Below are 112,621 nucleotides of genomic sequence, written 5' to 3'. Positions count from 1 at the left end.
ATTCATCCGGGAGGCCAAGTCCGTCGCCCGGCTGGCCCACCCCAACGTCGTCCAGGTCTTCGACCAGGGGACCGCCGGGCCGTACGTGTACCTCGCGATGGAGTACATCGCCGGCTGCACCCTGCGCGACGTGCTGGTTCGGCGCGGCGCGCTGCAGCCGCGGGCCGCGCTGGACATCCTGGAGCCCGTGCTGGCCGCGCTGGGCGCGGCGCACCGCGCCGGTTTCGTGCACCGGGACATGAAGCCCGAGAACGTGCTGATAGGGGACGACGGGCGGGTCAAGGTCGCCGACTTCGGGCTCGTGCGGTCGGTGAACAGCGTCACCAGCACCACCGGGGCGGTCCTCGGGACGGTCGCCTACCTGGCGCCGGAGCAGATCGAGAGCGGGGTCGCCGATCCCCGCGTCGACGTGTACGCGTGCGGGGTCATGCTCTACGAGATGCTCGCCGGGCAGAAGCCGCACGACTCGGACTCGCCCGCGGTCATCCTCTACAAGCACCTCCACGAGGACGTGCCGCCGCCGTCCCTTGTCGTGCCGGGGCTCGCCCGCGAGCTGGACGAACTGGTCGCCCACGGCACCGCCCGCGATCCCGGGCTCCGCCCGTACGACGCCGTCGCGCTGCTGGCCCTGGCCCGGCAGACCCGGGCCGCCCTGCGCGACGACCAGCTGGACGCCGTGCCGCCGCAGGCGCTCGCCGAGGGGCACGACATAGCCGAGGACCGGACGAGCGTCATCCCGCGGTCGCTGACGGTGCCCCGGCCGCTGCCCGTCGACGAGCCGGACGACCGGGTCCTGACGACCAGCAGGTTCGAGGCGCCGCCGGTGCCGGAGCGACGGCACGAGGCCCGCCGCCGGTCCCGGCGCGGACCGGTGACGCTCGTCGTCGCCGTGCTGGTCCTCTTCGGCGCCGGCACCGGGATCTGGTACATCAACTCCGGGCAGTTCACCAAGGTCCCGCCGCTGCTGTCGAAGACCGAGGCACAGGCCACGACGCGCCTGCAGGAGGCCGGCCTCGACATCGGGAAGGTCGAGCACGCCTACAGCGACACGGTGAAGAGGGGCACGGTGATCAGCACCGACCCGGCGGCCGGCCGGCGCATCCGCAGCAACGACTCGGTGGCACTGACCATCTCGGACGGCCCGGAGACGGTGAAGGTGCCCGACGTGCAGGGCCGGGCGCAGGCCCGGGCCAGGGAACTGCTGAAGGCCGAAGGACTCGAACCGGGCATGGTGACGAGGGAGTTCAGCGACGACGTGCCCAAGGGGTCGGTCATCTCGACCGATCCGGGCGCCGGGAGCGAGCGGCACGCGGGCACGGCGATCGCGCTCGTCGTCAGCAAGGGCTCGCCGGTCGAGGTCCCCGATGTCACCGGCGACGACCTCGACGACGCCCGCCGGGAACTGCAGGAGGCCGGGCTGAAGGTGACCGTGTCGGCCACCGAGGTCACCTCCGAGTACGACCAGGGGCAGGTGGCCCGGCAGACCCCGGGCGGCGACGCGCAGGCCGCCGAGGGCGACACGGTGACGCTGACCCTGTCCAAGGGTCCGGAGATGGTCGAGGTGCCGGACGTGGTCGGGGCCACCGTCGAGGACGCGACCAGGCTGCTCGAGAAGTCCGGCTTCCGGGTCAAGGAGGACCGCGGGCTGCTCGGACTGTTCGGCGACACCGTGAAGCAGCAGTCGGTGACCGGCGGGCAGCAGGCGCCCAAGGGGTCGACGATCGCCATCACCATCCGGTGACCGGGTACGGCCCGCGGCGTGACACCCTTGACGGGTGAAGAGCCACCCGTCCCCTCCCCCAGGTCCCGCCCGGAACCCGGTGGGCGGCCATGTCCCGGTGGCGGGCGGTCTGGCCTCGGTGGGCCTGTCGTACGCCCGTGAGCTGAAGGCCGAGACCGTGCAGGTCTTCGTCGCCAATCCGCGCGGCTGGGCCACCCCGGCGGGCAGCCCGAAGCAGGACGAGGCGTTCCGCGCGGCCTGCGCCGAGCAGTCCCTCCCGGCGTACGTGCACGCTCCGTACCTGATCAACTTCGGTTCGCACACCGAGGCGACCGCGGGGAAGTCGGTGGAGTCGCTGCGGCACTCGCTGCGCCGCGGCCGGGAGATCGGGGCCCGGGGAGTCGTCGTGCACACCGGCAGCGCCACCGGCGGGCGGACCCGGGAGGTGGCGCTGAAGCAGGTCCGGGCGTACCTGCTGCCGCTCCTGGACGAGCTGACCCATGACGAGGACCCGTTCCTGCTCCTGGAGTCCACCGCCGGGCAGGGCGCCTCGCTCTGCTCGCGGACCTGGGACTTCGGGCCGTACTTCGAGGCCCTCGACGCGCATCCGAAGCTGGGCGTGTGCCTGGACACCTGCCACGTGTTCGCCGCCGGACACGACCTGACCGGGCCCGGCGGGATGCACCGGACCCTGGACCTGCTGGTGGACACGGTCGGCGAGGGGCGGCTGAAGCTGATCCACGCCAACGACTCCAAGGACGTGGTCGGCGCGCACAAGGACCGGCACGAGAACATCGGCGCCGGGCACATCGGCGAGGACCCGTTCCGGGAGCTGATGACGCACCCGGCGACCGCGGGCGTGCCGCTGATCATCGAGACGCCCGGCGGCACGGAGGGGCACGCGGCGGACGTGGAGCGCCTCAAGCGGCTGCGCGACGGCTGACCGGGCCGCCGGCCGACCCCTTCCGGAATACCCCCTGGGGGTATATACGTTGGAGGTGTCGAGAGGGATCCGCACCTGACATCGGGGATCAGCCATGGACCACGACCACGCACTGCACGAACACCACGGAGCGCACGGCACGCAAGGCGCGCACGGCTCCGGAGGTGCCTCCTGGGCCATGGCCGCCCAGGCGACCCTGCACTGCCTCACGGGCTGCGCCGTCGGCGAGGTGCTCGGCATGGTCGTGGGCACCGCTCTCGGCTGGGGGAACCTGCCGACCACGCTGCTGGCGATCGTACTGGCGTTCTTCTTCGGCTACTCGCTCACCATGCGCGGGGTGCTGAGGGCGGGCGTCGACCTGCGCACCGCGCTGCGGGTGGCGCTGGCCGCGGACACCCTGTCGATCGCCGTGATGGAGCTGATCGACAACGGCACGATCCTGGTCTGGCCGGCCGCGACGGACGCACAGCTCGGCGACGCGCTGTTCTGGATCTCGCTGGCCGTCTCGCTGGCGATCGCGTTCGTGGTGACGACCCCGGTCAACAAGTGGACGATCGGCCGCGGCAGGGGGCACGCGGTGGTGCACCGGTACCACCACTGACCTCACCGCGCGTGACGGCACCGCGCGGAGTTCAGAGCTCGGGACCGTCCCCCGGCCCCTCCTGGTAGGAGTAGCGCTGCTCCTTCCAGGGGTCGCCGAGGTTGTGGTAGCCGCGCTCCTCCCAGAAGCCGCGCCGGTCCGCCGTCATGTACTCGATGCCCCGGACCCACTTGGGCCCCTTCCAGGCGTACAGCTGGGGGACGACCAGACGCACCGGGAACCCGTGCTCGGCGGTGAGGAGTTCACCGTCCTTGTGGGTGGCGAAGATCGTGCGGTCGGCGGCGAAGTCCGCGAGGCGCAGGTTGGCGCTGAAGCCGTACTCCGCCCACACCATCACATGGGTGACGTCGCGGGCGGGCGGTGCGAGCTCCAGGACGGTCCGCGCCGGGATCCCGCCCCACTCGGCGCCCAGCATGCTGAACTTCGTCACGCAGTGCAGGTCGGCGACCACGGTCGCATAGGGCAGCGCGGTGAACTGCTCGTGGTTCCAGACCTGCGGGCCCGCCTCGGCGGTGGCGCCGAAGACCCTGAACTCCCAGCGTTCGGGGCGGAACTTGGGCACCGGCCCGTAGTGCGTCACCGGCCAGCCGCGCTGCAGTCGCTGCCCCGGCGGAAGCCCGGCACCCGCCCTCCCCCTCGACGCGTGCTCCACCGGATGACCCATGCCTTCCATCCTGACAGACCGAAAGTGGTGCATCCGACCAGGCAGACCGCCCACAGATCATCAAATCGGTCAACTGACGCCAAGCATGTCCTTACTTACTAAGTCAGCACTTACTGGACGATCTTCCATGCCGGTGCAATCATGCGCCGCACACACCAGTGCATCCCCCACGCAACCCATGCGGAAGGAGCCTCTGCGATGCAGGGCGACCCCGAGGTCATCGAATTCCTCAACGAGCAGCTCACGGGTGAGCTCACCGCGATCAACCAGTACTTCCTGCACGCGAAGATGCAGGAGAACTTCGGCTGGTACAAGCTCGCGAAGTACACCCGGCACGAGTCGTTCGACGAGATGAAGCACGCCGAGGTGCTCACCGACCGGATCCTGTTCCTGGAAGGGCTCCCCAACTACCAGCGGCTCTTCCACGTGCGGGTGGGGCAGACCGTCAAGGAGATGTTCGAGGCCGACAAGCAGGTCGAGGTGGAGGCCATCGACCGCCTCAAGCGCGGGATCAAGGTGATGCGCGACAAGGGCGACATCACGTCCGCGAACATCTTCGAGTCCATCCTGGAGGACGAGGAGCACCACATCGACTACCTCGACACCCAGCTGGACCTGGTGGACAAGCTCGGCGAGGCGCTCTACATCTCCCAGATCATCAACCAGCCCGAGAGCAGCTGAGCGGCCGGACCGCCGCAGCCGGGGCTAGGCCGCCTCGTCCAGCCCGTCGAGGGCGTCGACCTCGGCCAGCACCGGGCGGCCCTGGTCGGCCAGCTCACGGCGGGGGCAGGCGCCCCGGCCCAGGATGGCCTGGATCCGACGGACGCACGAACCGCAGTCCGTCCCCGCCTTGCAGGCGGACGCGATCTGGCGGGGGGTGCAGGCACCGTCCTCCGCGTGCTTCTTGACCTGCGCCTCGGTCACCCCGAAGCAGCTGCAGACGTACACGCGGATTCACCTCCCGCCGGGATCGATCAGTGGTGCCGTCCCGAGTACCGGTGAGGCAAACCTAACCTTACCCATCACCCGGGCGGCGCAAAAGTGGAGCGGGGCGCGGATCGCATGTGATCCACGCCCCACTTCGTGTCACCGTGCCGCCGGACCCACCGGCCCCGGCGTCACTGGTCCCGGTACATCTCCGCGACCAGGAACGCCAGGTCCAGGGACTGGCTGCGGTTCAGACGCGGGTCACAGGCCGTCTCGTAGCGCTGGTGCAGGTCGTCGACGAAGATCTCGTCACCGCCGCCCACGCACTCGGTGACGTCGTCGCCGGTGAGCTCGACGTGGATGCCACCCGGGTGGGTGCCCAGCGTCTTGTGCACCTCGAAGAAGCCCTTGACCTCGTCGAGCACGTCGTCGAAGCGGCGGGTCTTGTGTCCGGAGGCCGCCTCGAAGGTGTTGCCGTGCATCGGGTCGGTCACCCAGGCCACGGTCGCGCCCGAGGCGGTGACCTTCTCGACCAGCTCGGGAAGCTTGTCGCGGACCTTGTCCGCGCCCATCCGGACGACGAAGGTCAGCCGGCCCGGCTCGCGGTCCGGGTCGAGGCGGTCGATGTAGCGCAGCGCCTCCTCGGCCGTGGTCGTCGGACCGAGCTTGAGGCCGATCGGGTTGCGGATCTTCGAGGCGAACTCGATGTGCGCCCCGTCCATCTGCCGGGTGCGCTCACCGATCCACACCATGTGCGCCGAGACGTCGTAGAGCTTGCCGGTGCGGGAGTCGACCCTGGTCAGGGCGGACTCGTAGTCCAGCAGCAGCGCCTCGTGCGAGGAGAAGAACTCGACCGTCTTGAACTCCTCGGGCTCCGCGCCGCAGGCCCGCATGAAGTTCAGGGCGTTGTCGATCTCCCGGGCGAGCTGCTCGTAGCGCTGGCCCGACGGGGAGGACTTCACGAAGTCCTGGTTCCAGGCGTGCACCTGGCGCAGGTCCGCGTAACCGCCGGTGGTGAAGGCGCGCACCAGGTTCAGCGTGGAGGCGGACGCGTTGTACATCCGCTTCAGCCGCTCGGGGTCCGGGACGCGGGAGGACTCGTCGAACGCGAAGCCGTTGACGGAGTCGCCCCGGTAGGTCGGCAGCGTCACGCCGTCCCGGGTCTCGGTCGGCTTGGAGCGCGGCTTGGAGTACTGGCCGGCGATCCGGCCCACCTTCACCACGGGCACGGACGCCGCGTACGTGAGCACGGCACCCATCTGGAGCAGGGTCTTGAGCTTGCTGCGGATCTGGTCGGCCGACACCGCGTCGAAGGCCTCGGCGCAGTCGCCGCCCTGGAGGAGGAACGCCTCTCCCCTGGCGACGGCCGCCATCCGGTCGCGCAGCTGGTCGCACTCGCCCGCGAAGACGAGCGGCGGATACGACTCCAGCTCCGCGACGACTGCGCGCAGAGCCTCGGCGTCGGGGTACTCGGGCTGCTGCGCCGCGGGCAGGTCTCGCCAGGTGTTGCCAGCGCTCGTGCTGGTCTTAGCGTTCACTGTCACCCCGTAGACATTACGGGGTCGTGTCGCCTGATTTTTCCCTGGCTCGACTGATGAGACGCGGTGACTGTCCTGTGGACACGGCGTCGGGTGCGGTAGGGTTTCGGCATGTTCGCGCTTTCGAACCAGAACTGGTGGTGGACCGCTTCTCCGGCGGCCCACTGACTGCGCGTACGCAAGACTTCGCGAAGGCCGCCCGAGGGGCGGCCTTCGGCGTTTCCGGGGCCGCTCCTCTCCCACCTGCAAGGGACCGCAGAGGAATCATGAACCTGACCCGGCTGCTCCACGACGACCGCCCCTTCGCCCTGCTCCGCCGCCGCACCCCGGGCCACGACGAGAGCACGGTGGAGGTTCTGCTCGGCCCGGTCACCCCCCGTGACCGGCTGGCCGACCTGCCCGAGGAGGGGCTCGCCCTCATCCCCTTCCGCCAGATCCGCGAGCGCGGCTTCGACGTCCGCGACGACGGCACGCCCCTGCTGGTCCTCACCCCCGAGGAGACCCACACCCTGCCGCTGGCGGACGCCCTGGCCCAGCTGCCCGCGCACGCGGTGCGGGTCGAGGACGGGGGCTTCGACGTCGAGGACGAGGAGTACGCGGAGATCGTCGGCCGGGTGCTGCGCGAGGAGATCGGCCGGGGCGAGGGCGCGAACTTCGTGATCCGGCGGACGTACCGGGGACGGATCCCGGGCTTCGGCCGGGCCGACTCGCTGGCGCTGTTCCGGCGGCTCCTGGAGGGCGAGCGGGGCGCGTACTGGACGTTCGTGGTGCACACCGGGGACCGCACCCTGGTCGGCGCCAGTCCCGAGGTGCACGTCCGGATGTCCGGCGGCACGGTGGTCATGAACCCGATCAGCGGGACGTACCGCTATCCGGCCGAGGGGCCCACCCCGGAGCACCTGCTCGGCTTCCTCGCCGACGGCAAGGAGACCGAGGAGCTGTCGATGGTCGTCGACGAGGAGCTCAAGATGATGTGCACGGTGGGCGACATGGGGGGCGTGGTGGTCGGGCCCCGGCTCAAGGAGATGGCCCATCTCGCGCACACCGAGTACGAACTGCGCGGCCGGTCCTCGCTGGACGTGCGGGATGTCCTGAAGGAGACCATGTTCGCGGCGACCGTCACCGGCTCGCCGGTGCAGAACGCCTGCCGGGTGATCGAGCGCCACGAGCCCCTCGGCCAGGACGGGGTCGGGCGCGGCTACTACGCGGGGGCGCTGGCCCTGCTGGGCCGGGACTCCGGCGGCGCCCAGACCCTGGACTCGCCCATCCTGATCCGCACGGCGGACATCGGCGCGGACGGCGGGCTGCGGGTCCCGGTCGGCGCCACCCTGGTGCGCGGCTCGGACCCGGCGGGCGAGGTCGCCGAGACGCACGCGAAGGCGGCGGGGGTCCTCGCGGCCCTCGGGGTCCGGCCGGCCCGGCCGCTCGACGAGGGGGCGCGGCCCCGGCTGGCCGACGACCCACGGGTGCGGGCCGCGCTGGACGGGCGCCGGGCCGCTCTGGCGCCGTTCTGGCTGCGGATGCAGGAGCGGACCGGTGAGCTGGCCGGGCACGCGCTGGTGGTGGACGGCGAGGACACGTTCACGGCGATGCTCGCCCACGTGCTGCGGGCGGCCGGGCTGGACGTGACCGTGCGGCGCTACGACGAGCCGGGTCTGCGGGCGGCGGCGCTCGCCCACCAGGGGCCGTTGGTGCTCGGTCCGGGGCCCGGTGACCCGTGCGACCTGGACGATCCGAAGATGGGGTTCCTGCGCGAACTCACGGCGACCGTGATCCGGGAGCACCGGCACGGGGTGCTCGGCGTCTGCCTCGGGCACGAGCTGATCGCGGCCGAGCTGGGCCTGGAGATCGTGCGCAAGAGGGTGCCTCACCAGGGGGCGCAGACGACCGTCGACCTGTTCGGGCGGCCCGAGACGGTCGGCTTCTACAACAGTTTCGTGGCCCGCTGCGACGAGGAGGCGGCGCGGGAGCTGGCGGCGCACGGCGTGGAGGTGAGCCGGGCGGCCGACGACGAGGTGCACGCCCTGCGGGGACCGGGGTTCGCCGGGGTGCAGTTCCACCCGGAGTCGGTGCTCTCCCTCGACGGCGCGACCGTGGTGCGGGAGCTGATCGGGCAGATCCGCGGCACCGGCACGTTCGCCGGGCGGGGGCCGTCCCGGTAGCCCGGACGTCACCACACGGGCCGGGTCCCGTCCCGGCCCGTCGGCGAACCGTTCCGGGCGGGTGCGGCGCCGCACCCGCCCGGAACGGGACCCGGATCCGGACCCGGACCCCGGTCTCAGCCGAAGAACACCCCGACCTCTTCGTACAGCTTCGGGTCGACGGTCTTCAGCCGTGCCGTGGCCTCCGCGATCGGCACCCGCACGATGTCGGTGCCGCGCAGCGCGACCATCTTGCCGAAGTCCCCGTCGCGCACCGCGTCGATGGCGTGCAGACCGAAGCGGGTGGCCAGCCAGCGGTCGAAGGCGCTGGGCGTGCCGCCGCGCTGGATGTGCCCGAGGACGGTGGTGCGGGCCTCCTTGCCGGTGCGCTTCTCGATCTGCTTGGCCAGCCACTCGCCGACCCCGGAGAGCCGGACGTGCCCGAAGGAGTCCAGCGACTCGTCCTTGAGCACCATGTCGCCGTCCTTGGGCATGGCACCCTCGGCGACGACCACGATCGGGGCGTACGAGGCCTTGAAGCGGGAGGTGATCCAGGCGCACACCTGGTCGACGTCGAAGCGCTGTTCGGGGATGAGGATGACGTTGGCGCCGCCGGCCAGCCCCGAGTGCAGGGCGATCCAGCCGGCGTGCCGGCCCATCACCTCGCAGACCAGGACCCGCATGTGGGACTCGGCGGTGGTGTGCAGCCGGTCGATGGCCTCGGTGGCGATGCCGACCGCGGTGTCGAAACCGAAGGTGTAGTCGGTGGCGGACAGGTCGTTGTCGATGGTCTTCGGCACGCCGACGACGGGCACGCCGTACTCGTCGGTGAGCCGGGCGGCCACGCCCAGGGTGTCCTCGCCGCCGATCGCGATGAGCGCCTCGACCTCCTGCTTGGCGAGGTTGTCCTTGATGCGCCGGATGCCGTCCTCCTGCTTCAGCGGATTGGTCCGCGAGGAGCCGAGGATGGTGCCGCCGCGGGGCAGGATGCCGCGCACGGCGGGGATGTCGAGACGGATGGTGTCGCCTTCGAGGGGTCCGCGCCAGCCGTCCCGGAAGCCGACGAAGTCATAGCCGTACTCCTGCACGCCCTTGCGGACGACGCCCCGGATGACGGCGTTGAGCCCGGGGCAGTCGCCGCCTCCGGTCAGTACTCCGACCCGCATGGAAATGTCCCTTCGCCGCGGTTGCCTGGTGGGACTCACGCTAATGGTGATCCAGCTCACACAGGGATGGGCGCGGAAGGGCAATTCCGGTGAATTGTCGGGCGGTTGGTTTACGTTCGGCCCGCGAAGATCAGATCAGCCGCCTTCCGGACCGTCGTCCAGACCCTGCTCTATGGCGTACCGGACCAGTTCCACCCGGTTGTGCAGCTGGAGCTTTCCGAGGGTGTTCTGCACGTGGTTCTGGACCGTGCGGTGCGAGATGACCAGGCGTTCGGCGATCTGCTTGTAGCTCAGGCCCTTGGCGACCAGCCGCAGCACCTCGGTCTCGCGGTCCGTGAGCCGGGGCGTGTCCGGACCGCCCGCGTCCGCGGCCGGCGCCGGTTCGGAGGCCAGCCGGCGGTACTCGCCGAGGACCAGACCGGCCAGGCCCGGCGTGAACACCGGGTCGCCGACGGCGGTACGGCGCACCGCGTCGAGCAGTTCCTCGGTCGAGGCCGACTTCAGGAGGTAGCCGGTCGCGCCGGACTTCACCGCCTCCAGGACGTCCGCGTGCTCACCGCTCGCCGAGAGCACCAGCACGCGCAACGCCGGGTTGTGGCCGACGAGTTCCTTGCAGACCTGGACGCCGGGCTTCGCCGGCAGGTTGAGGTCCAGGACGAGGACGTCGGGCGCGGCGGCCTTGGCACGGCGCACCGCCTGTTCGCCGTCCCCCGCGGTGGCGACCACCTCCAGACCGGACTCGGCCAGATCGCGGGCGACCGCGTCACGCCACATCGGGTGGTCGTCGACCACCATGACCCTGATGCTCATCGCCGCTCCGCCTTCCCCGTGGAGTCCTTAGGTACCTTCAGCTCTACTTCCGTGCCCTGCCCGGGAGTCGAGCACAGCTCGGCGCTGCCGCCCAGGTCGCGCAGCCGCCCCCGGATCGACTGGGCCACCCCGAGCCGCCCCTCCCCCTCGGCCTGGGCGAGCCGGCCCTCCGGGATGCCGGGGCCGTCGTCCCGCACGGTCACCACGATCTCGTCGGGCTCGTCCTCGACCAGGATCCAGGCCCGCGCCCCGTCGCCCGCGTGCGTGCGCACATTGTCCAGGGCGGCACCGACGGCGGCCGCCAGCTCGCGGGCGGTGCCCGGCGCGAGCACCACCGGCGCACCGGGTTCGGCCAGACTCACCCGTGCTCCGGCGTACGGCGCGAGCAGCGCGCGCAGGTCGACGGGCCCGGCGCCGTCCGGCTCCTCCACGAGGCGTACCACCGCGCCCTCGGCCTCGTCCTCCGAGACCCGCGAGAGCGGTACCAGGCCACCGGAGACCAGGGTGCGCAGCGCCACCTCCTGCTCCCCCGCCATCCGGCCCAGCTCGGCCGCCTCGCCGCCGAGGACCGCACCGCGCCGCTGGACCATCGCCAGCACCTGGAGCACACCGTCGTGGATGTCGCGGGCCAGCCGCTCCCGCTCCCGGGTCGCCGCCTCGATCTCCAGGGCGCGGGCCAGGGTGCGCTCGGAGGCACGCGCCACCTCGACGACGTATCCGATGGCGATGGAGGCGACCCAGACCAGGATCACGTTGTGGATGGTGTCGCGGGCCGGGTGGCCGCGTTCGACGAGGTTGGCGGCGGCGACGGAGGTGGAGGCGAACGCGGCCCAGCGCCAGCCGCCCTTGAGGGCGTAGGCGAGGACCGAGCCTGCGGTCCATATCGACGGCAGGGTCGGGCCGCCGCGGTCGATGTGGCCCTGGGTGACCACCCAGGGGGTGAGCACGATGCCGGTGAGCGCGATCGCGAGGTCGACGGCGAGGAAGCGCTTGGTGCAGGCGGCCGCGTTCTGGACGCGCGGCAGGGTCGCCAGCGTCCAGACGGTCAGGACCACGTAGTAGGCGATGGCGACGCCCGGACGGTCGTAGTCGTCGTAGGCGGACGCGAACAGGCCGGTCGCGTACAGCAGGGTCAGCACGCGGTAGCCGGTGAGGGCACGCCACAGCGGCTGCTCGACCGACATGCGTACGACGCGTTCCCGCTTCGCCATCTCCCCCAGTCCCCCCTGGTACCGCTGATCCCGCCGGTCCCGCCGGATCCCCTGGACCCGGCTGTCCCCGTCCCGCCGACCCCGTGCCACCGGTCCCGTCCCACCGGTCCCGTGCCACCGGTCTAGGACTCGGCGGCCTTCTTCTCCGCCTTGGCGGCTTCCTTCGCCGCCTCCTTCTCGGCCTTGGCGGCCTCCGCGATCTGCCGCTTGGCGGCGGTCGCGTACATGTCGACGTACTCCTGACCGGAGAGCTTCATGATCTCGTACATGACCTCGTCGGTCACCGCCCGCAGCACGAACCGGTCGTGTTCCATGCCCTGGTAGCGGGCGAAGTCCAGCGGCCTGCCGATCCGGATGCCCGGACGCATCAGCTTGGGCATCACCTGCCCGGGCGGCTGGATCTTCTCCGTGTCGATCATGGCGACGGGGATGACGGGGGCGCCCGTCGCGAGCGCCACGCGCGCGAGGCCGCCGGGCTTGCCCCGGTAGAGCCGGCCGTCGGGCGATCGGGTGCCCTCCGGGTAGATGCCGAACAGCTCACCGCGCTCCAGCACGTCCATGCCGCTGCGCACCGCCGCCTCGCCCGCGCCGCGGCCGCCGGAGCGGTCCACCGGGAGCTGGCCGACCCCCTTGAAGAAGGCGGCCGTGAGGCGGCCCTTCACGCCGGGCGTGGTGAAGTACTCGGCCTTCGCGATGAAGGTGACCTTGCGGTCCAGCACCGCGGGCAGGAAGAACGAGTCCGAGAAGGACAGGTGGTTACTCGCCAGGATCGCCGGGCCCTCGGCCGGGACGTTCTCCAGACCCTCCACCCAGGGCCTGAAGGTGACCTTGAGCGGTCCCCCGATGGCGACCTTCATCGCGCCGTACAACAACCGAGTGCCTCCTGTTTCCGTCGATGAGACCTTAACCCGGAGTGCCGGGAATGGCCCCGACGACCCTGGTCGGTGTCAGTGCCGTCGCGTACGGTGAAACACATCCGAAGTCGTCTTTCGGGCCTCTCTCAGTTCCTGCCCGCTCTCATGAATTGGAGACCGAAGGTGCCGGTTCTTCCCGGAGCCGAGCCGTACCGCCATGACGGCGGGGAGGTCGGTGTCCTGCTCTGCCACGGTTTCACCGGTTCACCTCAGTCGCTGCGCCCCTGGGCGGAGCACCACGCGGCACACGACCTGACCGTGTCCCTTCCCCTGCTGCCGGGACACGGCACCCGCTGGGAGGACATGCAGGTCACCGGCTGGCAGGACTGGTACGCGGAGGTCGACCGCGAGCTGCGGCTGCTGCGCGAGCGCTGCTCCCAGGTGTTCGTGGCGGGCCTGTCCATGGGCGGCGCCCTCGGCCTGCGGCTGGCCGCGAAGAACGGCACCGGGGTGGACGGCGTGGTGGTCGTCAACCCGGCGAACAAGGTGCACGGGTTGTCCGCGTACGCCCTTCCGGTGGCCCGGCACCTCGTCCGTACGACGCCGGGCATCGCCAGCGACATCGCCAAGCCCGGTGCCGCCGAGGTGGGGTACGACCGGGTGCCGCTGCACGCCGCGCACTCGCTGCGGAACTTCTTCCGCCTGGTGGACGGCGAGCTGCCGAGGGTGACCCAGCCGCTGCTCCTGCTGCGCAGCACCGAGGACCACGTGGTTCCGGCGGTGGATTCGGCCCGGATCCTGAGCCGGGTGTCCTCCACGGACGTAACCCAGGTAGTGCTGGAACAGAGTTACCACGTGGCGACGTTGGACCATGATGCGGACCGGATCTTCGAGGAGAGCCTCGCCTTCATCGGCCGGCTCGCACCCAGTGTCGGCAAGGAAGGGACGGCCGCAGTTGGCTGAGCACGACTCCGACCGCGAGGACCGCGAGCCGGACGAGAAAGGGGTGCCCTTCGACGAGGCGGCCGCCTGGGCGGCCATCGTCGCGGGGTACGGCGACGAGCCGCCGGACCCGCCGGGCGCGAAGCCCTACAAGCCGGTGGAGGACCTGGCGCTGCCCCCCATGGAGGAGGACGCCCCCGAACCGGGAGCGGCCGAGGAGCAGCGGCCCGTACAGCCGCTGGGCAGCTCCGTCTCCTTCGCGCCCGGCGTGGGCCCGCGGGACTACACGGCGCCGGAGCCGGCCGAGGACGACTTCGACGATGACGACGAGGGGCACTTCGTGCCGCCCGAGCCGCCGCCGCTGCCGTCTTCGGACACCACCGCGAGGTTCGCCTGGCTGGGCGTGGTGGGCGGGCCGGTGCTGCTGCTGCTCGCCGTGCTGCTCGGCTGGGACATGACCTGGTGGCTGGCGACGCTGGGCATCGGCGGGTTCCTCGGTGGCTTCGCCACGCTGGTGACCCGGATGAAGACGGACGAAGAGGACGACGACCCGGGGCGCGGGGCCGTGGTCTGAGCCCCGCCACGAGCGCCCCGGCCCGGCCCGGACCGGAGCGGCCACGCCACGTCGGTGGCCGCTCCGGTTCAGGCCGCGGGCACGCGGAGTGCGGCCAGCACGGGCAGGTGGTCCGTGGCCCCGGCGAGGTCCGCCGCGGTGATCCCCGGCAGGTCCTGCGGCACCCCGCAGCCGAGCACCTCGACGCCCTTGGTCGCGAAGATCGCGTCGATGCGCTGGTGGGGGTCGGCGGAGCCGGAGGTGAGGTCGCCGCCCCAGGGCGCGGTGGTACGGCAGTCCTGGAAGGTGTCGGCCAGGCGGCGGAAGGTACGGCCGTCGGGCCGGTCGTTCAGGTCGCCGCCCGCGACGGCGTGCTCCACACCCATCCCGGCGACCCGGTCGAGCAGCATGCCGCCCTGCTCGTAGCGCTCCTCCTGCTGGAGGCTGAGGTGGAAGCTGGCGACGCCGAGACGGGCCCCGCCGAACCGGACGACGGCCGTCGCGAAGCCGCGGCGGTGCAGGCCGGGGGTGAGGGGCAGGAGCACGTCCTCGGTGCGCTCGACGGTCGCGCGCAGGTCGCACAGCACTGCCGGGCCGGCCGCGGTCGCACCGCCGGTGAGGATCACCAGGTCGGAGGCGGCGGCGAGGCGGGCGAGCTTCTTGCGCCAGCGGAAGAACCGGGGGGCTTCCTGGACGAGGACCAGGTCGGGGGCGCAGGCCCTGATGACCCGGGCCAGGGCCTGGGTGTCGTCGCGCATGGAGCGGATGTTGTAGCTGAGGACGCGGATGACGGCGGAACCGTCGGACTCTGTGTGGGAGTTGGGTAGCGGCGCCATGTGGATCAACTGTACGCGGCGGGGGGACGGACCGCGCCCCCCATGGCGCGGGGCGCGGGGTCGGTGCGCGGCCGCCGGCTGTGTACGGCTGGTCGCGCGCTTCCCCGCGCCCCTTGGGAGTTGCGGTTGCCGCTTCCCGGAGGTCCGGGGCGTCACATGATGGGGTCGGGCTCCCTCGCCAGGTCGGCCGCGCCCACCAGGCCGGCGTCGTTGCCCAGCTGGGCGGCGATGACCTCGGCCACCGGGCGCCAGTTGCCGCCCACCAGCCAGCGCTTGTAGGACTTGCGGATGGGGTCCAGGACCAGTTCGCCCTCGTCGGAGAGGCCGCCGCCGACGATGAAGGCGGAGGGGTCGAAGAGGGAGGCCAGGTCGGCGAGGCCGGCGCCGGCCCACCGCGCCAGCTCGCGGTAGGAGTCGACGGCGACCGGGTCGCCCTGGCGGGCGGCCATGGAGATGTGCTTGCCCTCGATGCCGTCGGGGCTGCCGTCGCCGAGGGCGAGCAGGATCTCGGCGGCCTCGGGGGTGGCGTTGGCACGCTGCTTGGCGTAGCGGACGAGGGCGCGGCCGGAGGCGTACTGCTCCCAGCAGCCCTGCGAGCCGCAGCCGCACAGCAGTCCGTCCGGGACCATGCGGATGTGACCGAACTCGGCGGCGACGCCGAAGTGGCCGCGGCGCAGCTTGTTTCCGATGATGATGCCGCCGCCGAGGCCGGTGCCGAGCGTGATGCAGATGACGTTGCGGTGGCCCTTGCCGGCGCCGAACTTGTACTCGCCCCAGGCGGCGGCGTTGGCGTCGTTCTCCACGACCACCGGGAGGCCGACGCGGGCCTCGACCTCCTCCTTCAACGGCTCCTGGCGCCAGTCGATGTTGGGCGCGAAGTAGACCGTGGAGCGCTGCCGGTTCACGTAGCCGGCGGCACCGATGCCCACGCCGACGATCTCGTGTCCGGCGCGCGCACCCTCCACGGCGGAAGCAATGGCGTCCACGATGCCCTCGGGCGTACCCGGGGTCGGCACCTTGTGGGTCGAGAGGATGTTGCCTTCCTCATCGACCACGCCGGCCGCGATCTTCGTGCCGCCGATGTCGACGCCGATGGTGAGTCCCATGAATCCCTCAGTTTCGGTCGAACCCCGCTACGGCCAACCGTACCCGAGGCCCTGCCGTCGGGTTCCCGTCGTCCGCCCGTAGGGCGTGCCAGGGTCCGCCCGGCCGGGGGCACCCTTCTTGCCCCGGGCGGTGCGGGAGGAATCCCGACGGCGGCTCCTCAGGGGCTGTCAGTCGAGATCGATGCGTTCGCCGGGGCCGGGGTCGTCGCCCTTGTCGCGGTCGCCGGCGGTCCAGCGGGTCTCCTGGGCCTGGACCGCGGAGCGGTAGGCGGCGAGGAGTTCGCCGCCGGCCGCGGCCAGGTGGTCGAAGACGTCGGGGTTGCGCTCTATGACGGGCTCGACGGCGTTCTTCGCCTGCTGCACGACCTGCCGGACCACCTGCTGGGCGGCGGGCCCGGCGACCGCCCCGAGGAGCGGGGTCTGGATGCCGGCGAGCTTGTCGGCGACGGCGTCGACGAGCTTGCGCAGTTCCTCGGCGGCCGACCCCGGGGGCGGGCCGTACTGGGTGCGGCGGCGGGCCTTCTCCGCCGCCAGGTCCTCCGCGCAGGCCGTGGCCCAGGCGTCGGCGTCGGAGACCCGTACGTCGTCGGCGGCCTCGGAGGCGTCGGCTGTGGGGCGCTCATCGCTCATGACGGACTCCTGACTGCGTTTCGTCCCTACGACGTTACCCGAACGGGCGTAGCGGATTCACGGTCAGCGCGGCCACAGATCCGGGTCCGGCGCGAAGCGCAGCCGAAGCCCGCCGTCGCGCAGCGCGGCCCCGGCGACCGTGCAGCGGCGCAGGGCCGACGGCAGCGCGACGATCCGGCGGAAGCCGCCGACCGTGATCACGAGTTCGTCGCCGCGCCGGACGAGGTCGAGGCCGTCCCGTATCGCGCCGGGCAGCGGGATGTGCCAGACCAGGACGCCGTCCTCCTCGATATGGTCGGCGACGGGCCACTCGACCGGTGCGGGCGCGGAGTTGACGCCGGGCACGGCGAGCGCGGCGAGGTCCTCGGCGCCGCGCGGGTCGTGCCCGAGGTGCGGCACGGCGCGGACCTCGAACGTCTCGGCCCACTCGGCGAGCGCCTTGCGCTGCTGGGCGACGAGACCGTGCAGCGGGGTGTCCTCGGGCAGCACGCGGTTGGCGACGAGGGTCTCGGTGCGCAGGCCGCGCAGGGCGAGGCCGAGGCGGGCGCCGCGGACGGCGTCGGCGCCGGCCGGACCGGGTTCGGCGACCATGCGCACGGTGGTGTGCCGGTCGGCGAGGACGGCCTCCACCGCGGCCAGCTCGACGTCCCAGCGGGCGGCCGTCTCGTACAGCCAGTCCGCGGGCATGGGGACGCCGGCCAGCCGGCCGAGGACGGGGCGCAGGGCGCGGGCCGCCTGGCGCTCGGGCGGCAGCAGCCGGCGCAGGTAGCGGCGGAGTTCCTCGGGGAGGGCGAGCAGGGCGAGGGCGTGCGGGGCGGCTGGGAGGTCCACGACCAGCAGGTCGTACCGCTCGCAGAGGGCGGCGTCGCGCAGGGCGCGCAGCAGGGACAGTTCCTCGGCGCCGGGCAGCGGGGTGAGTTCCTCGGCGTCGAGCCGGGAGGCGCCGAGGAGGTCGAGGACGTTCGAGGCGCGCGTCTGGAAGGCGGTGAGGTCCTCGCGGAAGCGGGCGGTGGCGTCGGGGCGCCAGGCCGTGAGGGTGGGGGTGAGGCGAGTGGGCTCCGGTCCTGTCGCGGCGCCCAGGGCGGCGCCGAGGGTGTCCGTGCGGTCGGCGCTCAGCACGAGGGTGGGGGTGCCCTCGGCGGCGGCGTGCAGGGCGGTGGCCGCGGCGACGGTGGTGCGGCCGCTGCCGCCGGGCCCGGTGATCAGGATGGTGCGCATGGGGGTGAACCGTAACGGACGTGCGGGCGAGCCCTCGCGGTGGCGGCCGTCGGGGGGTGTCCTCACCGGCGGGCGCGCGGGTGCGGGCGGGGTGGCACGGTGCGGCCGGCTCGACCGCGACGCCCCCGGCGGGGTGCCGGGGTCACTCCCGCGGCGCGCCCCCGCGTCACTTCTCCCCCGACTCGACCCTCTTCTTCAGTCCCGCCAGCGCCCGGTCGATGATGACCTTCTCGGCCTTGCGCTTGATCATGCCCAGCATCGGGATCTTGACGTCCACCGTCAGCGAGTACGTGACCTCGGTCGAACCCGCGCCCGCCGGCTTCAGGAGGTAGGAGCCGTCCAGGGAGCGGAGCATCTGGGACTTCACCAGCGTCCAGGAGACCTCGCTGTCGCTGGCCCACGTGTACCCGAGGACCTGGTCGTCCTTGATCGCACCGGCGTCCATCACCAGGCGGACCTGTTCGGCCCGGCCCCGGGCGTCGGTCTTGAGCACCTCCGCCTCCTTCACCTCACCGGTCCAGTCCGGGTAGCGGGCGAAGTCGGCGATGACCGCCATGACGTCGGCCGGGGCCGCCTCGATCGTGATGCTCGAGCTGGTGTGTTCCGCCATCGCCGTGGCTCCTCCAGATGCGGGCCGGTAAGAAGAGGGTCGCCGCACGCGTGCGCACGCGTGTGCAGCGTGAAGGCTACCGCGCGCCCGACCAGCCGACTTCACCCCCTGTCCGGGGCGGTCACCATTCCAGCGCCCAGGGCCGTCCCGCGCTCGCGAAGTGCCCCACGTTCACGCACTCGGTGGCCCCGATCCGCATCCGCTTCACCAGCGGCTGGTGGACGTGTCCGAAGAGCGAGTAACGCGGCCGGGTGCGCCTGATGGCGTCGAGCAGCGCCCGGCTGCCGCGTTCGAAACGGCGCGCCACCGTGTCGTAGACCAGCTCCGGCACCTCGGGCGGGATGTGCGTGCAGAGCACGTCGACCTCGCCGAGCGCCTCGATCTTGGCCGCGTACTCGTCGTCGGAGACTTCGTAGGGGGTGCGCATCGGCGTCCGCAGTCCGCCGCCCACGAAGCCGAAGACCCGTCCGCCGATCTCCACCCGCTGGCCGTCGAGGACGGTGGTGCCCGTCCGGGCGTACTCCGGCCACAGCGGCGGGATGTCGACATTGCCGTAGGTGGCGTACGTCGGCGTCGGGAACGCGGCGAACATCTCGGCGTACTGCTTGCGCACCGCCTTCTCGATGGCGGTCGCCCGGTCCATGCCGATCCCGCCCCACAGCCGGGCCCCGAGTTCCCGGGCCTCCTCGAACCGGCGGGCGGTGCGGAGTTCGACGAGGCGGTCGGCGTTCTCGACGCCGAACAGGTCGGGGAAGATGCCGCGCGAGTGGTCGGCGTAGTCGAGGAACAGGACCAGGTCGCCGAGGCAGATCAGGGCGTCGGCGCCGTCGCCGGCCCGGGCCAGGTCGCGGGCGTTGCCGTGCACGTCGCTGACCACGTGGACGCGGGTCCTGCGGTTGCCGGAGGGTGTGGCTGCCATGGTGATCAAGCGTAGGCCTGTGCGGCAAACGTGAACAGGCGGTGGCCGGACCTGCGGTTACTGGTCAGTCACTAAAGCCGTGGACTACCGTACGCGAAGGAACACCCAACCTGTGTGACGCACCGAACATCTCGCCGTGACCCCCTGTCCTAGAAGCCATACCGGCGGGTAACGTCCGGGCAGTCCAGTCGTGCTCAGGAATTCAACCAACGGATCATGTGGCCCGTGGCGAAGCCCTGAGTACCTGCCCGAGCCTTGGACCGCACCGTCGCATCGCACAACGTCGTGGCGCCGGCGCCCTATGAGGAGCAGCAGTCTTGCGCGAGTTCAGCCTTCCGGCTTTGTACGAGGTCCCCGCGGACGGCAATCTGACCGACATCGTCCGCAGAAACGCCGCGCAGCACCCGGATGTCGCCGTCATGGCCCGCAAGGTCGCAGGCGTCTGGCAGGACGTGACCGCGACCACCTTCCTGACCGAGGTGCACGCGGCCGCCAAGGGCCTCATCGCCTCCGGCGTGCAGCCGGGCGACAGGGTCGGCCTGATGTCCCGCACCCGTTACGAGTGGACGCTCCTCGACTTCGCGATCTGGTGCGCCGGCGCGGTCACGGTGCCGGTGTACGAGACCAGCTCTCCGGAGCAGGTGCAGTGGATCCTCAGCGACTCCGGCGCGACCGCCTGCGTGGTCGAACTCGACACCCACGCGGCCGCCGTCGAGTCGGTGCGCGAGACGCTGCCGGCCCTCAAGCAGGTCTGGCAGATCGAGGCCGGCGGCCTGGAGGAGCTGGGCCGGCTCGGCCAGGGCGTCACGGACGCGACCGTCGAGGAGCGCAGCTCGCAGGCGAAGGCCGACGACCCGGCGACCATCGTCTACACCTCGGGGACGACGGGCCGCCCCAAGGGCTGCGTCCTGACCCACCGCAACTTCTTCGCCGAGTGCGGCAACATCGTGGAGCGGCTGCGCCCGCTGTTCCGCACCGGCGAGTGCAGCGTCCTCCTCTTCCTGCCGCTCGCCCACGTCTTCGGCCGGCTCGTGCAGATCGCCCCGATGATGGCGCCGATCAAGCTGGGCTGCGTCCCGGACATCAAGAACCTCACCGACGAACTGGCCGCGTTCCGGCCGACGCTGGTCCTCGGCGTCCCGCGGGTCTTCGAGAAGGTCTACAACTCGGCGCGCGCCAAGGCGCAGGCGGACGGCAAGGGCAAGATCTTCGACAAGGCCGCGGACACCGCGATCGCGTACAGCAAGGCGCTGGACACGCCGTCGGGCGCGTCCCTCGGCCTGAGGATCAAGCACCGGACCTTCGACAAGCTCGTCTACAGCAAGCTGCGCGCGGTGCTCGGCGGCCGGGGCGAGTACGCCATCTCCGGCGGCGCCCCGCTCGGCGAGCGCCTCGGCCACTTCTTCCGCGGCATCGGCTTCACGGTCCTGGAGGGCTACGGCCTGACCGAGTCCTGTGCCGCGACCGCGTTCAACCCCTGGGACCGGCAGAAGATCGGCACGGTCGGTCAGCCGCTGCCCGGCTCGGTGGTGCGCATCGCGGACGACGGCGAGGTGCTGCTGCACGGCGAGCACCTGTTCCGGGAGTACTGGAACAACCCCGGCGCGACCGCCGAGGCGCTGGCCGACGGCTGGTTCCACACCGGCGACATCGGCACCCTGGACGAGGACGGCTACCTCAGGATCACCGGCCGCAAGAAGGAGATCATCGTCACCGCGGGCGGCAAGAACGTCGCCCCGGCCGTGATCGAGGACCGCATCCGCGCGCACGCGCTGGTCGCGGAGTGCATGGTGGTGGGCGACGGACGGCCGTTCGTGGGCGCGCTGGTCACCATCGACGAGGAGTTCCTCGGCCGCTGGGCGGCCGACCACGGCAAGCCGGTCGGTGCCACCGCGGCGTCGCTGCGTGACGACCCGGATCTGATCGCGGCGATCCAGGACGCCGTCGACGACGGCAACGCCGCGGTGTCGAAGGCGGAATCGGTGCGGAAGTTCCGCATTCTGTCCTCCCAGTTCTCGGAGGAGTCGGGCCACCTGACGCCGTCCCTGAAGCTCAAGCGCAACGTGGTGGCGAAGGACCACTCGGCCGAGATCGAGGCCATCTACCAGAAGTAGAGCGGCCGTCGGTCCTGCCGCCCGGTCACATGTCCTCGGCGAGGACCCGTTCCATCGTCCGCTCGGCGAGCGCCGTGATGGTCACGAACGGGTTCACGCCGATGTTCCCGGGCACCAGGGAGCCGTCCGTGACGTACAGCTTCTGATACCCCTTCACCCGGCCCCAGTCGTCGGTCGCCCGGCCCAGCACGCAGCCGCCCAGCGGGTGGTAGCAGAAGTCGTCCGCGAACACCTTGCTCGACGAGCCGAACAGGTCGTAGCGGTAGATCGTCGCGTTGGCCAGGTTGATCCGGTCGAACAGCTTCTTGGCCATGGCGACCGAGACCGCGCTCTGCGCCGCGGTCCAGCCGAGCTTCACCCCGTCGCTCGCGGAGTCGTAGGTGAAGGACGCCCGTTGCGGGTTCTTGGTGATGGCCAGGTAGAGGCTGACCCAGGTCTCGAACCCGATGGGCAGCGGGGCGATCTCCGCGAAGACCGGGTTGGCGGTGTTGGCCCAGTCGTCGATGCCCATCACCGGCATGGTCGCCTGGTTGGCGCCGGTGGTGTCCCAGATGTGGTTGGCGCGTCCGACCATGGTGTTGCCGTTGGTGCTCCAGCCGCCGCCGACGCTGGGGTCGAGCGCGGGCAGCGCCCCGGTGTCCCGGGCGCGCACCAGCAGTTCGCTGGTGCCGAGGCTGCCGCCGCCGAGGAACAGGTAGGCGCAGTTGTACTGCTTGTGCTCGACGACCGCGCCGGTCACGTCGATCCGGTCGACGCCGAGCAGCCAGCTGCCGTCGCCCGCCCGGCTGATGGACCGCACCTTCTCCATGGTGTGGATGGTGAGGTTGCCGGTGCCGAGGGCGGCGGCGAGATAGGTCTTGTCGAGGCTCTTCTTGCCGTGGTTGTTGCCGTAGATGACCTCCTGGGCGAGCGCGGACTTCGTGGCGGTGCCGGCGGCCTCCTGCTGCATGTACCCGAAGTCGTAGACGTTGGGGACGAACGTGGTCCTGAGCCCGGTGTTGGCGGCGGCCTTCCTGGAGGTCCGGGTGAACCGGTACCACTCGGTCGACTCGAACCAGGCGGGGTCGACGGTGTTGACGCCGAGCATGGCGCGGGCGCGCGGGTAGTACGTGTTGTACATCGCGCTCGCGTCCACGGTCGGGAACTGCTCGCTGAAGTACGACTGGAGCGGGGTGACCGCCATCCCTCCGTTGACCAGCGAGCCGCCGCCGACGCCGCGCCCGACGTAGACGGACATGTTGTCGTAGTGCACCCGGTCCAGGACGCCGGGGTAGGGGGTGATGTCCTTGTTGACGACGTCCAGCCAGAGGAAGCTGGCGAGCGGGGCCTCCGTGCGGGTCTTGAACCACATGGACCGCTTGTCCGGGGTGGCGGTGGAGCAGAAGACCCTGCCGTCGGAGCCGGCCGTGTTCCACAGCTGCCCCATCTCGATCATCAGGGTCCGCACCCCGGCCTGTCCGAGCCGGAGCGCGGCCACGGCCCCGCCGTACCCGGAACCGACCACGATCGCGGGCGCGTTGTCGACGGCGGCCGCCTCCTCGGCGGCCTGCGCCGACTGGAGTCCGATGCGGGTGAGACCGGCCGCGGCGGCGGTCTGGAGGGCGATCATGCCCAGGATGTGACGTCTCGTCAGCTGACGCTGCATCAGTTTTGCTGTCATGCGCGCAGCATGTGCGGATTTTCCGGTTCCGCCTAGAGCCGCGGCACGGTTGGTGACAACGCGCCCCCGCCCGCTACAGCAGGGCCCTCAGCCGCTCCGCCAGGAGATCCCACCGCCACCGCTCCTCGACCCACGCCCGGCCCCGCTCGCCCATCCGCCGCCGCAGCTCCGGGTCCCCCAGCAGCACGACGATCCGCTCGGCGGTCTCCTCCACCGAGCCGCCCCGCACCACCCACCCGGTCTCCCCGTCGAGCACCGCGTCCGGCGCCCCGCCGGAGTCCCCGGCCACCACGGGCAGCCCGGTGGCCGAAGCCTCCAGGTAGACGATCCCGAGCCCCTCCACGTCCAGTCCGCCGCGCCGGGTCCGGCAGGGCATCGCGAAGACGTCACCGGCGCCGTAGTGCGCGGGGAGCTCGGCCCACGGCACCGCCCCGGTGAACCGCACGGACGCCTCGACGCCCGTCTCCCTGGCCAGCCGCCGCAGCTCCTTCCCGTACGGGCCGCCGCCCACGACCAGCAGGACCGCGTCCGGCTGGGCGGCCAGGATCAGCGGCATCGCGAGGATCAGCGTGTCCTGTCCCTTGCGCGGCACCAGCCGGGACACGCACACGACCACCGGCCGGTCGCTCAGCCCCAGCCGGGCCCGCACCTCCCCACCTCCGGAGCCCGGATGGAACGTCTTCTCGTCCACCCCCGGCGGCAGCTGCACCATCCGCCCCGCCGCGGCCGGACCGAGCGCGCCGGCGATCCGGGAGCGGGTGTACTCGCCCAGGTAGGTGATCGTGTCGGTCGCCTCACCGATCCGCCCGAGCAGCTGCCGGGCGGCGGGCAGCTGGGCCCAGCCCGCCTCGTGCCCGTGAGTGGTGGCGACCAGCCGCTCGGCTCCGGCCCTGCGCAGCGCCGGAGCCATCAGCCCGAGCGGGGCCGCCGCCCCGAACCACACGGAGGTGCAGCCGTGCTCCCGGAGCAGCCCGGCCGCGGTCCGGGTCGCCCCCGGCGTGGGCAGCAGCATCGTCGTACGGTCGCGTACGACGGTGAAGGGCTGCTCCGCGTCGAAGGCGGCGGTCGCCTCGACGCCCTCCCGGCTCCGCTTCCAGGTGGAGGCGTAGACGACGAGCCGCTCCGGGTCCAGCCGAAGGGCCATGTTGTGCAGGAAGGCCTGGATGCCGCCCGGCCGGGGCGGGAAGTCGTTCGTCACGACGAGGGTCTTGTGCATCGCCGCCGACCTTACCCGTACAGCGTGTTCGGCCGTGCTTCATGGCCGTCGCAGGGTCCGCGGGAGATCATGTGGCGCACCACGGGCAGGGCGACGGACAGGGGCTCGGATGGACAGGACCGGCGGGCGACGCGCCCTGGCCTCGCCGATGGCCGTCTGGGGTGTCACCCGGCTGGTGCTGCTGCTGTTCGTGCTGAAGGTGTTCGTCTTCCCGGGCGCCGACGTCACCTCGGACGTGTCGGTGATCTACCAGGGCTGGTACGACATCCTGCGGCACGGCACGTTCCCGCTGGACGACGTCACCTGGCAGTACCCGCCCGCGGCCGCCCTGGCGATCCTCGCCCCCGGTCTGCTGCCCTTCCTGGACTACCCGAGCGCCTTCTTCGTGCTGGTGTTCCTGGCCGACCTGGTGGTCCTCTGCCTCCTCCTGCACACGGGGCCCCGGCCGGGCCGCACCATGCGCGGCGCGTGGGTGTGGGTGGCCGGGGTGCCGCTGCTCGGCCCGACCGTCTACGCCCGCTACGACCTGATGGTCACCGCCGTCGCCGTGGCCGCGCTGCTCGCCGGGGCCCGGCACCCCCGCCTGACGGGCGCGCTGGCCGGTTTCGGCGCGATGGTCAAGGTGTGGCCGGCGCTGCTGCTGGTGGGCGCCTCCCCCAGAGGGGGCACCCACTGGCGGCGGGCCTGGGTGTCGGCGGCGGTCACCGCGGGCGCGGTCGGCGCGCTGTTCGCGGTGGCCATGCCCGGCGCGTTCGCGTTCCTGACCTTCCAGCGGAACCGGGGCACCGAGGTGGAGTCCCTCGGCGCGCTGGTCCTCCACATCGCCCGGCACGCCGGCTGGCACGGCGAGGTGCTGCTCAACTACGGCTCTATCGAGTTCCTCGGCCCGCACGTGAAGGCGGTCAGCACGGCGGCCCTGCTGCTCACCGCGCTCGCCTTCGGCTGGCTGCTGCTGTGGCGGCTGTCGGCGGTCCGCTTCCGCCCGCACACGCTCGCGGACGCCGCCTTCACGGCCGTCCTGATGTTCACGGTCACCAGCCGGGTGATCAGCCCGCAGTACATGGTGTGGCTGGTGGGCCTGGCCGCCGTCTGCCTCTGCTTCCGGGCCGGCCGGATGACGGTGCCGGCGGTCCTGGTCCTGTCGGCCACGGCGGTGACGGTCCTGGAGTTCCCGGTGGGTTTCTCGCACATCGTGGTGAGCGACTGGTACGGCGTCACCCTGCTGTTCGTGCGCAACGGCCTGCTGCTGGCGGCGACGGTCACGGCGGCCCGGCAGCTGTGGCGCTCCACGGCGGCCGGGGACCCGCCCGCCGCGGAGTCCGCGGGGCGGCTCACTCCCCGAGCTGACCGGTCAGGTAGTCGCGCCAGCGTGCGGTGAAGTCGGACAGGGTGGTGCCGAGTTCCTCGCGCAGCGCGTCCTCGACGGCGCCGGACCGGCCCTGGTGGGCGCCGACCGCCCGGTAGAAGGCGCCGAGCCGTTCCTCGCCCCAGTGGGCGGCGATCATCCGGCAGGCCAGCCAGCCGCCCTCGTAGGCCTCGGCCAGCTTGGTGGGGTCGTCGGTGAAACCGAAGTCCCGGTCCACCGGGAGGTTCTCGGGAGGAGACCCGTCCGCCACGGCGCGGGCCAGCTCGGGCGCGGCCTCGGCGGGTGTGCGGCCGGTGTCCAGGTAGCCGATCCAGTCCGCGTACCCCTCGGAGAGCCAGAGCGGGGTGGCGGCGGAGGTGTGGGCGCGGGTGGCGACGTGGGTCGTCTCGTGGGTGAGGACGACCTGCTTGCCGACCGAGCCGAGGACGGCGTAGGCCTCCGGGTTGAGGATGACCCGGTCCGCCGGGGTCAGGCCGGAGCCGCCCGCCTCGCCGGTGGTGACGGCGGCGATGCCCCGGTAGTTGGAGGCGGGGGCGCCCAGCAGGCCCGCCATGCCGTTCAGCGACCTGGGGACGAGCAGGACCACCCGCCGGGTCCAGTCGGTGCCCCAGGCCTTGGAGACCGCGGGCACGGCGGTGTCGGCGAGCCCGGCGTAGCCCCGCAGGGCGTCCCTGCTCTGGCCGACGCCGAGCACCAGGCTGTGCGCGCCCGTGACCGCCGTCACCGTGCCCTGGTCCCACAGCTGCTGTCCGGCCTTTCGGGCGGGCCGGTCGGCGGTGACGTACCAGTGGCCGTCGGCGGTGCGGCTGAGGGTCAGGGCGCGGTCGGTGGTGACCGGGGCCCGGTCGTAGCCCTGGACGCGGTAGCTGAGCCGGGCCTCGGCGGTGGCCGCGGTGCCGTCCCGGTGCAGGGCGGTCAGCCGGTAGCTCCAGTCCGCGAGGGGGACGGCCCGCAGGTTCGCGTACGAGGTCCGGGTGCCGGTCTCGGTGTAGGCCCGTTCGTCATGGCCGAGGACGGCGGCCGCGCGCCGGTCCAGGACCTGCTGGACCTCGGCCATCGCCGACCCGGTCGCCGCCTGCCCGCCGCCGCATCCCGTCAGCGGCAGGAGCAGCAGACACAGTCCCGCCGCTCCTGAACGCCACGTCCGTCTGCCACCAGCCACTTTCCGATCGTACGGGCCGGGGCCCGCGCGTCAGGGCCGGGTGACCGAGGAGATGGGCATCATCCCGACCGGGTCGTAGCGGACCGGGGCGCCCGGGTAGGGGGCGTGGATGACCTGTCCGTTGCCGACGTACATCCCCACATGGCTGGCGTCGGAACGGTAGACCACCAGGTCACCGGGTTGCGCCTGGGAGAGCGGGACCTGGTGGCCGGCGTGCCGCTGCTCCTGCGAGGTGCGTGGCAGGTGGATGCCGGCGTGCGCGTACGACCACTGCATCAGGCCCGAGCAGTCGAAGCCGGTGGGACCGCTGGCACCCCACACGTACGGCCTGCCGAGGGCGGCGCGGGCGGCGGCCACCGCGGCGGCGGCGCGGCCGTCGGGGGCGGTGGCGCCGGAGAGGTCGGGCAGGGCGGCGCGGTCGTCGCCCCGGGAGGCGTGCGCGAAGGCGGCACGGTCGGCGGCGGGCAGCGTGGCGAGCAGCCGCCGGGCGGAGGCGAGCTTCCGCTCCACGGTGGCCTTGTGGGAGGCGACCGCCCTGCGGCTGCGCTCCAGCTCGGTGAGTTTGCCGGCGGCCTCGCTGCGCTCCTGGGAGAGCTCGCGCAGCGCTTCCTGGAGTTCCCTGAGCCGGTCGGCCTGGCGGACGTCGATGCGGTCGATCAGGGACGCCCGGTCGAGGTAGTCCTCGGGGTCCTCGGAGAACAGCAGGGCGACGGTGGGGTCGACGCCGCCCGAGCGGTACTGGGCGCCGGCCAGCGAGCCGAGCGCGTCCCGCATGGTGTTGACGCTCTGCTGGCGGCGGGCGATGCGGTCCTGGGCGTCGTTCACCTCGCGGCGCAGCGCGCCGGCCCGTTCACCGGCCTTGTTGTAGGCCTCGGTCGCCTCCTCGGCCTGCTGGTACAGCCGGTCCACCTCGGCGCGGGTGTGCCCGCGCGGTGCCGCGCTCGCGGGTACGGCGCCGAGCGCGGCTGCCGCGGCCGACAGCGCGCAGAGGGCGGCACCGGCGCCCCGGTTGAACCCGGACGGTGCGAGACGGCGGTGAAACCCCACGGTGGTCCTTCTGCCGGCGGACGGATACCGCTCCCTCCGGTGCCGGGGACGGGGATGCCCCGCACCGGAGGAAACGCGGCAGACAGTAGCCGTGCGACCACACCCCGGCCAAAGACCCCGGCGGCCACGCAACGTGACACGCCCCGCCGCTGACGCAGGTCACCGGCGGGGCGTGGAGTCATCCTCGGTTGTCGGGATTCGCCCGTTCGGGCGCCCGCGGGACCCGGGTCCTGGGCCGTACGGGTGTCGCCGTGACCCGCTGGGGTCAGATCCGGACGCCGAACTCGAACGTCATGTCGCCGATCGCCTCGTAGCGCACCGAGGCGCCGGTGTGCGGGGCGTGCAGCACCTGGCCGCCGCCCGCGTAGAGGCCGACGTGGTGGTAGTCGCCGTAGAAGATCACCAGGTCGCCGACCTTGAGGTCGCTCTGGCTGTAGATGCGGGTACCCGCGTTGGCCTGCGCCTCGGAGGTGCGCGGGATGGTGACCCCGGCCTGGGCGTAGGCCCAGGAGGTCAGGCCCGAGCAGTCGAAGGAGGACGGTCCGGAGGCGCCGTAGACGTACGGGGTACCGATCACGGACTGGGCGGCGGAGAACGCGGCGGCGGCGCGGCCGGAGGCGGAGCCGGTGTTGCCGAGGTCCACCCGGGAGGAGGCGCGGCTCGCGGCCTGCGCCTGCTCGGCGTCCAGGGCCGCCTTCTCCTTGGCCGTCAGGGTGTTGAGGATCTTCTGCGCGTCGGCGAGCTTCGACTGGACGGCGCTCTTCTGCTTCGCCAGCTCGGTGCGGGTGGCGGAGAGGTCCTTGAGCTTCTCCGTCGCCTCTGCCCGCTCCTGGGCCAGTTCGCGCTGTTTGTCCTGAATCTTCTTCAGGGCCTCGACCTGCTGGCCGCTCAACTGGTCGAGCGTGGAGGCCTTGTCGAGGTAGTCGTCCGGGTCGGACGAGAGGAAGAGCTGGACCGAAGGGTCTATGCCCCCGGTGCGGTACTGCGCGGTGGCCATCGAACCGAGACCGTCCCGCAGCTTGTTCAGGTCCTCCTGCCCACGAGCCACGTTGTCCTGGATCGTGGATATTTCCTTCTGCAGCTTCTGCTGCTTGTCCTTGGCCCCGTCCAGCTTCTCGGTGGCCTGCTCGGCCTCCTCGTAGAGCTTGTCGACCTTCGCCTTGACCTCGTCCTTGCTCAGCTTCTCGCTGGGCGCCGCGTTGGCGGCGTTGGCACTGAGGACGACAGCAGCGGCGGCTGCGGTGGTCAGTACGGTCACGCGCGCGCGACTCGGCTGCTTGGGTCGACGATGGGACGCCACGGAGACGGGCTCCTTCGTTTGAGTGATCACCCGTGTGGAGGTTCGAGGCCTGACCCTAGTGACCTCCCTGTGATCAGTTCAAACCCAACAGCGAAAAAACTGGTCACGCGACGCACTCTTTGCACATAACTCACGTGCCGTGTTGCTCGATTGACGCTACGTTGCGTGACGGTTCGGTCAATTCGGGCATTGCATATGTCCGTTGAATGTTCAGGACAGTCGCTTCAGAAGCATCGCAGAAGCCACCGGACGGGCACCCGCCTTCGCGACCCCGTCGGCGACCTCGCGGTCGGTCGAGGCGACGATCACCGGACGGCCCGGCGGCTCGGCGCGCACCAGCTGACGGATCACCTCGTCCGCGGTGACACCGGGCTTGGAGAAGAGGACCCTGACCCCGCGGGGCGGGGCTAGCAGCACCGGCGCGGCCAGTTCGGCGCCGTCGAAGACGCAGGTGACCTCGGCGCCGGTCTGCGCCGCGAGCTGGGAGAGCTGGCCGAGCAGCCGCAGCCGCTGCTTCTCCAGCGGCATCTGCGGATAGCCGGTCTTGGTCACGTTGTAGCCGTCGACCACCAGGTGCGCCTGCGGCAGCGCGAGCAGCTGGTCGAGGATGGCCGGGTCGTTCTCGGAGAGCGCGCGCGCCGCGATGTCCTTCGGGGTCATCCGTCCCGGTTCGACCGCGTCCACGGTCTCGGCGGGCCGCACCGACACCGGTGGCAGCGCCAGTTCGCGGCGCAGTCCCTGGGCCGCGTCCAGCACCGTGTCGAGCAGCAGCCGCACCCGCATGTCCTCGACGCTGCGCCCCTCGCGGGCGGCCCGGCGGCTCGCCTCCAGGGCCGCCTCGACCTCGCCGAGCCGGGCCTTGAGGCGCCGGCCCTCGCTCTCGGCGGCGGACACCTGGGCCTGCCCCTCGGCGCGCACCGACTCCATCTCGGCGTGCGTCTTGCGCAGCGCGGCCTCACCGCGCTTGACGTCACTGTGGGCGGCGCGCAGCTTGCGGTGCAGCGATTCCGCTTCCTTCCTCGCCGACTCCAGCTCGGCGCGCAGCCGCTCGGTCTCGGCGCGGGTCTGCGCCCGCGCGCGGTCGAGCTCCTCACGCAGCCGCTCCAGCTCGGCCCGGCTCTCCTCGTCGGCACGCTCGGCGTCGGCCCGCTGGGCCTCCTCGCCGGCCGCCGCCACCAGCTTCACCCAGCCCGTGGGACGCAGTACGTAGGCCGCGGCCGCCACGTCGAGCGGGTCCGCGGCCGGGGGCGGGGAGCCGGAGTCGAGGGCGCCGGTGAGTTCCGGCTGGGCCTCTCTGAGCTTCTCCCCGATCCGCTGCCGGAAGAGGGTGTCCGTCTCCAGCGCGGTCGCCATGGCGTTCCCGGCGAACTTGGCCCGCCGGTTCGCCGCGAATCTGGCGTACTGCCTCAGCTGGGCGGGCAGTTCGGCCACGGTCAGCCCGCCGAAGCCGTCCGACACGATCTGCACGACACGCCGTCGCACGCCGTCGGGCAACGGACGGTCAAGCACCTCGGCGGTGCCGTCGCCCGGCCCCCCGCCTGTGGTCTCCACCATCCGTCACACCCCATCACCTGTACGGGGCCGACTCCCTCTCTCAGGAGTCGGCACCCGGCCTGTCCACCAGTTCCACCTGATCCACCGCGTTGCACCAGCGGCAGCGCACCGACTCGATGGTCTCACTGACCACCTCGCGCTCCTCGACCTTGGGCTCACCGGCCAGGTCGAGGTGCACGTACTCCACGACCTTCGACGAGCGGGTCACGTCGAACCGCGTGAGGTTGCCACAGAGGGTGCAGCGCCACCGCGTCGTGGCGGTCGGCAGGGGAACCGTCATCGTGACTGTTCGCTTCCTTCTAGTGTCCGTGACGCGCCGTCCCGACGCGTGTGGCTCGTTACCCTACGGCCTGGCGAGTACTCGACGCCGCCCTGTTCGCGGCGGCGAGGCGATCTGCACCGGTGCGTCCGGTTACGCCATGCTCTATGTCCATGATCGGCAACTGGAACCCGACGGCGGTGCGGACCCTGCGGAGCCTCAGGGGGACGTCGGCCCCCATGACGTACGCCCTGATCGCCGTGTGCTGCCTGATCTTCCTGCTCGGCCCGGCGTCCGGCTTCAATCACTCCTACGGCACCGGGGACGCCCTGGCGGCCGCCCAGCGCGCGTACTTCCGGCGCTGGGGAGTGGTCCCGGCCGACCTGTTCGACGGACCCGCGCGGGAGGTGCTGACCCCGGCGACGGCACTGTTCATCCACGGCAGCTGGGTGCACCTCCTCGGCAACATGCTCTTCCTCTTCGTCTTCGGGGTGATGACCGAGGAACGGATGGGCCGCGTGGAGTTCACCCTCTTCTACATCGGCTGCGGCTATCTGGCGCTGCTCGGCTACGCGGCGGCCAACAGCACGTCCCAGCAGTCGCTGGTGGGGGCCTCCGGGGCGATCTCGGCGGTCCTCGGAGCGTTCCTGTACCTGTTCCCCAACGCCCGCGTGACCAGTCTCCTGCCGTTCCTGTTCTTCCTGCCGCTCCGCTTCCCGGCCTGGGTGGTGCTCCCGTTCTGGGTGGCCCTGCAGTGGTTCGCCCTGAACCAGGCGCCCGCCGGCCCCGGCGTGGCCTACCTCGCCCACCTGGTCGGCTTCGGCCTCGGCATCGGCTACGCGTGGGTGCGGTACCGCCGTGGGACTAAAGTGAAGGCCGCACCGGCCCCGGCACCCGAGGGAGAGAACCAGCCGTGATCACCGCGATCGTCCTCATCAAGACCAGCGTGGACCGGATCCCCGAGATCGCGGAACAGATCGCCGCGCTGGACAGCGTCAGCGAGGTCTTCTCCGTCACCGGGACGTACGACCTCATCGCCATGGTCCGGGTACGCGACCACGAGGACCTGGCCGAGGTGATCCCGGGCCGGATCAGCAAGATCCCGGGCGTGGAGGGCACGGACACGCACGTCGCGTTCCGCACGTACTCCCAGCACGACCTGGAGGCGGCGTTCGCGATCGGCCTGGACAGCTAGTAAACGCCGCCGACCGCAGCGCCCCCAAGGGGCGCGGGGAACTGCGCGACGAGCCCCCACCGGCCCGCAGGGTGGTCCACCGCGGGTGCATCGTGGCTGAGCACGCAGTTCCCCGCGCCCCTGACGGGGCGCTGATCACACCGCCGGGACGCAGCGGCCGTCCTCCGTGCGGTACGTCCACTTGGCGCCGTCGGCCACCAGCTCCCGTACCGCCGTCACGAACCGCTCCACGTGCTCGTCCGGCGTTCCCGCCCCGAAGCTCACCCTGATCGCGTTCAGGGACTTCTCGCCCGGTGCCGTCTCCGGCGCCCCGCACTCGCCCTGGGTCTCGGGGTCGGTGCCCAGCAGGGTCCGCACCAGCGGGTGGGCGCAGAAGAGGCCGTCGCGGACGCCGATGCCGTACTCCGCGGACAGGGCCGCCGCGAAGTGCGAGCTGTTCCAGCCCTCCACGACGAAGGAGAGCACGCCCACCCGCGGGGCGTCGTCGCCGAAGAGGGAAAGCACCCGGACCTCGGGGACCCCGGCGAGGCCCGCCCGCACCTTCTCGATCAGGTGCCGCTCGCGGGCGACCAGCGTGTCGAAGCCCGCCTCGGTCAGCGCCCTGCAGGCCGCGGCGATCGAGTAGGCGCCGATGACGTTCGGGGAGCCCGCCTCGTGGCGCGCGGCGCTCTCGTGCCACTCCACGGCCACTCCCCCGTCCTCGCGCCGGGTGACCTTGCGGCTGGCGCCGCCGCCCGCGAGGTACGGCTCGGCCGCCCGCAGCCAGTCGGCGCGGCCGGCCAGGACACCGGAGCCGAAGGGGGCGTACAGCTTGTGGCCGGAGAAGGCGATCCAGTCGACGTCCAGGTCGCGGACGCTGACCGGGTGGTGCGGGGCCAGTTGGGCCGCGTCCAGGACGATCCGGGCGCCGTGCGCGTGCGCGGCGGCGGCCAGCTCGCGCACCGGCCACAGTTCGCCGGTGACGTTGGAGGCGCCGGTGACGCAGACCAGGGCCGGGCCGTGGCCCCCTTCGGCGGACTCCGTACGGGCGGCGAGGGCCTTCTCCAGGGTCTCGACGGCCTGGTGCGGGGTGCGCGGGGCGTCGAGGTAGCTGACCCGCGCGCCCTGCCAGGGCAGCAGGCTCGCGTGGTGCTCGGTCTCGAAGACGAAGACCTGGCAGTCGGCGGGGAGCGCGCGGGCCAGGAGGTTCAGGGAGTCGGTCGTCGAGCGGGTGAAGACCAGTTGGTCGTCGGGGCGGCAGTCGAGGAACTCGGCGACGGTACGGCGGGCGTTCTCGAAGAGGTCCGTGGAGAGCTGGGAGAGGTAGCCGGCGCCGCGGTGGACGCTGCCGTAGTAGGGCGCGTACGCCGCCACGTCGTCCCAGACCCGCTGGAGCGCGGGGGCGCTGGCCGCGTAGTCGAGGGCGGCGTAGGTGACCTCGCCGCCGGTGACGAGCGGCACGGTGACATCTCGCCCCAGAACGGGCAGCGGGGCACAAACCGAAGGGGCGGAGGCAACGGTGGAGACGGACATGGCGGAACTCCCGTGAGAGGAAGGAGAAAGGTGAAAAGGGGTGCGCGGAAGGGGGGCTCGACGCCCTAGCGCATTCGGTTGCTCACGGGAGACTCCCTCGGTGACCAGGATCCCTGGACCGTGCTCATCGGGATGAGCGTGAGGGATCCGCGCTTGCCGCAGACCTCGCTGCCTGCGGCCTGGTCTTCACCCGGGGCACCCCGCCACGGACGGAGGGTTGCCGGACAGTCGGCCGGGGCCTCATGACTGTCACTCATGACCTGCGAAGAAACGTAGGGGAAGTGATCGCAGCCCCGCAACTCCTGTCCGGATGACGGGACGCGACCGGGGCAGACGAACAGCCCGGCACCGCCGAGAAGGCCGTGCCGGGCTGAACGCCGTAGCGGTGGAGGGGGTTGCTCCCGCGCGGCCCCCTACCGGTTGGTCGCCGCCGCCCAGCGCTCCAGCACCCGCTTGGCCGCGCCCGAGTCGATCGACTCCGCCGCCCGGTCCATGCCGGCCCGGATCTGCTCGGCCAGCGTCCCGGTGCCCGGGTCGAGGGCCACCAGCGCCGCCGCCGAGTTGAGGACGACCGCGTCCCGCACCGGACCCCGCTCGCCGTCCAGGAGCCTGCGGGCGACCTCCGCGTTGTACGAGGGGTCGCCGCCGCGGAGCGCCTCCACGGGAACCAGGTCGATACCGACGTCACGGGGGTCGAAGGTCGTCTCCGTGACCGTGCCGTCCCGGACGATCCAGACCCGGGACGTCGCGGTGGTCGTCAGTTCGTCGAGGCCGTCGTCGCCGCGGAAGACCAGCGAGGAGTTGCCGCGCTCGGCGAAGACGCCCGCGACGACCGGCGCCATGCGGGGATCCGCGACGCCGACCGCCTGGGCCCGCACCTGTGCGGGGTTGGTCAGCGGGCCGAGGATGTTGAACACCGTGCGGATGCCGAGCTGGCCGCGGGCCGCACCGGCATGGCGCAGCGCCGGGTGGAACTTGACCGCGAAGCAGAAGGTGATGCCGGCCTCCTCGGCTACCTCGGCGACCCGGCGCGGGGTCAGGTCGAGGTTGACGCCGAGCTTCTCCAGCACGTCCGAGGCGCCGGACGCGGAGGACGCGGCCCGGTTGCCGTGCTTGACCACCTTCGCCCCGGTGCCGGCCACCACCAGCGCCGACATCGTGGAGATGTTCACCGTCTTGGCGCCGTCGCCGCCGGTACCGACGATGTCGACCGTGCGGCCCGGCACCTCGATGACGTTGGCGTGCGCGTACATCGTGCGGACCAGGCCGTTGATCTCGTCGACCGTCTCGCCCTTCGCCCGCAGGGCGACGACGAAGCCGGCGATCTGGGCGTCGGTCGCCTGGCCGCGCATGATCTGGTCCATGGCCCAGGCGGTGGCGTCGGCGCTCTGGTCCTGGCCGTACAGCAGCGCGTTCAGCACCCCGGGCCAGGAACGGCCCGCCGCGGTGTCGCCTCCAGCGGGGGTCACAGCGCTCATGGGGCCGCTCCTGATCGTCGTACGGGGGAAAGGGATTCCTCGGGGCCTAGCCTATCCAGCTCCGGGGACGGCGAAGGGCCCCCGTCCGTGTCCCGGACGGGGGCCCTTCGCCGTCGTGTGGCGACGCGGTGGATCAGTGGTGGCCGTGGCCGCTCGTGATCTCCTTGTACTCCTCGACGGTGGGCTTCGGGATCTGGTTGTCCTCGCCGTAGTAGGCACCGCTCAGCTTGGCGCGGAGCTTCTCGGACCCCTTGATCTTGCGCTCGACACCGTTCTCGTCGACCCCCGCGCCGACCTGGGCCGGCTCGTACTGGTGGTGGGCCGTGAGGGTGTGCAGCTGCTCCTGGCTGAGCGGCTCGTGCACCTCGATGAACTCACCGTGCGGCAGCCGCTTGATGATGCCGGTCTCGCGACCGTGCAGCACCTTCTCGCGGTCCCGGCGCTGCAGGCCGAGGCAGATCCGCTTGGTGACGATGAACGCGATGACCGGTCCGGCGAAGAAGAAGATCCGGACGAACCAGGTGACGTCGTTGATCGACAGGTGGAAGTGGGTGGCGATGAGGTCGTTGCCACCACCGACCAGGCCGATCATGTACACGGTCACCCAGGCGACACCGAACCCGGTACGGGTCGGGGCGTTGCGCGGCCGGTCCAGGATGTGGTGCTCGCTCTTGTCGCCGGTGACCCAGGACTCGATGAACGGGTAGACCGCGATGGCCGCGAGGACCAGACCGAACAGGATCAGCGGGATGAAGACGCCCAGGACCAGGGTGTGGCCCCAGAAGTTGATCTCCCAGCCCGGCATGTAGCGGATCAGACCCTCGGCGAAGCCCATGTACCAGTCGGGCTGGGCGCCGGTGGACACCTGGTCCGGACGGTAGGGGCCGATCGCCCACACCGGGTTGATCTGGGTGGTCGCCGCGATGGCCGCGATGACACCGAAGACCAGGAAGAAGAAGCCTCCGGCCTTGGCCATGTAGACCGGCAGCAGCGGCATGCCGACGACGTTCTTCTCGGACTTTCCGGGACCCGCGAACTGCGTGTGCTTGTGGTAGAAGACCAGGATCAGGTGGCCCACCATCAGGCCGAGCATGATGCCCGGCAGCAGCAGGATGTGGATCGAGTAGAACCGCGCCACGAAGTCGTGGCCGGGGAACTCGCCGCCGAAGAGGAAGTACGAGATGTACGTGCCGACGATCGGCATCGACAGGATGGCGCCCTCGGTGAAGCGGACACCGGTGCCGGAGAGCAGGTCGTCCGGCAGCGAGTAACCGGTGAAACCGGTGAACATGCCGAGGACGAACAGCAGGAAGCCGAACAGCCAGTTGATCTCACGCGGCTTGCGGAACGCGCCCGTGAAGAACACGCGCATCATGTGCACGAACATGCCGGCGAGGAAGATCAGCGCGGCCCAGTGGTGGATCTGCCGGATGAGCAGACCACCGCGCACGTCGAAGGAGATGTGCAGGGTCGAGTTGAACGCCTCCGACATCAGCTGTCCCTGGAGCGGGACATAGCTGCCGTGGTACGTCACCTCGTTCATCGACGGGTGGAAGAACAGTGTCAGATAGACACCCGTCAGGATGATGATGATGAAGCTGTACAAGCACACTTCGCCCAACATGAACGACCAGTGGTCGGGGAAGATCTTGCGCATGTTGGACTTCGCGAGGGAGTAGATCCCGAGCCGTCCGTCGGCCCAGTCGGCGACACGCTCGCCGGCCGGTGCCTTCCCGCGCGAGCGGGTCTCGTCGTTCGTCGTAGTGCTCATCCGCGCTCCCAGAATGCAGGACCGACGGGCTCCTCGAAGTCGCCGAGCGCCTGGAGGTAGCCCTCCTCGCTCACACCGATGCGCAGCTGCGGCAGGGCGTGACCGGCCGGGCCGAAGATCACTCGGGCACCGTCGGAGAGGTCGAAGGTGGACTGGTGGCACGGGCAGAGCACGTGGTGGGTCTGCTGCTCGTACAGCGAGATCGGGCAGCCCACGTGGGTGCAGATCTTCGAGTAGGCCACGATGCCCTCGTGGGACCACTCCAGCTCGCGCTTGTCCTTGATGTTGTCCGGCTGCAGCCGGATGATCATCAGGGCCGCCTTCGCCATCACGTTCTGGAAGTCCTCCTGGGACTCCTCGACGCCCTCGGGCTTGGCGAAGGTCAGCGAGCCGACGGCGACGTCGGAGGGACGCAGCGGCTCGTTGGTGTTCATGTTGACCAGCAGCTTGCCCTTCGACCACGCCGTGTGGCGCAGGGAGGTGCCGGGCAGCGGGCCGAGGTCGCGCAGCAGCACGACGCCGGAGAGCGGGACCAGGGTCAGCGCGCCGAACATGGTGTTGCGGATCAGCTTGCGCCGGCCGAGCGCCGACTCCTTGGCGCCCTGCTTGAAGTCCGCGTGGACCTTGGCACGGACCTCGGGGCTGGCCTCGATCGGGTGCCGCTCGTCGGCGACCTCCACGTCGGACATCAGGGTGCGGGCCCAGTGGACCGCGCCCGCGCCGATGCAGAACAGCGCCACCCCGAGGGTCAGGCCCAGCGCGAAGTTCAGCGCGCTGATGTGACCGATCGGAAAGACGAAGATCGACTTTTCCTTCGGGATGGTCACGTAGGAGGCGATGAAACCGGCGGTGGCCAGCATCGACACCGTGAACAGCATCGCGACGACGCGCTCGGACCGCCGGGCGGCCCGCTCGTCGATGTCCTGGATCCGGTGCTCGTGAGGCGGCAGACCCGGATCCCCGAACGGGTCCTTCTCGTCCGCGACGCTCACGGCGCCGTGCGCGTGGCCCTGCTCAGCGGGCAGGTTCTCTTCTGGAATCTCTTGGCTACTCATGACTTCTTGGCCTTTGCGGTCCGAGCGGCGACCCAGACGGCGACGGCGATCAGGGCGCCGAGGCCGAAGATCCAGGCGAACAGACCCTCACTGACCGGCCCGAGGCCGCCCAGGTCGAGACCGCCGGGGTTCGTCGTCTTGGAGCTGTTGACCGCGTCGAGGTACGCGATGATGTCCTTCTTGTTCTTCTCGGACAGCGTCGTGTCGGGGAAGGACGGCATGTTCTGCGGGCCCGTCTGCATGGCCTCGTAGATGTGCTTCGGGTCCACGCCCTCCAGGCTCGGCGCGAACTTGCCCTTGGTCAGCGCGCCACCCGCACCCACGAAGTTGTGGCACTGCGCGCAGTTGGTGCGGAAGAGCTCACCGCCCGCGGCGATGTCGGCACCGCCCGGACCGTACTGCTCCTTGGTGGGTACCTCGGGACCGGCGCCCAGCGAGGCGATGTACGTCGCGAGCTGGTCGATCTGGGTCTGGCTGTAGATGTTCCTCTTCGCGACGACCTGCGGGCCCTGCGAGGTGGCGGCCGGCATACGGCCGGTGCCGACCTGGAAGTCCACGGCCGCGGCGCCCACGCCGACCAGGCTGGGACCGTCGGACGAGCCCTGACCGCCGGTGCCGTGACAGCTGGCACAGCCGACCGAGTAGAGCTTCTTGCCCTCCTCAATGGTCAGGGACTGGGAGGTCTCGTCGGCCTGCGCCCGGCCCGCGGGCGCGAGCGTGGCGTACAGCCCCCCAGTGGCCGCCAGCGCAAAGAGTAGGACGACGACCGCCGCCAGCGGATGGCGTCGTCGTGCGGAGAGCTTTTTCACGGATTACCCCGGTGTCAGGATCTTCTGCGTCGATGCTTCTGGGTTGTGCGCTTCTGCAGCGCGTGGAGCCGGCCCGGCTACTTGATCAGATAGATCGTGGCGAAGAGGCCGATCCAGACGACATCGACGAAGTGCCAGTAGTAGGACACGACGATGGCCGCGGTCGCCTGCTCGTGCGTGAAGCGCTTCGCCGCGTAGGTGCGGCCGAGGACGAACAGGAAGGCGATGAGGCCACCCGTCACGTGCATGCCGTGGAAGCCGGTGGTCAGGTAGAACACCGAGCCGTACGGGTCGGAGGAGAGCGAGATGCCGTCCTCCTTCACCAGGTTCGTGTACTCGTAGATCTGACCGCCGATGAAGATCGCGCCCATCACGAACGTGATGATGAACCAGCCCCGGAGCTTCTTCACGTCCCCGCGCTCGGCGGCGAACACGCCGAGCTGGCAGGTCAGCGAGGAGAGCACCAGGATCGTGGTGTTCGTCGCGGAGAACGGAATGTTGAGATGGCTCGCCATCTCCTTCCAGTGATCCGGACCGGTCACCGATCGCAGGGTGAAGTACATCGCGAAGAGGGCCGCGAAGAACATCAGCTCGGAACTCAGCCAGATGATGGTTCCGACGCTGGTGAGGTTCGGCCGATTGACCGACGGGTGCGCGTGCCCGGTTTCTACTGTCGTTGCTGTCGCCACGACCGACATTATGTCGGTCGCTTATCTCGCGCTCACTCCGGGGGGTGCCGTTCGGGGTGTCCGCACCGTGTGTACTGCCCGGATGGCCCATCGAAGCGGTGTTCCCACAGGTGTTGACGAGGTGTCCGGGGGAGTAGCATCCGGCCCATCGGTCCTGTCCGTACGACGCTGACGTCTCGGAGGAACAATGCAGCCGACCGCCACGGTGCTGGTCTACAGCGACGATTCCAACACCCGCGAGCAGGTCCGGCTGGCCGCCGGCCGGCGGCCAGCCCCCGATGTGCCCCTCGTCGAGTTCGTGGAGTGCGCGACGCCCCAGGCCGTCGTCACCGAACTGGACAAGGGCGGCATCGACGTGTGCGTGCTGGACGGCGAGGCCGTGCCGCTCGGGGGCATGGGGGTGTGCCGGCAGATCAAGGACGAGATCTTCAACTGCCCGCCGGTGCTTCTGCTGATCGGGCGGCCGCAGGACGCGTGGCTGGCCACCTGGAGCCGTGCGGACGCTGCGGTGACACTTCCGGTGGAGCCGGTGGAGTTCGCGGCGTCCCTGGCCGCCCTGCTGCGGCAGCGGAGGCTGCAGAGCGCCTAGGGGGGAGCGGGGCGCGGGTCCTGTGCGCGGGTACCGGTCGTACGTGGCCGGTCGCGCCCACGCGGCGGTAGCCGCATACCGACTACCGCCCCGCGCCCCTTCGGGGCGCGTCACACTGACGTCGGCTGCAGACGGGCCGCGTTCTGGGGGTTCAGGGTGTCCGCGGTGGTGCCCCCTACGGCGCTGCCGCCCCGCCAGGCCTTCCAGTCGAGGTTCCAGTCGCCGAAGCCGTTGCCGAAGTGCTCCATCTCCTCGCCGTTGGAGTTGACGACCTTCACCAGGTCACCCGGGTGGAAGGTGTCGTAGAACCACTCGGCGTTCGAGGTGCTCATGCCGGTGCAGCCGTGGCTGACGTTGGCGGACCCCTGGGAGCCCACCGACCAGGGCGCCGCGTGCACGTACTCGCCCGACCACGTCACCCGGGTGGCGTAGTACACCGGGAGGTCGTACGAGTCCGAGGTTCCCTCGGCGATGCCGACCGTCGTGCCGCGCATGCGTACGAAGTACTGCTTCTCCAGTACGACCTTGACCCCGTTGCGGGTCTCGAAGCCCGGCTTGCCGGTGGTGATGGGGATCTGGTTGATCTCCTTGTCGTTCCGGTACACCGTCATCTGGTGGGCGGCGGCGTCCGTGACGGCCAGGAGCTTGTCGCCGGTGGTGAGTTTCAGGGGCGCGGCCGCGCCTCCCCACAGGCGGTCGTTGATCCGGACGCCGTCCAGGTTGCTGTGCACCTGGAGAGTGGCGTGGGCGGGCCAGTAGTCCTTGGGCCGGTAGTGGAGTTCCTTGTCGCTCACCCAGTACCAGGCCCCCTCGACGGCGGGGACGGAGTCGACCCGCAGCCCGCGCTCCACGACGGCGCGCTGGGCCTTGTCCTTGATGCCCTGGTCGAGTTGGGCGGTGACGGGCTGTCCCACCCCGTACTCCCCCGCCTTGGGGCCGAAGGTCACCTTCAGCCGCTGCTGGGTGGTGGGCTTGCTGGTGTCGAAGGTGAGGGTCTTGCGGCCGGGCGCGCCGTCCTCGTCCTCGGTGCTCACCTGGACCGTGTAGTGGGCGTCCGCGGCCAGCGGGGAGGTGCTGTGCCAGCGGCGTCCGTCGGCGTCGAGTTCGCCCGCCACGACGCGACCGGTGGCGTCCTGGGCCGTGACGTCCGTGATGCGGTCCTCGTCGCTCTTGGCGACGACCTCCAGCGGCTTGTCGGGGTCGGCCCGCTTCCCGGCGCCGGTGGGGGTGTTGAAGGAGATCTGGTCCGCCGCGTCGCGGGGCTTCTCCGACAGCGGGCTGCCGCCGGATCCGCAGGCTGTGACGCCCGCGCCGAGGGCGGTCACCAGCAGAGCGCAGCTGACGACGGTACGGGCGCACGGAGTGTGACTCATATGGTCACGGTATGAGAGGTTTTCCGGACCGGCATGTCAGATGACCCGGACGGGGGACGCCGGTGGGCCGATGGCGGGAACCGCACCCGGAACGCCGGGAGCCCGGACCCCCCTGGCGGAGGGTCCGGGCTCCCGGTGCGTCTCGGGTGCGCCTACTGGGTGCGGTTCTCACCGCGGTAGTACTCGAACACCCAGCCGAAGAGGCCGATCATGATGATGGGCGCCGAGAAGTACAGCAGCCACCAGCCGACGGCCACACCGAGGAAGGCCAGCGCGCCACCGACACCGAGGGCGAGCGGCTGCCAGCTGTGCGGGCTGAAGAAGCCCACCTCGCCGGCCTCGTCCGCGACGTCGGCCTCCTTGTTGTCCTGGGCACCGGCGTCCACCCGCGAGGCCGTGAAGCCCAGGTAGAAGCCGATCATGATGCACAGGCCGAAGGCCATGAAGAGCGCCGTGGTACCGGCCGCCTCCTTCGACCACACGCCATAGACGATCGCCATGGCGAGGACGAAGACGCTCAGCCACACGAACATGCGGCCCTGGATCTTCACTTGCCGGCCTCCTTGCTGCCCGCGACAGCGGCGACGGCGTGGCCGTGCTCCAGCTGCTCCAGGGCGGCGATCTCAGGGTGGTGCAGGTCGAACGCCGGGGACTCGCTGCGGATCCGCGGCAGGGTGAGGAAGTTGTGCCGCGGCGGCGGGCAGGAGGTCGCCCACTCCAGCGAACGGCCGTAACCCCACGGGTCGTCGACCTCGACCTTCTTGCCGTACTTGGCCGTCTTCCAGACGTTGTAGAGGAACGGCAGGATCGACAGGCCGAGCAGGAAGGAGCTGATCGACGAGATCGTGTTCAGCGTGGTGAAGCCGTCGGCCGCCAGGTAGTCGGCGTAACGGCGCGGCATGCCCTCGGCGCCCAGCCAGTGCTGGACCAGGAACGTGCCGTGGAAGCCGATGAACAGCGTCCAGAAGGTGATCTTGCCGAGCCGCTCGTCGAGCATCTTGCCGGTCATCTTCGGCCACCAGAAGTGGAAGCCGGAGAACATCGCGAAGACGACCGTGCCGAAGACCACGTAGTGGAAGTGGGCCACCACGAAGTACGAGTCGGAGACGTGGAAGTCCATCGGCGGCGAGGCCAGGATGACACCGGTCAGACCACCGAAGGTGAAGGTGATCAGGAAGCCGGTGGCCCACAGCATCGGGGTCTCGAAACTCAGTGACCCCTTCCACATGGTGCCGATCCAGTTGAAGAACTTCACGCCTGTCGGTACGGCGATGAGGAACGTCATGAAGGAGAAGAACGGCAGCAGCACTCCGCCGGTGACGTACATGTGGTGCGCCCACACCGTCACGGACAGACCGGCGATCGCGATGGTCGCCGCGATCAGACCCATGTAGCCGAACATCGGCTTGCGGGAGAAGACCGGGATGACCTCGGAGATGATGCCGAAGAACGGCAGCGCGATGATGTACACCTCTGGATGGCCGAAGAACCAGAAGAGGTGTTGCCAGAGCAAGGCTCCGCCGTTGGCCGCGTCGAAGACGTGTGCCCCGAATTTCCGATCCGCCTCCAGCGCGAACAGCGCGGCGGCGAGGACCGGGAAGGCCAGCAGGACCAGGACCGCGGTCAGCAGCACGTTCCACACGAAGATCGGCATCCGGAACATCGTCATGCCGGGTGCCCGCATGCAGATGATCGTGGTGATGAAGTTGACCGCGCCGAGGATGGTGCCGAAACCGGAGAAGGCCAGACCCATGATCCACATGTCGGCGCCGAGGCCCGGGGAGCGGACCGCGTCGGACAGCGGGGAGTAGGCGAACCAGCCGAAGTCGGCCGCGCCCTGCGGGGTGAGGAAGCCACCCACCGCGATCGTCGAGCCGAACAGGTAGAGCCAGTAGGCGAACATGTTCAGCCGCGGGAACGCGACGTCGGGCGCGCCGATCTGGAGCGGCATGATCCAGTTCGTGAAGCCGGCGAACAGCGGCGTCGCGAACATCAGCAGCATGATCGTGCCGTGCATCGTGAACGCCTGGTTGAACTGCTCGTTCGACATGATCTGCAGACCCGGCCGGGCGAGCTCGGCGCGCATGAGCAGCGCCATCACTCCACCGATCAGGAAGAACACGAACGACGTGACCAGATAGAGCGTTCCGATGGTCTTGTGGTCGGTGGTCGTCAGCCACTTCACCACGACATTGCCGGGCTGCTTGCGCCTGACCGGCAGCTCGTCGGCGTACGAGCCTTCAGCCGCGGCACCCTGGGGTTCGTTGAGGATGCTCACAGGTTGTTCGTCTCCCGGTTCTTCTCGTGGCTCGTCTGCGCGATGCCGGCGGGAATGTAACCGGTCTGCCCCTTCTTGACGAGTTCCTTGAGGTGCTGCTGGTAACGCTCGGGCGAGACGACCTTCACGTTGAACAGCATCCGGGAGTGGTCGACACCGCAGAGCTCGGCGCACTTGCCGAGGAAGGTGCCCTCCTGATTGGGGGTCACCTGGAACGCGTTGGTGTGGCCCGGGACGACGTCCATCTTCATCAGGAACGGCACCACCCAGAAGTCATGGATGACGTCGCGCGAGGTGAGGACGAAGCGGACGGTCTCGCCCTTGGGGAGCCAGAGCGTCGGACCGGGGTTGCCGGTCGGGCCCTTGACGCCCGGCGTACCGACGTCGTAGACGCCGCCGGCGGCGGCCGGGAAGTCCTTCTTGAACCGGTCCGGAATGGCGGCCAGGTTCGGGTCCGTCTTCGCGTCGCCGGTGACCCCGTCGACGGGCGTGACGTAGTTGAAGCCCCAGCTCCACTGGAAGCCCACCACGTTGACCGTGACGGCGGGCTTCTTGTCGGTGAGGCTGAGCAGCTTCGTCTCGTCACGCGCGGTGAAGTAGAACAGCACCGAGACGATGATGAGCGGAACCACCGTGTACAGCGCCTCGATCGGCATGTTGTACCGGGTCTGGGCCGGCACCTCGATCTTGGTGCGGCTGCGCCGGTGGAAGATGGCGCTCCAGATGATCAGACCCCACACCAGCACGCCGACGACGAGCGCGGCGGCCCAGGAGCCCTGCCACAGGGAGAGGATCCGTGGAGCCTCTTCCGTGGTCGGGGTGGGCATACCAAGGCGGGGGAAGTCCTTGTATGTGCATCCGGTAGCGGATGCCAGGACCAGGCCCGCGGTCATAGCCTGCAGCAGCTTCCGCCGCATCGGGCGCCGCGGCGAGCGGTCGGAGCCGTTGGGACTCACGTAGCGCCTTCCCGAGAGTCTCGCCCGCGCGGTTCGGCTGCGGCCTTCTCGCTGGTCGGTCGCCGCCCTGCGTCGGGCAGGGGTTTGGATGTTTATGCGGACCAAACCCTAGCCGACGCCCTCCGGGGGTTCGCGGGGAGGGGGGCATACGCGTCGCCTGTCACTCGGTTGGGGTGGGAATGGGCGCCCAATAGCTCGGGTTGTCGCGGTTTGACGGGCGGGTGCGGCGTGCGTTGTGGCTGGTCGCGCCCACGCGGCGGAGCCGCATATCGGCGCAGCCCCGCGCCCCTGATTTGCTTGCCCGCGTTCTAACGTTGCCGTGTGCCCTACTTCGACGCCGCGTCCGCCGCTCCCCTTCACCCCGTCGCCCGGCAGGCCCTGTTGGCCGCCCTGGACGACGGGTGGGCCGACCCCTCCCGGCTGTACCGCGAGGGCCGCAAGGCGCGCATGCTGCTGGACGCCGCGCGGGAGGCGGCCGCCGAGGCGGTCGGCTGCCGCACGGACGAGCTGACGTTCACCACGTCGGGCACCCGGGCCGTCCATACGGGCATGGCGGGCGCGTTGGCCGGCCGCCGTCGCACCGGACGTCACCTGATCGTGTCAGCCGTCGAACACTCCTCGGTACTCCATTCGGCCGAGGTGTTCGAGGCGGAGGGCGGCGAGGTGACCCGGGTGCCGGTGCGGCGGACGGGCGCGGTGGACCCCGAGTCCTACGCCGACGCCCTGCGGTCCGACACCGCGCTCGCCTGCCTCCAGTCGGCCAACCACGAAGTGGGCACCGTGCAGCCGGTCGCGGCCGTCGCCGAGGCGTGCCGGGCGGCCGGGGTGCCGTTGCTGGTGGACGCGGCGCAGTCGCTGGGATGGGGGCGCGTGGAGGGTGACTGGTCCCTGCTGACGGCGAGCGCGCACAAATGGGGCGGCCCGAGCGGGGTCGGGCTGCTGGCCGTGCGCAAGGGGGTGCGGTTCGCCGTCCAAGGGGCGTCGGACGAGCGGGAGTCGGGCCGCTCCCCCGGTTTCGAGAACCTGCCGGCGGTCGTCGCGGCGGCCGCGTCCCTGCGGGCGGTCCGGGCGGAGGCGGAGCGGGAGGCCGTACGGCTGCGGGAGCTGACGGCACGGATCCGGGCGCGGATTCCGGAGTTGGTGCCGGACGTGGAGGTGGTGGGCGACGCGGACCGGCGGCTGCCGGGTGTCGTCACCTTCTCCTGCCTCTATGTCGACGGGGAGACGCTGCTCCACGAGCTGGACCGGGAGGGCTTCTCCGTGTCCTCCGGATCCTCCTGCACGAGCAGCACCCTGACACCGAGCCATGTGCTCAAGGCGATGGGCGTGCTGAGCGAGGGGAACGTACGGGTGTCGCTGCCGGCGGGGGCCGACGGCGCGGACGTCGACCGCTTCCTGGACGTGCTGCCGGGAGTGGTGGCGGGGGTGCGGGAGAAACTGGACGCCCCGACGGTGACGCCGACCGTCCGCGCGGCGGAAGTCGTCGTGGACTCCCTGGGCAAGCGGTGCCCGATCCCGGTCATCGAGCTGGCGAAGGTCATCGGGAGGGTGCCGGTGGGGGGCCTGGTCCGGGTGCTGTCGGACGACGAGGCGGCCCGCCTGGACATCCCGGCGTGGTGCGAGATGCGGGGCCAGGGGTACGAGGGCGAGGAGCCGGCGGAAAGGGGAACGGCGTACCTGGTACGCCGGATCGGCTGATGCACCCCGTCGGGGGCGCGGGGCCTTGTCGGCCCGCGGCTGCCGCCGCGTGTGCGCGACCAGCCCCCGCGCTCCCGCCTGCCGGCGACGTCAGACCAGGTGGCCGCGCACCTCTTCGGCCGCCTCGTCGCCGTACGCCTTGGTGAACCGCTCCATGAAGTGGCCGCGGCGCAGCTGGTACTCCTGCGTGCCCACCGTCTCGATGACGAGGGTCGCCAGCATGCAGCCCACCTGGGCCGCCCGCTCCAGCGAGACCCCCCAGGCGAGCCCGGAGAGGAAACCGGCACGGAACGCGTCGCCGACGCCCGTCGGGTCCGCCTTGCGCTCCTCGTCGGGGCAGCCGACCTCGATGGTCTCCTCGCCGGCCTTCTCGATCCGCACCCCGCGTGCGCCGAGCGTGGTGACCCGGTGGCCGACCTTGCCGAGGATCTCCTCGTCGCTCCAGCCGGTCTTGGTCTCGATCAGACCCTTCTCGTACTCGTTGGAGAAGAGGTAGGTCGCGCCGTCCAGCAGTATCCGGATCTCGTCGCCGTTCATCCGGGCGATCTGCTGCGAGAAGTCGGCGGCGAAGGGGATGGACCGGGTCCGGCACTCCTCCGTGTGGCGGAGCATGCCCTCCGGGTCGTCCGCGCCGATCAGGACCAGGTCGAGTCCGCCCACCCGGTCGGCCACGGTCTTCAGCTCGATCAGCCGGGCCTCGCTCATCGCGCCCGTGTAGAAGGAGCCGATCTGGTTGTGGTCGGCGTCGGTCGTGCACACGAAACGCGCGGTGTGCAGGGTCTCGGAGATGCGGACGGAGTCCGTGTCGACGCCGTGCCGGTCGAGCCAGGCCCGGTATTCGTCGAAGTCGAAGCCCGCCGCGCCGACCAGGACCGGGCGGGTGCCGAGCTGTCCCATGCCGAACGCGATGTTGGCGCCGACGCCGCCCCGGCGCACGTCCAGGTTGTCGACCAGGAAGGACAGCGAGACCGTGTGCAACTGGTCCGCGACGAGCTGGTCGGCGAAGCGGCCGGGGAAGGTCATGAGGTGGTCGGTGGCGATGGAGCCGGTGACTGCGATGCGCACGGCTGGGACTCTCCTGAGGGGAGGCGTGAATGACAGTTAACGCTACCGGGTCGGGCGGGGGCTCTGAAGGTGTCAAAACTACCCGATAGTAGATCTTTCTTCGCGGCGCTCGGCGTGCATACGGTTCGTTCATGACGAACCTCAAGGTCCAGGCTTCCGCTCCGGCCGACCCCGACGGCGACCTGGCGTCGCTGCGTGGGGACTGCGCCCGGATGGCCCCGCACTGGGTGGTTCCGGATCACGGTGATGCCCGCCCGGTGCCGCCGTCACTCATCCACGGGGTGACGGTGCCGAAGAAGTCCGCCAGGCTCCTGGACGCGATGTCCGACTACGGGGACTGAGGCGCCCGGCGCGTTTCCGGGGAACCGCGCGCCCCCCTCCCGCGTCCCATCGCCGTCCCCCGTGCAGGGGAGGCGGGATACGACACGCGGCGAGGAGCGATGCGGTGAAGAGCGAGCGACCCGAGAACGACGAGGACGCGGCCGTGGGGCGCGCCGCGGGACCCGCCGGTGACACCACGCGCTCGGAACGGGAGGGCACGGGGCCCCTGTCCGAGCCCGCGTCGACCGCGCCCGCGGTAGCTCCCGGGGACGCACGCGAGCCGAACCCGGACGCCACCGCGGAACCGGCGGCCGAGCCGGACTCGGTACCGGAGCCGGACACGGCCCCGACGTCGGAGGAAGGCCCCGCCTCGAGCGCGCCTCCCGCACCGACGGCCACCTCCGTCCCGGACGCGACCCCCGAGCCGGAGCGAGCCGCCGCCCCCGACGCGACCCCCGAGCCGGATCCAGCCGCTGCCCCGGACCCGGCCCCCGAGTCACAGCCGGCCGCCGTCCCGGAGACGGTCTCCGAGTCGCGGGAGGCGGCCGCGCCGGAGTCGAAACCCGGTTCATCGCGCGCGCCCGGCGCGGACGCGGGCTCCGGGTCCGGGCAGATCGCCGGTGACGGGCCGGAGGCCGAACCGGGGCAGGCCCCCGGCCGCGACGCGGATCCCGCCGAGGTGGCCGCGCTCTCCGGTGTGCCCGGGGAGGCGGGGCGGGCTGCTCGGCGCCGGTCCCTCGTCGCCGTCGCCTCCGTGGCCGCCGCCGTTCTGCTGGTCGGCGGTGGTGGGGCCTACCTCGCCGCGACCGGCGGATCAGGCGGATCAGGCGGGTCCGGCGGGAACGGCACCGGGACGGGGGCCGGCGCCCCCGGTGGCGGCACTCCCCCGCCGCTCGCCCTGGACGGCTATTCCTCCGGAGGCAAGGGGATCGCCCCGGGCGAGCCCAATCCCTACGGCGTGACCTACCGGGCGGACGGGACGCTTCCCGCCGGGCCCGCGTCCGCCGCGGTGTACCAGCCGGCCGGCGAGGTCTCCAAGGCCCGGGTGGCCGCCCTGGCGCAGGCGCTCGGGATCGAGGGCGCGCCGGTCGCCGAGGGCCCGGTGTGGAAGGTCGGCACCGACAGCGACGGCTCCGGGGGCAGCCTCCAGGTCAACAGGGACGCCCCGGGGATCTGGACGTACAGCCGCTACGCCCCCGGCACCGACAACTGCAAGAGGGGGCCGGTGTGCGGCCGGGATCCGGCGGCGCCTGCCGCCACCCCGGTGAGCGCCTCCGCCGCGGAGAAGGCCGCCGCGCCGGTGCTCGACGCGCTCGGCCAGGACGGCGCGAAGCTCGACGCGAGCCAGGTCATGGGCGACCGGCGGGCGGTGAACGCGAACCCGGTCGCGGACGGGCTGCCCACCTACGGCTGGACGACCGGGCTGACCGTCGACAAGCAGGGTGAGGTCGTCGGCGGCAACGGGATGCTGGCGGTGGCGGCCAAGGGCGCCACCTATCCGGTGCTGAGCGCCCGCAGGACCCTGGATCTGATGAACGCGGCGCCCCGGTCGGACCACCGGGTGGGGATCGGCGGCTGCGCCAGTTCCGTACCGCTGAAGGACCGGCTGGAGCAGCCGTGCTCCGCTTCGTCGCCGTCCGCCGCCTCCGCCGTGATCCGGGGCGCGGTGTTCGGACTGGCCGCGCACTCCGTCGGCGGCCGGCAGGCGCTGGTGCCGTCCTGGCTGTTCCAGGTGCGTGGCGCGGCCGACTCGTACACCGTCACCTACCCGGCGGTGGACCCGAAGTACCTGGCCTCCGCGGCCTCGCCGACGCCCGCTTCCTCCCCCGGGACCCCGAAGGACGTGCGGCTGGACGGCTACACGGCCGACGGCAGCGGTCTCACCGTCGCCTTCACCGGCGGCGTGTGCGCCGACTACGAGGCCACCGCGGACGAGGGGGCGCGCCAGGTGGTGGTCAAGGTGACCGAGACGCCCTGGCCGGACAAGGTCTGCATCCTGATCGCCAAGCAGTACCACCGGACGGTGCGGCTGGACGCGCCGCTGGACGGCCGGAAGGTGGTCGGCACGGACGGCAGGGCGGTCCCGAAGGAGAAGGCGACCGCGCTCGACCCGCAGGTGGGCTGAGGAACCACGCACGAAGGCGGCGGCCCCCCAGGAAGGGGGCCGCCGCCTTCGTTCCGTCCGCCGGGCCGGCTCGGCTAGAGGAGCCGGCCGGGCCGGTTCAGCTGAAGGAGTCGCCGCAGGCGCAGGAACCGGTCGCGTTCGGGTTGTCGATCGTGAAGCCCTGCTTCTCGATGGTGTCGACGAAGTCGATCGACGCGCCGCCCAGGTAGGGCGCGCTCATGCGGTCGGTCACGACCTTGACGCCGCCGAAGTCCTTGACGACGTCGCCGTCGAGGGAACGCTCGTCGAAGAAGAGCTGGTAGCGCAGGCCGGAGCAGCCGCCGGGCTGGACGGCGACACGCAGCGCGAGGTCGTCGCGGCCTTCCTGGTCGAGCAGGGCCTTCACCTTGGCCGCGGCGGCGTCACTGAGGATGATGCCGTCGGTGGCGGTGCTGGTCTCGTCCGATACGGACATCTACATCTCTCCCGGGTTGTACGGAGACTGCTTGCCGACGAGTGCAACCGGCGGGTCCGCTGTTTCATTCCGGGCCGGCATTCGCGTTCTCGCGTTTTCTCTACGTCTTCATGCTCGCACATGCCCGAAGTCACGCCCAGCGGCCTGTTGAACACCCCGCGGCCGCTCCCCGGCAACCCTCCGGTCCGTCACCGGGATCACGTCACATCGACACAATGGCCATCGTCAAAGTGACGTGAAGCGGTTATGATAGATAACGTCAGAACGACGAAAAGTAGAAAGGGTGCGTGTCGTGACCACCGCCCAGACCACGGAACTCGACGTACAGCCGAGCCCCCTCGCCCTGCTGCTGCTCGGCCGTGAGGCCGACCCGAAGAGCGAGCGGGGTGTCGAGTGTCCCGGCGACCTGCCGTCGCCGTCCGACCCGGACCTGGTCGCGCGCGCCCGCGCGGCCAAGGAGAAGCTCGGCGACAAGGTCTTCGTGCTCGGCCACCACTACCAGCGCGACGAGGTCATCCAGTTCGCCGACGTCACGGGCGACTCCTTCAAGCTGGCCCGGGACGCGGCCGCCCGCCCGGAGGCCGAGTACATCGTCTTCTGCGGCGTGCACTTCATGGCCGAGTCCGCCGACATCCTGACCTCGGACGACCAGAAGGTGGTCCTGCCGGACCTCGCGGCCGGCTGCTCGATGGCCGACATGGCGACGGCCGAGCAGGTCGCCGAGTGCTGGGACGTGCTGACCGAGGCCGGGATCGCCGACCAGGTCGTCCCCGTCTCGTACATGAACTCGTCCGCGGACATCAAGGCGTTCACCGGCAGGCACGGTGGCACCATCTGCACCTCGTCCAACGCCGAGCGGGCCCTGGAGTGGGCCTTCGAGCAGGGTACGAAGGTGCTGTTCCTGCCCGACCAGCACCTCGGCCGCAACACCGCCGTCCGGGACATGGGCATGTCCCTGGAGGACTGCGTGCTCTACAACCCGCACAAGCCGAACGGCGGCCTCACCGCCGAGCAGTTGCGGAACGCGAAGATGATCCTGTGGCGCGGCCACTGCTCGGTGCACGGCCGCTTCTCGCTGGAGTCGGTGAACGACGTGCGCGAGCGCATCCCGGGCGTGAACGTCCTCGTCCACCCGGAGTGCCGGCACGAGGTGGTGGCCGCGGCCGACTACGTCGGTTCGACGGAGTACATCATCAAGGCCCTGGAAGCGGCGCCGGCCGGCTCCAAGTGGGCGATCGGCACCGAGCTGAACCTGGTCCGCCGACTGGCGAACCGTTTCGCTCCCGAGGGCAAGGAGATCGTCTTCCTCGACAGGACGGTCTGCTTCTGCTCCACCATGAACCGCATCGACCTCCCCCACCTGGTCTGGACCCTGGAGTCGCTGGCCGAGGGCAACCTGGTCAACCGGATCGAGGTCGACAAGGAGACGGAGGCGTTCGCCAAGCTCGCCCTGGAGCGGATGCTGGCGCTGCCGTAGCCGCGCCCCCCGGTGTCACCCCGAGACGGGCTTCCGCTCGGGGTGCGCCGGGTCGAGGGTGAAGACGGTGCCGTCGGAGGTCGACAGGACCAGGGCACCGCGGTTGAACCAGACGGTGGGCAGCAGACCGCTGTTGCCGAGCACCTGGGCGCGGGCCGAGGACTCCCACAGGACCGTGCCCTTCGCCGCGTCCAGCGCCACCACCCGGCCGCTCGCGCCGGCCATGTAGAGCGTGCGGCCGCTCGCGTCCGCCGAGGCCTGGCCCGGCGACTCCAGGGTGGTGTGGCTGGACCACAGCCTCTCCCCGGTCGTCGGCGAGAACGCGGTGACCAGGCCGCTTGAGGTGGCGAGGTACAGCGTGCCCCGGGCCAGGGTGGGCAGCCCGCCCCGGTAGTGCTCGGGCAGCTCGGTCACCGAGCGCCTGCCGGTCTTCGGGTCAACCCGCACGATGCGGGTGTAGATCAGGTCGGGGCCGTTGTCGACGTCCTGGTCGTCCGCCTCCAGGAAGACCAGCCGTCCGGAGAGGATGCCAACGAAACTGCCCGTCTGGGCGGGCGAGTCCAGGGTCCGCACCGGCCCGTCGGCCGGGTCGACGGTGAAGAACCGCGTGGCCCGCGAGCCGTCCGTCTGGTCGCCGCAGTCCACGTAGGGGAAGTCCCCCACGGCGAGCAGGGAGCAGAGCCAGCCCCGGGGCACCGGCACGGTCCTGCGCACGCCGCCGTCCCGGGCGGAGCGGAGGGTGACCGTGCTGCCGTCGCCCTCCTGGGTCAGGGTCACCCCGTCGGCGTAGGCCGAACCCAGGCTGTCGGTGCGGACCGGGTGCGCCCAGATCCTCGTGCCGTTCCCGATGTCCAGCGCCATGACGGACTGCGACTGTCCCGCGCCGTTGTCGGCGGTGACCTGGAGTTCGACGAGGACCCGGCCGTCGTCCACGCCGAGGACGGTCGTGATGTACCGGTCGGCCGGGACGCCCCTCGGCGCGATCCCGGCGCGCCACAGGGTCCGGCCGGTGGTGGCGTCGACCCGGGTGGGCAGCAGGGCGGTGCCGCCGCAGTAGACGGAGGAGCCGTCCGAGACGCAGGAGGGCGAGGTGGAACCCTCGTACCCCGGCGCCTTCTTCACGCCCTGCTCGGCGGTCGCGGACACCGTCGTCTGCCAGGGCCTCCAGCCGTCGGGGAGGGTGCCCCAGCGCGATCCGGAGGCGGCCGGGGAGCCGTTGCGCGCCGTGTCGCCGCCGTCCCCCGGGCTCTGCAGGAGGTAGCCGGTCAGGGCGAGAGCGGTGACGGCGGCCGCGGCCGCCAGCAGCCAGGGGGTGCGGCGGCGCGGGCGGCGGCCGGTGACCGCCGGGGTGGGTTCGTCCGGGGACGGGACGGCGCCCGGCCGGGCGAACGGCAGGCGCAGAGTCATCGTGTGCGCCTCGTCGGCGGAGGTCTCCGGCAGGGCCGCCGCGAACTCGCGGGCCAGTTCGTCGAGTCCGGGCCTGGCCGCGGGGTCCTTTGTCAGACAGCGCTCCAGGACCGCGCGCAGCGGGCCGGTCACCCCGTCCAGGACGGGCTCGTGGTGGACCACCCGGTAGCCGGTCAGATAGGGGCTGTCGGCGTCGAACGGGCCGCGCCCGGTGACGCAGTACACCAGCAGCGCGCCGAGCGAGAAGACGTCCGAGGCGGGGCCGACCGTACGGGCGTCTGTGAACTGCTCCGGTGACATGAACGGCGGGGTGCCGACCATCTGCCCGGTCTCGGTGAGGGTGTGGTGGTTCTCGGCCGCCCGGGAGATGCCGAAGTCGATGACGCGCGGACCGTCGTCGGCCATCAGGACGTTGGCCGGTTTCAGGTCGCGGTGCACGACCCCGGCCCGGTGGATGTCCCGGAGCGCCTCCACCAGGCCGAGGGCCAGCGGCCGCAGTTCGGTGACGCGCAGCGCGCCCTGGGCCCGGATGCGGGCGGCCAGGGAGGGGCCGGGCACGTACTGGGTGGCCATCCACGGGGCGGGCGCGTCCGGGTCGGCGTCCAGGACGGGTGCGGTGAAGGCTCCGCTGACCCGGCGGGCGGCCTCGATCTCCTGCCGGAACCGGGCGCGGAAGACCGGGTCGCCGGCGTACTGGGCGTGCACCACCTTGACGGCGACCTCGCGCCCGGAGCGCGACCGGCCCCAGTAGACGATGCCCATTCCGCCGGCCCCGAGCCGGTCGGCCAGCCGGTACCCGCCGAGGGATCTCGGGTCGTCCTTGTGCAGCGGCACGCCGAAACTCCCCTTCTCCGCCGTGCGGTTCGCGGCGCCAGCATACGGAACGGCCGGGCGCGGACGGCCGGTTCCCGGTGGTGTTCCGGGAACCGGCCGTCGCGCGCCCGGCCGTCGGGCGTCGCCGGCGGGACCGTCAGACGGCCGCGGGCTGCGGCTCCTCGGCCGCGGCGGCGGAGTCCGCCGTCCCGCGGTCCTGCTTCGCGGCCCGCTTCTTCGCCCGGCGCTCCTTGCGGAGTTCGAGCATCGCGTACAGCGTCGGGACGAGGAGCAGGGTGAGCAGCGTGGAGGTGATCAGACCGCCGATCACCACCACCGCGAGCGGCTGGGCGATGAAGCCGCCCTCACCGGTGACGCCGAGCGCCATCGGCAGGAGGGCGAAGATGGTCGCCAGCGCGGTCATCAGGATCGGGCGGAGCCGGTGCCTGCCGCCCTCGATCACCGCCTCGACCACGCCGTAGCCCTGGCGCCGGTACTGGTTGACCAGGTCGATCAGGACGATCGCGTTGGTCACCACGATGCCGATCAGCATCAGCATGCCGATCATCGCCGGGACGCCCATCGGGGTGCCGGTGACGACGAGCAGGCCGATCGCGCCGGTCGCCGCGAACGGGATGGAGACCAGCAGGATCAGCGGCTGGACCAGCGAGCGGAAGGTCGCGACCAGCAGCATGAAGACGATCGCGATCGCCGCCAGCATCGCCAGGCCCAGGTTCTTGAACGCGCTGTCCTGGTCGGAGGTGACGCCGCCGATGGAGGCCGTCGCGCCCGCCGGGAGCTTCAGTGCCTTGATCTTCGACTGCAGCTGGGTGCTGACCGCGCCGGTGTTGTCACCGGTCGGCTTCGCGGAGACGGTCGCCGCGCGCTGACCGTCGATGCGGGTCATCGAGACCGGCCCGTCCACCACCTTGACGGTGGCGATGTCGCCGAGCTTCACCGGGCCCAGCTTGAGGGCGCGCAGCTGGGCGAGGGTCTCGGCCGGCTTCGCCGACCTCACGACGACGTCCCGCTCGGTGTCGTCGAGGGTGGCCTTGGCGGCCGTGGTGCCCTTGACCGCCTGGGTGACTGCGGCGCCCAGCGTCTGGTCGTCGAAGCCGGCCGCGGCGGCCTTGGAGTTGGCCTTCACCGAGATGCGCGGCACGCTCTGGGAGAGGTCGCTGGTGACGTCGGTGACGTCGTCGAGCTTCGCGACGGTGGCGCGGACCTGCTCGGAGGCCTTGCGCAGCACGTCCCCGTCGGCCGCCTTGACGACGACGCTCAGGTCCTGGCTGCCGAAGCCGTCACCGGCGGACACCGTGGTCGTGCCGATGCCGGGCAGTTTGTGCAGGCCGTCCTCGATGGCGCTCTGCACCTTGTCGTACGACTTCGCGTCGTCCAGCATCACGGAGTACGACGCCTGGTTGGTGTCGGTGCCGCCGCCGAAGGCCGCCATGAAGCCGGACGAGCCGACGGTGACCTGGTAGTCCTTCACCCCGTCGACGGAGGCGAGCAGCTTCTCGACCTTCCTCGCCTGCGCGTCGGTCGCCGCCAGGCTGGTGCCCGGCTTCAGCTCCTGCTTGACGGTGAGGACCTCCTGGTCGCCCTGGTCGAAGAAGTTGGTCTTCAGCGCCCCGGCCATGCCGAACGTGAGGACCAGGACCACGGCGGCGATCAGCACGCTGGTGAGGCGGCGCCGGGTCGCGAAGCGCAGGACGGGCACGTAGGCGCGCTGGAGCCGGCTGTCGGCCTCCTTCGCCTCGGCCTTTCGGCGGGCCTCGTCGGCGTCCTCGGGGGTGCCCTTCGGGGCGCGCAGGAACCAGTACGACAGCACCGGTACGACCGTCAGCGAGACCAGCAGGGAGGCGAGCAGCGCGGCCGTCACGGTGATGCTGAACGAGCCGAACAGGGCGCCCACCATGCCGCCGACCAGGCCGATCGGCAGGAACACGGCGACCGTGGTGAGGGTGGAGGAGGTGACCGCGCCGGCCACCTCGCGGACCGCGCCGATGATGGCGGCCTGGCGCTCCTCGCCGTAGCCGAGGTGGCGCTTGATGTTCTCCAGGACCACGATCGAGTCGTCCACGACCCGGCCGATGGCGATGGTCAGCGCGCCGAGGGTGAGCATGTTGAGGGAGAGACCGCGGGTCCACAGCACGATCAGTGTGAGGACCACCGACAGCGGGATGGAGACCGCCGTCACCAGGGTCGAGCGGACCGAGGCCAGGAAGACCAGGATGATCAGGACCGCGAAGACCAGGCCGAGGGCGCCCTCGGTGGTCAGGCCCTTGATGGACTTGGAGACGGCCGGGCCCTGGTCGCTGACGACCGTGAGGGTGGCGCCCGAACCGAGGTCCTGACGCAGCTTCGGCAGCTTGTCCTTGACCGCGTTCGAGATGGAGACCGCGCTGCCGTCGTGGTCCATGGTGACGCTCACGGCGAGGCTGGGGCGGCCGTCGGTGCGCGTGATGGAGTCGGCCGGAGCCTCCTGCTGCTTCACCGTGGCGACGCTGCCGAGCCGGACCGGCTTCGGCACGCCCTGGCCCGTGACCATCAGGTTCTCGATCTGCGAGAGCGAGGTGAGGCCGCCGCCGACCTGGACGGTGCGGTTGGCGCCGTCCTCGTCGAAGGAGCCCGCCGGCACGGTCGCGCCGGCCGCCTGGAGCGTCTGGGCGAGGGCGGCGGGGGTGAGACCCGCCTTCTGCAGCTTCGCGTCCGAGGGGGTGACGGTGACCTGGAGGTCGCGCACGCCGGTGACCTGGACGCGGCCCACGCCGTCGATGTCCTTCAGGTCCGGGACGACCGTCTTGTCGAGCTGGTCGGCGAGAGCCTGCTGGTCCTTGCCGGAGGTGACGGCGAGGACCACGGTCGGCATGTCGTCCGTGGAGCCGGAGATGACCTGCGGGTCGACGGAGTCCGGGAGCTGGGCGCGGTTGACGGCCAGCTGGACGTCGGCCACCAGCTGCTTGGTGTCGTTGCCGTAGTCGAAGGACGCCATGATCACGGCGTTGCCCTCGCTCGCGGTGGAGGTGACACCGGTGACCCCGTCGACGCCCTCGAGGTTGTTCTCGATCGGCTCGACGATCTGCTTCTCGACGACGTCCGGGGCCGCGCCCTGGTAGGGGGCGATCACCGACACCATGGGCAGGGAGATGGTGGGCAGCAGCTGCTGCTTGATCTGGGGGATCGCGATCGCGCCGAAGACGAGCGCGATCAAGGACATGAGGCCTATCAGGGCCCGCTGCGCGAGGCTGAATCGGGACAGCCAGGACATGGGTCAGGGTCTCTTTTCGGTGAGCTGCTGTGCGCGGAGCTGCGGTGCGCGGCGCGTGAGCGACGGATGAGCGGCACAGGGGGCACCTGTGAGCGCCCACCCCACCACCCTCACCCATGCGCGGCCCCGGTCGTGTAGCCCCAGGGTGCCGTCCTTTGTCCGGCACCTACTCCCTGCGCAGTACGCCCGGGTGGAGATCAGTCCATCCGCGGACGGACCAGCCCGGACTCGTAGGCGATCACCACGAGCTGGGCCCGGTCCCGGGCGCCGAGCTTGGCCATGGCCCGGTTGACGTGCGTCTTCACGGTCAGCGGGCTGACCTCCAGGCGCTCGGCGATCTCGTCGTTGGAGTGCCCGCCGGCGACCTGGACCAGCACCTCGCGCTCGCGGGAGGTGAGTGCCTCCAGCCGTTCGGCGCGGGCCGGGTCGCGGCCGTCGGCGCCCGTGTCGCCCTGGGCGAGGAAGCGGGCGATCAGGCCCTTGGTGGCGGTCGGGGAGAGCAGCGCCTCACCGCCGGCGGCGACCCGGATGGCGCTCAGCAGCTCCTCGGGCTCGCTGCCCTTGCCGAGGAAGCCGGAGGCGCCCGCGCGCAGCGCCTGCACGACGTAGTCGTCGACCTCGAAGGTGGTGAGGATGACCACCCGGACCTCGTCCAGGGACGGGTCCTCGCTGATCAGCCGGGTGGCGGCCAGACCGTCCGTGCCCGGCATCCGGATGTCCATCAGGACGACGTCGGCTCCGGTCTCCCGGGCCAGCCGCACCGCCTCGGCGCCGTCGGAGGCCTCACCGACCACCTCCATGTCGGACTCGGAGTCGACGAGCACCCGGAACGCGCTGCGCAGCAGGGCCTGGTCGTCGGCGAGCAGGACACGGATCGTCATGCGGAGTCCCCCAGGGCGGCCGGCCGGTGGTCGGCGCGGTCGTCGGCGCGGTCGTCGGTGTCGGTCTTGACCGGCAGGATCGCATGGACGCGGAAGCCGCCGCCGTAGCGGGGGCCGGTGGTGAGGGTGCCGCGCAGGGCCGTCACGCGCTCGCGCATGCCGAGCAGCCCATGGCCGCCGCCCTCCTCGGGAGCCGGTTCGCCGCCCTCCCCCGAGCCGTTGTCCAGGACGGTGACCTCGATGTGCGGTCCGACCCGTACGACGCTGACCTCCGCCTTGGCCTCGGGTCCCGCGTGCTTCTGCACGTTGGTCAGGGCCTCCTGGACGATCCGGTAGGCGGCGAGGTCCACGGCGGCGGGCAGGGTGGTGCCCTGGTCGGCGCGGGCCACCTCGACCTGGAGGCCGGCGTTGCGGAAGGTGTCGGCGAGCTCTTCGAGGACGTGCAGGCCGGGCGCGGGTTCGGTGGGGGCCGCGGGGTCGCCGGACTGGCGGAGCAGGCCGACGGTGGCGCGCAGTTCGTTGAGCGCGGACCGGCTGGCCTCGCGGACGTGGGCGAGGGCCTCCTTGGCCTGGTCGGGCCGCTTGTCCATGACGTGTGCGGCCACCCCCGCCTGCACGTTGACCAGGGCGATGTGGTGGGCGACGACGTCGTGCAGGTCGCGGGCGATGCGCAGCCGCTCCTCGGCGACCCGGCGGCGGGCCTCCTCCTCCCGGGTCCGCTCGGCGCGCTCGGCGCGCTCCCGGATGGCCTGGACGACGGCCCGCCGGCTGCGAACCGCGTCCCCGGCGGAGGCTCCGATGCCGGTCCAGGCGAAGATCGCGAGGTTCTCCTGGGCGTACCACGGGAGGGGGCCCGCGGCCATCGCGGCGGTGGTCAGCACGGTCATGGTGAGCAGGCCGGCCCGCAGGGTGGTGCGGCGGTCGGTGGTGGCGGCGACGGTGAACAGGGCGACGACGGCCGCCATCGCGACCGGGGCGCGGGGGTCACCGGTGACGCACTCGACGACGGAGGCGGCGCCGGTGACGGCCAGGACCGTCTTCGGGGCGTAGCGGCGGAAGACCAGGGCGACGGCGGCGAGCGTCATCAGGACCAGGCTGAGGGGGTCCGGGGTGCGGATGCCCCAGGCGACGCCGTGTGCGCCGTGCGGCACCGCGAAGGAGCTCACGACCATGCACACGAGAGCGCCCGCGGCGATGACCGCGTCCACGGCCAGTGGATGGGCGCCGACGCGGCAGCGCGCTCTCTCGAAGGGGCTCACGGTGTGAACAGTACGGCGGGTCCGGGTGCGCCGGAACCGCCGGTTCGGCCCGCCGTCACGGGCGCCGTTCGCAGGGGCTGCCGCCCCCGCACCCCCGCTTCGGCCTGAACGGCCTCGTCCTCAAACGCCGGACGGGCTGATCAATGTGCGGACCGACCTTCGTCCGCGGGCCCCGGACGGGGTGGGCAGGGGTACGGGTCCGGCTTCGTCCGCGGGCCCCGGACCGGATGCGCAGGGGTACGGGTCCGCTGCGTCGGGGGGATTCGCGTCAGCCCGGGATCAGGCCGTCGTCCCTCAGGAGGGCTCGGACCTCCTCCAGGGTCGCGTCCGGGGAGGGGAGGATCAGGTCCGAGGGCTCCAGGGCGTCGTCCGGGAGGGGGGTGCCGAGCTCCCGGACCTTGTCCAGGAGGGCGGTCAGGGTGCGGCGGAAGGCCGACTCGTCACCGGACTCCGTCTCCGCCAGGAGCTCGTCGTCCAGCTTGTTGAGTTCGGTGAGGTGGCTGTCGGCCAGCCTCACCTGGCCCTCCCCCATGATCCTTACGACCATGTCGGCCATGTCGCCCTCCAGGCGTCGGCTACTGCTTGTCGAAGCGCGGGGTGTCCTGGGGCTGCTGCGCCTGCCGGCCCTGGTCGGTGCCGCCCTCGATGGCCTGCTGGGGAGAACCCCCGGCGAGCTCGGCCTTCATGCGCTGCAGTTCCAGCTCTACATCCGTACCACCGGAGAGGCGGTCCAGCTCGGCGGCGATGTCGTCCTTGGCCATGCCGGTGGGGTCGTCCAGGGCACCGGAGGCGAGCAGTTCGTCGATGGCGCCGGCGCGGGCCTGGAGCTGCTGCGTCTTGTCCTCGGCGCGCTGGATGGCGAGGCCGACGTCGCCCATCTCCTCGGAGATGCCGGAGAAGGCCTCGCCGATGCGGGTCTGGGCCTGGGCGGCGGTGTAGGTGGCCTTGATGGTCTCCTTCTTGGTGCGGAAGGCGTCCACCTTGGCCTGGAGGCGCTGGGCCGCGAGGGTGAGCTTCTCCTCCTCGCCCTGGAGGGTGGCGTGCTGGGTCTCCAGGTCGGTCACCTGCTGCTGGAGGGCGGCGCGGCGGGACAGCGCCTCACGGGCGAGGTCCTCGCGGCCCAGCGCCAGCGCCTTGCGGCCCTGGTCCTCCAGCTTGCCGGACTGCTGCTGGAGCTGGTTCAGCTGGAGTTCGAGCCGCTTGCGGGAGGTGGCGACGTCCGCCACCCCGCGGCGCACCTTCTGAAGCAGCTCGAGCTGCTTCTGGTACGAGTAATCGAGGGTCTCGCGCGGGTCCTCGGCCCTGTCCAGGGCCTTGTTCGCCTTCGCGCGGAAGATCATCCCCATACGCTTCATGACACCGCTCATGGGCTTCGCGCGCCCCCTTCTGACGGACTCCAGCTCACAGATCCTGCGACAGAACCCACAGTACGGGCCCTGCCTCCATTACCGCACTGTTCGGGGACCGATGCGCTCATCCCCAAGGACGACTGCGGCCGTCTCCGCTCCGGCACAGGTAGTAGGTGGGCCCCCAGGGTCCCCCGGAGCGACCGCTCCGGTGAACCTGCGCACAACCGCCGTACAACCCCCGTACAACGCCGGACCGACGTCGTACGAACCGGGCGAACCGTCTGCAACATCCCCTCTGTCCCCTATTGGAGACGTCCGGCGTTGCGGGATCGTTCCCCGCCGGGCTAGGGCCCACACCCGTCCACCCCGTACCCTTGGGTTTTGTGTTCCGTAGCCGTGCCAAGGAAGAGAAGGCCCCCGCCGACAAGGCGCCGGTGACCGACTCCAAGCAGACCCGTGACCCGCAGGCGCCCAAGGGCAGGCCCACGCCCAAGCGCAGCGAGGCCCAGACCCAGCGCCGCAGCGTGGCGAGCACGCCGACGACGCGCAAGGACGCCGCCAAGCGTCAGCGCGACGACCGGCGTGCCGCCATGGACCGGCAGCGCCAGGCGCTGGCCACCGGCGACGAGCGGTACCTGCCGGCCCGTGACAAGGGCCCGGTCCGCAGGTTCGCCCGCGACTGGGTCGACTCGCGCTTCAACGTGGCGGAGTTCTTCCTGCCGCTGGCCGTGGTCATCCTGGTCATGAGCGTGGTCAACAACTCGGCGATCAAGAACATCGCGCTGCTGCTGTGGCTGGTCGTGATCGTGCTGATCGTGCTCGACGCGGCGGTGAGCGGCATCCGGCTGCGCAAGCGCCTCGCCGAGCGGTTCCCGGACGAGAACAAGAAGGGCGCCGTCGCCTACGGTCTGATGCGCTCCCTCCAGATGCGCCGGCTCCGGCTGCCCAAGCCGCAGGTCAAGCGCGGAGAGCGGCCCTGAGCGCAGAGCCGTTCTCCGGGGGTGCGGCGAAGGCCTGGCTGACCAGGCTGGGCGGGCTGCGTGACGTCGTACGGCAGGAGCTGGTGGCCCGCCAGCTCGACGAGCAGATAGCCGGGCGGTTCGCGGTCGGCCTGCGGCTGCGCGTCCTCGACGTGGGGATGGGCCAGGGCACGCAGGCGCTGCGGCTGGCCCGTGCCGGGCACCAGGTGACCGGTGTCGAGCGGGAACCGGCGATGATCGCGGCCGCCCGGCAGGCCCTGGCGGGTGAGCCGGAGGGGATCCGCGAGCGGGTGCGGATCGTCGAGGGGGACGGACGGGACACGGGTGTCCACTTCCTGCCGGGCAGCTTCGACCTGGTGCTCTGCCACGGTGTGCTGATGTACGTCGAGGAGCCGGACGCGCTGCTCGCCGGACTGGCCCGGATGCTGGCGCCGGGCGGGCTGCTGTCGCTGCTCGTGCGCAACGCCGACGCGCTGGCCATGCGGCCGGGGCTGAGCGGGGACTGGGCGGGGGCGGCCTCCGCCTTCGACAGCCTCACCTACCACAACCGGCTGGGCCTCGAGGTGCGGGCCGACCGGCTGGCCACGGTCACCGCCGCGCTCGCCGGCATCGGCGCGCCGCTGCACTCCTGGTACGGGGTACGGGTGTTCACGGACACCGCCGCGGACGACGCCGCACCGCCCGCCGACCTGGACACGCTGCTGGCCGCCGAGGAGCGGGCCGGGCGGACGGATCCCTACCGCGCGGTCGCGGCGTTGCTCCACCTGTGCGGGGTCCGCGGCTGAACCCGCCGCGTGCTGCTCGTTCGGGTCAGCTGTACGGGCCGGACCCGGAACCCGCAACGAGACTCGGGGCATGGACGCTTCCCGTACCCGTCGGACCTTCCGTACGGCCGCCGCGCTCGGCTCCTGCTGTCTCGCAGCCCTCGTCTGCGGCTGCTCCGGCTTCGACGGCGCCGCGGCGAAGGACCCCACCGCCACCCGGGCGGCCGTCCCGGCGGTCGCGGCCGACCTGCAGAACCAGTACCAGAAGGTGATCAGGGACGTCCTGCCGTCGGTGGTGCAGATCCAGGCCACCCACGACCTGGGCTCCGGCGTGGTCTACGACGACAGGGGACACATCGTCACCAACGCCCATGTCGTCCAGAGCGAGAAGAAGTTCAAGGTGACGACCGCCAACAACGAGGAACCGCTCACCGCGACGCTCGTCTACTCCTATCCCGAGCAGGACCTGGCGGTCCTGCGGCTGGACAAACTCCCGGACGGGCTGAAGGCGGCCTCCTTCGGGGACACCGAGAAGGTCGAGGTCGGGCAGATCACGCTGGCCATGGGCTCGCCGCTCGGGCTGTCGTCCAGCGTGACCGAGGGCATCGTGTCGGCGACCGGACGCACCGTCAGCGAGAACCAGGAGGGCGGCGGCACCGGTGCCACCATCCCGAACATGGTGCAGACCTCGGCCGCCATCAACCCCGGCAACAGCGGCGGCGCACTGGTCAACCTGGACGGGCAGGTCATCGGCATCCCGACGCTCGCCGCGAGCGACCCCGACCTCGGTGGCAGCGCGGCGCCCGGCATCGGGTTCGCCATCCCGGGGTCGATGGTGAAGACCGTCGCCAACCAGATCATCAAGCAGGGCAAGGTGACCGACTCGGGGCGGGCCGCGCTCGGCATCAGCGGGCGCACGGTCGTCGACGTGAACTACCGGCCCGCCGGGGTGGCCGTCGTCACCGTGAAACCGGGCGACGCGGCCGACAGGGCGGGCATCCGGGCCGGGGACATCATCACCGGGCTGGGCGACGACCACGTCACCACCATCACCTCACTGGCCGAGTCGCTCGCCGCCGACCGGCCCGGGCAGAAGACGACGGTGACGTACAGCCGGGAGGACGTCCGGCGGACGGTGGACGTGACACTGAGCGAGCAGTGACGGCGGGGCGGCACCTCGCGGGGCCGCCCCGGACCGGCACCTCTCTCAGGATTCGTCCGCGTGCAGGCTCATCGGTCCGTAGATCTCGGTGGCGTCCTCGTAGAGCCGCACCTGGTCGGCGCCGCCGGCCAGCAGCTCCTTCCACTGCTCGCCGATCCAGGACTCGGCGTCGCCCTGGGTGGTGAACTCCTCGGGCTCCACCGCGGGCTGGACCTCCGTCCCGTCGGCCTTCTCGAACCGCCACGTCCATGCCGCCATATAGGCCTCCTTTGATCCAACTGGTGCATCGTATAAGGAGGCCGACGAAAACTCCGCTGGTTGCGGGCCGGTGGGGGCGGGCCGCGTGGTTCGCCCCCCGGCCTTCGGCCGGGAGCACCCCGAGCGCCCCTGGCGGGGCACACCGCAGGGGGCGTCGGCCGGAGCGAGAACCGTCAGGACGGGTGAGAATCGGTCCGTGGAAGTGACTTTGCTCGGTACCGGTGCTCCCGCGGGGCTGCCCCAGCCCGACTGTTCCTGCGCGGCCTGCGCGACGGCCGTCGGCGCGGACGCGCGGGCCGCCACCGCGGTGCTCGTCGACGGCACGCTGCTGCTCGATCTGACGCCTGGCGCGGCGTTCGCGGCGGCACGGGCCGGACGGTCCCTCACCGGTGTACGGCAGGTGCTGCTGTCACACCCGCACGACGGGCCGGCCGTCGAGGTGCCGGCCGGGCTGCCGCAGCCGGGCCGGGTGCCGGACGGGCGGGAGCTGGCGCTGCTGACCGGGCACCGGGTGCGGGCGCTGGCGATGGACGCGGGCGGCACCGGGTACGCGGTCACCGGCCCGGACGGGCAACGGCTGCTGTACCTGCCGCCGGGCGGTGCGCCGGCCGGGCTGGAGAACGGGAGCGACGAGGGCGCGGAGTCGTACGACATGGCGCTGCTGGACGTGGTGGGGCGTCCGGACGCGCTGGCACGGCTGCGGGCGGTCGGTGCGGTGGGTCCGGCGACCGACGTCGTCGCCGTCCATCTCGGCCACGACGTGCCGCCGGGACCGGAGTTGCGGCGGCGGCTGGCGGCGGCCGGGGCGCGGGCGGTGCCGGACGGCACCACGCTGACGGTCGGGGTGTACGAGGAGGTGCCCGACGTGCCGCGCCGGACGCTGGTGCTGGGCGGGGCCAGGTCCGGCAAGTCCGTGGAGGCCGAGCGGCGGCTGGAGTCCTTCCCCGGCGTGCTGTACGTGGCCACGGGCGGGACGCGCGGCGGGGACACCGAGTGGGCGTCACGGGTGGCCGTGCACCGGGAGCGGCGGCCGGGGTCGTGGCGTACCACCGAGACGTGCGACCTGGTGCCGTTGCTGGCCGAGGACGGGCCCCCGTTGCTGGTGGACTGTCTGTCGCTGTGGCTGACGGACGCGATGGACTCCGTCGGGGCGTGGGACGACACCGAGTGGGCGTCGGGCGGCGAGAAGGCGCTGCGGGAACGGGTGCGGGAGCTGACCGAGGCGGTGCGCTCGACCCGGCGGACGGTGGTCGCCGTCTCCAACGAGGTGGGGTCGGGCATCGTGCCCGCCACCGCGTCGGGGCGCCGCTACCGGGACGAACTGGGCCGCCTGAACGCGGCGTTCGCGGGCGAGTGCGAGCAGGTGGTCCTGGTGGTGGCCGGGCAGGCGCTGGTCCTGCGTTAGGGCCCGGGTGGCAGGGTCGCGCCCCGTGCGGGGCGCGACCGGTCCTCGTCAGCCCTTCTTCGCGATGATCCGGTACCCGTTGGAGAAGGGTGTGCGGCGCAGCAGGGGGGCCAGCGCGTGGTCGACGGCCGCCGCCGCGGCCACCAGCGGGGCCGTCGCCGGCCGGAGGGGTCCGGGCAGCAGCCGGCCCAGTACCAGGGCGAGCGCCGCCGAGAGGTCGCACGGGATGTGCGGCGTCCTGCGGTCGGCGGTGAGGATCTCGCAGCCCTGGGACTCCAGTTCCGCCCGGAGGTTGGCCGGCGGCAGCAGGTGCAGGTGCCGGGGCTGGCCGAACGGGGCCCACCACTTGCCGAGCAGCGCGCCGAAGGCGCTGCGCGGGTTGGCGACGTCGATCAGGAGGTGGCCGCCGGGCCGCAGCGCCGCGAGCGCCGCGCGCAGTTCGGCGCGCGGGTCGGGGGCGTGTTCGAGGTGCCGGAACATGGTGACGACGTCGTAGCGGGCGCGCAGCCTGGCCAGCATGTGCGGGGCGGTCAGGTGGCCGCAGTGGGCCTCCTCGATGTGCCCGTCGGCCTGGGCCCACGTCACCCGCAGGGTCGAGTCGAGGCCGTCGAACGACGTGTACGGGAAGAGTTCCTTCGCCGTGCGCGGGAAGTGGGCGCGGCCCGTCCCGACGTCCAGCCAGCTCTCCGGTTCGGTCAGCGCGTGCATCGCGCGGGCGGCGGCGCGGTGCCGGCGGCGGCCGCCGCGGGTCGCGAGCAGGCGGTCGGTGTGGTCCTCCAGCCGGCCCTCGTAGTAGTCCCGGTGGTAGAGGACGAAGCCCTCCGCGGTCAGCCGGGGGTTCTGGAAGGCGTGGCCGCAGTCGCGGCACTCGTCCACGGCGAAGCTGCCGGGCCGGTGGTGCAGGAGGTCGGTCGTGCGCACACGGGTGCGCAGACGTCCGGACCCGCACCAGGGACAGTCCTCGCGACGCGGTTCGTGGAACCGGTCGGTGCCCGGGAGGAGTTCGGGTGTGGGCGGCATCGGCGGCTCCCTGTGCTCCCTGTACGCAATCCACTCCAAAAGTGAACGTATGGGATACCGATCTTGCCTGCCAAGACGCCGTGCGGGTGGGGCGGCGATCTGGCACCGAACCATTCGTTCGGTGCCGGTACTGTTCGGCGAATGAGCTCGCTTAATCTCGACGACTTCACCGATCTGATCGAGCGCCCCGACGGCGGTGTGCGCCGTGACGCAGAGGCGCGCCGGGAGCGGCTGACGGTGCCGCCCGGGTCGCTGGGCCGCCTCGACGACCTCGGCGAGTGGCTGGCCGCCGCGCAGGGTTCCGTACCGGTCAGGGCGGTCGAACGGCCCCGGGTCCTGCTCTTCGCCGGCGACCACGGCGTCGCCGAACTCGGCGTGTCGGCGCGGCCGGCGGGCACCGCCGCGGTGCTGGTGCGGGCCGTCCTGGAGGGTGCCAGCCCGGTGGCGGTGCTGGCCCGGCGGCTCGGGGTTCCCCTGCGGATCGTCGACATGGCACTGGACTGCGACCCCGGCGCACTGCCCGCGGAGGTCGTTCGGCACCGGGTGCGACGGGGCAGCGGCCGGATCGACGTCGAGGACGCGCTCACCGCGGAGGAGGCCGAGGCGGCGTTCCGGGCGGGGATGGCGCTGGCCGACGAGGAGGCCGACTCGGGGACGGACCTGGTGGTGCTCGGCGACGTGAGCGTCGGGGGGACCACGGCGGCGTGCACGCTGGTCGCCGCGCTGTGCGGGACCGACGCGTCCGTGGTGACCGGACGGGGCGGACTGGCCATCGACGACCTCGCCTGGATGCGCAAGTGCGCGGCGATCCGGGACGCGTTGCGGCGGGCCCGGCCGGTGCTCGGGGACCAGATGCAGTTGCTGGCGACGGTCGGCGGGGCCGACCTCGCGGCGATGACCGGGTTCCTGCTGCAGGCGGCGGTGCGGAAGCTGCCGGTGGTGCTGGACGGCGTGGTGTCGGCCGCGTGCGCGCTGGTCGCGCAGCGGATCGCGTTCCGGGCGCCGGACTGGTGGCTGGCCGGCCACGACAGCGGGGAGCCCGGCCAGGCGAAGGCGCTGGACCGGATGGCCCTGGAGCCGTTGCTGCAGCAGGGCGTGACGGTCGGTGAGGGAGCGGGCGCCCTGCTCGCCCTCCCCCTGGTCCAGTCCGCGGCGGCCCTGGCGGCGGAACTCCCGGAGCACCCCGGGCCGGAGACGGCGGCGGAGGAGAAGGAGACCGGGCCGCAGGAGTGACGGCGGCCGGACCTGCCGGGCGGCGGCCGGACCGGCGGCGGCGAGGTCCGTGCGTGTGACGGCGTTCACCGCAGAAGCGCCCATATGATCCATCTCCATGGGAGATGTCCGAATTGCCGTTGAGCGGTGGCGGGCCGGCGGGGTTTCCCGGCGGGCCGCCGCCAGTGCCGTGTGGTATCTGCGGGCCGTCGCCTTCGTCAACTTCCTCAGCGCCGTGTGGGTGTCGCTGGGGCAGGACGTGCGGCGGCACAACCAGGAGGACTTCTTCACGCCGTACCTGCTGACCGCCGGCTTCGCCTCCGGCGTGTTCACCGCCTTCCTCGCGATCACGATGCGACGGCGCAAGCGGGCCGCCTGGATCCTCAACCTGGTGCTGAGCGGCCTCTTCCTCGCGCTGTTCGCGTTCGCCATGGCGTTCCCGGAGATCCGGCGCTACCCGCAGAACTGGGTCTCGATCGCGCTGACCGCCGCCTTCGTGGCCGCGCTGCTCGCCGGCCGCCGGGAGTTCTACGCCAAGGGCGACCGGGCGAACCCGCGGCTCGCCGCGACCGTGGCCGTGGGCGGCGGGCTCCTCGCCTCGCTGCTCGCCGCCGTTCTCGTGACCGCCACCAACCAGGCCCCGTACGCCGCCCGTTCGACGTTCGCGGAGCGCTGGCACTACGGCACGCTGCGCCTGGTCTCGGTCGCCGCCGACCCCTCCCGGTTCCCCCACATCGCACCGCCCAACTGGGTGAACGTGTGCGTCAACGTGCTGAGCACGCTGCTCGTCCTCGCCGTCCTGTACGCCGCCTTCCGCTCCCGCCGTGCCGTCGACCCGCTCACCGAGGACGACGAGAAGCGGCTGCGCGAGCTGCTGGAGCGGCACGGCGAACGGGACTCGCTCGGGTACTTCGCGCTGCGCCGGGAGAAGAGCGTCGTGTGGTCGCCGACCGGCAAGGCGGCGGTGGCCTACCGGGTGGTGGGCGGGGTGAGTCTCGCCTCCGGGGATCCGATCGGGGACCCGGAGGCCTGGCCGGGGGCGATCGTGCCGTGGCTGAGCGAGGCCCGGGCGCACGGGTGGATCCCGGCGGTGATGGGGGCCGGCGAGGAGGCCGGCACCGTGTACGCGCGGCACGGACTCGACGCGCTGGAACTGGGGGACGAGGCGATCGTCGAGGTCTCCGAGTTCACGCTGGAGGGGCGGGCCATGCGGGCCGTCCGGCAGGCCCACAACCGGGTCGGCCGGGCCGGCCACTCGGTGCGGATCCGCCGCCACGAGGACATCCCCGCCGACGAGATGGCCCACCTCCTGCGCCGCGCCGACGACTGGCGGGACGGCGCCACCGAGCGCGGGTTCAGCATGGCGCTGGGGCGGCTCGGCGACAGCCGGGACGGGCGGTGCGTGATGCTGGAGTGCACCGACGGGGAGGGACGGCTGCGGGCGCTGCTGTCGTTCGTGCCGTGGGGTCCCGGCGGGCTCTCCCTGGATCTGATGCGACGGGACCGCGACTCCGACAACGGGTTGATGGAGTTCATGGTCATCGAACTGCTGCGGCGGGCCGGCGAGATCCGTGTCACGCAGGTCTCGCTCAACTTCGCGATGTTCCGGTCGGTCTTCGAACGTGGTGCGCGTCTGGGCGCGGGGCCGGTGCTGCGGCTGTGGAGATCCCTGCTGAGCTTCTTCTCCCGGTGGTGGCAGATCGAGTCCCTGTACCGGGCCAACGCCAAGTACCGGCCGATCTGGGAACCGCGGTTCCTGCTCTTCGAGAAGAGCGCGGACCTGCCGCGCATCGGCCTCGCGTCGGCGCGCGCGGAGGGGTTCCTGGAGAAGCCGGTGCTGCCGAGGCCGCTCCGACGGCACCTGGACACCGACCGCGACACGAACCGATGAGGTCCATCGCATGAAGCCGCTCGCCCGCTGGGCCCGCACCGAGTGGGGCCTGCTGTACGCCACGGTGCGCGGCCCGCTGGCGAAGCGGCGGCTGCGGGCGGTGCCGATGTCGGCGGCGGCGGTGTGCCTGACGGCGCTGCTGCAGTTCGTCCAGAACCAGTCGTGGGGCTTCCGGTTCGTGCAGGACGTCGGGGGCGTGCGGGCCGCGGACCCGTTCTGGCCGGCGCTGCTGCGCACTCCCCTCTCGCTGTTCGTGCCGGCGCTGGACCTGCCGGTGTGGGGCGCGCTGGCGCAGATCCTGGCCGTGTTCGGCATCGCCGAGGTGTGCCTGGGCTGGTGGCGGACCCTGGTCGTCTCCTATGTGGCGACCCTCGCCGGCACGCTGTACGCCCGGGCCGGCATCGCGCTGGGCCCGCACAGCCCGCTGGGCCTGCCCGCCTCGGACGCCTGGGTGGTGGACACCGGCCCCTCGGCGGCCGTCGTGGGGCTCGCGGTCGTCCTCGGGTGGCGGTACGGCGCGTACGTCACCGCGGGCGCGGTGGCGGCGGCGATGGTGGTCGAGGTGGCGCTGAAGGACAACCTCGCGGGCAAGGAGCATCTGGCGGCCATCGCGGGCGTGGTGGCCCTGTACGGGGTGGTGGCGGCGGGGCGGCGGCTGCGGCGCCGGCGGGGTCAGCGGCGGCCGGGCAGCCGGGCCGGTTCCGGGCGGTCGGGCTTGCCGCCGATCCAGTCCTGAAGGGTTCTGCTCAGCCGGGCCCAGCGGCGGTCGTGGCGGTAGGCGCGCAGTCCGGCCCGGGCCCGCGCGCGCGGGCGGGCGGGGTAGAAGCGCCGGGCCCAGGGCGAGCCGGGCCGGGCCAGGCGGACCGCGCCGACCACCCCGAGGAACGGGACGACCACTCCGAAGATCGCGATACGGGCCTTGCCCTTGCTGAGGGCCACGAGCGAGAAGAGGAAGTTGGCCACGACGTTCGCGATGACGGCGCCCCGGTCCTGGAGTTCGTCGGCCGAGAGGTCGTTGACGCCGAACGGCGAGAACCCGGCGAGCAGCAGCCCTACCATCGCGGCGGTGATGACGACGACCTCGACGCTCCGGCGGCCCTCCGCGGTCCAGTAGACGTCGTCGAGGTGCAGGATCAGCGCGAACTCGTCGAGGACGAGGCCCGCGCCGACGCCGAAGACGATCGCGGCGAGGGCCGCGCCGAACCCCTGCCGGCCGCCGGCCACCGCGCCGAAGCCCCCGACGACGACGAGGACGACGCCCGGGACCACGTGGTGGATGTGCAGCCCGCCCGCCTTGACGTTCCCGAACGGGCCCCGGCCGGCACGGATCAGACGGGTGATGACCCGGGTGACGACGAAGGTCAGGACGAAGGCGGCCAGGGCGAGCAGCAGGGGGAGTTTGCCCGGCTCGACGATGTTCCGCTCCAGCCAATGTCCCATGTGCGCACTTTATCCCCGGCCGGGGCACGCACCTTCCTGACCACCGGGTAACCTGCGCCGGTGGCTGCGACCTCTGCGACTTTCTGGCGTGACGGCCTCCGCTTCGCCTTCGGGACCCTCACCGTGTTCCCCGTGCGGGTGACCCGTTGGGACCGCGAGGCCGCCCGGGGCGGCATGCTCCTCGCGCCGCTGGCCGGCCTCGCCGTCGGACTCTGCGCGGGCGCGACCGGGGCGCTGCTGGTCCTGGCCGGGGCGAGTGCCCCGGTGGCCGCCGTGGCCGCCGTCGCGGTGCCGGCCGTGCTCACCCGCGGGCTGCACCTGGACGGGCTCGCCGACACCGCCGACGCCCTGGGCAGCGGCAAGCCCGCCGAGGAAGCCCTGCGGATCATGAAGCAGTCGGACATCGGGCCGTTCGGCGTGATCACGCTCGTCCTCGTACTGCTCGGACAGGTGGCCGCGCTGGCCCAGGCCTACGGCGGCTCGTGGCGGCGGGGGGTGCTGGCCGCGGTCGTCTCGGCGACGGTGGCCCGGCTGGCGCTGAGCCTGGCCGCGGTGCGGGGGGTGCCGGCGGCCCGGCCGGAGGGGCTGGGGGCGGCGGTGGCCGGGGTGGTGCCGAAGGCGGGGGCGTCGGCGGTCACCATCGCGGTGATGGTGCTCGCGGCGGGAGCCGGGGCGCTGCTGGGACCGGCCGACAGTCTGCGGGCGCTGCTCGCGGTGGTGGTGGCGGAGGCGGCGACGGACGTGCTGCTGCGGCTGTGCAGGCGGCGGTTGGGCGGGGTGACGGGCGACGTGTTCGGCTGTCTCGCCGAGACGGCGGCGACCGCGGCACTCGTGGTGCTCTCCCTGGGGGGTTGAGGGGTTTTCGGGCTCCGGGGTTGTGCGGCACGGGTTGCGCCGGCGGTCTCCGGACCCGCCGCCGCGGCCCCCGGGCGGGGTCCGGCACCGGACCTCCCGGCCTGGCCGGCCTGGCCGGCCCGCCTCGCACCGGCCTGCCGCATCCCGAACACGCGCGTGCCCAGCCGGAGTTGCGGCTTCGCGCCGCGGGGCCGTGTCGGCGAGGATCACCCCCGGAGGAACCGGGCGGGTGAGCCGGTACCGCCACCGGGAGCGGGGGGAGATGGCCTTGACGCCACCGCGAGGTGAACACCCGTGGGAATGAGCGGACGCATACACACGCGTAGGCTCGTCCCGGGTGTTCGCCGACAGGGTGAAGGCCCCGGTGACAACGCGCCCCGAGGCCACTGCCTAGGGTCGCCTCCCGGGCCCGGTCGACCCACCCACTCGGCCACAGCAACTCAACATCGGAAGCGAGATCCCACCACCGTGACTGCTCTCACTCTCAGCACCTCAGCGGCGCCCGGCCTCCGGGCCGACGCGATCGTGATCGGTGTCGCCAAGGGCGCCAAGGGCCCGGTCGTAGCGCCGGGCGCCGAGGCCGTGGACACCGCCTACGACGGCAAGCTCGCCGGCGTCCTGGAGACCCTCGGTGCCTCGGGTGCCGAGGGCGAACTGACCAAGCTGCCCGCCCCGGCCGGTTTCAAGTCCCCGCTCGTCCTCGCGGTCGGCCTGGGCGGCGTGCCCGACGGCGACGCCGGTTACGACGCCGAGGCGCTGCGCCGGGCGGCCGGCCTCGCGGCCCGCACGCTGAACGGCGTGAAGAAGGCGGGCTTCGCCCTGCCCGTCGAGGACGCGGCGGCCGTCGGCGCGATCGCCGAGGGCGTCCTGCTCGGCGCCTACTCCTTCGACGTCTACAAGGACAACGGCTCCACCGCCAAGGCGAAGGCCGGCAAGGCCCCGCTCGCCGAGGCCACGCTGCTCGGCGGCAAGCCGCGGGACGCGGCCCACAAGGCGGCCCTCGCCCGCGCCACCGCGGTCTCCGAGGAGCTCAACCGCGCCCGGGACCTGGTCAACACCCCTCCGAACGACCTCACCCCGGCCGACTTCGCCGCGATCGCGCAGACCGCGGCCAAGGAGCACGGCCTCAAGATCCAGATCCTGGACGACAAGGCGCTCGCCAAGGGCGGCTACGGCGGCATCCTCGGCGTCGGCGGCGGCTCGGCCGCGACCCCGCGGCTGGTGAAGCTGTCGTACACGAGCCCCGGGGCGGACAAGCACCTCGCCTTCGTCGGCAAGGGCATCACCTACGACTCGGGCGGCATCTCGCTCAAGCCGGCCGGGCACAACGAGACGATGAAGTGCGACATGAGCGGCGCCGCGGCGGTCTTCGCGGCCGTCGTCTCGGCGGCGCGGCTCGGCCTCGAGGTCAACGTGACCGGGTGGCTGGCACTGGCCGAGAACATGCCGTCCGGCTCGGCGGTGCGCCCGGGTGACGTGCTGCGCATGTACAGCGGCAAGACGGTCGAGGTGCTCAACACCGACGCCGAGGGCCGCCTGGTCCTCGCCGACGCGCTGTGGGCCGCGTCCGCGGAGAACCCGGACGCGATCGTCGACGTGGCGACGCTCACCGGGGCGATGATGCTGGCGCTGGGCAGCCGGACGTTCGGCGTCATGGCCAACGACGACGCGTTCCGTACGGCGATCCACGAGGCGGCCGAGGAGGTCGGCGAGCCGGCCTGGCCGATGCCGCTGCCGGAGCACCTGCGCAAGGGCATGGACTCCCCCACCGCGGACATCGCGAACATGGGCGAGCGGATGGGCGGCGGCCTGGTCGCCGGCCTGTTCCTGCGGGAGTTCGTGGGCGAGGGGATCACCTGGGCCCACCTGGACATCGCCGGGCCGGCCTTCAACGAGGGCGGCGCGTTCGGTTACACGCCCAAGGGCGGGACCGGGTCCGCGGTGCGCACGCTGGTGCGGCTGGCGGAGCTGACGGCCGAGGGTGACCTGGGCTGATGCCGCCGACGGGACCCCGCACGCGGGTAGGGCGGGGTCCCGTCGCCCACCGCCCCGGTCCGCCCCGCCGTACGGCGGCCGCGGGCCGTGGGGGTCGCTCGCGCCGTTCCCCGCGCCCCTGAGGGGCGCCGCGTGTGGTGTCTCACACCCCAGCCCGGCGTCTCGTTCCCCTCCGACAAGTGCGAAGATGGGGCTCGGCAGGACAGGGCCCCCACCACAGGGCCGAAGAAGAGCGGCCGGACACCAGCCGCCGCGCGGTCACCGTTGACCGGCGTACGGCGCACATGCATGGAGGACGTGACGTGGCGAACGACGCCAGCACCGTTTTCGACCTAGTGATCCTCGGCGGTGGTAGTGGCGGTTACGCCGCGGCCCTGCGCGGGGCTCAGCTGGGCCTGGACGTCGCCCTGATCGAGAAGGACAAGGTCGGCGGTACCTGCCTGCACCGGGGTTGCATCCCCACCAAGGCCCTGCTGCACGCGGGCGAGATCGCCGACCAGGCCCGCGAGAGCGAGCAGTTCGGTGTCAAGGCCACCTTCGAGGGCATCGACGTGCCGGCCGTGCACAAGTACAAGGACGGCGTGATCGCCGGCCTGTACAAGGGCCTGCAGGGTCTGATCGCGTCCCGCAAGGTGACGTACATCGAGGGCACGGGACGGCTCTCCTCCCCGACCTCCGTCGACGTGAACGGCCAGCGCGTCCAGGGCCGCCACGTCCTCCTCGCGACCGGCTCCGTGCCGAAGTCGCTGCCCGGCCTGGAGATCGACGGCAACCGCATCATCTCCTCCGACCACGCCCTCGTCCTGGACCGCGTGCCGAAGTCCGCGATCATCCTGGGCGGCGGGGTCATCGGCGTCGAGTTCGCCTCCGCCTGGAAGTCCTTCGGTTCCGACGTCACCGTCATCGAGGGCCTCAAGCACCTCGTGCCGGTCGAGGACGAGAACTCCTCCAAGCTTCTCGAGCGCGCCTTCCGCAAGCGCGGCATCAAGTTCAACCTGGGCACCTTCTTCTCGAAGGCCGAGTACACCGCCGACGGCGTCAAGGTCACCCTCGCCGACGGCAAGGAGTTCGAGGCCGAGGTCCTGCTCGTCGCCGTCGGCCGCGGCCCGGTCTCGGCCGGTCTCGGCTACGAGGAGCAGGGTGTCGCCATGGACCGCGGCTACGTCCTGGTCGACGAGTACATGCGCACGAACGTCCCGACCGTCTCCGCCGTCGGTGACCTGGTCCCGACCCTCCAGCTCGCGCACGTCGGCTTCGCCGAGGGCATTCTGGTCGCGGAGCGTCTGGCGGGTCTGAAGACCGTCCCGATCGACTACGACGGTGTCCCCCGGGTCACGTACTGCCACCCGGAGGTCGCCTCCGTGGGTATCACCGAGGCCAAGGCCAAGGAGATCTACGGCGCGGACAAGGTCGTCGCCCTGAAGTACAACCTGGCGGGCAACGGCAAGAGCAAGATCCTCAACACCGCGGGCGAGATCAAGCTCGTCCAGGTGAAGGACGGTGCCGTGGTCGGCGTCCACATGGTCGGCGACCGGATGGGCGAGCAGGTCGGCGAGGCCCAGCTGATCTACAACTGGGAGGCGCTGCCCGCCGAGGTCGCCCAGCTGATCCACGCCCACCCGACGCAGAACGAGGCGATGGGCGAGGCCCACCTGGCCCTGGCCGGCAAGCCGCTGCACTCGCACGACTGACCCTCGGTCGACACACGCGACGACTCAGACTTCCGCAATTCGTAAGGAGCAACCGAAACCATGGCGGTTTCCGTAACCCTTCCGGCGCTCGGCGAGAGCGTCACCGAGGGCACCGTCACCCGCTGGCTGAAGGCCGAGGGTGAGCGCGTAGAGGCCGATGAGCCGCTGCTCGAGGTCTCGACCGACAAGGTCGACACCGAGATCCCGGCCCCCGCCTCGGGCGTGCTGGCCTCGATCAAGGTCGCCGAGGACGAGACCGTCGAGGTGGGCGCCGAGCTGGCGATCATCGACGACGGCACCGGCGCGCCCGCCCCGGCCGCCCCGGCCCCCGCCGCCGAGCCGACCCCGGCTCCGGCCGCCGCCCCGGCCCCGGTGGCCGAGGCCCCCGCCGCCCCGGCGCCCGCCGCAGAGCCGGCCGCTCCCGCCGCTCCGGCCGGTGGCGCCTCCGGCACGGACGTGGTCCTGCCCGCGCTCGGCGAGTCCGTCACCGAGGGCACCGTCACCCGCTGGCTGAAGTCGGTCGGCGAGGAGGTCGCCGAGGACGAGCCGCTGCTGGAGGTCTCCACCGACAAGGTCGACACCGAGATCCCCGCGCCGGTCGCCGGTGTGCTGCTGGAGATCGTGGTCGCCGAGGACGAGACCGCCGAGGTCGGCGCCAAGCTCGCCGTCATCGGCGCCCCGGGTGCCGCTCCGGCGGCCGCCCCCGCCCCGGCCGCCCCGGCACCGGCGCCCGCCGCCGCTGCCCCGGCCCCGGCCCCGGCCCCGGCCCCGGCTCCGGCTCCGGCCGCCCCCGCGGCTCCGGCCCCGGCCCCCACGCCTGCTCCGGCGCCCGCTCCGGTCGCCGCCGCTCCGGCCCCGGCCGCTCCGGCGCCCGCGCCGGCCGCCCCGGCACCGGTCACCCCGGCCGCCGCCCCGGCCCCGGCCTCGCCGGTCGACGAGGGCGCCTACGTCACCCCGCTGGTGCGCAAGCTCGCCGCCGAGAACGGTGTCGACCTGGCCGCCGTCAAGGGCACCGGCGTCGGCGGCCGTATCCGCAAGCAGGACGTGCTCGCCGCCGCCGAGGCCGCGAAGGCCGCCGCGGCCGCTCCGGCCCCCGCGGCCGCCGCCGCTCCGGCCGCCGGTGCGAAGAAGACCCCCAAGCTGGAGGTCTCCCCGCTCCGTGGCCAGACCGTCAAGATGCCCCGCATCCGCAAGGTCATCGGCGACAACATGGTCAAGGCGCTGCACGAGCAGGCGCAGCTGTCCTCGGTCGTCGAGGTCGACGTGACCCGCCTGATGCGCCTGCGCGCCCAGGCCAAGGACTCCTTCGCCGCGCGCGAGGGCGTCAAGCTCTCCCCGATGCCGTTCTTCGTCAAGGCGGCGGCCCAGGCGCTCAAGGCCCACCCGGCCATCAACGCCCGGATCAACGTCGAAGAGGGCACGATCACCTACTTCGACACCGAGAACGTCGGTATCGCGGTGGACTCGGAGAAGGGCCTGATGACCCCGGTCATCAAGCACGCCGGCGACCTCAACATCGCCGGTATCGCCAAGGCCACGGCCGACCTGGCCGGCAAGGTCCGCGCCAACAAGATCACCCCGGACGAGCTGTCCGGCGCGACCTTCACCATCTCCAACACGGGCTCGCGCGGCGCGCTGTTCGACACGATCATCGTGCCGCCGAACCAGGTCGCGATCCTCGGCATCGGTGCCACGGTCAAGCGTCCGGCCGTCATCGAGACGGAGGAGGGCACGGTCATCGGCGTCCGCGACATGACGTACCTGACCCTGTCCTACGACCACCGCCTGGTGGACGGCGCCGACGCGGCCCGTTACCTGACGGCCGTCAAGGCGATCCTGGAGGCCGGCGAGTTCGAGGTCGAGCTCGGCCTCTGACCCCTCGAGGGATGTTCTGCGGTGCCCCGTCCGGAGCTGCTCCGGGCGGGGCACCGTCGTGTCCGCCGGGCGTCGCCCCGGATGGTGGGCGCCGCCGCCCGCATGTCAGGACGCCCCGGGTCCGGGGCTTTACGGGTGCCTCCCGGCGGGAAGCGTGTAAGTCTCGTCTCACCTGCGCCGAAGCGCCCCCGTGCCCCTCTGCGCAGACGCGGTCCGGCCGTATTGTCTAAACGTCAACGCCCTTAAGGAGCTCCCATGACCGCGCCCGTCGTCCACTCGCTGCGCGAACAGATCCGCGAGCACATCGTGGAGGGGATCGTCAGCGGGCGCTGGAAGCCGGGCGAGCGGATCGTGGAGCGGCGGATCGCCACCGAACTGGAGGTCAGCCAGACCCCGGTGCGCGAGGCGCTGCGGGAGCTGGAGTCGCTGCGGCTGATCGAGTCGGCGCCGAACAAGGGCGTGCGGGTGCGGAACCTGACGGCGGCCGACCTGGAGGAGAGCTACCCGGTGCGGGCCGGCCTGGAGGCGATCGCCGCGGAGCTGGCGGCGGAGCGGCTGGCGGCGGACTGCTCGGCGCTCGAGCCGCACGTCACGGCCCTGTACGAGGCCGACCGCAACACCGACGGCACGGCGCAGGTCCGCCACACGGTCGGGTTCCACCGGGAGCTGGTCCGGGCGGCCGGCAACTCGGTGCTGCTGCACACCTGGGAGGGCCTGGGCATCGAGGTCTTCACGGCGCTGTCGATCCGCTGGCTGGGGACGGTCCAGCAGTCGTACGCGGAGGAGCACCAGGAACTGGTGGCCGCCTTCCAGCGGCGCGACCCGAGGATCGCGGAGATCGTGAAGGCCCACGTCCTGGGCTGCGCGCCGAGGGCCTGAGCGCCAGGTGTCACGGCGGGTGCCGCGACACACGAGCACAGCCCCGCTCACACACCGCCTCACCTGCGTAAACGTCCATCGGATCACGTCACCGGGTGCCATGACCGAAGGCACCCCGTGCCGACTTTCTCGAAATCGAGAAGTTTTCCCCTTGAACCCTTTGATCGATCATCGATCAGGGAGTTATTGTCACCGACGGGCCCGCACCCGGGCCCGCCGCCCTGTCCTGCCAAAGACCAAGGGCAACCCCCGAACCCTTACCGATGAGGGAACCCCCTTCGAATGAGGAAGGCGGCGTCATGACCGACCCCAACGCCATCCAGCCGAGCGCGCTCGACCAGCTCCACGACCGGGATCCGGAGGAGACCGCCGAATGGCAGGCCTCCCTGGACGCCGTGACCAGGGAGGCCGGACCGCACCGCGCCGCGTACCTGATGCGCCGTACGCTGGAGCGCGCCGAGGCGGGCGGCGTCGCGCTGCCGAAGCTCCTCGAGACCGACTACGTCAACACCATCCCCACCGCCGCCGAGGCATCGATCCCGGGCGACGAGGAGATGGAGCGGAGGATCACCGCGTGGAACCGCTGGAACGCGGCCGCGATGGTCACCCGGGGAAGCAAGCACGGCGTCGGCGGCCACATCGCCACCTTCGCCTCCGCGGCCTGGCTCTACGAGACCGGCTTCAACCACTTCTTCAAGGGCAAGGAGGGGGACGGCAGCGGTGACCAGCTCTACATCCAGGGCCACGCCTCCCCCGGCATCTACGCCCGCGCCTTCCTCGACGGCCGCCTGACCGAGGCGCAGCTCGACAACTTCCGCCAGGAGGCCGGCGGCGACGGCCTCCCGTCGTACCCGCACCCGCGCCGGCTGCCCTGGCTGTGGGAGTTCCCGACCGTGAGCATGGGCCTCGGCCCGCTCTCGGCGATCTACCAGGCCCGCTTCAACCGGTACCTGACCGCGCGCGGCGTCAAGGACGTCTCGTCCTCGCACGTGTGGGCGTTCCTCGGTGACGGCGAGATGGACGAGCCGGAGTCCACGGCGGCCCTGGCACTCGCCTCCCGCGAGGGCCTGGACAACCTGACCTTCGTCATCAACTGCAACCTGCAGCGCCTCGACGGCCCGGTCCGCGCCAACTTCAAGATCGTGCAGGAGCTGGAGGCCCAGTTCCGCGGCGCCGGCTGGAACGTCGTCAAGTCGCTGTGGGGCAACGCCTGGGACGAGCTGTTCGCGCTCGACACCACCGGCGCGCTGGTACGACGCCTGCGCGAGGTACCCGACGCGCAGGTGCAGACGTACCAGACCCGTGACGCCGCCTACATCCGCGCCGACTTCTTCGGCAAGGACCCGGCGCTCGCCGAGATGGCGAAGCTGCTCAGCGACGACAAGATCACCGAGTGCTTCCACCTGTCCCGCGGCGGTCACGAGGCCCGCAAGGTGTACGCGGCCTACAAGGCGGCCCTGGACCACAAGGGCGCGCCGACCGTGATCCTCGCCCAGACCGTCAAGGGCCACACCCTCGGCACCGGCTTCGCGTCGAAGAACGCCAACCACCAGATGAAGAAGCTGACGGTGGACGAGTTCAAGACGATGCGCGACCTGCTGGAGCTGCCGATCCCGGACAGCGCCTTCGCCGACGGCGTCGTGCCCTACGGCCACCCCGGCGCCGACGCCCCCGAGGTGCGCTACCTCCAGGAGCGCCGGGCGGCCCTCGGCGGCCTGGCCCCGGCCCGCCGTACGCACCCCCTGGCCCCGCTGCTGGCCCCCGCCGACAAGGCGTTCGCCTCCTTCGACAAGGGCTCCGGCTCGCAGAACGTGGCGACCACGATGGCCTTCGTCCGGCTCGTCAAGGACCTGGTCCGCGACAAGGAGACCGGCCACCGCTGGGTGCCGATCGTCCCCGACGAGGCGCGCACCTTCGGCATGGAGAGCCTCTTCCCGTCCCTCGGGATCTACTCCCCCAAGGGCCAGACGTACGAGCCGGTCGACCGCGACCAGCTGATGTACTACAAGGAGGCCAAGAACGGCCAGATCCTCAACGAGGGGATCACCGAGGCCGGTTCGATGGCCGACTTCATCGCCGCGTCCACCGCGTACGCGACGCACGGCGAGGCGATGATCCCGTTCTACATCTTCTACTCGATGTTCGGCTGGCAGCGCACCGCCGACCAGATGTGGCAGCTCGGCGACCAGCTCGGCCGCGGCTTCCTGGTCGGCGCGACGGCCGGCCGTACCACCCTGACGGGCGAGGGCCTCCAGCACGCCGACGGCCACTCCCCGGTCATCGCCGCGACCAACCCGGCCGCGCTGTCGTACGACCCGGCCTTCGCCTACGAGATCGCGACGATCGTCAAGGACGGTCTGCGCCGCATGTACGGCGAGCCGGCGCAGGGCGAGGACCCGAACGTCTTCTACTACCTGACCGTCTACAACGAGCCGCTCCCGCAGCCCGCCAAGCCGGCCGGTCCCGGCGTCGACGAGGGCATCGTCAAGGGCCTGTACCGCTTCAACACCGCGGAGTCGGCCGGGCTCACCGTGGTGGCGAACGCCCCGCGCATCCAGCTGCTGGGCTCCGGCACGGCGATCCACTGGGCGCTGAAGGCGCAGCGGATGCTCGCCGAGGAGTGGGGCGTGGCGGCCGACGTCTGGTCCGCCACCTCCTGGACGGAACTGCGCCGTGACGCCATGGAGGCCGACGCGGCCCTGCTGCGCGGCGAGGAGCGGATGCCGTACGTCCGTCAGGCCCTCCAGGGCGCCGAGGGCCCGGTGCTGGCCGTCTCCGACTACATGCGCCAGGTCCCGGACCAGATCGCGCAGTGGGTCGAGCAGGACTGGTCCTCGCTGGGGGCCGACGGCTTCGGCCTCTCCGACACCCGGGACGCGGCCCGCCGTCACTTCGGCGTCGACCCCGAGTCGGTCGTCGTCGCGGCCCTGGCCCAGCTGTCCAGGCGCGGCGAGGTCAAGGCGACGGCGGTGAAGGAGGCCCGGGAGAAGTACGGGCTGTAGGCACCACCGGGGTCCGGTGAGAACGAAGGGGTACGGCCACCGCCGTACCCCTTCGTCGTCGGTACCCCTCCGCCGCCGGTGGACCCCGGCATCATGAGGGCATGCGCGCCGCCCGTCTCATCAGAATGGTGCTCCTGCTCCAGTCCCGGTCCGCCATGACCGCCGGTGAACTGGCGGCCGAGCTGGAGGTGTCCGAGCGGACCGTGATGCGCGACGCGCAGGCCCTGTCGGAGGCCGGGGTGCCGGTCTACGCGGACCGGGGCCGGGCGGGCGGGTACCGCCTGGTCGGCGGCTACCGGACGGGCCTGACGGGGCTGGGGCGCAGCGAGGCCGAGGCGCTGTTCCTGAGCGGGGTGCCCGGAGCGCTGCGGGAGATGGGGCTGGCGGACGCGGCCAGTGCCGCCCGGCTGAAGGTGTCCGCCGCGCTGATGCCCTCGCTGCGCGACGCGTCGCGGACCGCGGCGCAGCGGTTCCACCTGGACGCGCCGGGCTGGTTCGCGGAGCCCGCGACGCCCGCTCTGCTGCCGGCCGTCGCGGACGCGGTGTGGGACGACCGGCGGGTGGTCGCGCGCTACCGGCGCGGGGAGTCGGAGGTGCGGCGGGAACTGGACCCGTACGGACTCGTGCTGAAGGCGGGCGTCTGGTACCTGTGCGCGCGGGTCGCGGAGACCGACTCCTACCGGGTGTACCGGATCGACCGGTTCGTCTCGGTCGAGGCCGGAGAGGAGCGGTTCGTGCGGGACGAGGAGTTCGACCTGCCCGGGTTCTGGGACCGGCGGGCCGAGCAGTTCGCACGGGCGATCCTGCGGGACGAGGTGGTGGTGCGGCTCTCCGCGGTCGGCCTGCGCAGACTGTCGTACGCCGTCGACCCGGTGACCGCGCGGCAGGCGGTCGCGGGGGCCGGCGCCCCGGACGCGCGCGGGTGGGTCACGGTGACCCTGCCGGTGGAGAGCGAGGAGGTCGCGCACGCCCAGCTGGCCTCGCTCGGTCCGGAGGCGGAGGTGCTCGCGCCGCCGGGGCTGCGGGCGCGGTTCGTGGCGGACGCACGGCGTCTGGCGGGGCTGTACCCACCGGCGGGGGACGGCGGATAACAATCCGCACCACTCCGCGTGCGCCCCCGGCGCACAGGCACGATGCTGGACCCGTGATGGACGAGACGGAGTTCTGGGAGCTGGTCGACGGCACCCGCGAGGCCGCCGGGGGCGACCCGGAGGACCAGGCCGACCTGCTCGTGGACCGACTGCTCCAGCTGGACCCGGACATGGTGCTGGACTTCGCCCGTCACTTCGAGGCCCGCTACAACCGCGCCTACAGCTGGGACCTGTGGGGTGCCGCGTGGGTGCTGCTCGACGGGGCCAGTGACGACGCGTTCGACTTCTTCCGGTGCTGGCTGATCGGCCAGGGCCGGGAGGTCTTCGAGGGCGCCGTGCACGACCCGGACGGGCTGGCGGAGTTGCTGGGCGACTTCGACGAGGAGGTCGACGGCGACGGCGAGGAGCTCGGGTACGCGGCGGACGAGGCGTACGAGCAGCTGACCGGGACGGTGGCCCCGGACCTGGGCATCGCCCCCGCGCCCTCCGAACCGGAGGGCAGCCCGGTCGACTTCGAGAACGAGGGGTCGCTCGCGGAACGGTTCCCCAGACTCTGGGACCGCTTCAAGGAGTGAGTGCCGGCACGTGCGGCGGCGGGTGGTCTCCGAGGGGATGTACGCCTGGGCTGCTCGGCCGTGACCGCGTGGTGCATCGGCGCCGCGTCGGCCCGGTCGAGGGCGGACGCGGTGACCGCGGCCGGGCCGAGGACGACCGTCGCGACCGCGCGGACCACGGCCCGGGGTCCGCGCGCGGACCTGGCCCGACCGCCCTTCTCGGCGGCTTCCTCGGTGTTCCCGCGCGCTTCGGTACGACCGCTGTCCTTGGTCCCCGTCTCCGGTCGGCCTGTGTCGTCCATGACGTCAGGACGCGGGGATCCGAACGCCCTGCGTGCCGCCTACGGCGTTCCTGTGGACGTCCGCGCGGTCGCCTCCCCGGACGCCTCCAGAGGCTCGCGGGGTGCCTCGAGGGGCCCCGGGAGGGGAGGTGCCACGTGGGCCTTTCCCAGAAACGTGGGGGCCGCGGGCACCGCGGGCGTGCCCGCCGCGGTCATCGCGGGCGGTCCGGTCGGGGTCCCCGCGGGTGTGCTCGGCCGGACCGCGGTGGGTGGTCCGTCCGGAGTGGCCGGCGGCATCGTGGGGGTGCCCGACGGCATCGTGGGGGTGCCCGACGGTGTCGCGGGGGTGCCCGACGGGATCGCGGTCGGCGGGGGCGTGACCGGCGGCGCCGACGGCGTCCGGCCCTGGAGCCTGGCCGCGGCCTCCCTGATCTCGGGGAGGCGGGCGATGAGCGCGGCGCCGGGACAGTTGGTCCGGTAGCCGTCCTGGTGGCCGGCCACGGCGGGCAGGGCGACGACGGTTCCCAGCCGGTAGCGGCTGAGACCGTTGCTGGAGACCAGGCGGGCGCTGCCGCGCGGGTCGACCTCGGCCAGGCCGAGCTTCCAGGCGGCGAGGGCGGCGATCGAGTCGGTCATGGCGCGCGGCACGGGCACCCCGGCGGTGAAGGTGCCGAGGGCCGCGACACCGGCGGTGCGATGGTTGAAACCCTGGGTGTGGGCGCCGACGACCGCGCGTTCGGCGCCGCCCGCACGGCCCTCGTAGATCGTGCCGCAGCGGTCGACGACGAAGTTGTAGCCGATGTCGTCCCAGGCCCGGTCGCCGGTCTGCCCGCTGTACAGGCGCCGGATGATCTCGGGCGCCTGGGCGCAGGAGTACCCGTTGGGCGAGTCCGTGTGGTGCACGAAGACGGCGACGACCTTGTCGTCGTAGCGCGGCGGCGGCTGGGTGCGCCGGACGGTGGCGTCCAGCCAGGCCGAGCGCGGCACGATGACCGGCCGGGGCGCCCGGAATCGGCCGTCGGGACTGGCGGGCGCCGGAGCGGCCAGGTGGACCACGACGGAGTGGTCGGCGCCCGGGGCGAACAGCACCAGCACGAGGGCGGCGGCGATGCCGGGCACGCAGCCGAGCAGTGTCAGGACGGCGATCCGGGTGCGCCGCCCTGCTCTGGGGAAGACACGCATGGGACCCACTCTCGGGTTGATCCACTCCGCCCGCGATGTGTGCTGTGCCACCTGGTGGAACCATCGTCCCGGTCCGCGGCGTTTCAGTGGGTACACGCACGCGTGGCCGGTTCCCGAGGTTCCCGCGCGCGGGAACTGATCACCGGACCTGTCCCGACCGTATGAAGAGGGCACCGAGAGAAAGGCGGCTCCGTGGACCTGCTCGACCTGGTGCTCGTACTGGTGGTTCTCGTCTACGCGGCGTCCGGTTACCGGCGCGGGCTGGTGGCCGGCTGCGTCTCGCTGGCCGGTTTCGTGGGCGGCGCGGTCATCGGCGTGTGGGTGCTGCCGTGGGTGATGGAACTGGTCACCCGCGGGTCCGCGACGGCCACGGTGGCCGCGGTGCTGACGGTGCTGGTGCCCGGGGTGGTCGGGCACGAGCTGGCCGGGCGGCTGGCGCTGCGGCTGCGCCGCGAGCTGGACCAGGGGCCGCTGCGGGTGGCCGACGGGATCGGCGGGGCGGCGGCGAACGCGGTGGCGGTGCTGATCGTGGCCTGGGTGGCGGCCAGCGTGCTGGGCGCGTCCTCGTCGCCGGCGGTGACGACCGCGATCCAGGACTCGAGACTGCTCGGCGCGGTGCAGAACACCATGCCGGACACCACGCCCGCCTGGTTCTCGCGCGCCACCTCGGCGCTCACCGAGGCGGGCTTCCCGCAGGTCTTCAACCCGTTCGAGAACGAGTCGACCGCCCGGGTGGCCAAGCCGACGGGCGACAGCGTCACCGCGGCCGCCACCGAGGCGGCCAAGCGCAGCACGGTCAAGATCGAGGGCGTCTCGGGCAGCCAGGGCCGCGAGGGCAGCGGGTTCGTGTTCGCGTCGGAGCACGTGATGACCAACGCGCACGTGGTGGCCGGGATCACCGACCCGAGCGTGCGCGTCGGCGGGGTCGGGACGTCGTACGAGGCACAGGTCGTGCTCTTCGACCCGGACCGGGACGTGGCGGTGCTGTACGTGCCGCGGCTGCGCGCTCCGGTCCTGCGGTTCGACACCGGTGCGGCGCGTGGCGACTCGGCCGTGGTGGCCGGCTATCCGCAGGACGGTTCCCTGAACCTGCAGGCGGCCACGGTGGCCGCCAAGGTGCCCGCCACCGGCCGGAACATCTACAACGACGCCACCGTGACCCGCGAGATCTACTCGGTCCGCTCCACGGTCCGCCCGGGCAACTCCGGCGGCCCGCTGCTGACCACCGGCGGCACGGTGTACGGGGTGGTGTTCGCCCGCTCCACGTCGGACGACGAGACGGGGTACGTCCTGACGGCCGGCGAGGTGGCCGCGGACGCCACCCGCGGGGCGCACGCCACGGCACCGGTGGACACCGGCGAGCTGATCACGTCCTGACCGTCACAGCGGCCGGCCCATGATCACGTCGTCGACGTACTCGCCGCCCAGCAGGAACTCCCCCGGCAGCACGCCCTCCACGGCGAAGCCCTCCGACTCGTAGAGCCGGCGCGCCGGACCGTTGTGCCCGAGGACGCCCAGCCGGATCCGGCTGGCGCCGCGGCGGCGGGCCTCCGCCATCACCGCGCGCAGCAGCGCCCGGGCGACTCCGCGGCCGCGGGCCTCCTCGGCGACCGCGAGGCCCTGGATCTGCCGGACGTGCGCGTTGGAGGCGACGTTGTAGGCGAAACCGAGCCGGATGTAGCCGACGATGCGCCGGTCGAGCTCGGCGACCAGGGTGTCCCCGGGGGCGTGGCGCTCGTCGAAGAAGGGGTCGTACGGCGGCTGCGGCCTGGGCAGGACGGCGTGCTGGTACGACCAGGTGGCGCCGTCCAGGGCGCGGAGTTCCTGGTCGTCGTCGGGCAGGGCGGCACGTATGGACGGTTCCGGCATGAGATCACCCTAAGTCCGGTGGCGTCGGGGTCCAGGGTGTTTTCCGGCGCCGCTTTCGCCATGCTGGGACCCATGGAACGCTCTCGTATCGCGGTGGCCGGCGCGTCCGGCCTGATCGGCAAGGCCCTGGTGCGGTCCCTGCGGGCGGACGGGCACGAGGTGGTGCGTCTGGTGCGGCGCGGCGCCCACGGCCCCGGTGAGGTCTGCTGGGACCCCGAGGGGCAGTACGTGGACACCGCCGGGCTGGCCGGCTGCGACGCGGTCGTGAACCTCGCCGGGGCCGGGATCGGCGACCGGCGCTGGACGGACGAGTACAAGCGGCAGATCCGCGACAGCCGGGTGCTCGGCACGGCCGCGCTCGCGGAGGCCGTGGCCGCCCTGGACGTGCCGCCGCGGGTCTTCGTGAGCGGCAGCGCGATGGGCTTCTACGGCGAGACGGGCGACCGGGTCGTCGACGAGGACGCTCCGCCCGGGGACGGTTTCCTGCCGTCGCTGTGCGTGGAGTGGGAGGAGGCGGCGGCCCCGGCGCGGGAGGCGGGTGTCCGGACGGTGTTCGTCCGCACGGGTCTGGTGGTGGCGCGCAGCGGCGGGGCCTGGGGCCGGCTGTTCCCGCTGTTCAAGGCGGGGCTCGGGGGCAGGCTGGGGGACGGCCGGCAGTACTGGTCGTACATCGCGCTGCACGACGAGGTGGCGGCGATCAGGTTCCTGATGGACACCGACGGCCTGGAGGGTCCGTTCAACCTCACCGCACCGCAGCCCCTGACGAACCGTGAGATCACCGCGGCGATGTCCCGGGTGCTGGGCCGCCCGGCCCTCTTCCCGGTCCCGGCCGCGGCGCTGCGGCTGGCCCTCGGCGAGCTGGCCGGGGACGTGCTGGGCAGCCAACGCGTGGTGCCCAAGCGGCTGCTGGAGTCGGGGTTCACGTTCGCGTTCCCGGACATCGAGGAGGCGATTCGTGCGGCCTGATCATCTGCGTGACCGTATGCGACCGGTGTGCGACCGTGCCCTGTTCATGCGCGACTGTCCTTGACCGATCGCCGTCCTAACCTCGACCCGAACTCGGGTATCCCCGGAGCCGGTTGGGGGCATCACGTCTCCACCGGACGCGCAATCGAGGAGGGGCCTCGTGCATGAGCCCGCGTACCAGGCGGACGTCGTCATCGTGGGAGCCGGCATCGCCGGTCTCTCCGCGGCTCATCGGCTGAACAGCGCAGGAGTAACGACCGCGGTCCTGGAGGCCGCCCCTTACGTCGGCGGGCGCATGTCGACCGAGAAGGTCGACGGCTTCCGGCTCGACCGGATAGGGCAGCTCCTGTCCACGTCCTATCCGGAGCTACGGCTGACACCGGGACTGGACGCCCTGGTTCTGCGCCGGTTCGCGCCCGGCGTACTGCTGCATCGCGACGGGCACCGGCACCGGGCCGGCGCTCCGGCGGGCGGGGGAAGCGCGAGGGGCGCACTGTACGCGGTGCGCGCCCTGGCAAGCGCCCCCAGGAGCGGCTCGGCCGTGTCGCCGGCCCGGGTGACCGCGCCGATGGGCGGCGCGGTCGACCAGGCGCGGCTCGGCGCGGCGCTGGGCCGGCTCGCCGCGACCCCGGTGGAACGCATCCTCGCCCGCCCCGAACTCCCGGCCGCGCAGGCCCTCGCGGCCCGCGGGACACCCGCCCGTACCGTCGACGGCTTTCTGCGGCCGCTGCTCGCGGCCCTGCTCTGCGACCGGGAGCTGACGACCTCCAGCCGGTGCGCGGACCTCGCCCTGCGGTCATTCGCGAGCGGGCGGCTGTGCCTGCCGGAGGGGGGCGCCGAGGTGCTCCCGGAGCTGCTGGCCCGCGCGCTGCCGCCCGGCACGGTCCACACGGGCGTACGGGCCACCGCGGTCTCCACGACGTCCGTGACGACCGCCGAGCACGGCGAGATCCGCTGCCGGGCGGTGCTGGTGGCGACCGACGCGCGAGCCGCGGCCGGCCTGCTGCCCGGCCTGCGGGTGCCGGACTTCCACCAGGTGACGGTGGTCCACCACGCGACGGACGAGCCGGCCGCGCTCACGACCGGGGCCTCGCTCCTGCTGGACGCGGACCGGAGCGGGCCCGTCTCCCACACCTCGGTCGTCAGCAACGTCGACCCGAGCCGGGCGCCGCAGGGCCGCGCGCTGGTCTCCTCGACGGTCCTCGGCGCGCCCCCCTCCGACGTCGACACGGCGGTCCGCATGCACCTGGCCCGGCTGTACGGCACCTCGACGCACCGCTGGGAGACCCTGGCCGTGCACAGCACACCGGAGGCGGTCCCCGCGATGCGGCCCCCGCACGACCTGCGCCGCCCGGTCCGCCTGCTGGCCGGCCTCTACGTCTGCGGCGACCACCGGGACACCAGCACGGTCCAGGGAGCCCTGCACTCGGCCCACCGGGCGACGGCGGCGATCCTGGCGGACCTCGGTGTGTCGGGCTCACTGCACAGCGCGGAACCGGTGCAGCGCCGGGCCGCCTAGCACCCGCGCCCCGAGGGGGCGCGGGGAACTGCGCGAGCAACCACGACGGCGCGGTACCCGACCGACGACCGGAACCGGCAACGGCGCACGGCGACGGCCCGCTCGGCACCGCCGAACGGGCCGTCGTGGCTGATCACCGCTGCGGCGGAAAGGAAGGTGCGGGCGCAGCGGACCGTCAGTTCATCGCGGCGACCTTCTCCCGGTAGCCCTTCACCGGGGCCGCGTCCTTGTACGGCTCCAGCCGGCGTTCGAAGTCCTTGACGTACTCGATCGCGCGTACCGAGCGCATCTCCGCCGCGGCGCCCGCCGCCTCCGCCCCCAGCGTGCACGCCTGGTCGAGTTCGCCGAGGCCCAGGCGGGCCGTGGCGAGCACGACCCGGCAGAAGAGGCGGCTGCGCGCGTAGGAGGGCGCGCGGAGTTGCAGCGAGCGCTCCGCGTGCTGCGCGGCCGCCCGGAACTGCTGGAGATCCCGGTGGCAGTGGCCGAGTTCGTCGGCGAGCTGCGCCTCGTCGAAGAAGCGGGCCCAGTAGGGGACCTCGTCGCCCGGCCGGGCCGTCTCCAAGGCGCGTTCGGCCCGGACCAGTGCGCCGGTGCACGCCCGTACCTCGCCGAGGACCCCGTGCGCCCGGGCCTCGGCCGCGTGCAGGAGCGCCTGCACGACCGGCGGGGCGTTGGTGCCCACCCCCTGCTGCGCCACCCGCGCCAGTTGCACGGCCTCCCGGCCGTGGCCGAGGTAGACCGCCTGGCGGCTCATCGTGACGAGGACGTAGGAGCCGTAGGAGCGGTCCCCGGCCGCCTGGGCGAGGCGCAGGGACTGCACGAAGTACCGCTGGGCGAGTCCGTGCGCCGCGATGTCGTACGACGTCCAGCCCGCGAGCCGGGTCAGGTCGGCGGCCGCGCCGAACAGCTTGCGGCCGGTCTGCTCGCCGTACGTGCCGCGCAGCATCGGCTCGCACTCGTGCTCCAGGTACCGCACCAGGGCCTGCCTGGCGTGCCCGCCGCCGTACGCGTCGTCGAGGGCGCGGAAGAGCTCGCCGACCGAGCGCAGCGCGGCGATGTCCCCGCCGGTGACCCGCTGGCCGGTGCCGCGCTCGGCCTGACCGCGTGGGCGTCCCGGCGCGGGGGCCTGCCGGGGCACGGCGACGGGACGGCTCTGCGCCGGGACCCGGGCCACCGTCACCGGGGCCGGCTCGCCGCGGGCCACCCGGTCGTCGGCGCGGCCGATCAGCCAGTCGCGGCTGGGCACCACCAGCCCGGCGGGGGTGAAGGCGATCTTGCGGAGTTCGGCGTGGCTGCCGGAGTCCTTGCGCCACAGCCCGCTGACGATGTCGACGGCCTCCTCGGGGGTGGCCGCGAACTCCAGCCCCGCGTACACCGGGGCGCACGCGTCCAGGCCCAGGTCCTGGGCGGTGAGGCGGCGGCCCAGGCGCCGCGTGAAGACCTCGGCGATCAGGGCGGGGGTGGTGCCACGGGGCTGCTGGCCGCGCAGCCATCGGGTGACCGACGTCTTGTCGTATCTGAGGTCCAGCCCGTGTTCGAGACCGAGCTGGTCGACCCGACGGGCCAGACCCGCGTTGGAGAACCCTGCTTCTGCGATGAGCGCGGCGAGCTGGCGGTTGGGGGTGCGCTGCGCGGGTCGGTCCGTCATCTGGGGTGCGGTCTCCTGCCTTCTGGCTCAGCTCGGTAGCTTGTGCCCGGATTGCCGGTGAGCAGCCCTTTTGGTGCTCGTGGACGGCGCGAATGTAGCGGAGAGTGAGCAGCCGATCGCACCTTTCGACCTTCATTCATCCGATCGTGTGAGGATTGACCCCAGGGCTGACGCGTGACGGCCGGACGTACAGTGGCTTGGGCGCGTTACGTGCCTGACACACCCACCGCCCGAGGGAGGCGCTTGCCGTGAGTGAGTTGCGGTTCGTCCGCATGGGGTTCGGCCCGGACGCCGTGGAGTACCAGGAGGCGTGGGACGAGCAGCGCCGGGTGCACGCGGCACGCTTCGCCGACGAGGCGCCCGACACGGTACTGCTGCTCGAACACCCCCCGGTGTACACGGCGGGCCGGCGCACCGCGGACGACGAGCGCCCGCTGGACGGCACCCCGGTCATCGACGTGGACCGCGGTGGCAAGATCACCTGGCACGGCCCGGGCCAGCTGGTGGGCTACCCGATCCAGAAGCTGCCGCGCCCGGTGGACGTGGTCGCGCACGTACGCAGGCTGGAGGAGGCGCTGATCCGGGTCTGCGCGGAGTTCGGCCTGGAGACCTCCCGGGTCGAGGGGCGCAGCGGGGTGTGGGTGCTCGGCGACCCGGTCGAGCGGCGGCCGGCGCTCGGCGGGCTGTCGCTGGACTTCGACCCGCGGCTGACCGACGAGGAGTTCGACCCGCGGCTGAACGGCCCCGAGTACGCGCCCTCCAACGCCGGGCAGCGCCGCGAGGACCGGAAGATCGCCGCGATCGGCATCCGGGTCGCCAAGGGCGTCACGATGCACGGCTTCGCGCTCAACGTGAACCCCGACAACAAGTGGTTCGACCGGATCATCCCGTGCGGCATCCGGGACGCCGGGGTGGCCTCCCTGGCGGCCGAGCTGGGCCGTGACGTGACGATCGAGGAGGTGCTGCCCGTGGTGGAGCGCCATCTGAAGGACGTCCTGGAGAACGCGGAGCTCAAGCCGCGAGAGATCGAGAAGACCCCCGCCTGACGCGGAGGACCCCGCCGGGCCCGGGAATGCGCCCTGCGGCCGAGGGGTTGGCCTCCACGGAAGGGCCCAGCAATCACGGGCGTACCCTGGTGTACGCCGAGGAATCGAAGTTACAGGGAGCCGACGTGTCCGCAGTCTCACCCGACGGACGCAAGATGCTGCGCCTGGAGGTCCGGAACGCCCAGACCCCCATCGAGCGCAAGCCCGAGTGGATCAAGACCCGGGCGAAAATGGGCCCCGAGTACACGAAGATGCAGAACCTCGTGAAGAGCGAGGGCCTGCACACGGTCTGCCAGGAAGCCGGCTGCCCGAACATCTACGAGTGCTGGGAGGACCGCGAGGCGACCTTCCTCATCGGCGGCGACCAGTGCACCCGGCGCTGCGACTTCTGCCAGATCGACACCGGCAAGCCCGAGGCCCTGGACCGCGACGAGCCGCGCCGCGTGGGCGAGTCCGTGGTCACCATGGACCTGAACTACGCCACCATCACCGGCGTCGCCCGCGACGACCTGGAGGACGGCGGCGCCTGGCTGTACGCCGAGACCGTGCGCCAGATCCACGCGCAGACGGCGGGCCGCGAGACCGGCCGCACCAAGGTCGAGCTGCTCGCCCCGGACTTCAACGCCGTCCCGGAGCTGCTGCGCGAGGTCTTCGAGTCGCGTCCCGAGGTGTTCGCGCACAACGTCGAGACGGTGCCCCGGATCTTCAAGCGGATCCGCCCGGGCTTCCGCTACGAGCGTTCGCTGAAGGTCATCACCGAGGCCCGCGACTTCGGCCTGGTCACCAAGTCGAACCTCATCCTCGGCATGGGCGAGACCCGCGAGGAGGTCTCCGAGGCGCTGCGGCAGCTGCACGACGCGGGCTGCGAGCTGATCACCATCACGCAGTACCTGCGCCCGAGCGTGCGGCACCACCCCGTGGAGCGCTGGGTCAAGCCGCACGAGTTCGTGGAGCTGAAGGAGGAGGCCGAGCAGATCGGCTTCTCCGGCGTGATGTCCGGGCCGCTGGTGCGGTCCTCCTACCGGGCCGGGCGGCTGTACCAGATGGCCGTCGAGAAGCGGGGCGCCTTCGTCGCCGTGCAGGCGGTCTGACTCCGTCACCCGGCAAGCGTGTGAATTCGCGCACAAGTTACTACCGGCCAGTAATGTCCGAATGACCGCGGTCCTGACCGTCCTCGCTGATGAGGACGCCCGTCAGGACCGCGTCGGCGTGCGGGGCCCGCATATCAAGGTTTCATTGGTGTTTGACCGGTCGGTCACGCCCTGGTAACACCGAACAGTGACCCTGGAATCACAGCATGTACACCCACCTCGAAGGGGGACCTTCACCATGCAGGCCGCGCCCGTCCGCGCCACCGCCATCCCGTCCTTCACCGACGCGCTGCGCGCCGTCGAGTCCCTTCTGATGAGCGGCGGCCAGCGCACCGCCCGTCAGAACGCCTGGACCTCCGTACTGGAGGACCGCCGTCGCGCCAAGGACCGGGTCGAGGCGCAGCACTTCCTCGAGCAGGTCGCCGGCCGCTCCTGACGGCCCCTTCCCGCCCCTCTCCGGGCACTGCCGTCGTAGGCACTCCCGGGGACACGTAGACTTCGGGGCATGGCGAGGAAGGAACCCGCAGCGGACGCTGCGAATGCCGGGCGACTGAAGCAGATCGTCCTGACGTACAAGATGACCCGCAAGGCCGATAAGACGATCGGTCTTGTCCTTGCGGGTGTCGGTCTCGGCATCCTTGCCGTCTTCCTCGTGATCGGCTTCCTGATCGGCCATCCGGTCTATCTGGGCATCCTGGGCCTGCTGCTCGCCGTCCTCGGGACGGCGATCGTCTTCGGCCGCCGGGCCGAGCGAGCGGCTTTCGGCCAGATGGAGGGCCAGCCGGGCGCCGCGGCCGCCGTGCTGGACAACATCGGGCGGGGCTGGACCACCACGCCCGCGGTGGCGATGAACCGCAGCCAGGACGTGGTGCACCGGGCCGTCGGCAAGGCCGGCATCGTCCTGGTCGCCGAGGGCAACCCGAACCGGGTGAAGACCCTGCTGGCCGCCGAGAAGAAGAAGATGGCCCGGATCGTGGCCGACGTACCGGTGCACGACGTGATCGTGGGCACGGGCGAGGGCCAGGTCGAGCTGAAGAAGCTGCGGACCACGATGCTCAAGTTCCCGCGGGTGCTGACCGGCCCCCAGGTGACGACGACCAACGACCGGCTGCGGGCGATGGGCGACCTGATGAGCAATATGCCATTGCCGAAGGGGCCCATGCCCAGGGGCATGCGGATGCCCAAGGGCGGGCCGCGGGGGCGGTAGACACCCCTGCGCACTCGGGCGCGGTGGTCGCGTATGCGACCGCCGCGCCTTTTTCCGTTCCCGCGCGGCCCCCGCCCCTGCGGGCACTCCGTACGCGCCTCCGTGACACGCCGCCGAACGGAGCATCCGGCGGGTTATCGGGTCATCTGCTCCTAGCCTTCCGAGTGTGACAAAACGCCATATCACATACCTCGCGTGCACCGCCGCCCTGTGCGGCTCCCTCATCGGCGCCGCCCCGGCGAGCGCCACGCACCACGTCCTCCAGGTGCATCCGGGCGAGTCCATCCAGAAGGCGGTCGACGCCGCCGAGCCCGGCGACACGGTCATGGTGCTGGCCGGCACCTACCACGAGAGCGTCCAGGTGACCACGCCCGACCTCACCCTGACCGGGGTGGGCCCGGAGACCGTGCTCCAGCCGGTCGCGAAGGCCAAGAAGACCAAGACCACGACGGCCGCGAAGGCCGAGAAGGCCATGGCGAAGAAGGCCGCCGCCCAGAAGTCCTGCGCGGAGCAGGGCGACGGCGTCTGCGTGGTCGGCAGCAAGAGCGGGCCGCTCGAGAACGTCACCGTGGCCCGGATGACCGTGTCCGGGTTCTCCCGGAACGGCGTCATGGCGGTCGGCACGGCCAACCTGAACGTGCACGGCGTGGCCGCCGTCAAGAACGGCCAGTGGGGCATCGCCGAAGAGCGCTCCGTGCACAGCGTCTACCGCTACAACGTCGTCCGCGACAACGGCGACGCCGGGCTGTTCCTCGCCAACTCCATCACCACGGAGAAGGGTGCCACCGACACCGAGGGCACCGTCGTCGAGCACAACCTGCTGGAGAACAACCGGCTCGGCGTCACCGTGCGCCGGCTGCGGAACGTGACCGTCTCGGACAACTCCGTGACGGGCAACTGCGGCGGCGTGTTCGTCGTCGGCGACGAGAACAAGCCGAAGGCCGGCCGGATCGTCGTCGCCGACAACCAGATCGTGAAGAACAACAAGTACTGCAAGAAGACGGCCCGCCTGCCCTTCCTGCAGGGCACCGGCATCGTCCTGACGGGCACCGAGGACGCGCTGGTGACCGGGAACACCGTCACCGGCAACTCCGGCAAGTCCCCGCTGTCCGGCGGCATCCTGCTCTTCAAGAGCTTCGTGGGCGCCACCAGCGACAAGAACCAGGTCACCCGAAACAAGCTGTCGGGCAACGCCCCCGCCGACCTGGTCAACCAGGAGGCCGCCAAGCACGGCAACTCCTTCAAGGAGAACTCCTGCAAGAAGTCCAAGCCCGCCGGTCTGTGCTGACCTGACGGCCGCACCACACCCCTCAAGGAAGGAAGGCGGCACATGACCGCACCAGCACGCGACCTCTCGGCGCCGGCGAAGGAGCCGGTACGCCAGGACGCGCCGCCCCCGTCGATGCGGCTGCGCGAGCTCGTGTTCGGGGCGGCCTGTGCCGCCGCCGTCCGCGCGGCCGCCCGGCTGCGCGTGGCCGACGCGCTCGGGGACGCCCCGATGACCGTGGAGAGCCTGGCGTCCGCGGTGAAGACCGACCCCAAGCCGCTGCGCCGGCTGCTGCGCGCCCTGTCCTGCTACGGCGTCTTCGCCGAGCGCCCGGACGGCACGTTCGCGCACACCGACACCTCGCGGCTGCTGCGCGAGGACGACCCGCACAGCCTGCGGTACATCGCCCTGTGGTGCACCGAGCCGTGGACCTGGGACGCCTGGCCGAAGCTCGACGAGGCCGTGCGCAGCGGCCGCAACGTCATCGAGGACCTGTACGGCAAGGAGTTCTTCGTCTACCTGAACGAGGACGCCCCGGAGTCGGCGGACGTCTTCAACCGGGCGATGACCACCTCCAGCGAGCAGTCGGCCCGCGAGGTCGCCGCGCTGCTCGACCTGTCCGCCAGCCGGTCGGTGGCGGACCTCGGCGGTGGCCAGGGGCACGTGGTGGCCTGTCTGCTGGACAAGTACCCGGCGATGAAGGGCTACCTGCTGGACCTGCCGAAGGTGGTGGAGAAGGCCCTGCCGCGGCTGCGTGCGGGTGGTGACCTGGAGGACCGGGCGCGGATCGTGCCGGGCGACATCCGGGAGGCCGTGCCGGTCGACGCGGACGTCTACGTCATCAAGAACATCCTGGAGTGGGACGACGAGTCCACCGCGCAGCTGCTCGCCAACGTGATCGCCGCGGGCGGTCCCGGTGCCCGGGTCGTGGTGATCGAGAACCTGGTCGACGACACCCCGTCGATGCGGTTCAGCACCGCGATGGACCTGCTGCTGCTCCTGAACGTCGGCGGGGCCAAGCACACCACCGACAGCATGGTCCGCCGGCTGACCGAGGCGGGTCTGAGCGTCAACGACATCCGCCCGGTCAATCCGTATCTGCACGCCTTCGACTGCACGGTGCCCGCCTGAGGCAGGCCCCGGAACGCGCCGGTGCCGGGCCCGCGTTGTGCGCGGGTCCGGCACCGTTGGCGTCGGCGGTACGACGGTTCACGCGCCGCCGTCGCGCTCCCAGAGGTAGAAGCGCTGTGCCATCGCGTCCTTCGGGGAACGCCAGGTCTCCGGGTCGTACGCGCTGACGTACGCCGTGAGACGGTCGCTGATGTCCCTGAACTCGGGGTGCGAGGTGACCTTGGCGATGGCCGGTCCCGGCTCGCGCTCGGACTCGACGAGGTGCATGTACACATCGCCGAACTGGAAGAGGCTGCGCCGGGTGACCCCGACGAGGTGCGGCAGCTCTCCCCGGTCGGACTCCGCGAAGACCTTCGCGATGTCGGGCGCGGAGCCCGGTGCCATACGGGCGACGATCAGGGCCTGGTGCACGTGTCTCTCCTGTTCGTCCGGCTCAGTCGGCCAGGGCCGGGTCGGGGCGACGGCCGGTGGCCGCCTTCTCGATCTTGTCCCGGATCAGGGCCATCTGGATCTTGGAGTTCCGGTTGATGTTGTCGGTCATCCAGTCGTCGTCGACGGGGGCTTCCGGCTTCATCGCGAAGTCCTGGGTCCAGACCATCCGGGTGCCGGCGGGGACCTCCTCGTACTGCCAGAGGATGTCCATGTGCGCGAACGGGCCGGTCTCGACCCGGCGGGCCTTGACCCGCAGGTTGCGGCGGTCGGCCTCGCGCTCGGAGACCCAGCTCCACACCTTGCCGTTCTCGTCGGGGTGCATGGTCAGCCGGAAGGTGACCTTGTTCCCCTCCTCCTCGAGGATGTCGGCGGCGGCGTACTCGCTGAACAGCTGGGGCCAGTTGGCCACGTCGTTGGTCATGTCCCAGACCAGGTCGACGGGCGCGGCGATGGTGATCTCGTTCTGGGTGTGTCCGGTCATGTCAGGCTCCCGCGGGCATGGCGCTGTTGACGAGGTCGAGGAACTGGCGGGGGGTCTTGCACCGCTCGGCGTCCACCGGCATGGGCACGCCGTGCCGGTTCTCCAGCTCGCCGACGATGCCGAGCAGGCCGAGCGAGTCGACGCCGAGGACGTCGAAACCGCTGTCGGCCCGGTCCTGGAGGTCCGCCGGGGCGACGGTGACGCCGGCGGCCTTCTTCATGAGTTCGGACAGTTCGTCCACGGTGATGCTCATTGGGACTCCTCCTTCTTCGCTGCTGGGCAGCTGTTTCTTCTCCGGCTCACCCGGCCGCGCCGTGACGCAGCACGAGTGCCGAGTTCGACCCCATGAGTCCCCGGCTGAGGACCAGCGCCGTGCGAGGTGCCGCGGCGCGGGCGCTGCCGGTCACGAGATCGAGGTCGTGGCAGATGTCGTGGACACCCGGGGTCGGCGGGATCAGCCCGTGTTCCATGGCCAGTACCGCGGCGGCGGTGTCCAGGACGGGAGCCGCGCAGTATCCCCGCCCGATCCCGCTCTTGGGCGCCGTGACCGGTACCCGCCTGCCGTGCGCGCCGAGCACGTCGGTGATGGCCAGCGCCTCCGCCCGGTCGGCCGCCGGGACCCCGAGGGCGTCGGCGAAGACGACGTCCACCTCTTCCGGGGCGCAGCCGGCCTCCTCGAGTGCGCCGCGGATCGCCTGGGCGAGTCCGGCCCTCGACTCGGCCCAGCGGGAGGCCCCGGTGAAGGTCGACGCGTGTCCGTCGATGGTGGCCCGCACCGGCAGGCCGCGCCTGCGGGCCGAACCGGTGTCCTCCACGACGAGCATGGCGCCGCCCTCGGCCGGCACGAATCCGCAGGCCTGTTCGGTGAACGGGCGGTAGGCGCGGGCCGGGTCGGTCTCCCGGCTGAGCTCCTCGTAGCCGAGCTGGCAGACCATCGAGTACGGAGCTATGGGCGCCTCGGTGGATCCGGCCACGATGACGTCGGTGCCGCGTCGCACCGCGCGGGCGGCGTGCGCCAGGGCGTCCAGGCCGCCCGCCTCGTCGGCTGCCACCACCGAGCAGGGTCCCTTGAAGCCGCGCCGGATGGAGATCTGGCCGGTGCTGGCCGCGTAGAACCAGGCGATGGACTGGTAGGGGCCGACGAACCGGCTGCCCTTGCCCCACAGTCGCTGGAGCTCGCGCTGGCCGAACTCGCCGCCGCCGGAGCCGGCCGCGGTGACCACGCCGACGTCGAACGGCGAGCCGTCGGTGTCGGCGCGGCCGAGCCGGGCGTCCTCGAGCGCCAGGTCGGCCGCGGCCATCGCGAAGTGCGTGAAGCGGTCGGTCTGGACGATGAGGCGTTCCTCGACCGCGGCCTCCGGATCGAAGTCACGGACTTCTCCGGCCACCTTCATGGGCAGGTGATCGCAGCCGTCGCGGGTCACCTTGTCGAGGACGTTGCGTCCCTCCTGGACGGATTTCCAGAAGGTCTCGGTGCTGGTTCCGTTGGGCGCGACGACACCGATACCGGTGACGGCCGCCCGTCGAGACCGGGGTTCGCTCATCGTGTCCGTCCTCTCTGCCGGGTCAGGATCACCGCGGACTGGAAGCCGCCGAACCCGCTGCCCACGGACAGGACTCCGCCCAGGGGCCGTTCGCGGGCGACCCGCGGCACGTAGTCGAGGTCGCACTCGGGGTCGGGGGTCTCGTAGTTCGCGGTGGGCGGGACGACCTGGTGGGCCAGGGCGAGCACACAGGCCACGACCTCGATCGCGCCGATCGCGCCGAGCGAGTGGCCCACCATGGACTTGATGGAGCTCATGGGCGTGCTGTACGCGTGGTGCCCGAGCGCCTTCTTCACGGCCGCGGTCTCGTGGCGGTCGTTCTGCCGGGTGCCCGAGCCGTGCGCGTTGACGTAGTCGATGGCGGTGGGGTCGAGGCGGGCGTGGTCGAGTGCGGTCTCGATGGCGCGGGCCATCTCCAGGCCCTCGCTGGTGAGACCGGTCATGTGGTAGGCGTTGCCGAAGGTGGCGTAGCCGTCGAGCTGGCAGTAGATGTGCGCGCCGCGGGCCTTGGCGTGCTCCAGCTCCTCCAGGACCAGCACCGCGCCGCCCTCGCCCATGACGAATCCGTCACGGCGGTTGTCGAAGGGGCGCGAGGCGTGCTCGGGGTCGTCGTTGTTCGGGGAGGTGGCCTTGATCGCGTCGAAGCAGGCCATGGTGATGGGTGAGATCGGGGAGTCCGAGGCACCCGCGATGCAGATGTCGGCGCGGCCCTCCTGCACGGTGTGGAAGGCGTAGCCCACGGCGTCCAGACCCGAGGTGCAGCCGGTGGAGACGGTCTGCACCGGACCCTGTGCGCCGAAACGTTCCGCCACCGCGGAGGCGAGGGTGCTCGGGGAGAACGCCCGGTGTAGCTGGGGCTGCGCCTGCCGGTGGTCCACGTCCCAGTTCTGGCCGCCGGCGCTCACCAGGACGTAGTCGTGCTCCAGACGGGTGGTACCACCGACCGCCGTGCCCAGGGACACCCCGACCCGCCAGGGGTTCTCCCTGGCCAGGTCGAGACCGGAGTCCCGGACCGCCTCGTCACCGGCGACCAGGGCGAACTGTATGTACCGGTCCGCCCGCTCGATCTCCTCGGCGTCCAGGCCGTGCGCCAACGGGTCGAAGTCGCACTCGGCGGCGATCCGCGACCTGAGGCCGGAGGGGTCGAAGAAGGTGATGCCGCGCGTCGCGGTCCGGCCGGAGGCGAGCAAGTCCCAGAACGCCGGTACGCCCACACCCCCCGGAGCCACGATGCCTATGCCCGTAACCGCCACGCGCCGGGTCACGACCGGACCTGCCCCACGGCGACGGCTTCCGTCTCCTCCGTGTCGACGTGACCCAGCGCCGGGCGGGGCGCCAGCGGGCCGAGGTGGAAGACCATCCGCGCCTCGGTACGGCCCACGTTGCGGAACCGGTGCTTCATGTTGATGGGGATCATCAGGCCCTGCTCGGGCCGCAGCGCGTGCGCCTCGCCGTCGAGGTCGACCTCCATCTCACCGCAGACCACGTACACGAACTCCTCGGAGTACGGGTGGTAGTGCTCGGCGATCCGGTCGCCCGGCTGCACGATGGCCACACCCATGAAACCGCTGGTGGAACCGACCGTGGCCGGGGTGAGCATGGCGCGCAGGTCGCCGCCGCGCCGCGTGTTGGGCTCGATCTCGCTGAGATCCACGATCTTGGGAATGGGCTTCATCTCTACGTTCCTCCGTGAGGGTGATCCGGCGGTGGTGGGGGTCAGGCGTCGGGCGAGCGGCGGTCGGTGAGGAGCCTCATCCGCACCGCCTCCCCGTCCAGCAGTGCGGTCAGCGCGTGGGCCGGGACGTCGTCCACGGGGGTGCCGGGCCGCTGCTCGACCAGTCGTACGACGACGTCGTCACGCTGGAAGACCGTGCTGTGCAGCACCGGGCTGGCCGGGTCCTCGGCCGATGCCTCGTCCTGCTGCGCCAGCAGCTCGGCGAGCCGCATCCCGCAGCCCGGACGGGCCGGGTAGTACAGCGCGTGGCGGTCGCCCTCGGTCAGCTCCTCGGCGACGACGTGGTGCACGGCCGGCAGCGCCGCCCGGGTGAAGAAGATCCGCGCGGACTCCTGGTCGTTCAGGTCGCGGTCCTGCTCCAGGTAGGGGTTGATGGCCTCCTCGACGGCCCGCACCTCCGGCTGCCGGGCGACGTGGCGCAGGGCGGCCATCAGGTCGCCGCGCACCTCGATGGCCCGCACCACCCGGTTGCCGTGCATGAACAGCGAGGTCCGGCACAGGCGGGTGGACTCGTCGACCTCCGCCTGCGGCGAGGCGTAGTCCGAGAGGAGCTTCGCGACCTTGTCCTCGCTGCCCGGCCGGACCGTGAAGGTGAGCGCGTGGCGGATCACACCGTCGCCCACCCGCGGCCCGTCCTGCAGGATCCGCTCCGCGTCCGCCGACGGTCCGCCGGTCTCACGGACCACCTGGAAGCGGAGCGAACGGGTGTCGCGCACGCAGTTGTGCAGCGGCTTCACCATGTCCACGTGCTCCTCGCTGTTCACCCAGGCGAGGAACGGCGGGGCGCTCTCCCACTCGCTGGTGATCAGCCACTGGGAGGGGTTCTCGATCGACTGGCAGAGCTGGTCGCTGACGTGCCCGGGCACCTTGGCGACCTGGCTGCACAGCTGCTCGTAGGAGTCCAGGAACTGCTGCTGCGCGCCGTCGTAGACGTCCACGAGCAGGACGACCCGGAGCCGGGAGCCGTCGAAGACGGTCTGGGAGACCCGTTTCGACACCGGACGGGTCAGCTTTTCCGAAACCTTTTCCGAGATCGTCGTCATGCTTCGCACATCTCCTTCGCTGGGGCAGCGGCCTACGCCTTCACCGATGACGCGGCGTCAGCGCTTCTTGATCCTGTGCCGGTCCTCCGAAGCGCGCGACTCGCGTGAACCAGGTGGGTGATTGAGCGCGCGGAACCCCTCCGCAGGGGGCCCGGAAGGGGCATGCAAGTTGCTGCACACCTGACGCACCGCCACCCGCCGATGGAGTCCCCCATGCAGCACAGAACCGATCACCAGGTCCCCGTCCTCGTCGTGGGCGGTTCCCTCGTGGGCCTGTCCATGTCCCTGTTCCTGGGCCGTCTAGGCGTACGGCACATGCTCGTCGAACGGCACTCGGGGACCTCGATCCATCCGCGCGGCCGGGGCAACAACGTGCGGACGATGGAGCTGTTCCGGAAGGCGGGCATCGAGCCCGGCATCAGGTCCGCCGCCTCACTCCTCGCCGAGAACCACGGGATCCTGCAGGCCCCGGCGCTGGTCGGCGACGCCGGCGAGTGGCTGTTCAAGGAGATCGACCCCGGCGGCGGACTGGCCAGGTTCAGCCCTACGGGGTGGTGCCTGTGCAGCCAGAACGACCTGGAGCCGGTGCTGCGCCGGGCGGCGGAGTCCCTCACCGGTGAGCTGCGCTACTTCCACGAGATGGAGTCCTTCGAACAGGACCCCGAAGGAGTGACCGGGTACGTCCGCGACCGTGACTCCGACCGGATGTACACCGTCCGGGCGAAGTACCTGGTCGCCGCGGACGGGGCGCGCAGTCCGGTGCGCGGCCGGCTGGGCATCGGCCAGACGGGCCCCGGCGACCTGTTCGCCAACGTGAGCGTCACCTTCCGCTCCAAGCTGCTGGCCGGCGCCGTCGGGGACCGGCGGTTCATCTGCTGCTACCTCACCGACCCGGCCGCGGACGGCGCGCTGCTGCCGGTCGACAACAAGGAGCACTGGGTCTTCCACGCGCCGTGGCACCCCGAACGCGGGGAAACCCTGGACGAGTTCACCGAGGAGCGCCTGACCCGGCACATCCGCCGGGCCGTCGGCGTACCCGATCTCGACGTGGAGATCACCGGCCGCGCCTCCTGGCGGGCGGCCGAACGGGTCGCCGAACGGTACGCGTCCGGACGGGTCTTCCTGGCCGGCGACTCCGCGCACGAGATGTCCCCGACCGGCGCGTTCGGCTCCAACACCGGCATCCAGGACGCGCACAACCTGGCGTGGAAACTGGCGGCGGTCCTGGACGGCTGGGCCGGTCCCGGGCTGCTGGAGTCCTACGACGCCGAGCGCCGCCCGGTCGCGCTCGCCACCAGCGCCCGTGCCTCGGCCCGCTCGGTGGAGCACAGCCACCCCGGGTTCGCGCCCGCGCCCGGCATCGGCGCCGACAGGCGCGGCGGCATCCTCAACATCGTCCTCGGCTACCGGTACCCGAAGGGCGCGGTCGCCGGTGCCGAGCCGGGCCTGCCGGTCGTACCCGATGGGATGAACCTGATCGGCCAGCCGGGCAGCCGGGCACCTCACCTGTGGCTGCGCCGCGCGGACGAACGGATCTCCACGCTCGACCTCTACGAGCGGTCCCTGGTGCTGCTCAGCGACGCGGGCTCCGCGGCGGGCGCGGCCTGGCACGCGGCCGCCCGGCGGATCGCGGACACGGAGCGGCTACGGCTGGACACGTACCGGATCGGGACGGCGGGCACCGGGGCCGACCTCGTGTACGACACACCGGACGGCGACGGGGACTGGGCGTCGGCCCACGGGACGACGGCGGACGGCGCGGTCCTGGTCCGGCCGGACGGATTCGTCGCCTGGCGCGCGGACAGCGCGGTGCCGGACCCGGAGGGAGAGCTGCGGGACGTACTGTCCCGGCTGCTGCGGACGAGATGAGGAGGGCGTCGCGCCCTCACCCGTGGTTCAGATCCGCACCTCGACGGTCTTCGCCAGCCGGTCGTGCAGGCCCCTGCCGTCCCGGTCCCACACCAGGGCCGGGATCGCGAGGCACAGCAGCACCGTGCGGGAGAGCGCGCGCAGCGGCTGCACCCGGCCCGTCCCCACGCCGACCACCCGCAGCCCGAACAGCCGCTTACCCGGTGTGAAGCCGACCGTGCCGACGGTCAGGACCCCGAGGGCGAAGAAGACGAGCAGCGCCCAGTTTCCGGTGGCCGGGGTGTAGCCGTCGGTGATCAGGCCGTATGCGATCAGGACGCACAGTGCCCAGTCCACGGCCAGCGCGCCGAGCCGCCGTCCCGGACGGGCGATGGAGCCGGGCCCGTCCTCCGGCAGGCCGAGCTGCTCGCCCCGGTACCCGAACTCCACGCCGGCCTCTTCCATGGCCGCGCGCGGCCCGGAGAGCCACGATCCCATTGCTTGCCTGTTGTCCACCCGGACACGGTACTGCCAGGGCGGACACCCGGGGTCCGGCGGGGTGCCCGGGGGCTACGGTGGAACAAGGCCGGTTAACTTCAGCGAAACAAATGGGTCACGCCCGAGAAATCACCCGTCCCTAGGGTCGGGGAGAGCGTGTGCCACCGCACTGGCAGCACGAACGAACTACCACCCCGGCGCGGGAACGCCCGGAAGTAGGAGGAGCTGGATGTTCCAGAACGCCGACGAGACCAAGAAGTTCATCGCTGACGAGGACGTCAAGTTCGTCGATGTCCGGTTCTGCGACCTGCCGGGCGTCATGCAGCACTTCACGGTGCCCGTCGAGGCGTTCGACCCGGACGAGGAGCTCGCCTTCGACGGATCCTCGATCCGCGGTTTCCAGGCGATCCACGAGTCCGACATGGCGCTGCGCGCCGACCTGTCGACGGCCCGGGTGGACCCCTTCCGCCGCGACAAGACGCTCAACATCAACTTCTTCATCCACGACCCGATCACGGGCGAGCAGTACTCCCGTGACCCGCGCAACGTGGCGAAGAAGGCGGAGGCGTACCTCGCGTCGACCGGGATCGCCGACACCGCGTACTTCGGCCCGGAGGCCGAGTTCTACGTCTTCGACTCGGTCCGCTTCGCCACCTCGGCGAACGAGTCCTTCTACCACATCGACTCCGAGGCGGGTGCCTGGAACACCGGCGCCCTGGAGGACAACCGCGGGTACAAGGTCCGCTACAAGGGCGGCTACTTCCCGGTCCCGCCGGTCGACCACTTCGCCGACCTGCGCGCCGAGATCTCCCTGGAGCTGGACAAGCAGGGTCTGAAGGTCGAGCGCCAGCACCACGAGGTGGGCACGGCCGGCCAGGCGGAGATCAACTACAAGTTCAACACGCTGCTCGCCGCCGCCGACGACCTCCAGCTCTTCAAGTACATCGTGAAGAACGTGGCCTGGCGCAACGGCAAGACCGCGACCTTCATGCCGAAGCCGATCTTCGGCGACAACGGCTCGGGCATGCACGTGCACCAGTCGCTGTGGGCCAACGGCGACCCGCTGTTCTACGACGAGGCCGGCTACGCGGGCCTGTCGGACACCGCCCGCTACTACATCGGCGGCATCCTGCGCCACGCCCCGTCGCTGCTGGCCTTCACCAACCCGACGGTGAACTCCTACCACCGCCTGGTCCCGGGCTTCGAGGCCCCGATCAACCTGGTGTACTCGCAGCGCAACCGCTCGGCCGCGATGCGTATCCCGATCACGGGTTCGAACCCGAAGGCCAAGCGCGTCGAGTTCCGCGCGCCCGACTCCTCCGGCAACCCGTACCTGGCCTTCTCCGCCCTGCTCCTCGCGGGCCTGGACGGCATCAAGAACAAGATCGAGCCGGCCGAGCCGATCGACAAGGACCTCTACGAGCTGGCTCCCGAGGAGCACGCGAACGTCGCCCAGGTCCCGACCTCGCTCCCGGCCGTCCTCGACTCGCTGGAGCGCGACCACGAGTTCCTGCTCGCCGGTGACGTCTTCACGCCCGACCTGATCGAGACGTGGATCGACTTCAAGCGCACCAACGAGATCGCCCCGCTGCAGCTGCGCCCGCACCCGCACGAGTTCGAGCTGTACTTCGACGTGTGACGGACGCCCCCCGGCTCCCGGCGCCCCCGCTCCTGTTTCTCAGGGCGGGGGCGCCGTCGTATCGTGCACGGGTACTGATGTTCGACACGGGGGGGTCGGAATGTCCCAACAGGACGACGAGGAGCGCGAGTTCGATCTGCGCTGGGCCGATCAGGCCGAGCACCGGGAGCCGTCGGCGCGGGCCCGGATGCTCGCCGCCCGGTGGAAGGAGAACCCGCCGGATCCGACCCCGTTCCGGGCGGACCCGGGGCCGGTGGAGCCACGGCGCTCGTCGTGGACGTCGACGGCGCTGGTGCTGGGGTGCGTGGCGGCGGTGATCCTGCTGCTGGGGTACGTGCAGACCCGCCCGTAGGGGCGCGGGGACCTTTTGCCGCCGCTAGGGGCGTTCGGAACCTTTCCATGGGTCTCGGCAGGTGCACACTGGACAGCGGGACGAGTGCCTGACTGCGGGGTGATGGCGAGATGCAGAGCCGCTTCCGGAGCGACCGGCGGCTGACCGTGCGGATGACGGTCACGCTGTTCCTGCTCGGACTGCTGTACGTGGGCTTCGTTGCCGCGTTGATCGTGTTGCTGAAGTCGTGGCTGCTGGTCGTCGTACTGGTGGGCGCGATGTTCGTGGCGCAGTTCTGGTTCTCCGACCGGATCGCGATGTTCGCCATGCGCGGGCGGGTCGTGGAGCGGGAGGAGTACCCGGAACTGCACGCGGTGGTGGACCGGCTGTGCGCCATCGCCGACATGCCGAAACCCGTGGTCGCCGTGTCCGAGATGGACATGCCCAACGCGTTCGCCACCGGGCGCAATCCCGACCACGCGGTCGTCTGCGTGACCACGGGGCTGCTGCGGCGGCTGGAGCCGGCCGAGCTGGAGGGAGTGCTCGCGCACGAGCTGTCGCACGTGGCGCACAAGGACGTCGCCGTGATCACCGTCGCGTCCTTCCTCGGGGTGATCGCGGGGCTGGTCGTGCGGTTCGCCTTCTACTCGCAGGTCTTCGGCGGGGGCAGGCGGGACCAGAACACGGCCGCCGTCTTCGCCGCCGTCATCGGGGTCTCCGCAGCCGTGTACGCGATCAGTTTCCTGCTGATCAGGGCGCTGAGCCGGTACCGGGAACTGGCCGCCGACCGGGCGGCGGCCCAGCTCACCGGGCGGCCCTCGGCGCTGGCGTCCGCGCTCACCAAGGTCTCCGGCGACATCGCCCGGATCCCGACCAAGGATCTCCGCACCGCCCAGGCCTTCAACGCCTTCTACTTCACCCCGGCGACCGGCAAGGAGCCCGGCATCGAACGCTTCTTCTCCACCCACCCGCCCCTGGAGCAGCGGCTCGAACAGCTGGGGCGGATCTCGGCGGAGCTCGGTGAGGCGGCGACGCCCGGGAAGGCCGGGTGAGCATGGGGTTCCTGGACATCCTGCTCGGCCGCACCAAACCCGTCGCCCCCGACCTGGACCGGCTGTTCGCGCTGCCGTCGGCGGCGGTGACCCTGGAGGCGGCGGCCGGGTTCCGGCCGACCGGTCTGGGCGCGGTGTGCTTCGCCACCGTGGAGGGCGCGGCCTTCGAGCAGACCCACCACGAGGTGCAGGCGCTGCTCGACGCGGACGCCGACCGGGGCGACTCCCCGGTGGAGCTGTCCCAGGACGCCTACGGCTACTCCTGGCTGGTCTCGCGGCGCGCCCCCGACCAGCTCCCGCAGCTCGTCAACGACCTGCACGCGGTGAACAGTTCGATGGAGGTCAACGGCTTCGGCCCGCAACTGCTGTGTTCACTGGTCTCGTTCGAGGACGAGCGCGGGCGCAGGCTCGCGCTCGTCTATCTCTACAAGCGGGCGACGTTCTTCCCCTTCGCTCCGCTGCCCGGGTCCGGTGAACGACGGGACAACGCGCTGGAGTTGCAGATGAAGGCGGCCCTCGCGAACGACCTGCGGATCGAGCAGGACCTCGGCCGCTGGTTCCCGGTGTGGGGTGCCCCCGGTCTGTGACCGGAGGACACCCGGCCCCGGGCCCTCAGCGGTTCTGGTTGCGCTCCTGACGCCGGAACTCCAGGGGGCGTTCGCGGCGGTACCGGCGCTCCCACCTGGCCTGCCGGTCACGGCGGTCGCGGTACGACCTGTAGTCGTTCGGCGTACCCCCGCCCCCGCCGGACGAACCGCCCGAGGAGGACGCCGACGACGAGTCGCGCCCGTAGTGGACGTACAGGAAGAGCAGGGCGACGGCGGCGAGCCACCAGTTGTGGTTGCCGAATCCGAGGATGACCAGGACGACGGTTCCGGATAGGACGATGGTGCCCATGACGGGCCTCCGTGGCGTGGGTGTGTGAGCGGTCGACGGATCCGACGGCGCGCGGGGACGGGCGGCCGTCCGTCGGTGCGTAGCAGAGTAGCCCCGAGCCCTCAGGGCGCGGTCGGCCCTTCGGAAAGCGGTGGCGGGCACCTCCGGAACGCATCCCCAGCGTAGCGATCCGGTCACTCGGCGTGCATCCCGTTTTCCCGGGTGTCCGGCGGCGGGCGGGGCTGGGCCGGACGTCCGGTCGGTCGGTCGGCGGCGCGGTCACGGGTGGCGCCGGACGCCGGGTCGGACACCCGGCGCCCGGCACCGGCGCTTCAGCGCTTCAGCGGCTCACCGGCTCACCGGCTCACCGGCTCACCGGCTGTAGCGCATCAGCGCGCGCACCATGTGGCACGTGGTGGCCGACGGCGGATGGATGCCGACGCTCTGCGCCGTGCTCCGGATCGTCTCGTCACGCGCCTGGGTGGGCAGGTAGACGCCGGAGTCGAGCAGGGCGATGGCCAGGCGCATGGCCTTGAGGCGGCGGTTGTGCATGACGTACCACTCGCGCGGCCGTCCGGCCGGCAACGGGCTCTTCTCCGCCGGCGCGTAGGGCGAGTCGAGCAGGACGGCACGCTTCGCGGTGGACTGGGTCGGCAACGGCTTCGGCTTCAGAGCGGCAGCGGGCACGGGCATCCTCCTGTCGCGGTCAGAGTGCCTCCGGACACCCCGGCGACTCTCTCGAACACTGCTTCCAGTGTACCGGCCGCCACTGACAGCAGGGGGTCCCCGACGACCCGTCAAAACAGCAGGTGAAAGCGGGAATTGCGGCTCCGGTTCGGAGGTTTCGGATGATGCCCGTGAGGCGTCGAGAAATTCGAACAGAACGAGCCGTCGAGGGCGCCCGGCGGCGCGGCCGGGCGCGGGGCGCGGCCGGGACCCCGCGATGTGGCTACCGTGGCCGGTATGGAGATCTGGATCAACCCCGCCTGCTCGAAGTGCCGCACCGCGGTCGGCCTGCTCGACGCCGAGGGCGCGGAGTACACCGTCCGCCGCTACCTGGAGGACGTTCCGAGCGCGGACGAGATCAGGGCCGTACTGGAGCGGCTCGGGCTCGAACCGTGGGAGATCACCCGCACCCAGGAGGCGGTGGCGAAGGAGCTGGGGCTCAGGGAATGGGCGCGGGACGAGGCGGCGCGCGAGCGCTGGATCACGGCGCTCGCCGAGCACCCGAAGCTCATCCAGCGGCCCGTCATCACCGCGGACGACGGGACGGCACTGGTCGCCCGCACCGACGAGGCCGTCCGGGAGGCGCTGGCCAGGGGCAACGGGTGACCGCGCCGGAGCGCTGACCAACTCCCGTGTGACGCAGGTTACTTCAGTGGCTCCCGTAACCATTGAGTAACCGCGTTCGGTATCTCGTACATAGCGGCGTACGACGCTCCCCCACCTCTCTCAGGAGGCGCGCATGTCGCGTAGGAGAACTCTCGGCGCCAAGAAGTCGATCGCCCTGCTGGTCGGCGCCGCAGCCGTCGCCGGCGGCGGGGCCTTCGTCCTGGCGTCCACCTCGAACGCCGCGCAGTCCCCGCAGAACGCGAAGACGCTGTCGTCGGCCGCGGACTCGACCGTCTGCTCGGGGCTGGCCACCGCTCTCGGCAACAACCAGAAGTTCATCGCGGACCAGAAGGCGAACCCGGACGCCCAGTCGGCGGCCAGGATCACCAACCGTGAAGCGGTGATCGCGCAGATCAAGGTCCAGCAGCAGGCGTCCGGTTGCGTCGTTGGGGAGTCGGCTCAGGGCTCCCAGGCGGCGGGCGGCACCCAGACGGGCCAGACCGGTCAGACGGGCCAGACCGGTCAGGCGGGTCAGGGTGGCCAGCAGGCCGCCCCCGCGGCACCGTCCAAGGGCGCGGCCGCCGGGAACGCCGGCGCGGGTGCCGGCGCGGCCGCGGGCCAGCAGGTCTGCAACGGCTCGACCGTCACGCTGTCCGGTGAGGCCGGCGCCCCGGCCGCCTCCAGCAACCAGTTCCCGGCGGGAACGACGCTGAAGGTCACCAACCTGGACAACAACAAGTCCACGACGGTGAAGGTCACCTCGGTGTCCGGCAGTTGCGTGCTGCTCAACAACGCCGCCTTCGAACAGGTCAGGGAGCCCGGCAAGTTCCTCATCCGCCGGGCCCTGATCCAGAAGGTCGGCTGACCGGCGGGACGGGACGCGGCGCGGTCGCCGGCTTTCACGGAGGGAAAGCCGGCGACCGCCGCACCGGGGCCGCGCACGGCGCCCGAAATGGGCTCCGTACCCCGCCGGCCCGCTCCTCACAACGTGAGCCGCAGCACAGAACCGCCAGGTAACACCGGGTTCACATTCGAGCAATGATCGGGAAATCGCCTGTTGACAGGCTGCCGGGCAACACCGCGGCGCCCCAGTGCCGTAGCGCCGCCGCACCCGCAGGTGCGCCCGACCCACCCCGAAGGATGTGGCCCGTGACCTTCAAGGCTGAGTACATCTGGATCGACGGCACCGAGCCGACGGCCAAGCTGCGTTCGAAGACGAAGATCATCGCGGGCGCTCCCGCCGGTCTGGACGCGCTGCCGATCTGGGGCTTCGACGGGTCCTCCACGAACCAGGCCGAGGGGCACTCCTCGGACCGTGTACTGAAGCCGGTCTTCACCTGCCCGGACCCGATCCGCGGCGGCGACGACGTCCTCGTCCTGTGCGAGGTCCTGGACATCGACCTCACCCCGCACTCCTCCAACACCCGCGCCGCGCTGGCCGAGGTCGCCGAGAAGTTCGCCGCGCAGGAGCCGATCTTCGGCATCGAGCAGGAGTACACCTTCTTCGACGGCGCCCGTCCGCTGGGCTTCCCCGAGGGCGGCTTCCCGGCCCCGCAGGGCGGCTACTACTGCGGTGTCGGCGCCGACGAGATCTTCGGCCGCGAGATCGTCGAGGCCCACCTGGACAACTGCCTCAAGGCGGGCCTGGCGATCTCCGGCATCAACGCCGAGGTCATGCCCGGCCAGTGGGAGTTCCAGGTCGGCCCGGTCTCCCCGCTGGAGGTCTCCGACCACCTGTGGGTGGCCCGCTGGCTGCTCTACCGCACCGCCGAGGACTTCGGGATCTCCGCCACCCTCGACCCCAAGCCGGTCAAGGGCGACTGGAACGGCGCCGGCGCGCACACCAACTTCTCCACCAAGGCGATGCGCGAGGGCTACGACGCGATCATCACCGCGTGCGAGTCGCTCGGCGAGGGCTCCAAGCCGCTCGACCACGTCAAGAACTACGGCGCGGGCATCGACGACCGCCTGACCGGCCTGCACGAGACCGCCCCGTGGAACGAGTACTCCTACGGGGTCTCCGACCGCGGCGCCTCGGTCCGCATCCCGTGGCAGGTCGAGAAGGACGGCAAGGGCTACATCGAGGACCGCCGCCCGAACGCCAACGTCGACCCGTACCTGGTGACCCGGCTGATCGTCGACACCTGCTGCACCGCCCTGGACAAGGCCGGACAGGTCTGATCCGCGAACTCCCCCCGGGGGCGTCCACCGTCGTGGTGGGCGCCCCCGCGGCGTTGCAGCCGGCCCGTGTCGCGGTGGGCACCTGGAGACCGGTGGGGCGCCCGCCGCCGACACCCGGACGGAGAACGGGCGGCGGCCGTGGGAGCACGTCGGCCGTCCGCACTGTGGGACGGCGATCCGGCCAAGGCGATCGGGCTCACCGGGCCGACCCGGCGCAAACGCCTGGTGGACTGGGGCGGGTGGCTTCGGGATCCGGCCAGGGAGGTGTCCGAGCGGTGAGAGGAGGGTCCTGTTTCGGGGCTGTGTCTGCTTCAATGGGCGCATGGCCAGCCACCAGAAGTGCAGCGCGACGGGTCGCCACGACCTCGAGCCCTTCTGGCCTTCCCGTCAGCACCACGACTTCGACCGGGTGTGTTGCCGCGCGATGAACGCGCGGGCCCTCTAAAGCCGTACACCCCGGCCTTCGGCCAGCGCGGAACGCAGAACGTCTCCGGCGCGCCCGACCACGAATCGCGGCCGTCGTCCCGACCGACGAACTCCTCGCGCGAAAGAGCTGACGTCTCATGGCGACCACCCGTTCCCTCTCCCCCGCCTCCCCCCTCGCCGCCTCCTCCGCCGCCCGGCACCGGCTGCGTTCCGTCGACCCGGACGAGGTGGTGGACATGGCGGACTTCCTGCCGCCGGGCGCCACCTGGCTGCCCGCCCCGCAGCACAGCCTGCCCACCCTGCCGGGCCGGCCCCCGATGATCGGGTACCTGGTGCTGGTCCCGGCGGACCAGCGGCCGCCGTTCCTGCCGATCCCGGTGGCGGACGCGCAGCAACAGGCCGACGCCCCCGAGGAGCGGGCCGCGACCGGCGCCCGGCCGCTGGTCAGCGTCGACCCCGGGCAGCGCACCGCTCAGGTGGACGGCCGTGAACTCGACCTCACCTACCTGGAGTTCGAGCTCCTCGCCCATCTGGTCGCGCACCCGAACCGGGTGCACACCCGCGACCAGCTGGTCACCACGGTCTGGGGCTACGGGCACGTCGGCGACGGCCGCACGGTCGACGTGCACGTCGCCCGGCTGCGCCGCAAGCTCGGCGCGGAGCACCGGGGCGCGATCCAGACGGTCCGCAGGGTCGGCTACAAGTACACCCCGCCGGCCGGCCGCTGACGGGCCGCCGACGGGCCGCTCTGCTCTCGGCAGAGTCCCGTTCCCTCCGGGCCCGGTTCCGGGCACGATCATCCGCATGAGACTTCTCGTGCTGGGTGGAACGGAGTTCGTGGGGCGGGCCGTCGTGGCGGCGGCGCTGGGGCGCGGCTGGCAGGTGACCGTCCTCAACCGGGGACACCACCGGCCCCCGCCGGGCGTGCGGGAGCTGCACGGCGACCGCACCGCGCCGGACGGTCTGGCCGCGCTGGCCGAGGGCACCGGATGGGACGCGGTCGTCGACACCTGGTCGGCCGCGCCCCGTG

The 112,621-nt window shown here is 71.8% G+C and carries 104 protein-coding genes, 1 pseudogene and 1 riboswitch (2 of these 106 only partly in view); of the genes and pseudogenes, 51 read left to right on the top strand and 54 right to left on the bottom strand.

Annotated features, from left to right (window positions below):
• The 3 genes from pknB to ACFY3I_RS13280 all read left to right on the top strand — a co-directional run.
• Window positions 1-1,741, top strand: partial view of a Stk1 family PASTA domain-containing Ser/Thr kinase gene (gene pknB / locus ACFY3I_RS13290; protein WP_390860640.1) — the 3' portion only. The gene continues 185 nt to the left of window position 1, outside the view; only the last 1,741 of its 1,926 coding nucleotides appear in the window; its start codon lies off the left edge, out of view; the stop codon is at window positions 1,739-1,741.
• Window positions 1,742-1,775: 34 nt separating this feature from the next.
• The gene (locus ACFY3I_RS13285; protein WP_390860639.1) at window positions 1,776-2,663 is read left to right on the top strand and encodes a deoxyribonuclease IV; all 888 of its coding nucleotides are present in this window, start codon (window positions 1,776-1,778) and stop codon (window positions 2,661-2,663) included.
• Between the two features lie 94 nt (window positions 2,664-2,757).
• Window positions 2,758-3,264 (top strand): DUF4396 domain-containing protein, encoded by a 507-nt coding sequence (locus ACFY3I_RS13280; RefSeq protein WP_390860638.1) that lies wholly within the window; start codon window positions 2,758-2,760, stop codon window positions 3,262-3,264.
• A 31-nt stretch (window positions 3,265-3,295) separates the two neighbouring features.
• Here the strand turns inward: ACFY3I_RS13280 and ACFY3I_RS13275 are convergent, their stop codons facing one another.
• Window positions 3,296-3,928 (bottom strand): sulfite oxidase-like oxidoreductase, encoded by a 633-nt coding sequence (locus tag ACFY3I_RS13275; protein WP_390860637.1) that lies wholly within the window; start codon window positions 3,926-3,928, stop codon window positions 3,296-3,298.
• Between the two features lie 198 nt (window positions 3,929-4,126).
• Here ACFY3I_RS13275 and bfr point away from each other — a divergent pair, with 198 nt between their 5' ends.
• Window positions 4,127-4,609 carry a bacterioferritin gene (bfr, locus tag ACFY3I_RS13270; protein ID WP_365283029.1) on the top strand — a complete coding sequence of 161 codons (483 nt, stop codon included), beginning with the start codon at window positions 4,127-4,129 and terminating at the stop codon, window positions 4,607-4,609.
• 24 nt (window positions 4,610-4,633) lie between these two features.
• Here the strand turns inward: bfr and ACFY3I_RS13265 are convergent, their stop codons facing one another.
• Window positions 4,634-4,876, bottom strand: coding sequence for a (2Fe-2S)-binding protein (locus tag ACFY3I_RS13265; RefSeq protein ID WP_365283027.1), 243 nt, complete (start codon window positions 4,874-4,876; stop codon window positions 4,634-4,636).
• Window positions 4,877-5,046: 170 nt separating this feature from the next.
• A complete protein-coding gene (locus tag ACFY3I_RS13260) occupies window positions 5,047-6,399 on the bottom strand; it encodes a class II 3-deoxy-7-phosphoheptulonate synthase (RefSeq protein WP_365283026.1) in 1,353 nt (450 codons plus the stop codon).
• Between the two features lie 105 nt (window positions 6,400-6,504).
• Here ACFY3I_RS13260 and ACFY3I_RS13255 point away from each other — a divergent pair, with 105 nt between their 5' ends.
• Window positions 6,505-6,561 carry a trp operon leader peptide gene (locus tag ACFY3I_RS13255; protein ID WP_111582571.1) on the top strand — a complete coding sequence of 19 codons (57 nt, stop codon included), beginning with the start codon at window positions 6,505-6,507 and terminating at the stop codon, window positions 6,559-6,561.
• A gap of 98 nt (window positions 6,562-6,659) precedes the next feature.
• Window positions 6,660-8,555 carry an anthranilate synthase family protein gene (locus tag ACFY3I_RS13250; protein WP_390860636.1) on the top strand — a complete coding sequence of 632 codons (1,896 nt, stop codon included), beginning with the start codon at window positions 6,660-6,662 and terminating at the stop codon, window positions 8,553-8,555.
• A 116-nt stretch (window positions 8,556-8,671) separates the two neighbouring features.
• On the opposite strand, the gene ACFY3I_RS13245 is transcribed toward ACFY3I_RS13250, so the two are convergent.
• The 4 genes from ACFY3I_RS13245 to ACFY3I_RS13230 form a co-directional block, all read right to left on the bottom strand.
• On the bottom strand, window positions 8,672-9,700 hold the full coding sequence (locus ACFY3I_RS13245; protein WP_365295487.1) for a 6-phosphofructokinase: 1,029 nt from the start codon (window positions 9,698-9,700) through the stop codon (window positions 8,672-8,674).
• Between the two features lie 135 nt (window positions 9,701-9,835).
• A complete protein-coding gene (locus ACFY3I_RS13240; protein ID WP_365295489.1) occupies window positions 9,836-10,510 on the bottom strand; it encodes a response regulator transcription factor in 675 nt (224 codons plus the stop codon).
• Entirely contained in the window at window positions 10,507-11,721 is a 1,215-nt protein-coding gene (gene macS / locus ACFY3I_RS13235; RefSeq protein ID WP_365295491.1) for a MacS family sensor histidine kinase, read from the bottom strand. The genes ACFY3I_RS13240 and macS overlap by 4 nt, the downstream gene beginning before the upstream one ends.
• A 122-nt stretch (window positions 11,722-11,843) precedes the next feature.
• Complete coding sequence (locus ACFY3I_RS13230; RefSeq protein WP_390860635.1) at window positions 11,844-12,578, bottom strand: lysophospholipid acyltransferase family protein; 735 nt, start codon at window positions 12,576-12,578, stop codon at window positions 11,844-11,846.
• A gap of 180 nt (window positions 12,579-12,758) precedes the next feature.
• On the opposite strand from ACFY3I_RS13230, the gene ACFY3I_RS13225 reads away from it, so the two are divergent.
• Both ACFY3I_RS13225 and ACFY3I_RS13220 read left to right on the top strand, forming a co-directional pair.
• Window positions 12,759-13,538 (top strand): alpha/beta hydrolase, encoded by a 780-nt coding sequence (locus ACFY3I_RS13225; RefSeq protein WP_390860634.1) that lies wholly within the window; start codon window positions 12,759-12,761, stop codon window positions 13,536-13,538.
• Entirely contained in the window at window positions 13,531-14,091 is a 561-nt protein-coding gene (locus tag ACFY3I_RS13220; protein ID WP_365295496.1) for a hypothetical protein, read from the top strand. The genes ACFY3I_RS13225 and ACFY3I_RS13220 overlap by 8 nt, the downstream gene beginning before the upstream one ends.
• A 68-nt stretch (window positions 14,092-14,159) precedes the next feature.
• Here ACFY3I_RS13220 and ACFY3I_RS13215 read toward each other — a convergent pair whose 3' ends face one another.
• From ACFY3I_RS13215 to ACFY3I_RS13190, 6 genes are all read right to left on the bottom strand, one after another.
• Window positions 14,160-14,906, bottom strand: coding sequence for an endonuclease/exonuclease/phosphatase family protein (locus tag ACFY3I_RS13215; RefSeq protein ID WP_365295498.1), 747 nt, complete (start codon window positions 14,904-14,906; stop codon window positions 14,160-14,162).
• A gap of 152 nt (window positions 14,907-15,058) precedes the next feature.
• Complete coding sequence (locus tag ACFY3I_RS13210; protein WP_365295500.1) at window positions 15,059-16,012, bottom strand: ROK family glucokinase; 954 nt, start codon at window positions 16,010-16,012, stop codon at window positions 15,059-15,061.
• A 168-nt stretch (window positions 16,013-16,180) separates the two neighbouring features.
• Window positions 16,181-16,642, bottom strand: coding sequence for a DUF5304 domain-containing protein (locus ACFY3I_RS13205; protein ID WP_390860633.1), 462 nt, complete (start codon window positions 16,640-16,642; stop codon window positions 16,181-16,183).
• 63 nt (window positions 16,643-16,705) lie between these two features.
• Window positions 16,706-17,860 (bottom strand): ArsA family ATPase, encoded by a 1,155-nt coding sequence (locus ACFY3I_RS13200; RefSeq protein WP_390860632.1) that lies wholly within the window; start codon window positions 17,858-17,860, stop codon window positions 16,706-16,708.
• Between the two features lie 166 nt (window positions 17,861-18,026).
• Window positions 18,027-18,470: an SRPBCC family protein gene (locus ACFY3I_RS13195; protein ID WP_390860631.1), complete on the bottom strand. Its 444-nt coding sequence runs from the start codon at window positions 18,468-18,470 to the stop codon at window positions 18,027-18,029.
• 121 nt (window positions 18,471-18,591) lie between these two features.
• The gene (locus tag ACFY3I_RS13190; RefSeq protein ID WP_390860630.1) at window positions 18,592-19,389 is read right to left on the bottom strand and encodes a metallophosphoesterase; all 798 of its coding nucleotides are present in this window, start codon (window positions 19,387-19,389) and stop codon (window positions 18,592-18,594) included.
• Window positions 19,390-19,706: 317 nt separating this feature from the next.
• On the opposite strand from ACFY3I_RS13190, the gene ACFY3I_RS13185 reads away from it, so the two are divergent.
• Window positions 19,707-21,503 (top strand): AMP-dependent synthetase/ligase, encoded by a 1,797-nt coding sequence (locus tag ACFY3I_RS13185; protein WP_390860629.1) that lies wholly within the window; start codon window positions 19,707-19,709, stop codon window positions 21,501-21,503.
• Window positions 21,504-21,528: 25 nt separating this feature from the next.
• Here the strand turns inward: ACFY3I_RS13185 and ACFY3I_RS13180 are convergent, their stop codons facing one another.
• Both ACFY3I_RS13180 and ACFY3I_RS13175 read right to left on the bottom strand, forming a co-directional pair.
• Window positions 21,529-23,112: a GMC oxidoreductase gene (locus ACFY3I_RS13180; protein WP_390860892.1), complete on the bottom strand. Its 1,584-nt coding sequence runs from the start codon at window positions 23,110-23,112 to the stop codon at window positions 21,529-21,531.
• A gap of 124 nt (window positions 23,113-23,236) precedes the next feature.
• Complete coding sequence (locus ACFY3I_RS13175; protein WP_390860628.1) at window positions 23,237-24,379, bottom strand: glycosyltransferase family 4 protein; 1,143 nt, start codon at window positions 24,377-24,379, stop codon at window positions 23,237-23,239.
• A 109-nt stretch (window positions 24,380-24,488) separates the two neighbouring features.
• Here ACFY3I_RS13175 and ACFY3I_RS13170 point away from each other — a divergent pair, with 109 nt between their 5' ends.
• Window positions 24,489-25,757, top strand: a complete 1,269-nt coding sequence (locus ACFY3I_RS13170; RefSeq protein ID WP_390860627.1) for a glycosyltransferase 87 family protein — start codon at window positions 24,489-24,491, stop codon at window positions 25,755-25,757.
• On the opposite strand, the gene ACFY3I_RS13165 is transcribed toward ACFY3I_RS13170, so the two are convergent.
• The 5 genes from ACFY3I_RS13165 to ACFY3I_RS13145 form a co-directional block, all read right to left on the bottom strand.
• The gene (locus ACFY3I_RS13165) at window positions 25,711-26,907 is read right to left on the bottom strand and encodes a hypothetical protein (RefSeq protein WP_390860626.1); all 1,197 of its coding nucleotides are present in this window, start codon (window positions 26,905-26,907) and stop codon (window positions 25,711-25,713) included. The two genes, ACFY3I_RS13170 and ACFY3I_RS13165, sit on opposite strands and share 47 nt — an antisense overlap.
• Window positions 26,908-26,937: 30 nt before the next feature.
• Window positions 26,938-27,954: an NlpC/P60 family protein gene (locus ACFY3I_RS13160; protein WP_390860625.1), complete on the bottom strand. Its 1,017-nt coding sequence runs from the start codon at window positions 27,952-27,954 to the stop codon at window positions 26,938-26,940.
• Between the two features lie 265 nt (window positions 27,955-28,219).
• Window positions 28,220-29,254, bottom strand: a complete 1,035-nt coding sequence (locus ACFY3I_RS13155) for an NlpC/P60 family protein (RefSeq protein ID WP_390860624.1) — start codon at window positions 29,252-29,254, stop codon at window positions 28,220-28,222.
• Window positions 29,255-29,464: 210 nt separating this feature from the next.
• Entirely contained in the window at window positions 29,465-30,808 is a 1,344-nt protein-coding gene (locus ACFY3I_RS13150) for an NYN domain-containing protein (RefSeq protein ID WP_390860623.1), read from the bottom strand.
• 40 nt (window positions 30,809-30,848) lie between these two features.
• Complete coding sequence (locus ACFY3I_RS13145) at window positions 30,849-31,088, bottom strand: hypothetical protein (RefSeq protein ID WP_009309707.1); 240 nt, start codon at window positions 31,086-31,088, stop codon at window positions 30,849-30,851.
• A gap of 152 nt (window positions 31,089-31,240) precedes the next feature.
• On the opposite strand from ACFY3I_RS13145, the gene ACFY3I_RS13140 reads away from it, so the two are divergent.
• Both ACFY3I_RS13140 and ACFY3I_RS13135 read left to right on the top strand, forming a co-directional pair.
• Complete coding sequence (locus ACFY3I_RS13140; protein ID WP_365295566.1) at window positions 31,241-31,984, top strand: rhomboid family intramembrane serine protease; 744 nt, start codon at window positions 31,241-31,243, stop codon at window positions 31,982-31,984.
• Window positions 31,981-32,262: an Lrp/AsnC ligand binding domain-containing protein gene (locus ACFY3I_RS13135; RefSeq protein ID WP_365295521.1), complete on the top strand. Its 282-nt coding sequence runs from the start codon at window positions 31,981-31,983 to the stop codon at window positions 32,260-32,262. The genes ACFY3I_RS13140 and ACFY3I_RS13135 overlap by 4 nt, the downstream gene beginning before the upstream one ends.
• Window positions 32,263-32,397: 135 nt before the next feature.
• On the opposite strand, the gene ACFY3I_RS13130 is transcribed toward ACFY3I_RS13135, so the two are convergent.
• The 6 genes from ACFY3I_RS13130 to ACFY3I_RS13105 all read right to left on the bottom strand — a co-directional run bounded on the left by ACFY3I_RS13130 (window position 32,398) and on the right by ACFY3I_RS13105 (window position 39,585).
• On the bottom strand, window positions 32,398-33,774 hold the full coding sequence (locus ACFY3I_RS13130) for an aminotransferase class V-fold PLP-dependent enzyme (RefSeq protein ID WP_390860622.1): 1,377 nt from the start codon (window positions 33,772-33,774) through the stop codon (window positions 32,398-32,400).
• Window positions 33,775-33,918: 144 nt separating this feature from the next.
• Window positions 33,919-34,035, bottom strand: a riboswitch (SAM riboswitch).
• A gap of 152 nt (window positions 34,036-34,187) precedes the next feature.
• Window positions 34,188-35,252, bottom strand: coding sequence for an anthranilate phosphoribosyltransferase (gene trpD, locus ACFY3I_RS13125; protein ID WP_365295525.1), 1,065 nt, complete (start codon window positions 35,250-35,252; stop codon window positions 34,188-34,190).
• Window positions 35,253-35,385: 133 nt separating this feature from the next.
• Window positions 35,386-37,023 carry a cytochrome bc complex cytochrome b subunit gene (locus ACFY3I_RS13120; RefSeq protein ID WP_390860621.1) on the bottom strand — a complete coding sequence of 546 codons (1,638 nt, stop codon included), beginning with the start codon at window positions 37,021-37,023 and terminating at the stop codon, window positions 35,386-35,388.
• The gene (locus ACFY3I_RS13115) at window positions 37,020-38,078 is read right to left on the bottom strand and encodes a Rieske 2Fe-2S domain-containing protein (protein WP_365295529.1); all 1,059 of its coding nucleotides are present in this window, start codon (window positions 38,076-38,078) and stop codon (window positions 37,020-37,022) included. Before ACFY3I_RS13115 ends, ACFY3I_RS13120 begins: the two co-directional genes overlap by 4 nt.
• Window positions 38,075-38,887, bottom strand: a complete 813-nt coding sequence (locus ACFY3I_RS13110; protein ID WP_365295531.1) for a cytochrome c — start codon at window positions 38,885-38,887, stop codon at window positions 38,075-38,077. Before ACFY3I_RS13110 ends, ACFY3I_RS13115 begins: the two co-directional genes overlap by 4 nt.
• Window positions 38,888-38,964: 77 nt before the next feature.
• Entirely contained in the window at window positions 38,965-39,585 is a 621-nt protein-coding gene (locus ACFY3I_RS13105; protein WP_351325272.1) for a heme-copper oxidase subunit III, read from the bottom strand.
• 178 nt (window positions 39,586-39,763) lie between these two features.
• On the opposite strand from ACFY3I_RS13105, the gene ACFY3I_RS13100 reads away from it, so the two are divergent.
• Window positions 39,764-40,165 (top strand): hypothetical protein, encoded by a 402-nt coding sequence (locus ACFY3I_RS13100; RefSeq protein ID WP_365295533.1) that lies wholly within the window; start codon window positions 39,764-39,766, stop codon window positions 40,163-40,165.
• A gap of 110 nt (window positions 40,166-40,275) precedes the next feature.
• Here ACFY3I_RS13100 and ACFY3I_RS13095 read toward each other — a convergent pair whose 3' ends face one another.
• The 4 genes from ACFY3I_RS13095 to coxB form a co-directional block, all read right to left on the bottom strand.
• Window positions 40,276-41,538, bottom strand: coding sequence for an Ig-like domain-containing protein (locus ACFY3I_RS13095; protein WP_390860620.1), 1,263 nt, complete (start codon window positions 41,536-41,538; stop codon window positions 40,276-40,278).
• A 152-nt stretch (window positions 41,539-41,690) separates the two neighbouring features.
• Window positions 41,691-42,089 carry a cytochrome c oxidase subunit 4 gene (locus ACFY3I_RS13090; protein ID WP_046727399.1) on the bottom strand — a complete coding sequence of 133 codons (399 nt, stop codon included), beginning with the start codon at window positions 42,087-42,089 and terminating at the stop codon, window positions 41,691-41,693.
• Window positions 42,086-43,816, bottom strand: coding sequence for a cytochrome c oxidase subunit I (ctaD, locus tag ACFY3I_RS13085; RefSeq protein ID WP_365295537.1), 1,731 nt, complete (start codon window positions 43,814-43,816; stop codon window positions 42,086-42,088). Before ctaD ends, ACFY3I_RS13090 begins: the two co-directional genes overlap by 4 nt.
• Window positions 43,813-44,772 (bottom strand): cytochrome c oxidase subunit II, encoded by a 960-nt coding sequence (coxB, locus tag ACFY3I_RS13080; protein ID WP_365295539.1) that lies wholly within the window; start codon window positions 44,770-44,772, stop codon window positions 43,813-43,815. The genes ctaD and coxB overlap by 4 nt, the downstream gene beginning before the upstream one ends.
• Window positions 44,773-45,093: 321 nt before the next feature.
• On the opposite strand from coxB, the gene ACFY3I_RS13075 reads away from it, so the two are divergent.
• Window positions 45,094-46,470: a cysteine desulfurase/sulfurtransferase TusA family protein gene (locus tag ACFY3I_RS13075; RefSeq protein ID WP_390860619.1), complete on the top strand. Its 1,377-nt coding sequence runs from the start codon at window positions 45,094-45,096 to the stop codon at window positions 46,468-46,470.
• Window positions 46,471-46,560: 90 nt separating this feature from the next.
• Here ACFY3I_RS13075 and ACFY3I_RS13070 read toward each other — a convergent pair whose 3' ends face one another.
• Window positions 46,561-47,535, bottom strand: a complete 975-nt coding sequence (locus ACFY3I_RS13070) for a carbohydrate kinase family protein (protein WP_365295543.1) — start codon at window positions 47,533-47,535, stop codon at window positions 46,561-46,563.
• Window positions 47,536-47,666: 131 nt separating this feature from the next.
• Between ACFY3I_RS13070 and ACFY3I_RS13065 the strand changes: the two genes are divergently transcribed.
• Window positions 47,667-47,876, top strand: coding sequence for a hypothetical protein (locus ACFY3I_RS13065; RefSeq protein WP_390860618.1), 210 nt, complete (start codon window positions 47,667-47,669; stop codon window positions 47,874-47,876).
• A gap of 104 nt (window positions 47,877-47,980) precedes the next feature.
• Window positions 47,981-49,981 carry a hypothetical protein gene (locus tag ACFY3I_RS13060; RefSeq protein ID WP_390860617.1) on the top strand — a complete coding sequence of 667 codons (2,001 nt, stop codon included), beginning with the start codon at window positions 47,981-47,983 and terminating at the stop codon, window positions 49,979-49,981.
• A 97-nt stretch (window positions 49,982-50,078) separates the two neighbouring features.
• Here the strand turns inward: ACFY3I_RS13060 and ACFY3I_RS13055 are convergent, their stop codons facing one another.
• Complete coding sequence (locus ACFY3I_RS13055; RefSeq protein WP_030951236.1) at window positions 50,079-50,435, bottom strand: iron-sulfur cluster assembly accessory protein; 357 nt, start codon at window positions 50,433-50,435, stop codon at window positions 50,079-50,081.
• A gap of 292 nt (window positions 50,436-50,727) precedes the next feature.
• On the opposite strand from ACFY3I_RS13055, the gene nadA reads away from it, so the two are divergent.
• A complete protein-coding gene (gene nadA / locus ACFY3I_RS13050; RefSeq protein WP_390860616.1) occupies window positions 50,728-51,912 on the top strand; it encodes a quinolinate synthase NadA in 1,185 nt (394 codons plus the stop codon).
• 15 nt (window positions 51,913-51,927) lie between these two features.
• On the opposite strand, the gene ACFY3I_RS13045 is transcribed toward nadA, so the two are convergent.
• The 6 genes from ACFY3I_RS13045 to ACFY3I_RS13020 form a co-directional block, all read right to left on the bottom strand.
• Window positions 51,928-54,153 (bottom strand): PQQ-binding-like beta-propeller repeat protein, encoded by a 2,226-nt coding sequence (locus tag ACFY3I_RS13045; RefSeq protein WP_390860615.1) that lies wholly within the window; start codon window positions 54,151-54,153, stop codon window positions 51,928-51,930.
• A 136-nt stretch (window positions 54,154-54,289) separates the two neighbouring features.
• Window positions 54,290-57,403 carry an efflux RND transporter permease subunit gene (locus ACFY3I_RS13040; protein ID WP_390860614.1) on the bottom strand — a complete coding sequence of 1,038 codons (3,114 nt, stop codon included), beginning with the start codon at window positions 57,401-57,403 and terminating at the stop codon, window positions 54,290-54,292.
• A gap of 197 nt (window positions 57,404-57,600) precedes the next feature.
• Window positions 57,601-58,284 carry a response regulator transcription factor gene (locus tag ACFY3I_RS13035; protein ID WP_365295553.1) on the bottom strand — a complete coding sequence of 228 codons (684 nt, stop codon included), beginning with the start codon at window positions 58,282-58,284 and terminating at the stop codon, window positions 57,601-57,603.
• Window positions 58,281-59,543 (bottom strand): sensor histidine kinase, encoded by a 1,263-nt coding sequence (locus ACFY3I_RS13030; RefSeq protein ID WP_390860613.1) that lies wholly within the window; start codon window positions 59,541-59,543, stop codon window positions 58,281-58,283. The genes ACFY3I_RS13035 and ACFY3I_RS13030 overlap by 4 nt, the downstream gene beginning before the upstream one ends.
• A 268-nt stretch (window positions 59,544-59,811) precedes the next feature.
• Window positions 59,812-60,090: a hypothetical protein gene (locus ACFY3I_RS13025; protein WP_365295570.1), complete on the bottom strand. Its 279-nt coding sequence runs from the start codon at window positions 60,088-60,090 to the stop codon at window positions 59,812-59,814.
• A gap of 28 nt (window positions 60,091-60,118) precedes the next feature.
• Window positions 60,119-60,910, bottom strand: coding sequence for a PspA/IM30 family protein (locus ACFY3I_RS13020; protein WP_365295556.1), 792 nt, complete (start codon window positions 60,908-60,910; stop codon window positions 60,119-60,121).
• A 287-nt stretch (window positions 60,911-61,197) separates the two neighbouring features.
• Between ACFY3I_RS13020 and ACFY3I_RS13015 the strand changes: the two genes are divergently transcribed.
• From ACFY3I_RS13015 to ACFY3I_RS13005, 3 genes are all read left to right on the top strand, one after another.
• On the top strand, window positions 61,198-61,872 hold the full coding sequence (locus ACFY3I_RS13015) for a DUF3043 domain-containing protein (protein WP_365295558.1): 675 nt from the start codon (window positions 61,198-61,200) through the stop codon (window positions 61,870-61,872).
• Window positions 61,873-61,955: 83 nt separating this feature from the next.
• Window positions 61,956-62,657, top strand: a complete 702-nt coding sequence (locus ACFY3I_RS13010) for a class I SAM-dependent methyltransferase (RefSeq protein ID WP_390860612.1) — start codon at window positions 61,956-61,958, stop codon at window positions 62,655-62,657.
• Window positions 62,658-62,727: 70 nt separating this feature from the next.
• Window positions 62,728-63,798, top strand: coding sequence for a S1C family serine protease (locus ACFY3I_RS13005; RefSeq protein WP_390860611.1), 1,071 nt, complete (start codon window positions 62,728-62,730; stop codon window positions 63,796-63,798).
• A gap of 45 nt (window positions 63,799-63,843) precedes the next feature.
• On the opposite strand, the gene ACFY3I_RS13000 is transcribed toward ACFY3I_RS13005, so the two are convergent.
• A complete protein-coding gene (locus tag ACFY3I_RS13000; protein WP_360496180.1) occupies window positions 63,844-64,056 on the bottom strand; it encodes a hypothetical protein in 213 nt (70 codons plus the stop codon).
• A 196-nt stretch (window positions 64,057-64,252) separates the two neighbouring features.
• Between ACFY3I_RS13000 and ACFY3I_RS12995 the strand changes: the two genes are divergently transcribed.
• Window positions 64,253-65,461 (top strand): bifunctional adenosylcobinamide kinase/adenosylcobinamide-phosphate guanylyltransferase, encoded by a 1,209-nt coding sequence (locus tag ACFY3I_RS12995; protein WP_390860610.1) that lies wholly within the window; start codon window positions 64,253-64,255, stop codon window positions 65,459-65,461.
• Window positions 65,462-65,509: 48 nt separating this feature from the next.
• Here ACFY3I_RS12995 and ACFY3I_RS12990 read toward each other — a convergent pair whose 3' ends face one another.
• Window positions 65,510-66,481 (bottom strand): class I SAM-dependent methyltransferase, encoded by a 972-nt coding sequence (locus tag ACFY3I_RS12990; RefSeq protein ID WP_390860609.1) that lies wholly within the window; start codon window positions 66,479-66,481, stop codon window positions 65,510-65,512.
• A 141-nt stretch (window positions 66,482-66,622) separates the two neighbouring features.
• On the opposite strand from ACFY3I_RS12990, the gene cobT reads away from it, so the two are divergent.
• The 3 genes from cobT to ACFY3I_RS12975 all read left to right on the top strand — a co-directional run bounded on the left by cobT (window position 66,623) and on the right by ACFY3I_RS12975 (window position 70,320).
• Window positions 66,623-67,714 (top strand): nicotinate-nucleotide--dimethylbenzimidazole phosphoribosyltransferase, encoded by a 1,092-nt coding sequence (cobT, locus tag ACFY3I_RS12985; protein WP_390860608.1) that lies wholly within the window; start codon window positions 66,623-66,625, stop codon window positions 67,712-67,714.
• Window positions 67,715-67,811: 97 nt separating this feature from the next.
• Complete coding sequence (locus ACFY3I_RS12980) at window positions 67,812-69,584, top strand: phosphatidylglycerol lysyltransferase domain-containing protein (protein WP_390860607.1); 1,773 nt, start codon at window positions 67,812-67,814, stop codon at window positions 69,582-69,584.
• A 10-nt stretch (window positions 69,585-69,594) separates the two neighbouring features.
• The gene (locus tag ACFY3I_RS12975; RefSeq protein WP_390860606.1) at window positions 69,595-70,320 is read left to right on the top strand and encodes a hypothetical protein; all 726 of its coding nucleotides are present in this window, start codon (window positions 69,595-69,597) and stop codon (window positions 70,318-70,320) included.
• Here the strand turns inward: ACFY3I_RS12975 and ACFY3I_RS12970 are convergent.
• A complete protein-coding gene (locus ACFY3I_RS12970) occupies window positions 70,257-71,024 on the bottom strand; it encodes a hypothetical protein (protein ID WP_390860605.1) in 768 nt (255 codons plus the stop codon). The genes ACFY3I_RS12975 and ACFY3I_RS12970 overlap by 64 nt on opposite strands.
• 60 nt (window positions 71,025-71,084) lie before the next feature.
• Here ACFY3I_RS12970 and ACFY3I_RS12965 point away from each other — a divergent pair, with 60 nt between their 5' ends.
• The 8 genes from ACFY3I_RS12965 (at window position 71,085) to ACFY3I_RS12930 (ending at window position 82,987) form a co-directional block, all read left to right on the top strand.
• On the top strand, window positions 71,085-71,879 hold the full coding sequence (locus ACFY3I_RS12965; protein WP_390860604.1) for an adenosylcobinamide-GDP ribazoletransferase: 795 nt from the start codon (window positions 71,085-71,087) through the stop codon (window positions 71,877-71,879).
• Window positions 71,880-72,347: 468 nt separating this feature from the next.
• Entirely contained in the window at window positions 72,348-73,874 is a 1,527-nt protein-coding gene (locus ACFY3I_RS12960; protein ID WP_365296746.1) for a leucyl aminopeptidase, read from the top strand.
• A gap of 302 nt (window positions 73,875-74,176) precedes the next feature.
• Window positions 74,177-75,565 (top strand): dihydrolipoyl dehydrogenase, encoded by a 1,389-nt coding sequence (gene lpdA, locus ACFY3I_RS12955; RefSeq protein WP_365296747.1) that lies wholly within the window; start codon window positions 74,177-74,179, stop codon window positions 75,563-75,565.
• A gap of 60 nt (window positions 75,566-75,625) precedes the next feature.
• On the top strand, window positions 75,626-77,440 hold the full coding sequence (gene sucB, locus ACFY3I_RS12950; RefSeq protein ID WP_390860603.1) for a 2-oxoglutarate dehydrogenase, E2 component, dihydrolipoamide succinyltransferase: 1,815 nt from the start codon (window positions 75,626-75,628) through the stop codon (window positions 77,438-77,440).
• A gap of 255 nt (window positions 77,441-77,695) precedes the next feature.
• Window positions 77,696-78,319 (top strand): GntR family transcriptional regulator, encoded by a 624-nt coding sequence (locus tag ACFY3I_RS12945; protein ID WP_365296750.1) that lies wholly within the window; start codon window positions 77,696-77,698, stop codon window positions 78,317-78,319.
• A 299-nt stretch (window positions 78,320-78,618) separates the two neighbouring features.
• Window positions 78,619-81,321 (top strand): pyruvate dehydrogenase (acetyl-transferring), homodimeric type, encoded by a 2,703-nt coding sequence (gene aceE, locus ACFY3I_RS12940; RefSeq protein WP_390860602.1) that lies wholly within the window; start codon window positions 78,619-78,621, stop codon window positions 81,319-81,321.
• Window positions 81,322-81,422: 101 nt separating this feature from the next.
• Entirely contained in the window at window positions 81,423-82,412 is a 990-nt protein-coding gene (locus tag ACFY3I_RS12935; RefSeq protein ID WP_390860601.1) for a helix-turn-helix transcriptional regulator, read from the top strand.
• A 56-nt stretch (window positions 82,413-82,468) separates the two neighbouring features.
• Window positions 82,469-82,987, top strand: a complete 519-nt coding sequence (locus tag ACFY3I_RS12930) for a DUF4240 domain-containing protein (protein WP_390860891.1) — start codon at window positions 82,469-82,471, stop codon at window positions 82,985-82,987.
• Window positions 82,988-83,643: 656 nt separating this feature from the next.
• Here the strand turns inward: ACFY3I_RS12930 and ACFY3I_RS12925 are convergent.
• Window positions 83,644-84,429 (bottom strand): annotated as a pseudogene (locus tag ACFY3I_RS12925) (peptidoglycan recognition protein); the annotation flags it as partial.
• 192 nt (window positions 84,430-84,621) lie between these two features.
• On the opposite strand from ACFY3I_RS12925, the gene ACFY3I_RS12920 reads away from it, so the two are divergent.
• Window positions 84,622-85,806, top strand: a complete 1,185-nt coding sequence (locus ACFY3I_RS12920) for a MarP family serine protease (RefSeq protein WP_390860600.1) — start codon at window positions 84,622-84,624, stop codon at window positions 85,804-85,806.
• Between the two features lie 3 nt (window positions 85,807-85,809).
• On the opposite strand, the gene ACFY3I_RS12915 is transcribed toward ACFY3I_RS12920, so the two are convergent.
• Window positions 85,810-86,298, bottom strand: coding sequence for a GNAT family N-acetyltransferase (locus ACFY3I_RS12915; protein ID WP_390860599.1), 489 nt, complete (start codon window positions 86,296-86,298; stop codon window positions 85,810-85,812).
• A 72-nt stretch (window positions 86,299-86,370) separates the two neighbouring features.
• Between ACFY3I_RS12915 and ACFY3I_RS12910 the strand changes: the two genes are divergently transcribed.
• Window positions 86,371-87,264: a TIGR01777 family oxidoreductase gene (locus ACFY3I_RS12910; RefSeq protein WP_390860598.1), complete on the top strand. Its 894-nt coding sequence runs from the start codon at window positions 86,371-86,373 to the stop codon at window positions 87,262-87,264.
• A 160-nt stretch (window positions 87,265-87,424) separates the two neighbouring features.
• A complete protein-coding gene (locus ACFY3I_RS12905) occupies window positions 87,425-88,783 on the top strand; it encodes an NAD(P)/FAD-dependent oxidoreductase (protein WP_390860597.1) in 1,359 nt (452 codons plus the stop codon).
• A gap of 175 nt (window positions 88,784-88,958) precedes the next feature.
• Here ACFY3I_RS12905 and ACFY3I_RS12900 read toward each other — a convergent pair whose 3' ends face one another.
• On the bottom strand, window positions 88,959-90,431 hold the full coding sequence (locus ACFY3I_RS12900; protein ID WP_390860596.1) for a regulator: 1,473 nt from the start codon (window positions 90,429-90,431) through the stop codon (window positions 88,959-88,961).
• A 248-nt stretch (window positions 90,432-90,679) separates the two neighbouring features.
• Here ACFY3I_RS12900 and lipB point away from each other — a divergent pair, with 248 nt between their 5' ends.
• From lipB to ACFY3I_RS12870, 6 genes are all read left to right on the top strand, one after another.
• Window positions 90,680-91,477, top strand: a complete 798-nt coding sequence (gene lipB, locus ACFY3I_RS12895; RefSeq protein ID WP_390860595.1) for a lipoyl(octanoyl) transferase LipB — start codon at window positions 90,680-90,682, stop codon at window positions 91,475-91,477.
• Between the two features lie 125 nt (window positions 91,478-91,602).
• A complete protein-coding gene (gene lipA, locus ACFY3I_RS12890) occupies window positions 91,603-92,568 on the top strand; it encodes a lipoyl synthase (protein ID WP_365296768.1) in 966 nt (321 codons plus the stop codon).
• A 238-nt stretch (window positions 92,569-92,806) separates the two neighbouring features.
• The gene (locus ACFY3I_RS12885; protein WP_365296769.1) at window positions 92,807-93,004 is read left to right on the top strand and encodes a hypothetical protein; all 198 of its coding nucleotides are present in this window, start codon (window positions 92,807-92,809) and stop codon (window positions 93,002-93,004) included.
• Between the two features lie 69 nt (window positions 93,005-93,073).
• A complete protein-coding gene (locus ACFY3I_RS12880) occupies window positions 93,074-93,775 on the top strand; it encodes a DUF4191 domain-containing protein (RefSeq protein ID WP_365296771.1) in 702 nt (233 codons plus the stop codon).
• A 166-nt stretch (window positions 93,776-93,941) separates the two neighbouring features.
• On the top strand, window positions 93,942-95,063 hold the full coding sequence (locus ACFY3I_RS12875) for a nitrous oxide reductase family maturation protein NosD (RefSeq protein ID WP_390860594.1): 1,122 nt from the start codon (window positions 93,942-93,944) through the stop codon (window positions 95,061-95,063).
• A gap of 114 nt (window positions 95,064-95,177) precedes the next feature.
• On the top strand, window positions 95,178-96,173 hold the full coding sequence (locus ACFY3I_RS12870) for a methyltransferase (protein ID WP_390860890.1): 996 nt from the start codon (window positions 95,178-95,180) through the stop codon (window positions 96,171-96,173).
• A 78-nt stretch (window positions 96,174-96,251) separates the two neighbouring features.
• Here ACFY3I_RS12870 and ACFY3I_RS12865 read toward each other — a convergent pair whose 3' ends face one another.
• Genes ACFY3I_RS12865 through ACFY3I_RS12835 form a run of 7 tightly spaced genes read right to left on the bottom strand, consistent with a single transcriptional unit; the run spans window position 96,252 to window position 101,408 of the window.
• Window positions 96,252-96,584, bottom strand: a complete 333-nt coding sequence (locus tag ACFY3I_RS12865; RefSeq protein WP_351325343.1) for a TcmI family type II polyketide cyclase — start codon at window positions 96,582-96,584, stop codon at window positions 96,252-96,254.
• 22 nt (window positions 96,585-96,606) lie between these two features.
• Complete coding sequence (locus tag ACFY3I_RS12860; protein WP_365296171.1) at window positions 96,607-97,086, bottom strand: SRPBCC family protein; 480 nt, start codon at window positions 97,084-97,086, stop codon at window positions 96,607-96,609.
• 1 nt (window position 97,087) lies between these two features.
• Entirely contained in the window at window positions 97,088-97,339 is a 252-nt protein-coding gene (locus ACFY3I_RS12855) for an acyl carrier protein (protein ID WP_351325347.1), read from the bottom strand.
• A 46-nt stretch (window positions 97,340-97,385) separates the two neighbouring features.
• Window positions 97,386-98,630: a ketosynthase chain-length factor gene (locus tag ACFY3I_RS12850; protein ID WP_365296172.1), complete on the bottom strand. Its 1,245-nt coding sequence runs from the start codon at window positions 98,628-98,630 to the stop codon at window positions 97,386-97,388.
• A complete protein-coding gene (locus ACFY3I_RS12845) occupies window positions 98,627-99,895 on the bottom strand; it encodes a beta-ketoacyl-[acyl-carrier-protein] synthase family protein (protein ID WP_390860593.1) in 1,269 nt (422 codons plus the stop codon). The genes ACFY3I_RS12850 and ACFY3I_RS12845 overlap by 4 nt, the downstream gene beginning before the upstream one ends.
• On the bottom strand, window positions 99,892-100,305 hold the full coding sequence (locus tag ACFY3I_RS12840) for a cupin domain-containing protein (protein ID WP_365296176.1): 414 nt from the start codon (window positions 100,303-100,305) through the stop codon (window positions 99,892-99,894). Before ACFY3I_RS12840 ends, ACFY3I_RS12845 begins: the two co-directional genes overlap by 4 nt.
• Before the next feature lie 41 nt (window positions 100,306-100,346).
• Window positions 100,347-101,408: a SchA/CurD-like domain-containing protein gene (locus ACFY3I_RS12835; protein WP_365296178.1), complete on the bottom strand. Its 1,062-nt coding sequence runs from the start codon at window positions 101,406-101,408 to the stop codon at window positions 100,347-100,349.
• A 213-nt stretch (window positions 101,409-101,621) separates the two neighbouring features.
• Between ACFY3I_RS12835 and ACFY3I_RS12830 the strand changes: the two genes are divergently transcribed.
• Window positions 101,622-103,277: an FAD-dependent oxidoreductase gene (locus ACFY3I_RS12830; RefSeq protein ID WP_390860592.1), complete on the top strand. Its 1,656-nt coding sequence runs from the start codon at window positions 101,622-101,624 to the stop codon at window positions 103,275-103,277.
• A 27-nt stretch (window positions 103,278-103,304) separates the two neighbouring features.
• On the opposite strand, the gene ACFY3I_RS12825 is transcribed toward ACFY3I_RS12830, so the two are convergent.
• Window positions 103,305-103,772: an RDD family protein gene (locus ACFY3I_RS12825; RefSeq protein WP_390860591.1), complete on the bottom strand. Its 468-nt coding sequence runs from the start codon at window positions 103,770-103,772 to the stop codon at window positions 103,305-103,307.
• A gap of 211 nt (window positions 103,773-103,983) precedes the next feature.
• On the opposite strand from ACFY3I_RS12825, the gene glnA reads away from it, so the two are divergent.
• The 4 genes from glnA to ACFY3I_RS12805 all read left to right on the top strand — a co-directional run bounded on the left by glnA (window position 103,984) and on the right by ACFY3I_RS12805 (window position 107,363).
• Window positions 103,984-105,393, top strand: coding sequence for a type I glutamate--ammonia ligase (gene glnA, locus ACFY3I_RS12820; protein ID WP_390860590.1), 1,410 nt, complete (start codon window positions 103,984-103,986; stop codon window positions 105,391-105,393).
• Window positions 105,394-105,493: 100 nt separating this feature from the next.
• Window positions 105,494-105,745 carry a hypothetical protein gene (locus ACFY3I_RS12815; protein WP_365296189.1) on the top strand — a complete coding sequence of 84 codons (252 nt, stop codon included), beginning with the start codon at window positions 105,494-105,496 and terminating at the stop codon, window positions 105,743-105,745.
• Between the two features lie 110 nt (window positions 105,746-105,855).
• Window positions 105,856-106,776 (top strand): zinc metalloprotease HtpX, encoded by a 921-nt coding sequence (gene htpX, locus ACFY3I_RS12810; RefSeq protein WP_390860589.1) that lies wholly within the window; start codon window positions 105,856-105,858, stop codon window positions 106,774-106,776.
• 2 nt (window positions 106,777-106,778) lie between these two features.
• Window positions 106,779-107,363, top strand: a complete 585-nt coding sequence (locus tag ACFY3I_RS12805; RefSeq protein ID WP_365296232.1) for a hypothetical protein — start codon at window positions 106,779-106,781, stop codon at window positions 107,361-107,363.
• Window positions 107,364-107,388: 25 nt separating this feature from the next.
• Here ACFY3I_RS12805 and ACFY3I_RS12800 read toward each other — a convergent pair whose 3' ends face one another.
• Window positions 107,389-107,673, bottom strand: coding sequence for a hypothetical protein (locus ACFY3I_RS12800; RefSeq protein WP_365296192.1), 285 nt, complete (start codon window positions 107,671-107,673; stop codon window positions 107,389-107,391).
• A 351-nt stretch (window positions 107,674-108,024) separates the two neighbouring features.
• A complete protein-coding gene (locus ACFY3I_RS12795) occupies window positions 108,025-108,339 on the bottom strand; it encodes a hypothetical protein (protein WP_365296193.1) in 315 nt (104 codons plus the stop codon).
• 276 nt (window positions 108,340-108,615) lie between these two features.
• Between ACFY3I_RS12795 and ACFY3I_RS12790 the strand changes: the two genes are divergently transcribed.
• The 5 genes from ACFY3I_RS12790 to ACFY3I_RS12770 all read left to right on the top strand — a co-directional run.
• Window positions 108,616-108,984, top strand: a complete 369-nt coding sequence (locus ACFY3I_RS12790) for an arsenate reductase family protein (protein ID WP_390860588.1) — start codon at window positions 108,616-108,618, stop codon at window positions 108,982-108,984.
• A 133-nt stretch (window positions 108,985-109,117) separates the two neighbouring features.
• Complete coding sequence (locus ACFY3I_RS12785; protein ID WP_390860587.1) at window positions 109,118-109,849, top strand: hypothetical protein; 732 nt, start codon at window positions 109,118-109,120, stop codon at window positions 109,847-109,849.
• A gap of 284 nt (window positions 109,850-110,133) precedes the next feature.
• Complete coding sequence (gene glnII, locus ACFY3I_RS12780; RefSeq protein WP_365296198.1) at window positions 110,134-111,165, top strand: glutamine synthetase; 1,032 nt, start codon at window positions 110,134-110,136, stop codon at window positions 111,163-111,165.
• A 563-nt stretch (window positions 111,166-111,728) separates the two neighbouring features.
• Window positions 111,729-112,319, top strand: coding sequence for a winged helix-turn-helix domain-containing protein (locus ACFY3I_RS12775; RefSeq protein WP_365296200.1), 591 nt, complete (start codon window positions 111,729-111,731; stop codon window positions 112,317-112,319).
• A 76-nt stretch (window positions 112,320-112,395) separates the two neighbouring features.
• Window positions 112,396-112,621 carry the 5' portion of an SDR family oxidoreductase gene (locus tag ACFY3I_RS12770; protein WP_390860586.1) on the top strand. The gene runs 776 nt beyond the window's last position, so only the first 226 of its 1,002 coding nucleotides appear in the window; the start codon lies at window positions 112,396-112,398; its stop codon lies beyond the right edge, outside the window.

This window comes from Streptomyces sp. NPDC001068 (genome assembly GCF_042897315.1).
In the GTDB taxonomy this organism is placed as follows: domain Bacteria; phylum Actinomycetota; class Actinomycetes; order Streptomycetales; family Streptomycetaceae; genus Streptomyces.
This window is presented reverse-complemented; position numbering and strand designations above follow the sequence as displayed.

What these genes read in the sequence shown, in the direction of transcription:
- ACFY3I_RS13005 (WP_390860611.1), top strand. Translation starts at nt 62,728, where the DNA reads ATGGACGCTTCCCGTACCCGTCGGACCTTCCGTACGGCCGCCGCGCTC.
- ACFY3I_RS13200 (WP_390860632.1), bottom strand. Translation starts at nt 17,860, where the DNA reads ATGCGCACCATCCTGATCACCGGGCCCGGCGGCAGCGGCCGCACCACC.
- ACFY3I_RS12975 (WP_390860606.1), top strand. Translation starts at nt 69,595, where the DNA reads ATGAAGCCGCTCGCCCGCTGGGCCCGCACCGAGTGGGGCCTGCTGTAC.
- ACFY3I_RS13065 (WP_390860618.1), top strand. Translation starts at nt 47,667, where the DNA reads ATGACGAACCTCAAGGTCCAGGCTTCCGCTCCGGCCGACCCCGACGGC.
- ACFY3I_RS13175 (WP_390860628.1), bottom strand. Translation starts at nt 24,379, where the DNA reads ATGCACAAGACCCTCGTCGTGACGAACGACTTCCCGCCCCGGCCGGGC.
- ACFY3I_RS13210 (WP_365295500.1), bottom strand. Translation starts at nt 16,012, where the DNA reads ATGGGACTCACCATCGGCGTCGACATCGGCGGCACGAAGATCGCGGCC.
- ACFY3I_RS12945 (WP_365296750.1), top strand. Translation starts at nt 77,696, where the DNA reads ATGACCGCGCCCGTCGTCCACTCGCTGCGCGAACAGATCCGCGAGCAC.
- ACFY3I_RS13250 (WP_390860636.1), top strand. Translation starts at nt 6,660, where the DNA reads ATGAACCTGACCCGGCTGCTCCACGACGACCGCCCCTTCGCCCTGCTC.
- ACFY3I_RS13140 (WP_365295566.1), top strand. Translation starts at nt 31,241, where the DNA reads ATGATCGGCAACTGGAACCCGACGGCGGTGCGGACCCTGCGGAGCCTC.
- ACFY3I_RS12880 (WP_365296771.1), top strand. Translation starts at nt 93,074, where the DNA reads ATGGCGAGGAAGGAACCCGCAGCGGACGCTGCGAATGCCGGGCGACTG.
- ACFY3I_RS12915 (WP_390860599.1), bottom strand. Translation starts at nt 86,298, where the DNA reads ATGCCGGAACCGTCCATACGTGCCGCCCTGCCCGACGACGACCAGGAA.
- ACFY3I_RS13035 (WP_365295553.1), bottom strand. Translation starts at nt 58,284, where the DNA reads ATGACGATCCGTGTCCTGCTCGCCGACGACCAGGCCCTGCTGCGCAGC.
- ACFY3I_RS12885 (WP_365296769.1), top strand. Translation starts at nt 92,807, where the DNA reads ATGCAGGCCGCGCCCGTCCGCGCCACCGCCATCCCGTCCTTCACCGAC.
- sucB (WP_390860603.1), top strand. Translation starts at nt 75,626, where the DNA reads ATGGCGGTTTCCGTAACCCTTCCGGCGCTCGGCGAGAGCGTCACCGAG.
- aceE (WP_390860602.1), top strand. Translation starts at nt 78,619, where the DNA reads ATGACCGACCCCAACGCCATCCAGCCGAGCGCGCTCGACCAGCTCCAC.
- ACFY3I_RS13025 (WP_365295570.1), bottom strand. Translation starts at nt 60,090, where the DNA reads ATGGTCGTAAGGATCATGGGGGAGGGCCAGGTGAGGCTGGCCGACAGC.
- ACFY3I_RS12860 (WP_365296171.1), bottom strand. Translation starts at nt 97,086, where the DNA reads ATGACCGGACACACCCAGAACGAGATCACCATCGCCGCGCCCGTCGAC.
- ACFY3I_RS13120 (WP_390860621.1), bottom strand. Translation starts at nt 37,023, where the DNA reads ATGAGCACTACGACGAACGACGAGACCCGCTCGCGCGGGAAGGCACCG.
- ACFY3I_RS13020 (WP_365295556.1), bottom strand. Translation starts at nt 60,910, where the DNA reads ATGAGCGGTGTCATGAAGCGTATGGGGATGATCTTCCGCGCGAAGGCG.
- ACFY3I_RS13180 (WP_390860892.1), bottom strand. Translation starts at nt 23,112, where the DNA reads ATGATCGCCCTCCAGACCGCCGCCGCGGCCGGTCTCACCCGCATCGGA.
- ACFY3I_RS12790 (WP_390860588.1), top strand. Translation starts at nt 108,616, where the DNA reads ATGGAGATCTGGATCAACCCCGCCTGCTCGAAGTGCCGCACCGCGGTC.
- ACFY3I_RS12835 (WP_365296178.1), bottom strand. Translation starts at nt 101,408, where the DNA reads ATGACGACGATCTCGGAAAAGGTTTCGGAAAAGCTGACCCGTCCGGTG.
- ACFY3I_RS13000 (WP_360496180.1), bottom strand. Translation starts at nt 64,056, where the DNA reads ATGGCGGCATGGACGTGGCGGTTCGAGAAGGCCGACGGGACGGAGGTC.
- ACFY3I_RS12850 (WP_365296172.1), bottom strand. Translation starts at nt 98,630, where the DNA reads ATGAGCGAACCCCGGTCTCGACGGGCGGCCGTCACCGGTATCGGTGTC.
- ACFY3I_RS13095 (WP_390860620.1), bottom strand. Translation starts at nt 41,538, where the DNA reads ATGAGTCACACTCCGTGCGCCCGTACCGTCGTCAGCTGCGCTCTGCTG.
- ACFY3I_RS13190 (WP_390860630.1), bottom strand. Translation starts at nt 19,389, where the DNA reads ATGGCAGCCACACCCTCCGGCAACCGCAGGACCCGCGTCCACGTGGTC.
- ACFY3I_RS12900 (WP_390860596.1), bottom strand. Translation starts at nt 90,431, where the DNA reads ATGACGGACCGACCCGCGCAGCGCACCCCCAACCGCCAGCTCGCCGCG.
- bfr (WP_365283029.1), top strand. Translation starts at nt 4,127, where the DNA reads ATGCAGGGCGACCCCGAGGTCATCGAATTCCTCAACGAGCAGCTCACG.
- trpD (WP_365295525.1), bottom strand. Translation starts at nt 35,252, where the DNA reads ATGAGCGCTGTGACCCCCGCTGGAGGCGACACCGCGGCGGGCCGTTCC.
- macS (WP_365295491.1), bottom strand. Translation starts at nt 11,721, where the DNA reads ATGGCGAAGCGGGAACGCGTCGTACGCATGTCGGTCGAGCAGCCGCTG.
- ACFY3I_RS13230 (WP_390860635.1), bottom strand. Translation starts at nt 12,578, where the DNA reads ATGAAGGTCGCCATCGGGGGACCGCTCAAGGTCACCTTCAGGCCCTGG.
- ACFY3I_RS12855 (WP_351325347.1), bottom strand. Translation starts at nt 97,339, where the DNA reads ATGAGCATCACCGTGGACGAACTGTCCGAACTCATGAAGAAGGCCGCC.
- ACFY3I_RS13115 (WP_365295529.1), bottom strand. Translation starts at nt 38,078, where the DNA reads ATGAGTAGCCAAGAGATTCCAGAAGAGAACCTGCCCGCTGAGCAGGGC.
- ACFY3I_RS13145 (WP_009309707.1), bottom strand. Translation starts at nt 31,088, where the DNA reads ATGACGGTTCCCCTGCCGACCGCCACGACGCGGTGGCGCTGCACCCTC.
- ACFY3I_RS12775 (WP_365296200.1), top strand. Translation starts at nt 111,729, where the DNA reads ATGGCGACCACCCGTTCCCTCTCCCCCGCCTCCCCCCTCGCCGCCTCC.
- ACFY3I_RS12980 (WP_390860607.1), top strand. Translation starts at nt 67,812, where the DNA reads ATGGGAGATGTCCGAATTGCCGTTGAGCGGTGGCGGGCCGGCGGGGTT.
- ACFY3I_RS13100 (WP_365295533.1), top strand. Translation starts at nt 39,764, where the DNA reads ATGCAGCCGACCGCCACGGTGCTGGTCTACAGCGACGATTCCAACACC.
- glnA (WP_390860590.1), top strand. Translation starts at nt 103,984, where the DNA reads ATGTTCCAGAACGCCGACGAGACCAAGAAGTTCATCGCTGACGAGGAC.
- ACFY3I_RS13215 (WP_365295498.1), bottom strand. Translation starts at nt 14,906, where the DNA reads ATGGCGCCGCTACCCAACTCCCACACAGAGTCCGACGGTTCCGCCGTC.
- ACFY3I_RS12815 (WP_365296189.1), top strand. Translation starts at nt 105,494, where the DNA reads ATGTCCCAACAGGACGACGAGGAGCGCGAGTTCGATCTGCGCTGGGCC.
- ACFY3I_RS12970 (WP_390860605.1), bottom strand. Translation starts at nt 71,024, where the DNA reads ATGGGACATTGGCTGGAGCGGAACATCGTCGAGCCGGGCAAACTCCCC.
- ACFY3I_RS12935 (WP_390860601.1), top strand. Translation starts at nt 81,423, where the DNA reads ATGCGCGCCGCCCGTCTCATCAGAATGGTGCTCCTGCTCCAGTCCCGG.
- ACFY3I_RS13170 (WP_390860627.1), top strand. Translation starts at nt 24,489, where the DNA reads ATGGACAGGACCGGCGGGCGACGCGCCCTGGCCTCGCCGATGGCCGTC.
- ACFY3I_RS13055 (WP_030951236.1), bottom strand. Translation starts at nt 50,435, where the DNA reads ATGTCCGTATCGGACGAGACCAGCACCGCCACCGACGGCATCATCCTC.
- ACFY3I_RS12840 (WP_365296176.1), bottom strand. Translation starts at nt 100,305, where the DNA reads ATGAAGCCCATTCCCAAGATCGTGGATCTCAGCGAGATCGAGCCCAAC.
- ACFY3I_RS12870 (WP_390860890.1), top strand. Translation starts at nt 95,178, where the DNA reads ATGCGGCTGCGCGAGCTCGTGTTCGGGGCGGCCTGTGCCGCCGCCGTC.
- ACFY3I_RS13195 (WP_390860631.1), bottom strand. Translation starts at nt 18,470, where the DNA reads ATGGCGGAACACACCAGCTCGAGCATCACGATCGAGGCGGCCCCGGCC.
- htpX (WP_390860589.1), top strand. Translation starts at nt 105,856, where the DNA reads ATGCAGAGCCGCTTCCGGAGCGACCGGCGGCTGACCGTGCGGATGACG.
- ACFY3I_RS13245 (WP_365295487.1), bottom strand. Translation starts at nt 9,700, where the DNA reads ATGCGGGTCGGAGTACTGACCGGAGGCGGCGACTGCCCCGGGCTCAAC.
- ACFY3I_RS12930 (WP_390860891.1), top strand. Translation starts at nt 82,469, where the DNA reads ATGGACGAGACGGAGTTCTGGGAGCTGGTCGACGGCACCCGCGAGGCC.
- ACFY3I_RS12830 (WP_390860592.1), top strand. Translation starts at nt 101,622, where the DNA reads ATGCAGCACAGAACCGATCACCAGGTCCCCGTCCTCGTCGTGGGCGGT.
- ACFY3I_RS13105 (WP_351325272.1), bottom strand. Translation starts at nt 39,585, where the DNA reads ATGTCGGTCGTGGCGACAGCAACGACAGTAGAAACCGGGCACGCGCAC.
- cobT (WP_390860608.1), top strand. Translation starts at nt 66,623, where the DNA reads ATGAGCTCGCTTAATCTCGACGACTTCACCGATCTGATCGAGCGCCCC.
- ACFY3I_RS13280 (WP_390860638.1), top strand. Translation starts at nt 2,758, where the DNA reads ATGGACCACGACCACGCACTGCACGAACACCACGGAGCGCACGGCACG.
- ACFY3I_RS12910 (WP_390860598.1), top strand. Translation starts at nt 86,371, where the DNA reads ATGGAACGCTCTCGTATCGCGGTGGCCGGCGCGTCCGGCCTGATCGGC.
- ACFY3I_RS13240 (WP_365295489.1), bottom strand. Translation starts at nt 10,510, where the DNA reads ATGAGCATCAGGGTCATGGTGGTCGACGACCACCCGATGTGGCGTGAC.
- ACFY3I_RS12785 (WP_390860587.1), top strand. Translation starts at nt 109,118, where the DNA reads ATGTCGCGTAGGAGAACTCTCGGCGCCAAGAAGTCGATCGCCCTGCTG.
- ACFY3I_RS12990 (WP_390860609.1), bottom strand. Translation starts at nt 66,481, where the DNA reads ATGCCGCCCACACCCGAACTCCTCCCGGGCACCGACCGGTTCCACGAA.
- ACFY3I_RS13130 (WP_390860622.1), bottom strand. Translation starts at nt 33,774, where the DNA reads ATGTCCGTCTCCACCGTTGCCTCCGCCCCTTCGGTTTGTGCCCCGCTG.
- ACFY3I_RS13275 (WP_390860637.1), bottom strand. Translation starts at nt 3,928, where the DNA reads ATGGGTCATCCGGTGGAGCACGCGTCGAGGGGGAGGGCGGGTGCCGGG.
- ACFY3I_RS12805 (WP_365296232.1), top strand. Translation starts at nt 106,779, where the DNA reads ATGGGGTTCCTGGACATCCTGCTCGGCCGCACCAAACCCGTCGCCCCC.
- ACFY3I_RS12800 (WP_365296192.1), bottom strand. Translation starts at nt 107,673, where the DNA reads ATGGGCACCATCGTCCTATCCGGAACCGTCGTCCTGGTCATCCTCGGA.
- ACFY3I_RS13205 (WP_390860633.1), bottom strand. Translation starts at nt 16,642, where the DNA reads ATGAGCGATGAGCGCCCCACAGCCGACGCCTCCGAGGCCGCCGACGAC.
- ACFY3I_RS13150 (WP_390860623.1), bottom strand. Translation starts at nt 30,808, where the DNA reads ATGGTGGAGACCACAGGCGGGGGGCCGGGCGACGGCACCGCCGAGGTG.
- ACFY3I_RS13040 (WP_390860614.1), bottom strand. Translation starts at nt 57,403, where the DNA reads ATGTCCTGGCTGTCCCGATTCAGCCTCGCGCAGCGGGCCCTGATAGGC.